This window comes from Acidocella aminolytica 101 = DSM 11237 (assembly GCF_900129125.1).
GTDB classification, from domain to species: domain Bacteria; phylum Pseudomonadota; class Alphaproteobacteria; order Acetobacterales; family Acetobacteraceae; genus Acidocella; species Acidocella aminolytica.
On sequence record NZ_FQVJ01000012.1, the window covers coordinates 1 to 97,974 of the forward strand.

The following is a 97,974-nucleotide window of genomic DNA, read 5'->3' on the forward strand; positions in this document are numbered from 1 at the left end:
GCGGAATCCCGCACAAGCCAAACCCGCCAGACATAATCGTCATACCATCAAATAGCTTGCCACTCAGGGCCTCAACGGCATTGGAAGAAACTTTACTTACGGCCATGATTCCTCGCTTTTTCTGCTGGGCCTACCCGCAACCAAGCCTGACTTGCCGCCACAAACCGCCCCGGCCGCCAAACAGCCGGGCAGGACGACAAAATACATTTCTGCAGGTTCATCCTGAGAGTTTCAGGTTCTTTCGATCTTTCACTCGGACTGCACCATAGACTGGAACCACCCAAGAAAAAACCCCAGGCCGCAAGCCTGGGGTTTTTGTTAAACCGCGCCTTAGCGCTCCAGGCACATCGCAACGCCCATGCCACCACCGATGCACAGCGTGGCCAGCCCCTTCTTGGCATCGCGCCGCTTCATCTCATGCAGCAGCGTGGTGAGAATACGCGCACCGGACGCACCGATGGGATGCCCAATGGCGATCGCGCCGCCATTCACGTTCACCTTCGCCGGGTCCAGCCCCAACTCCTTGTTTACCGCCGCCGCCTGCGCCGCAAACGCCTCATTGGCTTCGATCAGGTCAAGGTCCCCAACCTTCCAGCCCGCGCGCTCCAGCGCCTTACGGGAGGACGGGATCGGCCCCGAGCCCATCAGCGCCGGGTCCACGCCAGCGGTGGCGAAGCTGGCAATGCGCGCCAGCGGGGTCAGCCCGCGCGCGGCGGCTTCCTTAGCGCTCATCACCACCAAGGCGGCGGCACCGTCATTGATGCCGGAGGCATTCCCGGCAGTCACCGTGCCGTCCTTGGTGAAGGCGGGGCGCAGCTTGGCCATGGTTTCGGGGGAGGCATCGTGACGGATATATTCGTCATTCTCCACCACCACTTCACCCTTGCGGGTGGTCAGCGTCACAGGTGCAATCTCGTCCTTGAACTTGCCCGCCTTCTGCGCGGCGGACGCCTTCTGCTGGGAGCCTAGCGCCAGCGCGTCCTGCTCCTCACGGGTGATCTGCCAGTGCTTGGCCACGTTCTCGGCGGTGACACCCATGTGATAGCCGTTAAAGGCATCCCACAGCCCGTCTTTAATCATCGTGTCGATGAAGCTCATATCGCCCATCTTCTGCCCGGCGCGCAGATATGCCGCATGGGCAGAAAGGCTCATGCTCTCCTGCCCACCCGCAACCACAATCTTGCTTTCACCGGACATCACCTGCTGCGCCGCCAGCGCCACTGTGCGCAAGCCTGAGCCGCAGACCTGGTTGATGCCAAAGGCGGTCTTGCTGTCCGGCACCCCGGCGGCATGGGCGGCCTGACGGGCCGGGTTCTGCCCCTGACCGGCCGTAAGCACCTGGCCCAGAATTACTTCGTCGATATCTTCAGGGGAGAGCCCGGCGCGCTCAATCGCGGCCTTCAACGCCACCGTGCCAAGCACATGCGCGGGGGTGGTGCCAAACGCACCATTAAAGCTGCCGACAGGGGTGCGGGCCGCGGAGACGATGACGATATCTTCCATGTCCTGGTTCCTTTTTGCCAGTCTCGTAGTCATTACGCTCAAGATAGACCGAGCACCCAATCCTTGAAAGGCCGCCAGAGCGACGTTTCCGCACGAGTGCCCGCTACCATGCCAATATGCCCGGCTTTGGGCTCAATAACCGTGACATTCCTCAACCTCGCAGCCAACCCCCGCGCCGAGGCCGCAGGCACCAGCCGGTCCTTCGCGGGGATGGCGCAGAAGCACGGCATCGCCAGCGCCTCGGGCTGCACCGGCAACCCCGCCACGCGCCACTGCCCTTGCACGGGCGTGTTCGCGCCATACCAACCGGAGAGCGCCTCCCGCGCCACTGGGGCTGCCAGCGGCACGCCATCGGCAAGCCAATCCTCCATCGCCACAAACCGGCGCGCTCGCGGGCTAAGCTTATCCTGCCCGGCAAAGTCCCGATATTTCTCGCCCACGCCGTAAGGGTCCACCATCGCGAACATCGTGTTCAGCGCATCAATCGGCAGCGTGCCGGAAAATTGCATCGCCCCTTCCATAAAGGGCACACTCTCCGCCACGCGCTTGGCGGCATCCGGGTCCTCGGCATGAAAATCCCAGGGCGTGGCGAATAATCCCAGCGCGCTCACCCGCTTTGCCCCAAAGGTCTCGGCTCGCAAGGCAGCGGCCAGCGCCAGCATACCGCCCATGCAATAGCCCACCAGCACCACCGGCCCTGGCATGGCGGCCAGGGCGCGCTCCAGCCGCCCGGCAATATAATCCGTTAGGGAAAACCGCCGCTCCACCTCACCCGGCCAGCCCCAATCCAGCAGATAAGGATGCACCCCCTGCCCGCTTAACCAGCGCAGCATCGAGGCATTTTCCATCAGATCTAGGATATAGGCCCGGTTGATCAGACTCGGCACAAACAGCACCGCCGGGCCCTCCCCGCCATAATCGAGCACCCGGCTTTCACCTTCCTCCCAGATCGCGGGCGGATCTCGCATCTCGCGCACGTAAACATCGCACCGGTACGCTGCGATGCCCGCAATCAGCGCCTTGTCCCGGCACTGGATCTCCTCAAACAGCCTCCCCCTCGCCTGCTGGTCCGGCGCTGTCTCCATCCCGCCGGTCAAGGAACTGAGCCAAACGCTGCTCAAGTTCAGCGACGCGGCGACTGAGCTGCTCGACCTCATCCATGCTAGTCCGAGATGCAGCAGCAGCGGCCGCGGTCCACGGCGGCTCAGCGGGGCGGGTGCTTCCGGGCGTTTGCTCATGCGGCAACATCGCGGCGGCGGCATTGGCCGCTTGCGCCCAAAGGCCCAACGTGGCGGCCCATGTCTCGCGCAACTCGCGGTCCGCCGCCATGGCTGTCAACTCGCTCTGCCACACGGCCACAAAGTCTTTGGCCAAATTTTCGTCCATTCGCCATCACGCCCCTGCTGGCCCTTGCGCCATACCTAACGCGCCCCTGGTCAAACTGCCATAAGCCATATGCATAGACACAGGCTGTGCATCGCACAAAATTCATGGTTCTATACATAGGCAGCACAATGTCTGTGCATCTGTCACCGAACCGGGATGGAAGACAAAACCATGAATGAAACGGCCCAGTCCACGCCACAGCCCGTTGTCGTCAAAAAATACGCCAACCGCCGCCTTTATAACACGGAAAGCTCCAGTTACATCACGCTGGATAATCTGGCCGAAATGGTTCGGAATAATCGCGATTTCGTGGTTTATGACGCCAAAAGCGGCGACGACATCACCCGCTCTGTGCTCACCCAGATCATCGTGGAAGAGGAAGGCAAGGGCAACGCCTTGCTACCAGTGAATTTTTTACGCCAGCTTATCGGCGTTTACCATACTGACATGCCGAACCTCATGCCCAAATATCTTGAGCAGGCGATGGCGCATTTCATGCGGCAGCAGGAAAATATGCGCGAAACAGTCAGCAAGACCTTCGGCACCTTCATGCCGCCGGGCATGGAAGACGTCAGCCGCAAGAATATGGAAATGATGGAACGCGCGATGACCTTGTTCTCGCCCTTCTATGGCGGCACGGAAGCCAAGTCCGAGGCCGCCCCCGCACAAGCCTATCAAGACGAAATCACCACCTTGCGGGCCGAGGTCACGCGCCTTCAGACCGAGCTGACGGCGTTAAAGACCAAGGAAAAGTAATCCCGCATAGACGGCCCTGCACGCTTGCGGTAGAGAGCAAGCCATGAAATTTGCTTTCCCCTTGGCTTTGGGCTTGGCGCTGGGTGCCGCTGTGGCGCCAGCCTCCGCACAGCTTGCTCCCGGCGGCATGGGCTCCGGCATGAGTATGGGTGGTGCGGGCGGCGCACCAGCCCCAAAAGCCAAGCCCCGCACGCCTGACCTTGCCCCCTCCGGCCTGCCCGGCGTGGGGGGTAGCGCGCCCTTGAGCACCGGCCCGCAACTGCAAAAGAACACTAGTGGCGACCCGACCCAGGAGCTTTTCAAAGCAATTAACGATAACGACTACGGCGCTGCACAGGATGCGGTAAGCCGTGGCGCGAATTTGCAGGCCAAGGACCAGTTCGGCGAAACCCCGCTGGACCTTGCCATCGCTCTCAACCGCAACAACATCACCTTCATGCTGCTGGGCTCCCGGAATGAGATGAGCGCCCAAGGTGGCGGTGGCACCATGGGCGCTCCCTGGACCCTGAACAATGTCAGCAGCCAAGCTGGCAAGAGCAGCAGCCCCCACAAAGCCACTCCCGCCAAAACCGTGCCACATGTCACCATCCCCACCGGGGAAACCGGCACACCGGACCCACAAGCCGGGTTCCTGGGGTTTGGCGTCAAGAATTGACAATCAGCCAGGGGTTCACCGCCCCTGATAGCGCTCGATATTCTGAAGCTGCTGCTTGAACCCGCGTGAGAATACGCTCTTGTGGGTTCCATCGTTGGTCGCCACAAAATACAGCGCATCGCTCTTGGCCGGGTGCAGCACCGCTTTCAACGCCGCCGCGCCGGGCGCACAGATGGGCCCTGGCGGCAAACCATAATGCACATACGTGTTGTACGGCGAGGCCAGCTGTAAATCCGCCTTGGTGATCACCACTCCACCGGACTGTTTGCCATCCGTCGCGGCAAAAATTACCGTCGGGTCCGCTTGCAGCTTCATCTTCGCTTTCAGCCGGTTCTCATAAACGGCCGCAATCGCGGGCATATCCGCCGTCAAGGGCGTTTCCTGCTGCACGATAGAAGCCAGAATCAACGCCTGCCGAGGACTGTACAACGGCACATCCGGATCACGTCCGGCCCATAGCTTTGTCAGTTCCGCCTTCATCGCCGCCTGTGCCCGCGCCAGAATTGCGGTGCGCGGTGTACCCCAGACATAGTCGTAGGTCTGCGGCAACACACTGCCATCCGCGGGCGGCGTTACCTTGCCGGTGGCAACCGGCAGGCTGTTCAGAATAGCCGCGATCTGCTTGCCCGTCAGCCCTTCGGCGATCGTCGCCTCATGCTGCACTTCCGCGCCATGACGCAAAATATTCAGGATCTGATGCACACTGGCATGGGCTGGGAACAGATACTCCCCCGCGCGCAACGGCCCTTGCCCCCGCGTGAACCATGCAGCAGCCCGAAAAATCAGCGGATATTCGATAACCCCGGCCTTTGCCAAGGTCTGCGCCAATTGGCTGACACTACCAGGCGGCACAACCAAGGTGGTATTGCTCTGGCCCGCCCCAGGGCCATCATAGCTTTGGTAAACCGCCACCTTGCCTGCCCGCGCCACCATCAGCAGCACGAGCAGGATCAGAAAAATACGGCTACGCCATCGCAATTTAGATCAGGCAACCCGCTTGAAAATGATGGACGCGTTGGTGCCACCAAACCCGAAGGAATTGGACAGCGCCACGTCGATCTTGCGCTCCTGCGCCGTCAACGGCACCCGATTTACCACCGACTCGCGGCTCGGCGCGTGCAGGTTTAGCGTCGGTGGCGCCACATTATCGCGGATCGCGAGGATGGAGAAAATCGTCTCCACCGCACCGGCAGCCCCCAGCAAATGGCCGACGGCGGATTTGGTGGAAGACATGGCGACCTTCTTCGCATGGTCCCCGAACATATTTTCAACCGCTTCCAGCTCCAGGTCATCGCCCAGCGGCGTGGAGGTGCCATGCGCGTTGATGTAATCCACGGCCTCAGGCGAAAGCCCGCCATTCTTGAACGCGGCCTTCATGGCGCGAAAAGCCCCATCATGATGCTCAGCGGGCGCGGTAATGTGGTGAGCGTCGCCGGACATGCCGTAACCGCCAATCTCTGCGTAAATTTTGGCGCCACGGGCCTTGGCGTGCTCGTACTCTTCCAGCACCACCACACCAGACCCCTCGCCCATCACAAACCCGTCGCGATCCTTGTCCCATGGGCGGGAGCCCTCGGCAGGGCGGTCGTTAAACCCTGTGGACAGCGCGCGCGAGGCACAGAACCCAGCAATGCCAAGCGGGTTCACCGCCGCCTCAGCCCCACCCGCCACCATCACATCCGCATCGCCATAGGCAATCAGGCGCGAGGCATCGCCAATCGCGTGCACGCCAGTGGCGCACGCCGTCACGGCGGAGTGATTGGGACCCTTCAGGCCGTATCTGATGGAAACCTGGCCGGAGATCAGATTGATCAGCGCCGCCGGGATGAAGAAAGGCGAAACGCGCTTGGCGCGCCCCTCATGTACCATCACCGCGGTTTCATAGATGGTTTGCAGGCCACCGATGCCGGAGCCGATCATTACACCGGCGCGGCATTTTTCGTCTTCCGTCTCGGGCACATAGCCGGAATCGGCCATCGCCTGCGCTGCAGCCACCATACCGTGATGGATGAAGCGGTCCATCTTCTTGATTTCCTTAACCGGAATCCATTCCGGCAGGTCGAGCCCGCCCTCGGCCGCCGACCCCACCGGAACTTGTCCGGCGATTTTAGCCGCAAGCTCCGTGGTGTCGAAGGATTGGATGGCTGTAATCCCGGATTCTCCGTTAATCAGCCTCTTCCAGACATGTTCGACCCCCACCCCAAGCGGGCAGACGATCCCCATACCTGTAACGACAACACGGCGCATGCGAACTCCTCGGACGGATCTCAGATATAAGCGAAACGGCCCTTATTCGGCCTTTTGCTTCTCGATATAGTCGATCGCGTCTTTGACGGTGGTGATCTTCTCGGCGGCATCCTCGGGGATCTCCACGCCGAAGGCTTCCTCGAAAGCCATCACCAGCTCAACGGTGTCCAGCGAGTCCGCGCCCAGGTCGTCGATGAAGGAAGCTTCCGGGGTCACCTTGGCTTCGTCCACGCCGAGATGCTCGACAACAATCTTCTTAACCTTGTCGGCGATTTCACTCATCGAAATTTCACTTTCCTGCTGGGTTGGCTAAACCCGGAACGGCTTTGCGGGCCGCAACCGGTTCAGAATTGTTAAAAACGTCACACGTCGCGGCGCTTAGCATGATTTTTCGCGCGGCGCCAAGCCAAGAGATCAGGCCATAGCCATGCCACCATTCACATGCAGCGTGGCACCGGTCACCCATCCCGCCTCCTCAGACGCAAGATACACCACAGCGGCGGCAATATCCTTAGGCACGCCCAGGCGTCCCAGCGGGATTTTACCCGAAAGATCCGCCCGCTGCGCCTCGTTCAGTACATCGGTCATCGGCGTCTCGATAAAGCCGGGCGCCACCAGATTCACGGTAATCCCGCGCGAGGCGACTTCCTGCGCCAGCGACTTGGTCAACCCAATCAACCCTGCCTTGGCCGAGCAATAATTCGCCTGCCCAGGGTTGCCGGTGGTGCCAACGATGGAACCGATATTGATCACCCGCCCAGCCTTTCGGCGGAGCATGAATTTCAGCGCCGCGCGGGAGAGCCGGAACGGAGCGGCGAGATCAACATTGATCACCTTCTCCCAATCCGCGTCGCTCATGCGCAACACCAACCCGTCCTTAGTCAGCCCTGCATTGTTCACCAGAACATCAACCTTGCCCATCGCGGCTTCCGCATCGGCAATCAGTTTCGCCGGTTCATCAGCCTGGGACAGATCGGCAGGCAGTACATGCACACGCTCACCTAGCTCGGCGGCTAAGGCATCCAACGCTTCACGGCGGGTGCCAGAGAGCGCCACAACCGCCCCTTGCGCGTGCAGCGCCCGGGCAATCTCCGCCCCAATCCCGCCGGACGCACCGGTCACAAGCGCGGCTTTACCAGTCAGATCAAACATTTACAGAACCTTCAACACGGCTTCGATATCGGCGGGACTACCCACCGGCGTCGCGGTGGCATCAGGCGTAATCCGCTTCACAAGGCCAGACAGCACCTTGCCGGACCCAATCTCGTAGAAATTGGTCACGCCCAGCTTCACCATCTCCTCCACGCTCTCGCGCCAGCGTACGGTGGCAGTCACCTGTTGCACCAACAGATCGCGGATTTCAGACGGGTCACTCGCCTTGGCGGCGGTCACATTAGCGATAATTGGCAAAACCGGCGCATGGGGTGGCGCATTAGCGAAGGCTTCGGCCATCGCATCCGCCGCCGGGGCCATCAGCGCGCAATGAAACGGTGCTGAGACCGGTAATAACATGGCGCGCTTCACGCCCTTGCCCTTGGCAATCTCAATCGCGCGCTCCACCGCCGCCCTATGGCCGGAAATCACCACCTGCCCGCCACCATTATCATTCGCGGCGGAGACGGTTTCGCGCCCATCCGGGCCAGTTTCGGCCTCGGCGCAAATTTCCCGGGCCAGATCCATATCCACACCCAGCAGCGCCGCCATGGCGCCCACTCCCGGGGCCACAGCCATCTGCATGGTCTGGCCACGCAGCTTCAACAATCGGGCCGCCTCGGCAATAGAGAACGCATCCACCGCCGCTAGCGCACTATACTCGCCCAGGCTATGCCCCGCCGCGAGCACAATCTTATCCTTCAGCACCACGCCGCCTTCCTGCTGCAACACGCGCAGCACGGCGAGAGAAACAGCCATCAGCGCAGGCTGGGCATTCTCGGTCAGGGTCAGCTCGTCAGACGGCCCTTCGAACATCAATTTGGAGAGTTTCTGCTTCAGAACCTCGTCCACTTCCTCGAACACTTGCCGGGCCGGGGCGAAGGCCGCAGCCAAATCCTGGCCCATGCCGACAGCCTGGCTGCCCTGGCCGGGGAAGATAAAGGCGTTCACCGCCATGAATCGTGTCTCCTTGTGTTGACGGCGCACCTAGCATGTGTGGAACAGGACGCAAAATTTTGACGCGCCCTTAAGACATGCGCCCCCCCCCCCCGCAACGCCAACAAAAGCCCAGCCCTTAACGGGCTGAAATCCTAGGCCAGAATCTCCCGCACCGCCTGCCCGGCTGACAGCACCGCCCCTTCCATCCACCCCGCCCACTCAGCGGCCACGTCGCCGCCAATCACGCGCACCCGCCCGAACACTTCCGCAAAGCAGGCCGGTGGATACGCCCCCAGAGCCGCCGCCATCCAACTGCCGCGGGCATAAGGGTCAGCCAGCCAATTCTGGGCGGAGGCGGACAGAATTTTTACCCCTGGCAACGCGGCAGCAAACAAGGCTGCCGGGTCCTGGCCCTCAACATCCCGGACCAACGCCTGGGCGCAAACCAGCAACTCGCCATCCCGCTCCCAGCTATAAACAAACCGCAGCGGCGGCGCGGTTTGCAAGCTTGTAACCGGCGCCGCGCCCTGTGCCCGCGCCCACAGCTTCACAACCTGCCCGGCATTCATCCGCGCCGACGCCTCCCGCCCGATTCCAGCAATCACCGGAGACATCTCGATCTGATGCAAAACCGCCACCGGCACGGCCAGCAGCACCCGCCCCGCCATAACCGAAACCCCGTCCCCCGTTATAGTGACCGTTTCACCCGCCTGCCGAATAGCCCGCACCGGCGTATTCAAGCGCAGGATACCCGCGGGCAACTCCTGCGCGATCTTCTCCGCCAAGCCGCCAAATCCGCCAAACAGCCGTCGGGCCTCCGGTGAAAAGGTCAGATCAACGTTGCCCCCATGAAAACGGATCTCCTCTCGCAGCGCCTTCGCGGCCACCTCCGCCATATCCGCACCTAGAAGCGGAAACAAAGCGAGTTCTACCAAGGCGCGGCTCACGGAATCCTGAATCAGCGCCTCAAGCAGGGCCTGCACGGAAAGCCGAGTTTCATCTCCACTGGCCGGGCGTTCGAACCATGCCTGCAAGGCGGTCAGGCCATAATCGAATCCGGCATGAGACCGACGCAGCTCATCATAGCTGGCCACAACCGAGAATCCGGGCGCACGCCACTCGACACTGGCACGCTCGGACTCCAGCTCCAGGCCATAACGCTCAATCAGCCCCATCATGTTCGCATGGAAGTCCGGCAGCACCCATTCCGCCCCCCAATCCACGGCACGCGCGCTTCCAGCCATGGCAGAGGCATAAGTCCGGCCGCCAACCCGCTCGCGCGCCTCCAAAACCAGCACACACTTGCCGGCCTGCGACAATTTTTGTGCGGCAATCAGGCCCGCCAAACCGGCGCCTATGATCGCCACATCAACAGTCACATCGGCCATACAGCAAATCTCCGACATAAATACATGAATTCATTTATTTATGCGGACCAGCACCAAGGCTGTTCAAACGAATTTAACGCCCGGATCAAATGACTTGAAGTTATACAATCAACCGGATACGTCTCACAGCAGCGCCAAAGCCGCCAACTCCCGCCGCATCGCCTCCGGCATCTCCGCCGCACCGCCTGTTTGTTGCCCCAGATCCGGCGGCGCGTCTTTCGGGTCCAGATAGCGCCAGCCCTGAAAAGCACGCATCGCCCTCCCTTCCACCCGCACCAGCTTTGGGTCCAGAACCAGGGCTGTACAGGGTGTGCCATCCGGCTCCTGGTCCTGCCACACATCCAGAATGCGCTGGCGCACCAGAACCACCCCGCCAACCACCCAATAGAGCGAGCCACCATCGGTCAGCTCCGCCGCGCGCTTGGGGAAATTACGGGTAAAATGACGCAAGGGCGGCATCTCGGCCGCCCTTTGTTTCTGCCAAGCCGTAAGGTGCGAAACATCTTTCGCCCCCACGGCCAGCTTGATCAGATGAACCGTAATTAGTTCTTCGCCTTGTCGACCAGCGCGCCCTTGGAGATCCAGGGCATCATGCCGCGCAGCTTCGCGCCCACTTCCTCAATCGGGTGAGCGGCATTACGCGCGCGGATAGCCTTGAAGCTCGCCTGATGCACCTTGTTCTCCAGCATCCAGTCGCGGGTGAAGCGGCCAGTCTGAATGTCCTCCAACACCTTCTTCATCTCAGCCTTGGTCTCGGCGGTTACAATGCGCGGGCCGGTGACATATTCACCATACTCGGCGGTGTTGGAGATGGAGTAGTTCATGTTGGCGATGCCTCCCTCATAGATGAGGTCAACAATCAGCTTCACCTCGTGCAAGCACTCGAAATACGCCATCTCAGGGGCATAACCGCCCTCAACCAACGTCTCGAACCCGGCGCGGATCAGTTCGACCAGACCGCCGCACAGCACAGCCTGCTCACCGAACAGGTCGGTCTCGCACTCTTCCTTGAAGGTAGTCTCGATGATGCCGCCCTTACCGCCGCCATTCGCGGACGCGTAAGACAGCGCGATCTCGAACGCGTTACCGGTGACGTTCTGTGCCACGGCCACCAAGGTCGGCACGCCGCCACCCTTCAGGTACTCACCGCGCACGGTGTGGCCAGGGCCCTTCGGGGCCACCATGAACACGTCAATATCCTTGCGCGGCTCGATCAGGTTGAAATGCACGTTCAGACCATGGGCGAAGGCCAGGGCAGCGCCTTCACGCAGGTTGGCGGCCAGATCCTTATAATACAGGTCAGCCTGGCCCTCATCCGGGGTCAGCACCATCACCACGTCCGCCCACTTGGCGGCATCCGCCGGGGCCATGACCTTCAGGCCAGCACCTTCGGCCTTCGCAATGGCGGCGGAACCGGGACGCAGGCCAATCGCCAGTTCCTTCACGCCGGAATCCTTCAGGTTCAGCGCGTGAGCGTGACCCTGGCTGCCATAACCGATAATGGCAACCTTCTTGCTCTTGATCAGATTAACGTCGGCATCCCGGTCGTAATAAACGCGCATTGGCTGTGATCCCTGATTGGTCTCTGAGAAAAATACTGGCGGCTCCCCTACTGCGTTTTTCAGCCGCTGTCACCCGCCCGGCGGCTGGATTCTGGCATGACTGCCTCCCGCTTCGCGCAATGTTATTTCTACAGAAGGCCATTTGACGTAATTTTTTCACAGCCCTCAAACCGCCATCTTTCGCAATTATTTTTGCAATCCAATTGATTCAGCAAAAATTATTAAATACGCTGCCCCTGCGGCAAGGCAACGGCCCGGATCGGCCGCGAACACCAACAACAGACCCATTCCGGGGCGGAGGAAAACACTAAATATGAGCATCAGAATCGCAGTTCTTGGCGCTGGCATCATGGGCACCGACCATGCCCGGATCATCGCCCGGGATTTACCCGGCGCGGTCTTGCAGCTTGTTTGCGATGCCTCGCCCGACCGCGCTCGCGGCGTAGCCAACGCCTTTGGCGCCGTGGATGCCATCACCGACCCTCTGGCCGCCATCGCCCGGCCGGATGTTGATGCCGTACTGATCGCCAGTCCTGACGAGACCCACGCCCCTCTGGCCCTGGCGGCCATCGCGGCTGGCAAACCGGCACTGTGCGAAAAACCACTCGCCCCCAGCACTGCAGACTGCCTCAAAGTCATCGAATCGGAAACCAAAAACGGACGGCGGTTCCTGCAGCTGGGCTTCATGCGGCGGTTCGACCCGTCTTATGGCGAGATGAAATCCGCCCTCACCGGCAGGCTGATCGGTAAAGCCGTGATGATGCACAACATCCACCGCAACGTCGAAGCCCCCGCCAATTTTACCGGCCAGATGGCCATCACCAACTCAGCCCCGCATGAGTTCGACGCCGCCCGCTTCGTGCTGGACACGGACTACACGGCCATCTCAGTTTTCCAGCCGGAAAACATCGAAACCACCCGCATCGGCGCCCCGGTTTTCATGGTTCTGGAAACCGCCTCCGGCCCGCTGGTGAATATCGAGATCAATAATAACGCCACCTACGGTTATGACGTGCGCAGTGAGCTGGTGGGCGAAACCGGGGCGGTGCAGCTTGCCGCCCCTACCCCCGCCCGATTCGACCTCGCGCTGCAATCCTTCCAACGCTACCCGGCGGATTGGCGCCCTCGCTTTGCCGAGGCGTACCGTTTGCAAAACCGCGCCTGGCTCGACGCCATCCGCACCGCCATGCCCTCGCCCATCGCCGCGACGGCCTGGGACGGCTATTGCGCCGCACGCATCGCCGAGGCGGGCGTTTTGTCCCTGGCAGAAAAACGCCGCGTCACCCTCCCCCGCCTTGAAACCCCCTCCTTCTACCGCTGACAGGAACCGCGTCATGAAACTTGGATTCGTATCCGACAGCCTCGGCACCATGAGCTTTGAGCAAATGTTGGACAATGCTGCGCGGCTTGGCGTCTCGGGTGTTGAGGTCAATACCGGCGGCTGGTCCACCGCCCCGCATTTCGACCTTACCGCCATGCGCCAAAGTGCCGATGCCCGCCGCACCTTCCAACTGGCGTTCGAAACACGCGGGCTGGAGATCATTAGCCTCAACGCTAACGGCAACCCGCTTCACCCCACCGACCCCTCGCAGGCCACCTGCCTTGAGGACACTATCCGCATCGCGGGCGACATGGGCATCCGCACCATCTGCGCCATGTCCGGCCTGCCCGCAGGCACCTCCGGGGACAGCATGCCTAACTGGGTCATCTCCTCCTGGCCGCCGGAGACGCGGAGCATCCTGCGTTATCAGTGGGAGGAAAAACTTTTCCCCTTCTGGCACAAAATCGTCGCCCTCGCGCTGGAGTACGGGATAGAGCGGATCGCGCTCGAACTTCACGGCAATCAATGTGTTTACAACGTCCCCAGCCTGCTGCGCCTGCGCGCCGAAATCGGGGATGTCATCGGCGCCAATCTCGACCCCTCCCATCTGTTCTGGATGGGCGCCGACCCGCTCGCCGCAGCGGATATGCTGGGGACCGCCCTCTATCACGTCCACGCCAAGGACACGATGCTCAATGCCCCCGTGCAGGCCACCACATCCTTGTTAGAAAATGGTGGGCTGATGGATATTCCCGCCCGCAGTTGGTCTTATGTCACGCTCGGATTTGGCCATGGCGCGGAATGGTGGAGCCGCTTCTGCTACCGCCTGCGGATGGCGGGCTATGATGGCTGGCTGTCGATCGAGCATGAGGACGTGATGCTCAACAGCCTCGAAGGGCTTGAAAAATCCGTCGCCCTTCTGCAACGTGTCATGCCCTCTGCCGTCAGCAACTACAAACCCCAGGAAATCTGATCCCCCATGGCGGCATTGCCGCCATTATTCCTCAACGCCCCGTCTTCCTCTAAAACGCTGGCACGGCCCCGCTTTGGGTCAAGGAGGAGCAAGATCAATGACCCCCGAAGCAGATAAAAAGCCCTTCACGCTCAAATACCGAGCCAGTTTCACCATAACCATGCTCATTACCGGCGTATTGATGACACTCACGGGCGTTTTCATCGTCGTAGGCTCACTCGTCCTGTTCCGCCCTTTTGCGATCTTCGCTGGAATCTTCATCGCAATTGGCGGCATCCGGCTGCTCCGCCGTTACGGGGCCGCCTTTGCACGCCGTCATGCAGCCTATGAGGCGGACAGCAACGGCCTGCACTTTCTGTCCTCAAACAGTTACTGCATCCCCTGGCGTGACATATTGGGCCTGCATGTCCGCCACCTGCGCGGAAAACCAACGGACCTTTACATCTACCTCAAACATAACCCGGGGAGTTCTCTCTTCTACCCTGAGACCGACCCGCGCGCCGCCATATTCAGCAGTCACCGGCCAGAATCCCCCAACCAACTACATCTGCGCCTGTCGCATTTCACCACGACCCACGCGGACGGCATCGAGGCTGGCCTCCGCGCCTGGGCCCCGCGCAATGGTGAGTTTCCCGAGAAGGCCCGAGTTCTGGACGGCCACCTTTCCCGCCTCAACTGGATGGCCTTCACCTTCGTTTTAACGGGGGCCTTCATCATTATTGCGGTCTCCATCATGTACGGAATCATATCGCCGCGCACCATCGCCATTGTCTGCACATGTATGGCTCTTCCGGCTGCCCTGTTCTGGGCCATCGGTAAAATCCAGCCTTATTTTCAAAGCTGGTCCACTCCCCGGCTAATCACCTACGACGGCAAGCTCTACGCCCCCGGCTCAACAATCGGCGCGGTGGAACTCACGGACATTCTGAACATCCGCTACCGCGTGGGCATGCTCACTGTCCTCTTCACCCAGCCCAAAGACATCGTTAAGGATTATCAGTTCAACCGCTATGGCGTCTTTGCCCAAGCCAGATTGCGCACCAAGGGTAGCACCCGTAAAACGCTGGCCGCCTTTTTCAAACCGCTGCGTCTTTGGGAAAACGGCAAACGGCTGGACTACAAAAAAATTCAGGCAGATCAAAAACTTCTTCGGCAACAGAGGAAAGAGCGGCTTAGCAAACAAGTTGGCAAACACTAAACCCTGCCCCTGACACACAGGCGTCAGGGGTAGGTTTTATAACGCTAACCGCTATTGCGCAGCGCCGCCGCCGCACCGTTGATGGAAATATGCACGCCCCGGCGAATCCGCTCAGAGGCTTCACCCTCTCCGCTCTGCGTGCGGTAACGGCGCAGCATCTCCACCTGCACATGGTTCAGCGGGTCAAGATACGGGAACCGGTTCACCACGGAGCGGCGCATTACCGGGTTATGGTCAAGCAGCGACGCCTGTTCGGTAATCGCCAGCAGATAACGCTTGGAGCGTTCATATTCCCCCACAATCCGGGGAAATATCCGCGCCCGCAACGCCTCATCGTGCACCAGCGCCGCATAGCGAGCGGCAATGCCCATATCCGCCTTCGCCAGCACCATGTCCATATTCGACAAAAGCGTTGAGAAAACCGGCCAGTTCTTGGACATGCCCTGCAGCAGCCGCATTCCTTCCGCCTCGCCGCGCGCGGCTAGCAACCGCTCCACCGCGCTGCCAAACCCATACCAGCCCGGCAGCATGATGCGGCATTGCGCCCAGGAGAACACCCAGGGAATCGCTCGCAAATCCTCAATCGAGCGGCTCTTGCTGCGGCTGGCGGGGCGGCTACCTAGATTCAGCGCGGAAATTTCGGAAATCACCGTGGATTGCCAGAAATAATCCTCAAACCCCTCGGTCTCATACACAAGGTTCCGGTACGCCGCGAAAGCGTAATCCGAAAGTTCGCCGAGTGTGGCAAGGAATTCCGCATCAGGCGGCTCGGCGGCGGCGGGGTCGGCGGTGGCCACCAGCGTCGCCGCGACAATCACCTCAAGGTTACGCCTGCCGACTTCTGCATTACCATATTTCGCGGCAATCACCTCGCCTTGTTCCGTCAGCCGGATCTGCCCCTGCACGGCCCCGCGCGGCTGCGCCAGAATCGCTTGGTAAGACGGTCCGCCGCCGCGCCCCACGGACCCGCCGCGGCCATGGAACAGCCTGATGCGCACACCATGCTTGGTGAACACCTCCACCAGCCCAACTTCCGCGCGGTACAGCTCCCAGCCGGAGGTAATAAACCCGCCATCCTTGTTGCTGTCCGAATAGCCGAGCATCACCTCCTGCACATTGCCACGCCGCGCCAGCAGCGCGCGATAAACCGGGGCGGCGAACAGCATCTCCATAATCGCCGGTGCTGCCCGCAAATCCTCAATGGTTTCAAACAGCGGTACGACATTTACATCCAGCTCGCCCTCGGCCGGGCGCAGCAACCCGGCTTCCTTCAGCAGCACCGCCAACTCCAGCATGTCCGAAAGACCATCGGTCTTGGAGATGATCATGGTGCGAATGCAGCGCTTGCCATACCGCAGATGCGCGGCCCGCGCCTCATCAAAAATCGCCAACTCCTTGGCGGTCTCCGCGCTATAGGCTACATGGCGCGAGACCAGCGGCCGCGCCGTCTCCAACTCTTTCAGCAACAGCGCGATCCGGGCCTGCTCATCCAGCGCCAGATAATCCGTGCCCGGCTGCGCCACCGCCAGCAACTCCGCCACCACACGTTCATGCACTGCCGCATTCTGCCGCAGATCCAGCGGCGCCAGCGTCCAGCCAAATGCCCGCGCGGCGCGCTGCAACGCGCCCAGTCGCCCTTGCGTAGCCAGCACCCCGGCGCCATGCCCTTCCAGGGAGTGCGCGATCACCGCGAGATCCGCGGAGAATTCCTCCACCGCCCCATAAGGTGCGGCGTCCGCCCCGCGCACGGAGGCTGAGAGCTCGCTCGTCGGTGCGCGGCCCAGAAGCGCCTCATGCGTCGCGGCCAGACGCCCCTGGATTTTCGCCAGGGCCAAACGGTACGGCTCATCCATCCGGTGCGCGGATGTATCCGGCGAGCCATCCGCCAGCGCGCGCAATTCCGGCGTCACATCCACCAGCAGCATCGCGAAGGAGAATTCCTTCCGCAACGCCCGCACCTCGGTGATGTAATGGTTCAATGCCTTTTCCGCCTGCGTAGCCAAAGCCGACCGCAAGACCTGCGCATCCACAAACGGGTTCCCATCGCGGTCCCCGCCAATCCAGGTGCCGACTTCTAGAAACGCGGGCAACTCCGCGAGCCCGGCACCGGCGGCCTGCTCCACGGCGGCATAAAGCTTCGGCACCTCGGCAAAAAAGGTCGCGTCAAAAAAGGTCAGTGCATTGCTTACCTCGTCCAGCACGGAAAGCTTGGACATACGCAGCACCCGCGTCTGCCACAGCGTCAGCACCTTGGCCCGCAATTCCGTCTCAATCTCGTTGCGCTCATCCTGCGTATCCGCCAGCCGGTCGCGGCGGGTCAGCAAAGCGGCAATCGCATCCAGGCAATCGAGAATGGAGCGGCGCTGCACCTCCGTCGGGTGCGCGGTCAGCACCGGGGAGATATAGGCATCGCCAAAAAACGCCTTCAGCCGGGCTTCATCAAACCCATGCGCCTTGGCACGGTTCAACGCGCCGGCCAGCGAACCCTCGCGCGGCGTCGCCCCCGCCACCATGCGGGCCCGCCAGCGCCTTGTATGGTGATGATCCTCGGCCAGATTGGCCAGGACCGAAAAATACCCAAAGGCACGGGTGATACGGTTGATATCAGGGTCGGACAGGCCAGCCAAAATCCGTTCTAACTCGACCTGGGCGGCTTTGTCCTCATTGCGGTGATACCGCACCGCAAGCTGGCGGATGGTCTCAATCAGTTCATACGTCGCGGGGCCATCTATGGCGCGGATCGTATCGCCGAGAATCCGTCCCAGCAGACGGATATCTTCACGCAAGGCTTCATCAAGGGACTCGGGACGGTGCTTTTGCACTTCGAACGTAACCATGCCCGTATGAAACGCATATCCGATATTCGCGCAAGCGCTTTTTGCAGCGCAGCAAAGGGCTGCCGAACAATGTTCTCCGGCAGCCCTTTGCTTTTTAAGCTTTTACAATCATCCAGCGCGATTTTCGACCAGATCGGTCACCACGCCCGGATCCGCCAGGGTCGAGGTATCGCCCAGGCTCTCGGTCTCGTTGGCGGCAATCTTGCGTAGAATGCGGCGCATGATCTTGCCGGAGCGGGTCTTGGGCAGGCCCGGCGCCCACTGGATCACATCCGGCGCCGCAATCGGGCCAATCTCCTTACGCACCCAGGTAATCAGCTCCTTGCGTAGCGCATCGGTGGGCTCCACATCCGCCACCAGGGTCACATAGGCGTAAATGCCCTGGCCCTTAATGTCATGCGGGAACCCAACCACCGCCGCCTCGGCTACCGCTTGATGCGCCACCAGAGCGGACTCTACCTCTGCCGTGCCCATGCGGTGCCCGGAGACGTTAATCACGTCATCCACGCGGCCGGTAATCCAGTAATAACCATCCTCATCCCGCCGCGCGCCGTCACCGGTGAAATACAACCCCTTGAAGGTAGAGAAGTAGGTTTGCACAAACCGCGCATGGTCACCATAAACGGTGCGCATCTGCCCCGGCCAGCTATCGGCGATGCAAAGATTGCCCTCGGTCGCCCCCCGCAGCTCATGACCTTCGCCATCCACCAGCATCGGCTTCACGCCCGGCAGCGGCAGCGTCGCGGAGCCCGGCTTCAGCGCCGTCGCGCCGGGCAGCGGGGTAATCAGAGCGCCGCCAGTCTCGGTCTGCCACCAAGTATCCACAATCGGGCAACGATGCTCGCCCACCACGCGGTCATACCAGTGCCAAGCTTCCGGGTTGATCGGCTCACCCACGGACCCCAAAATCCGGAGCGACTTGCGGGAGGTTTTCTTCACCGGCTCCTCGCCGTCGCGCATCAAGGCGCGGATTGCCGTCGGCGCGGTGTAGAAAATATTGACCTTGTGCTTGTCGATTACCTCCCAGAACCGCGAGGTGGAAGGATAATTCGGCACGCCCTCGAACATCAGGGTCGTCGCGCCATTCGCCAGCGGCCCATACACTATGTAGGTATGGCCGGTCACCCAGCCCACATCTGCCGTGCACCAGTAAACTTCACCGGGATGGTAATCGAACACATATTGATGGGTGAAACTCGCCCACACCATGTAACCGCCGGTGGTGTGCAGCACACCCTTCGGCTTGCCGGTGGACCCGGAGGTGTACAGAATGAAGAGCGGGTCTTCCGCGTTCATTTCCACCGGCTCGTGGGTGGCGGGCACCTTCGCAGCTTCCTCATGCAGCCACACGTCGCGGCCGGGCTGCATCGCCACGTCACCGCCAGTGATTTTCACCACCACCACGCTCTTCACGCTCGGGCAGGTCTTCAGCGCCTCATCGGCATTCACCTTCAGCGCCACCTTGCGCCCGCCGCGACGGCCTTCATCGGCCGTAATCAGCGCCACAGAGCCGCAATCCTGCACGCGGCTGGCCAGAGAATCCGGTGAGAACCCGCCAAACACCACGGAATGCACCGCGCCAATCCGAGCGCAAGCCAGCAGCGCCACGGCGGCTTCCACCACCATCGGCAGATACACAGTGACCACATCGCCCTTCTTCACACCCTGCGCCGTCAGCACATTGGCGAGGCGGCAGACCTGCTCATGCAGTTCGCGGTAGGTCACTTTTTTAGAATCGTTCGGGTCATCCCCCTCCCAGATGATCGCCACCTGGTCGCCGCGCTCCGCCAGATGCCGATCCAGGCAGTTGGCGGCGGCATTCAGTGTGCCGTCTTCAAACCATTTGATCGACACATCGCCAAAAAAGGTTGTGTTCTTAATCTTGGTCGGCTGCTTCATCCAGGTCAGACGTTTGCATTCCTCACCCCAGAATGCCTCAGGTTCGGAGCTGGCACGTAGGTACATCTCCTCATACCGCGCGCGGTTCGCCAACGCGTGAGCGGCAATTTCAGGTTTGACCGGGACAATATCGGCATCGGACATTACGGGGCCCTCCAGTTTTGTTTTGTAGCTTGTACTTATCACAAAATTCCCGGCGGCGCGCCAAGACTGATCCGTTCTGACGCATTCCGTTATAACCCGGCTTTTCCGCCCCACCGACGCAGGATCGTTGACAAAACTTCACGTTTCGTGCCTGCTGCGAACCGCAATCGACGATGGACTTGACTTGAGTTCCCGCGCTCCAGCCGCTGGATGCAGACAAGGCGGCCATAACCCGGTTGTCCCGGTATCCAAGGCCGGGCGGATTATCTGCTTAAGGAGCGACGAAGACTATGCCGATTGGTACCGTGAAATGGTTTAATACAACAAAGGGTTTCGGATTCATTGTGCCGCAGGATGGCGGCAAGGATGTGTTCGTGCACATTACCGCGGTCCAGTCCGCCGGCATGCGCGGCCTGAATGAAGGCCAGAAGGTGAGCTTTGAGGTCACCAAGGAACGCGGCAAGGACGCCGCGGTGAATCTCAAGGCCATCTAAGCCGAAGGCAAGCGCGCCGCCCCTCATCAGACGGGCGGCGTTTTCATGTTCAGCCCCCTGTGTTCGGCCGGTAGGCGGTGGCAAACTGCTCAATCGCGCCATGAATCTCCTGGTCCGAGAGCAGTACAGGCCCGCCCGCCTGCAGACTGAGCAGATATTGCTGCGCCAGCACCTCCAGCTCCGTCGCGGCCCCCAGCGCGGCAAACACATCGTGCCCCACCGCCAACCCACCATGATTCGCAATCAGGCAGGCCGTGCGCCCCACCAGCGCCCGCAGCACCGCATGTGAAAGATCCACCGTACCAAACAGCGCATAATCCGCGCAGCGCACCGTGCCCCCGCCAAAGCGCGTGATCATGTAATGGCAGGGCGGAATCTCCCGCCGTGCCATCGCCAGCGCCGTGCAATGCGGCGCATGATGATGCACCACCCCGCCCACCTCCGGCCGGGAGAGATAAATATCCAGATGAAACCGCCATTCCGAGGACGGCCTGAACCGCCCCTCATGGCTTCCATCCGCCCGCAACAGCGGAATCATCTCCGGCGTCAGCGCCTCATAATCCACCGCCGAGGGGGTGATGAGGACCCCCTCCTCCACCCGCAGCGACACATTGCCAGACGTACCCGCCGCCAGCCCCCGTGCCGCCATGGTCCGCGCCGCACGAATCAAGTCCAGCCGCGACTGCCTGTTGGCCTCCGTCACGGCGCGGACGCAAAATTAAGAGCGGGGGACATTTTCATTGAATCATCATGCCAACGCAGCGTCAGCGTGGCTTTTTTCACCGGCGCATGCGCGAAATCATGCGCTGCGCAGGCGCTTTTGGCGGCCCCGGCGCTGACATAGGAAATCTCCGCCACCGCCCCGCCCGGCGCAGGACGCAAGCTGTCGATCGAAAGCAGCACCGCCTGCCCCGCATTCAACGTCTGGCAATTCGCATTGGGGTTCAAAGTGTCCCGCAAATCCCGCGCGCTCAAAATCGAAGGCGCCTCGCCCGCGGGAGGTGGCAGACTCTCAACCGAAAGCTGGCTATCCTCCTCCCCTTGCCCTTCCCAGCCAGAGAGACAAACAAACTGCGCCCTCCCGTCCGGGTTCAGCGACACGCAATGCGCCGCCTGCCCGCCCGGATACCAGCCTTTCAGCTTCCAATGGCCCGGCCCGCCGGCAAACAAAATCCCGCCGCCAAAATTATTGGCGTGCGCTTCAAAGCTGCCCGCATAGGTCACATAAGCTTCATCCGCGTCCGCGCTGGTGAGATGCCCCATCACCACGCTCTTCAGCGTAATGCCCAGCCCCAGCCCCGCGCCGCCATAATCCTGCGACGGATAGCCGGGCAACGAGGTGCATTGATGCGCATAGCCGCCTCCCGGCCCGGAGGCGCCGCTGCAAACCAGCGGCAGAAAAGCCGTCTGCTCGGCATCCGTTAAAGCCCGCGGGTCATGGTTCGCCGCCTGGGTCTGCGGCGCCGGCACGGGTTTCGTCCCGGCGACATCCTGCTGCGCTCTCGGCCAGAACAGGAACACCCCCGCGCCAATAATGACAAGCACGGAAAACAGAGCTGCAAGGCGCCTCATCCAAAACCCCCAAATCAGTCCAGATCGCGCTTTGCCCCTTTTCTTGGCTCGGGTAAACAGCTTGCACGGTAAGGTTTTGGAAAGCGTCCCCATGGTCTCAGGGCGAATCCTCCTAGGGGCTCTGCCCCTGCTGCTCTCCGGCTAAGCCTTCTAGCAGGCGCAAGGCTAAGGCTTACCACGCCTGCCCCCGGCGCCAACCGACCTTTATCCACTCGACCCTGGAGACGTGCCGACCATCCGCGTCTACGACCAAGGCCAGATGTCTTGCACCTATTATGTGGATGATTGCACCTATATCGGCATACTGTTGCTCGGCCTTGTGAAAGAACGCGAATGCACTCTTCGGCGCCGTTACCCAGGCTTTGCAGGCCAAACAACTGATCCTGCCCCCTCCCATGGCGGTTGAGGTCTCCACCTACTACCCCTTCTATATTCGGGCGAGGTCAACAGTTCCGGCCAATACCCATACCCTCTCGGCATAACAGTTCTGACGGCGATTTCCATAGCGGGCGGGTTCACTTACCGGGTTGAGGCGGCCTATGTGAAAGTCACACGCAATATGGGCAGCAAAGCTGTCTAGTATGGCCCAACAACTTCCGCATTGGTGCAGCCGGGTGATGTCATCACAGTCCTTGAACGCCGTTTCTGAAGCCGGCCCCACCGCCATCCCCCGCACGACCGCCTTGGCCTTGGTGGTTGCCGGGTTCGTAACTTTCGTGAATATGTGGTGCACCCAGGCCATTCTGCCGGTGCTGGCGAAAAGCCTACAGGTTTCGCCAGCTTTAACCGGCTACACCGTCACCGCCCCGCTGGTGGCCACCGCCGTCATGGCCCCGCTCATCGGCATGATTTCAGACCGGTTTGGGCGGCGCATCTTCATTCGCGGCGCGGCTTTGCTGCTGGTCATCCCCACCGTGCTGGCGGCCTTTTCCTCGAGCCTTACCATGCTCATCGCCTGCCGGTTCGCGCAAGGGCTGTTGCTGCCCTTCATTTTCACCATCACCATCGCTTATATCAGCGACGAAATGACGCCCATCAACGCGATGAAGATGGTGGGCATCTACACCTCCGGCACCATCAGCGGCGGCTTTTCTGGGCGGCTGATCGTGGGCTTCGTCACCGCCTTGGCAAATTGGCGCATAGGGTTTCTGGTCATTGGTGCAATCACCCTGGCCGCCGCCCTTACCATCACCTTCCTACTGCCCAAGGAGCGTCGCTTCCAGCCCACCCTGGGCATTAGCGGCGCGCTCAGCTCCTTTCCCAACCATCTTTCCAACAGGCGCCTGCTCGGCACCTATGCGGTGGGGTTTGGTGTGCTGTTCTCGCTGGTCAGCGTTTTCACCTTCATCAATTTTCGGCTGGCCGAGGCGCCTTATAATCTCGGCCCCGCCGCGCTGGGGGCCATTTTTGTCGTTTATCTGGGTGGCGTCGCGGCCAGCCCCGTGGCGGGGCGGCTGGGCGCGCGCATGAACCGGCGAATGTTGATGGCGGTCTGCGTCGGACTCATCCTCACCGGGCTGGCGCTCACCCTTGCCTCGCCGCTCTGGCTCATCTGCCTGGGGCTGCTGTTCGTGTGCTTCGGCGTATTTCCACAGCAAACGCTGGCCACCGGCTTTATCGGCGTAGCCGCGCGTGGCGCCAAATCCACCGCTGTCGGGCTTTATGTCACGACCTATTATGTCGGCGGCAGCTTTGGCGGCATCCTCCCCGCCGCCGCTTGGCACGATACCGGCTGGCCGGGCTGCGCCGCCATCACCGCAATTGTGCAACTCGCCATGCTAGGGTTCGCGCTGAAAAGCTGGCGCGATACTTAAAGGACTAGTTATTTGTTTCCGTCATAACCAAATAATCGCTTATTACTTTTCCGGCGCGGAATGGGTGGGGTCCACCCAGTACACTTCCTCCGGCGGCTCAACGGGGTCGATCGTATCAATATTCACCACCACCGCTTCGTTATCTGAGCGCACCAGCACGCATTGCAACACCTGAGCAGGGTCGGCGTTGATCTCCTGATGCGGCACGTAAGGCGGTACATAGATAAAATCGCCCGGCCCGGCCTCGGCCACGAATTCCAGCCGCTCCCCCCAGCGCAGCCGCGCCTTGCCGCTGACCACATAAATAACGCTTTCGAGCGCGCCATGATGGTGCACGCCGGTCTTGGCATTGGGGTCAATTGCCACCGTTCCCGCCCAGATACGCTGTGCGCCCACCCGCGCCTGATTAATTGCCGCCTGCCGGAACATGCCTGGCGTCTGCGCGGTGTTCGGGTCTAACTGGTCGCCTTTAATCACGCGCACGCCATCATGCTTCCAGTGCGGCTCGTGATGATGGTCATGCAGCATTATGTTTCCCTCTTGCTTCCGCGTGAAGGATGCCGTTTCCCCCCACAAAAGAAAAGGCCGGGGACGGCCCGGCCTTTCATGGTTCAGGAGCGAAAGCGCACCGAGCGGCCCACCGGCTCACCTGTGACCTGCCCCTCATACATCACCACATTGCCGCGAATGATGGTGCCCACCGGCCAGCCCGTGCAGGCCACCCCGTCAAAGGGCGTCCAACCGCATTGGCTTGCGATCCAGTTATTTTCGATGGTCCGCTTGGCCTGCAAATCCACCACCGAGAAATCCGCGTCATTCCCGGCCACCAGCCGCCCTTTGCCGACCGCGCCATAAACCCGCGCCGGACCTTCGGACATCAGTTGCACCAGCCGCAGGAGCGAGAGCCGGCCTTCATTCACTTTGGTGAGCATCAACGGCAGCATGGTCTGCACGCCCGTTAAGCCAGCCGCCACGGCGGGCCAGGGTTTTTCCTTATTAGCGCGCGGGTGGGGCGCATGGTCGGAGCCGATATTATCCACCGTGCCATCCGCCACGGCGGCCCAGGCCGCATCCATGTGGCGCTTGTCGCGCAGCGGCGGGTTCATCACGCCATAGCCGCCCAGGCGCTCATATACATCCGGCGCGCATTGCAGCAGATGATTCACCAGCACCTCGCACCCCACGAGGTCTTTATGCGCCTTCAGGAACTCAAATTCCTCGGCGGTGGAAACGTGCAGAATATGCGCCGGACGCCCAGTGCGCTCAGCAATGGCGGTGATCCGCCGTGTACCCTTGAAGGCACATTCCACATCGCGCCAGACATAATGGTCGCTATATGGCCCGCCTTTCTCGAACGCGGCCTTGCGCTCCTGCAGGCGCTCCTCGTCCTCGGAATGAAACGCCACGCGGCGGCGGCCTGAGCGCATCAGCCGCTCGATGCTCTCATCATCCGACACCAGGAGATTCCCCGTGGAAGACCCTGCAAACACCTTCATAGCGCAGACGCCCGGCAGACTTTCCAGCATCCCGGTTTCGTCCAGATTATCCATGGTGGCCCCGGCGAACATGCCGATATCGCACCAGCTATGCCCGGCCACATAATCATGCTTGGCCTGCAAGGTGGCCACATCCACCCCAGCCGGGTTGGTGTTGGGCATGTCAAATGCCGCCGTCACCCCGCCCAGCACCGCGCCCAGCGAACCGGAGCGCATATCCTCCACGCCCTCAATCCCGCCTTTGCCGCCATCGCGGAAATGCACATGCGGGTCGATCACGCCCGGCAACACATGCAGTCCCTTGGCATTGAAGCTTTCCGCCGCGGGGCCCAAATTCTTGCCAATCGCGGCAATCTTGCCGTTCTTCACGGCCACATCGGCCTCCGCCTCGCCCCAGGGCAGAACCAGCGTGCCGTTTTGCAGGATCAGATCATAGCTCATGGCGTTTCCTATAAGCGCAGAAGTTCAAAAGCGGCAGAGGTCACGGTCTCAACACTGAGTCCCGTCATCGGCGCCTCGCCCTCCGGGCCTGGAGCCACGGCAATGGCGGTGCGCGGCCCGGCGGGGGCATATTCGCTGGCGCGGGATCGGCCGAACAGCCCCAAAGTCGGCGTCCCGGCCGCCGCGGAAAGATGCATCAGCCCGGAATCATTCCCCACGAACAAAACCGTCCGGCGCAAACACGCCGCCACCTCCGGCAAGGTCAGATTGCCCACTAAGTTTATCGCCCCGGGCAATGCCGCCAGCACGGGGGACGCCAACGCGGCTTCCATCGCCCCTGGCCCGCCAAACACCGCCGCGCGGGCACCGGGCAGTTTCGCCTGGAGAGCATAAAATAATTTTATAAACCGGTCGGCGGGCCAGATCTTGCCCTCCCAGTTCGCGGTGGGCGCCAGGGCGATAACCGGGCCCTCGGTTATTAAGGTGGCGGCCTTGGCGTCATCCTCCGGCGCGGTCCAGGCAACGGGCAAAGGCGGCGGGGCCAAGCCCAAGGCCGCGCCAAGCTGCGCGTAACGCCGCCCCGGCCTGCGCCCGCCTTTCAGGATATGCCGTTTGCGCGCCGCCAAGGCCAAGGTGATGATGGAACCCCGCACATCCACCGCGATATCCCAGACCTGCGGCACCAGCTTTGACCATAGCCGCAGCCAATGTCGGTCGAACCGCTCCTTCTCAAAAACGATCAACCGCTCCAGCGCCGGGAAGCGCGTGAACACCCCTTCCGCCACTGTGCCGCAGGCAATGGTGAAACGCGCCTGCGGATATTGAAGCCGCAATGCCTCCAGGATTCCGCAAGAGATCACGGCATCGCCGATGCGCGAGGAAGTGATGAACAAAATATTCATATCTGCCGCCTCTAACCCGCCGGGGCGCCATCGGCAAATAAGGTGGACTTGCAGCTTCCGCCACGCCCCGCCATCTTGCGGTCATGAGTAAGATTACGCCTCTGCCGCACCGTGGTGTTCTGGAATTGAGCGGGCCTGACCGCGTGTCGTTTCTGAACGGGCTGGTGAGCAATGATGTCACGAAAGCCGGGCCAGGCCGAGCTGTGTGGGCGGCTCTGCTCACCCCCCAGGGTAAATATCTGATTGACTTTTTCATTCTCTCGGACGGTGAGCGGCTGCTGCTGGATGTGCCGCGTGAGGCGATCCCGGCTTTGATGCAGAAGCTGCGTCGCTATAAGTTGCGAGCGGCCGTTGAGATGAAGGATCTCTCGGACGAACTCATGGTCTATGCCACCTGGAATGGCGTGCCACCACAAATTCCGCTCACTGCCGCCGACCCGCGCTTGCATGAGGCCGGCTACCGCTGCCTCAGCGGCGATAAAGTGACCGCCAACGCCACGCCGGAGGACTATGCGGCGCACCGCATCGCCCTTGGCCTGCCGGACGGCCCGCCGGACCTGGAACCAGATAAGACCCTGCTGTTGGAAGCCGGGTTTGATGAGCTGGGCGGCGTGGACTGGGATAAGGGCTGCTATATGGGCCAGGAATTGACCGCGCGGACGAAATATCGCGGCCTGATTAAACGCCGCCTGTTGCCCGTGGCGTTGGAACATCCCGGCGTCACGGCGGGCACGCCCATCTTCGCGGACGGGCTGGAGGTGGGGACGATCCGCTCCGCCGCGGGCAGGATTGCGCTTGCCACCTTGCGTCTGGATGCCTTGAACAAACCACTCTCAGCCGCGGATACAGAGCTTGCGCCACACCCGCCGAGCTGGTTGAAACAGCCAGAAGGCTAACGCTCTCAGACTGTGGCGACAGAGCGGCTGGCAGGGACCTCGGCGTCACTGTCATGGTCGTTATCCTTCAGGATGGACCAGCCTTTATGCGGCAGGCGACCCTCCATAAACCCCGCCTGCTCAAAATGAGAGGACGCGGAGGCCACAGCACCTGAGCGGAGCGCCTCCGCAACGTCCGGATATTCGGCCAGATACCAAGCTTCATCAACCTTGGCAGGCCGAGGCAAACGATTTTCAAAATAACCAGCTTTTATGTAATGGTCCTTAGCAGATTTGAGCCCGCCCGCGCGAATGGCCATCGCGACATCTGGATTGGTTTTCAAATACCATGTCTCATCAATATCAGCCCCGGCCAACAGGGTTCTGATTAGGTCGAGCAGCTTACTTTCCTGAAGCTCGACATAATGACCGGGGACCGAGCCGGAATCGCTCATCAGATAACGATATGAGCGCATCTTGCCTCTCTCCACCAATTATAACCACCGGGAAAAACCTAACCAAAACCCATCCCGCAGCGCAACAAAGACACCCCTATGCAACATTACTTTAGTATTAAAATTTTACGCCAAGCCAGCGCGGAAGATACTGTCGTCTTATAATTTTTTGCAGATGGAAAGCTTGAGCCGCATGTCCTGATGCGTAACAAGACATTATTACCAGTTCGCCTCCGCGGCAGGCGCGGGCGCGGCATGACCATACGGAGTCTTGATGGCGGTCCAGGGACACGTGGATACGATGAAAGGCAGCTACATCACAGGATGGGCTGTCTCCATACCCGACAATGGCAATTGCGCCATCACCATCACGGACATGGGCGGCAAGCAGCTCGCCAAGGGCCGGGCATCACGCCACCGGGAGGACCTCGTCGCGCTTGGGCTGGGGCGGACCACGCTAGCGTACCAGATCGCCGTGCCGCTTGGGACCGAGGCGCAGCTTTTACGCGTATTCGGCAATGGCGAAGAGTTGACGGGCTCGCCCTTCAAAACCGGTCCGGGTCTATTTGACGGCCTCTTTTCCGTTGAGGCGGACCGTGTCACCGGCTGGGTGACTGAACGCGTAAAAGGCAGCCAAGCACCCTACATCACGGTTCGCACCCAAGCCGGCCTTGAAGTGGCCCGGGGCGCCAGCGCGTTCGATGACAAACCCGCTGATCCGCTTTTCAACCCAGCGCGGTTCAGCCTGGAACTCGATGCGGATTGCTTCGGCGCCGGTGAGCTTCTGCTCAGCATCCATGCCGATGGCATGTTTGTGGGCCATGCCGCCTGTAATCTGGAATTGCACGGCAATCTTGACCGCATCTCCCCGGACCAGGCCACGGGCTGGCTCTATGCACCGGAAGCATCGAAGCGTATCTTTGAACTTTCCGTCTATCGGAATGGAAAGCTAGCCGAGACCGCCCCTTGCGAGCTGGAACGCACAGATGTTGAGGCGCATTACCCAGATTGCGGCAAGCCGGGCTTTGACATCCGGGTTCCTTATGAGCGCGTAGCGGCGGATGAAACCGTGTCACTCAGCATCCGCTTCGCAGACGGTCAACGAGAATTGTTCGACGGCCCTTACCGTTTTGCTAGCCGCTCTGCGGCGGTAGCGGCCATTCACAAAGTGGCGCATCTCGCTCATGCTGACCTGCCAGGGCTGGAGGCCGGGGAACGCGCGCTGCTGACCGAGGCGCTGAAAGATTATCTCGCCAAAGTACGTGGCCAGGATGGGGTTGTGCTGCGCAAACAGCCTTCCAGCGGGCCTCAAAGCAAGCTGCGCATGGCCATCATCGTACCCATTTACCGGGGCGTGGCGGTGACGCAAGCTTGTATCGAGTCCGTGCTGACCCACCGTAACCCGGACACCGATCAACTGGTGCTGATCAATGATTGTTCACCCGATGCCGACATGGGGCCGATGCTCGCCGCCTACCGGCAGATGCGGAATGTGATCGTGCTGGATAACGGGCAGAATCTTGGCTTTGTCAGCACCGTGAATCGCGGCATGGCACTGACCAGAGGCACGGACGTGCTGCTGTTGAATTCTGACACCGTACTTCATGCTGGCGGGTTGGATGAGCTGGTACGTGTGGCCTATGCGCACCAGGATGTCGGCACCGTGACCGCCATGTCCAACAATGCCACCATCTTCTCTTACCCCTGCGCGGAACTGCGCGAAGCGTCGCTGCCGGATGTCAACTGGCCGGAACTGGCGGCGCTGGCCCTGCGGGAAAATCAGGGACTGTGCGTGGATGTACCGACAGGCCATGGCTTCTGCATGTTGATTAAGCGGGAGGTAATAAGCCGAATCGGCTTCTTGGATGAAGCGTTCGGGCGCGGCTATGGCGAGGAAAATGATTTCTGCGCCCGCACGGCTGGCATCGGCTACCGCAATGTCGCGGCGGGCGGCGTAATTGTGGAGCATAAGGAAAGCATTTCCTTCGGCAATGAACGCGCCAGCCTGCTGGCACAGAACCAGCCGCGGCTGAACGCGCTCTACCCCGAACTGACGCCGCTGATCATGCAATATGAGGCCGAGGACGGGCTGCGCGGAATGCGCTGGCCACTTGACTGCGCGCGGCTTGCCCAGGCCCGCGCGAACGGAACCAAGTTCGCGCTGGTCATGTCAAACGCGCTGGAAGGTGGCACGCCCAAAGCCATCCGGGATATTGAACGGGAAGTCGGCTATGGCGAGGCCACCCGGCTGTCACTCAGCGTGACCAAGAGCGGGCTGATCGAGCTGAGCTGTGAGGCGCCGCTGCTGTGTGCGCATTTCAACGAGCACGAGGCGGAGGAGCTGTTCACGGTGCTGGACAGCGCCGCGCCGGAGCTGGTGCTGGCGCATCAACTGCTCGGCTTCCCCGCCACGGTGCTCGCCGGGCTCCGGCATTGGCTGGGCGGACGCCGCAGCCTGTATTGGGCGCATGATTTCTATTCCTTCTGCCCGCGCGTGACGATGATCGACGCGATTGGACGGTTCTGCGGCGGGGCAGATGCAGCAACATGCGGACGCTGCGTGAAGATGGGCGGGGCGCACGAAACCTCGGTGCTGAACGAGTTGACGGCGGAAGAGCACCGCGCGCTATTTGGCGGGCTGCTGGAGGCTTTCACCCATGTGATTGCGCCTTCCGCCAATGCGGCGGGCTATCTCGGTAAAATCTTCCCCCGGATCAAGATTGAGGCCGTGCCGCACCCTGAAGCCCCAAATGGAGTGGTCGCCACGTCGCGCACGGGCAGCGATGATGAGATTGTGATGCTGGGCGCCATCGGCCCGCATAAAGGCTCGAAAAAACTGTTGGAAATAGCCCAGCGCGCCCGCCTCACCCACCCGCATCTGCATTTCCGTGTGATCGGCTACACGAATATCGACAAGGCGCTCAGAGCTGTTGGCAATGTCACCATCACCGGCAAATACGAGCCCGAAGAGCTGCCTGCTCTGCTAGCGGAAGCCAAGGGGCGGCTGGCATTGTTTCTACCCGCTTGGCCGGAGACATATTCCTACACCCTCTCTGAACTGGTGAAGCATGGCTTCATTCCGCTGGCGCCTGATATTGGCGCCCCGGCGGATCGCATCCGCAGTGTGAAATTTGGCGTGGTCTTCCCCTTCCCGGCAGATGCGGAAAGGCTGCTGGCGCTGATCGACGATATCGCCACAGGCCGAGTGGAGCCCGTGGCCAAAGGGGCTGCGCCGGCGAACTTTTTCTCCCGGCCAGAAGATCTGGACAAGCTCTCGCGGATTATTCTGGGGACCGGTTCCGCCGCCAGCGCGGGGAGCAAGAAAAAAGCCAAACGGGCTGTGCCCGCCACGGCCTGAGCCGCCTTCAGGCCACGCGTTGAAATGCTCCGGCTATCCGCAATAGCGCTCCATCACTGGCGCGGCGCACGCTGATCTCGCCTGTTGTTCTGGCGGGTAGCGCCACAGCAAAACCGTGGCAGCCTTTGCCGATTCCGGCCGCGCGCAGATCCTCCCGATAGAGATTGGCAACCACGCGGGCGAGAATCTCGCCCCCTGCCATGACAAACAAAGTCACGGGCTGGTCCGGGGCCTGCTGGCATTGCGCCCACCCGCGGCAAAGCTCAGGCCCGGCTTCATCCACGCAGCCCAACAGATCCCCCTTCGCTTCCGCCGCGCGGGGGAGGCCGGCTCGCTCATCCACCCAGGCGCGCAACGCTTCCAACGCCAGCCCATCTTCCACACGCGGAAGGCAAGGGGTGCCCGGATCGTCATCACCCGGATACAAGGCCGCATATTCAGCGGCGTTCTGGAACCAACTGCGGGGCGTGACGTTGAGATAGCTCTCACTCAAAGCGCCATCGGCGGTCAGTAGGTCGTGACTATCCAGTTCCAGATGCAGATACTCAACCCGCCCGCTGCACGGGGCTTGCAGCACGTTCACCTGATTTACCAGCCTCCAGGCGGGCACCAGCACGCCATGCAAAAAGACGCCATGGCCCGGGGAAACCCGCATCGGCCGGTTCGGCACGCCCTCGCCCAGTGCACCGGGCAAGAAGGTGACGGGAAGCATCAGCGGGTTATCCCGCAAAAACTTCCCTTCATAAGCGCTGCGGCCGATCCATTTGATGCGCCGTACGCCGTTGGGGGTGGTGACTTGGTCACCAATAGCCAACCGCTCCACCGGCACCTCGCCTTGCGGGGACAGGATCAGGCTTCCGGGGCAAAAACAGGCGACATCGAACCCCAGCACGCTCATCAAGGTGGTATCTACCGGCGAGATGGTGGTAGCGTAGCCTGGATATTCATAGGCGGCAAAAGCGTCCGTACGGTATTGGGTGGTATCCGCCCAGTCGCTAATATCGCTAGTCGTGTCGAAACTGGCGAGAGTAGTGGCACCGGCATCGAGAGAGAAATAGGACGCCGCATAGGGCGTGGATTGCAGCGTGCCGGGTGACGCATAGGCGTAGAGATCCATGAGGGTCAAATCCGACCCGTTATTGAAATCCGCCCGTCCAAGCGCGTGAGACAGTTCATGCTCAGCAGTGCCTACAAAATCCAACTCCCCGGAAACCGCCCCGGTTGACGTGCTGAAATTCAGCACTCCGCCCCCCGTGCCGAATGTCACCGTGCCATCAACCCCACCGGACGCAGCGATGAGGCCGGTTGTGGGCAGGCCCAGCGCTTCCGCCTGGGCGACGGTGAGGTAAAGCCCCTTCCCGCCTGTCGGATCCGTGCTGGGCAAGGCGGCGACGGCGGCTTTTTGCGCGGTGGTCTGAGCGTTGGCGTGCAGGGCGGAGACAACAGTGGCATAGCCGTAAAGTCCGGCGGAGCTGAGATAAGGCGACGCCTCCCCCAGCACAGTGCCGGTGCTATCCCAGCTCACGTCAATGCTGACGGTGATATTGTTGGTAATCAGGCTATCGAGTTGCTGGGCGGCGTAGTCCAGCGCGGTGGTAAAGCTGCTTGGCGCCGCCGAGGTGGACGTGTCGAAAACAAGCTGAATATGCATATCTCAAGCCCCCCCGCGCCGCTGGCGCCAGAGTGGCCCCGCAACAATGCATAAACCGTTAATCTATGCTCGATGCAAAGCGGTTTTCAGTATTTCCGTTTCCTCTGGGGTGAACAAACCCTGGCGTAGCAACAGATCCAGCAGCACCAGCACCACGTTGAACTTGAACATGTCGGTGGTAAGCAAAGCCTCTTTCACCTGCGGCAGTGGCCAGAGCGCGAAGCTTTCCACCTCGCCATCCATAGGGCGCGGCACGAAATCTTTCGGCAGCTCCAGGTCATAAGCGTGGATTACATCGCGACGCAGCCCTTCCGGGCGTTCCATATTGTACCGGAACCGCGCCACAAGCTTTGCTTTGACGGCAGTGGATTCATCTAACCCAGCTTCCTCCTCGGCCTCTTTCAGCAAAGCCGCGAAAGGCGTGTAACCCGCCGGAACCCCGCCCGCCACCAGATGATCCAGCTTGCCGGGGTCAAGTTTTTTATTAGCGGCGCGCTTGGCCACCCAGAGATGCAGCCCACCCGGCTTACGGACCAACCCGTTGAGATGCACCCCCACCCCGATCACGCCAAAGCTGGGCAGAGCGCCACGGTCCAGCACGCCCAGCACAGGGCCGTCCGGCTCTGCCCGCACGTCAAAATCCTCCGCGCGGGTGGAGATGCCGATAGCGGCGGCCAACTCGTTCAACTGGGGCAGCAAGGCCACGGGCAAATCAACCCGGCCGGATGAAATTTTGATGGCGGCGTCTAGCCCGCGCAGCCGCTCCGCCAGCGCCGGCTTCATATAACCGAAATGTTGCGGCCCGGCGGCCAGCGCCAGCCTGTCACCCGGCAGCATGGCAGAGTGGCAGAAATCAATCGCCGCGAGAAGCTTTGCAATTTGCGAGTCAGATGCCATGTGCAGGGTCATGACCCGATCCGCCGCCCGTGCCAACCCCCATCTAGCGCCTAACGACGCAGCCAAGAAAGCCCGGGGGTCGCTAAAGACTGTTGTGTCTCTCCTGCCCTATCTCTGGCCCAAGGGCGAAACCGGCCTGCGCGTGAAGCTGGTGCTGGCCTGCATTGCCATGCTGCTGGCAAAGTTGGGCACTGTTTATGTACCCGTGGTGTATGGCCATCTGGTTGACAAGCTCACCCACACGGCCGGGCCGCTGGCGCTGCCTTTGGCTCTGATTGGCGGCTATGTGGCGGTGCGTATTGCCTCCGCCGCCTTTGGGGAACTGCGCGATGCGCTGTTCGCGGGCGTGCAGATGCGCGCCTCCCGCGTGGTGGCGCGCAAGACGTTCGAGCATCTGCACGCGCTCTCCATGCGCTTCCATCTGGACCGGCAGACGGGCGGGCTTTCCAACATCATTCTCCGCGGTACGCTGGGGATTCAGTCCGTGCTGCGCCTAGCCACGTTCAATCTGGTCCCGACGATCATCGAACTGCTGCTGACCACGGCTATGCTCTGGTATCTGTTCAATATCTGGTACGGGCTGATCGCCTTTGTGGCCATCGGGTTTTACATCGGCTTCACCCTCATCTTCACCACTTGGCGGACGAAGTTCCGCCGCACGATGAACGAGACCGATAACGAGGCCCAAACCAAGGCGATCGACTCGCTGCTGAATTTCGAGACAGTAAAATATTTCGGCAACGAGACCCACGAATCCAGCCGCTTCGATGAAAGTCTGGCGCGGTATGAGACGGCCTCAGTGAAGTCTCAGGTCACGCTGAACATGCTGAATATCGGCCAAGCGGTGATTATCTCGCTAGCGCTGGGCGTGATGATGGTAATGGCCGCGCATAGCGTGTTGCAGCATAAAATGACGGTCGGCAGCTTTGTGCTGGTGAACACCTATCTGCTGCAGCTTTATGTGCCGCTGAATTTTCTGGGCTTCGCATATCTCAGCCTTAATCAAGGCTTGGTGGATATGGAGCAAATGTTCACCCTGATGCGCGTGAATCAGGAGGTGCAGGACAAGCCCGGCGCGCTGCCCATCGCCTCGCATGGAGTCCCAGCGGAAATCCGGTTTGAGGATGTGCGCTTTGCCTACAACCCCGACCGGCAGATTCTTAAAGGCGTGAGCTTCACCGCCACGCCGGGCAAAAAGATCGCCATTGTCGGCCCTACCGGCTCGGGCAAATCCACCATCTCACGCCTTGTTTTCCGGTTTTACGATGTCACTGGAGGGCGCGTGCTGGTGGACGGGCATGATGTGCGCGACATTAAACAGCACGCTTTGCGCGCCGCCATCGGCGTGGTGCCGCAGGATACTGTGCTATTCAATGACAGCATTTTCTACAACATCGCCTACGGCCGCCCCGGCGCCACGCGGGCTGAGGTGGAGCACGCCGCACGACTGGCACAGATTCACGGCTTTATTGAGTCTCTGCCGCAAGGGTACGAGACCAAGGTGGGCGAGCGCGGCTTGAAGCTCTCCGGCGGTGAGAAGCAACGCGTGGCCATTGCCCGCACCATCCTGAAAGACCCGCGCATCCTGATTCTGGACGAAGCCACCAGCGCGCTGGACACGGCGACCGAGCAAGGTATCTCCGCCGCTCTGCGCTCCGTAGCGCAGCACCGCACCACGCTGGTGATCGCCCATCGGCTTTCCACCGTCACCGACTCCGACGAGATTTTGGTGCTGCGAGAAGGCGCGGTGGTGGAACGCGGCACCCATACCGCCCTGCTGGCCGAGGACGGGATTTACGCCTCCATGTGGGCCGCCCAGGCGGTGATGGAGCATGAAGAAGCCGCGGCGGATGGTGCAAATGCCACGCCGCCTGAAAAAACCCCGGAAAACGCGGCTGAGTGACCCCGGGTTGGTGGCGCCCCCCGGACCCACCAGATAAGACAAAACGACATTTTGGATTAATAGTGAGATGACAGACAGACAATCCCCCCCCGAACGCGAGCTGAGCCATGCGGGCTCGGTGGTGGATAAGGCCATTGAATTCATGATCGGCCAGGATCTTTCAGAACTGGCCATCGCCTCGGCCCTGCTGGGCGGCGCCATGGGGCTGCTGACCCGCTCTTTGCCGGATACGGTGGTCGTGCAGATACTACAAAATGCCATCCAGAGCATCGAAAATGGCGAGATGAACGCCGCCTCCGGGGAGGACCGCGCCGGTAATGCCTAAGAGGCAGGCTGAATCTTAAGCCCAGCCCCGCGCTGAATGGCTTGACGAGGCCCTCCCCTTCGGCCATAAGCCGCCCCGATATTCCGGGCTGGCCCCTGCCAGCCCGCTTTTGCGTTTCTTTGAGGAAGAGTAACCATGGCCCGCCGTTGCGACCTGACCGGAAAGACCGTGCAAGCTGGCAATAACGTCAGCCACGCGAACAATAAGAGCCGCCGCCGGTTCCTGCCCAACCTGCAGGTCACCACGCTGCTGTCTGAAACGCTGGGTGCCGTGCGCCTGCGTCTCTCTACCCGCGCGATCCGCACGATCGAGCATAATGGTGGGCTGGACGCGTATCTGCTGTCTCACACCGACGCCAAGTTGACCACCGAAGGTCTGGCACTGAAGCGCCGCCTGCAGCGCGCTCAGGCCAAGAAAGAAGCGGCGGCCGCCTGAATTCCAGTTCCGGGGCCTGACATTTAGAGGCTCCCATGCTGATTAGAATTTCAAGGAACCTCCAGATCAGTGACGCTGATCTGGAGGAATTTTTTACGCCCGCATCCGGCCCGGGCGGGCAGAATGTGAACAAAGTTTCAACCGCCGTGCAGCTGCGGTTCAATCTGGCGGACAATACCACCCTGCCTGATACCGTGAAGGCCCGCCTCGCCCGGCTGGCGGGCAAAAGGCTGACCCAGGCCGGTATTTTGCTTATCGAGTCGGAGGAGCACCGTTCCCAACTCCGCAACCGGGAGGATGCGCGAGAAAAGCTGTTTGCGCTGATCCGGGAAGCGGCAGTGGTGCCCAAGGCCCGCCGCGCGACCAAGCCCACCAGAGCCAGCCAAAAGCGCCGCCTGGACGAGAAATCCCACCGAGGGGACATTAAACGCCAACGCCGCGACCGGGATTTCTGACCCCGCCCCTTGCCTGCCGGTAACATGCCGGTTACGCAGCAGCGCAGATGCAGGTGATCCGGCCAGCCGGATTGAAACGGGAACGCGGTGCGATGCCGCGGCTGCCCTCGCAACTGTAAGCGGCCGGACCGCCCCTTTGAGGCCATTGCCATACGGCGAGAAGGCGGGGCGGCAACAAACACCGCGAGCCAGGAGACCGGCCGGCATCGAGACATTCGCGCATATCCGGGCGAGGTGAACCGGGCATGAAGGGGTTGCAAGTCCCCAAGCTTCTGTCGCTGCTATGGTTTTTCGCGATGGGGGGCTCGCCCTTGTTTAAATCTCTTCTTCTGGGCGCCGTGGGCAGTACCGCCCTGGCTGGCGCTGCCTTTGCCAGCACCCAGACTGCAAACCAGGTGCCCATTACCGTTTCCGCAACACGCATCGCCACGCCGGAAAACCAGGTCGCGGCCAGCGTCACGGTGCTTACCGCCCAGGACTTCAAGGAGCGCGGGGACATCACGCTGGTGGATGCGCTGCAAGGCGTGCCGGGGCTGAATGTGGTGCAGTCCGGCGGGCCGGGGAATGTCGCCAGCGTGTTCATTCAGGGCAGCAACTCAGAGGATGTGCTGGTGCTGCTGGATGGCGTGCCGGTCAATGATCCCTCCACACCCAACGGCGCCTTTAATTTCGGCATCTATTCCTTGCAGGATATCGCGCGGATCGAGGTGGTACGCGGCCCGATGTCGGGCCTGTACGGGTCCGGCGCCATTGGCGGGGTGATCGACATCATTACCAAGCGCGGCACGCCGCAGACTCATGCCAGCCTCACCGCCGCTGGCGGCTGGCCCGCCCAGGGGCAAGGCAGCGCCAGCATCTCCGGCATGATCGGACATCTGGATTACGCGCTGACAGCCGCCATTAATGAACAAGCCGGGTGGGATGCGGTGCCGCCCCGCATGGGCAGCATCCGGCGGAACATTCAGGACCCGTACCGCTCGCGGCTCGGCTCGCTCCAGCTGGGTTATACCTTCGGGGACGGCACACGCATCTACGCTATTCTACGCGGGCAATCGACGGATTCAGCCTTCCCGGATCTCGGCTACCCCGTTTTCGATGACCCGAATGATTACAGCTACAACGATAATTTCTTCTCCAAATTTGGCCTCTCCACCACCAAGCTGAACGGCCATCTTCATAGCGATCTATTCGTGTCCTGGCAGCAAAATCGGCTGTTCAACAGCAACCTGCTGGACGCGAACGACCCCAACCAGGCCAGCGCGCACGACACCTATCACGGCACCCGGACCGATACGCAGTGGAACAACAATCTCCGCCTGCCGGACCACGGCGCGTTTACGCATTCTAACATCCTGTTCGGCGCCGAATACACCAACGACACGGCGGATGAGACCGTGAACGAGACCAGCTATAGCTACCCGTTCATCGAGACCGTACACGGCTCGCAACATAACTGGTCAGGCCATCTCGGCGTGCAGACGACCATCGATAACCGGCTGACGCTGACCGGCGCGTTGCGGGATGATGTGGTCTCCAGCTTCGGCCACGCCATCACTTGGCGCGCGGGCGCGGTGCTGGCCCTACCAGAGATTGACGCGGACCTAAAAGCCTCGGTCGGCACGGGGTTCCACGCCCCTTCGTTGTTCGACCTGTATTACGTTGACAGCTATGGCGACCGAGGCAACCCCAACCTGAAACCGGAATATTCAACCGGCTGGGAGATTGGCCCGGAATTCATAATTCCCGCATTCGGCCAGTCTGATTTCGCGGATGTTTCGGCTAATTATTTCTGGTCCTCAGTGCGCGGACTCATCCAGTCGGTCGAACTGCCGGACTACACCTATACGGAAGAAAATGTCAGCTGCGCTTATCTCAACGGCATCGAGACAGATTTCAAATTTCATCCCGCTTTTTGGCTGAGCGCCGAATTCACCTACACCTATACCCGCGCAGTGCAGGGAGATAACGGTCCCGCCTTGCTGCGCCGGCCGCAAAATACCGGCAGTGCCTCGGCCACCATCCGGCCCGTGCCACGCCTGACCATCACGCCGATGGTGCAATATACCGGGCGGTTTTACGATTACATCTACAATAACAGCGGCTATTCCACGGGCACCGGCAGTTCGGCCCCCGGCACAGTGGTGAATTTAAATGTCAGCTACCGGATGAACCGGCATTTCACCGTTTTCGTCACCGGGCGGAATATTCTGGACTCGCATTTTGAAGCCTCGAATGGGCTGCAAATTCCCGGTGCCTCGGTACTGATGGGGGTACGGGCGCAGATGTGACGCAAAGCTTGCTGGGACGTTTTGCACGCCCCGCAAGCTTGTTTAGTCTTTCAAGGGCGGCATGGGGGCGAGGTGCAGCGCGTCCTCTATCCCCAGCTCACCCGGCAGCGCGCCTTTCGGGAACAGCCGGTTGAAATGTCCCATCTTGCGGCCAGGGCGAGCTTCCGCCTTGCCGTAATGATGCGGGATCAGCCCCGGTGTCGCCAGAATTTGCGGCCACAGCTCTATGTCATCCGGGCCGATCAGATTTTTCATCACAGCGTCTGAATGGCGGACCGCGGGCGGCAAGGGTAGCCCCGCGACGGCGCGGATATGCATTTCAAACTGGCTGCAAGGACACGCATCCATGGTCCAATGCCCGGAATTATGCGGGCGAGGCGCGATTTCGTTCACCACCACCTTACCCTTGGCGGTGACAAACATCTCCACCCCCAACAGCCCGACCAGCTTCAGCTTCTCCGCCACCACACGGGCGATGGTCTGCGCTTCCTCCAGAATATCCGGCCCCAGCGGCGCGGGCGCCAGAGTAAGGTCGAGGATATGGTGCTTATGGCGGTTTTCCACCGTGTCGAAACAACGGACCGTGCCGTCCACCCCGCGCGCAACCATCACCGAGATTTCTGCGCCGAATTCCACGAACCCTTCCAGCACTAGTGGCTTCGGACTGAGCCGTTCGAAGGCCGGAGCCAGATCTTTCGGTGTGCGCAGCATCGCCTGGCCTTTACCGTCATAGCCAAGGCGGGTGGTTTTCAGCACGGCGGGCAGGCCCAGCTTCGCCACCGCCGCTTCCAGCTCCCCGAGACTTTCCACCTTCGCCCAGGGAGCGGTGGCGATGCCGGCATCGTTGAGGAATTGCTTCTCCAGAATCCGGTCCTGGCTGATCGCCAAAATCTTCGCCCCGGGTCGCACCGGCTTCAGGCTTTCCAGCAATTCAAGAGAGGAGGCAGGCAGATTCTCAAACTCGAAGGTGATTACATCCACCGCCTCCGCGAAGGTGCGCAGCGCGGCGAGATCATCATACGCCGCCACGGTATTGCGCGCGGCCACCTGGGCGGCGGGGCCGTCCTGCTCAGGCGAAAACACATGCACCAGAAACCCCAGCCGCGCCGCCGCCTGGGCGGACATGCGCCCCAGTTGCCCGCCGCCGATAATGCCGATCACCGCGCCAGGGTTCATACCGGGGACTCCGGCACGCTCGCCGTCTGCTCAGCCCGCAGCGCCGCCACGCGGTCCCGCAAGGCAGGGTCCGAAAGCGCCAGGATGGAGGCGGCGAAGATGCCTGCGTTGATGGCGCCCGGCTTGCCGATGGCCAGCGTGCCCACGGGAATGCCGCCCGGCATTTGCACGATGGACAGCAGCGAATCCTGCCCGTTCAACGCAGTGACCGCCACTGGCACGCCCAGCACGGGTAGATTGGTCATGGACGCCGCCATGCCCGGCAGATGCGCCGCCCCACCTGCCCCGGCGATGATGAGTTTAAGGCCCCGCGCCTCAGCGCCGGAAGCGTATTCATAAAGCCGTTGCGGCGTGCGATGCGCGGAAACCACTTTTGCTTCATACGGCACGCCCAGCCTGTCCAACATCTGCGCGGCATGCTCCATCACGGGCCAGTCCGAGCGGCTGCCCATTATAATCCCGACCAGTGGCGCGGTCATGCCGTGCGGTCCGGAATCAACCGGCTTTCCAGCCGGGAAATCTCATCTTTCAACCCTAATTTCCGCTTCTTCAATCTCTGTAAATGCAGCTGATCCACCGGACCATTCTCGGAGATCCGTGTAATGACGGTATCAAGGTCCCGGTGCTCGCTGCGCAAGGCATGCAGCCGGCGCAGCAGATTGTCTTTGTCGGTCAGCATGGGCGAGCAATAGAGAAAATCGCGCCGCACTGAAACCGGAATTTTCACCTTGGCCGCGTTTTCCCGCCGCGCACGGCCCGGAACGGCTTTCCCGTCAATTCAAGACGTTCGAGAGAATGTGCTGACGGCAATTTTCCAGCGGGGCGGACATGCGCAGCACCTTGGCAATCAAAATAGCACCTTGCAGGGCGGAATAGATAAAGCCCGCTGTGGCTTCGCAATCTAAATCGGCCTGCAGCTCACCAGATTGCACGCCCTCACGCAGCAAAACCGTCAGCGCGTCGCGCATGTCGCGGAAGATTTTGCCCAAGCGCAAGCGCAGCACCTCGGACTGGTCCGCGACCTCAGCGCAGAAATTCCCCACCATGCAGCCGCCGCGCATATCGTGGCTGCACAGCCTCTGGATCACATGGTCGAAATAAGCGTTGATCCGCTCATGCACAGTGCGGGTAGAATCCGCCAGAATATCCGTCATCACCTCCCGGTTCATCTCGTAATAACGTTCGAGAATCTCCAGCCCGAACGCCTCTTTCGAGGGAAAATGGTTAGTGAAGGACCCCAGCGGCACCTGGGCGGCCTGGGCGATATCGCGCACCGAGGCTCCGGCAAACCCCCGCTCATGAACGACACGGAGGCCTTCTATGAGAATTTTCTCGCGGTTGGACGGTCTGGCCATGATGACGAATAAAATTCCAAATGATGAAGGTGAGTTTGAAGTACGATCGTACGCTTTAGATTACAAGACAAAGTCATGATTTTTAACCTTGGCAACAGCCTGACAAAATTCGCATAGATCAGCCAAAAGCCATGCGTAAAGCGCAGCCCTGAGTAAAAGGACGAACGTACACAATCCCGTTGAATGAGGACGTACGTCCGTATAGATAACCCTCATCAGCAGAGCGCTAATGCCCTGCCGCAAAATCACGGAGTTATCATGTCACGTTTTGGAAAATTCCTGTCCGCCGCTGTTCTGGCCGCATCCCTGGCACCATTTGCCGCCCATGCCCGCCCGGCTGATGTCAACACCGCGGCTCCGGCACAGCATCTGGTCCGCGTTAGCAACACCCAATCCCAGCACGGCCGCCTCGCGGAAAATAGCAAAGTGCCCGCAACCTTCGTCATCGCCCCGACCGCCAGCGCGTTTGCCAACAGCACGCCGCATAATTGTGTGTCCGGCTAGAAAGCCGCCCCCGACCGGCCGCGCGAGGCCGTAAAAACCGCCATTCTTAGACCTCCCACCGCCCGTTGAAGGACGGCGCGGAGGCCGCGATCTTCCAAGGAACAAGTCGATGTCGAGCGAACGTTTCGCGGCCCTGTTATCCTGGACCGGCGTGGCTTTTGTGCTGCTACTTTGCCTGGGCCTTTCCATTCTCCCCGCCCGCGCGGCCACCATCACCCCGGTGGGCAACTGGGTCACTGCCAGCCAGGATGCGGTCATTCAAATTCGCCCCTGCGGTGACCACCTCTGCGGCGCCATTCAGGGCATGGTTCTCAGCCCCACCGATAAAACGCCCACGGATTGGGTCGGGCAAAGCCAATGCGGGCTGGTGATTTTAAAAACCAGCGCCACCGCCCAGCCGGAAGCTGACGGCACCCGGGCCTGGTATGGGCACATCACCAATCCTCGTAACGGTTCACGCTACCATATCCGCCTGACGCTGGACGCGCAGGGGCATTTGCTGCTGCGCGGCTATGTCGGGCTTCCGCTTTTTGGCCGCACCCAAAGCTGGCACAGCTATCAGGGCAAATTGGGCACGCAGGATTGCCGACTGAACAATATTCCTGCCACGGTCCAAGCGGGCTAACCGCCGTCTTTAACGGGTTTTGCATCGCGGGGCGTTCATGCACGGTGAACGCCCTTTTTTGTGGCTATTCCTGTTCCGGCGCGGGGGCGGCGTGAAGCTGAATATAGCGTTCAATCCCGATCACCTTGATCAGGTCGAACTGGCGTTCCAGGAAATCCACATGCTCCTCCTCATTATCGAGGATCCGACGCAGCAGGTCGCGTGACACATAGTCGCGCACGCTCTCGCAATAGGCGATGCCTTCGCGCAAATCGACCATCGCCTTTTCTTCTAGCGCCAGATCGGATTGCAGGATCTCCTCCACGCTCTCCCCCACCTGGATCTGATTGAGGCGCTGCACGTTGGGCAGCCCATCCAGGAACAAAATTCGCTCGATCAGCCAGTCGGCGTGGTGCATTTCCTCAATGGATTCATCATATTCATGCTTGCCGAGCTTGGTGACCCCCCAATGACGCAGCGTGCGGGCATGCAGGAAATATTGATTGATGGCTGTCAGCTCGTTGGTGAGCTGCGTGTTCAGATAGTCAATAACCTTCGGATCGCGCAACATAAGCTGGTTCCTCCTCTTGGTCCGAACCAGTATGCCGGGGAAGCTCCCTGCCGTCGAGCCGGAAGACTCAGCCCGGCTGGGGCGTGCCGCCGGGAGTCAGCTCCTGCATCATGGTCTTGATCAGTTTCACGCATTCACCGCATTTGGCCCGGCATCCGCAAGCCTCGTAAACCTCCGCCGCGTTGGCATTGTTGCCCTGAGTAATGACTTCTTTCAGCTTGCGGTCGGTTAAGGCGTTACAAATACACAGATACACGGCGTCTCCTGGGGATAATTCGCACTCCCTTAGCATGGATGAGAATAAATCTCAATTAAGTTGAGAATAATTTTCAAACGGCCAGCATCTGCTGCTGGCCAAGCCAGTTTTTATACCACCCCGGCCATTCCGCCGTGGGCGCATCCTGCCGCCCCATGCCAAAGCCATGCCCGCCGCTGGGCAGCTGATGAAACGCTACCGGCACCCCCGCCCGCAAACAGGCGCGGTCCATCATCACTGTGTTAACAGGGTTAGAGACTGGATCGTCTTTCGCCTGCACCAGAAATATGGGCGGTGCGTCCGAGCGCAGATGCGTCTGGACAGACCATTCCGCGCTGGCCTGCGGTGTCGGGTGCTCCCCGATCAGCGCCTTGCGGGTGCTGGTGTGCTGGTAAGGTGGCTCTAGCGTGATCACGGGGTAGATCAGCGCCGCGTTATTGGGCCGGGCAGATAGAAAATCCGCTGAATCCACGGGGGCGTAGGAACGGAAATCCCACCAATCCGCTGCGAGCCCCATCAAATGCCCGCCGGCTGAAAACCCCAGCACGCCAAGCCGCTCAGGGTTCAACCCATACCGCCCAGCCCTGGCGCGAATGAGGCGGATGGCCCGTTGCGCGTCCTGCAAGGGCACCGCCGGCCCATCCGCCCAGCCTTCGCCCGGCAGGCGATACGCCAGGGTAAAAGCTGTAATGCCTTGCGCCACCAGCCAGGATGCGGCGGGGGTTGCCTCCATCCCCATCTCCACCCGCCTGTACCCACCGCCGCCCGCCACCAGCACCGCCGCGCCATTGGGGGTTCGCGGTCGGTATGCCAGGAGATAAGGCCGGGCGATGTTTCGCAACGCGCCGCTGGCGCTCACATGCACCGCCCCTTGTGGCCCGGCGCCGCCGGGTGAGGCGCCCGGCCAGAGCGGTATCCCCTCGGGCATTGGGCCCGCCAATGCCGCCGGAGCAATTAAAGAGGAGGCGGCGGCAATCAGCAGCGTGCGGCGGTCGGTCATGCAAAATCTCCACAGAGACGCGGATCCCCGCCATGGATTATGCCAACCTCCTGTGTCTGCCTGCACCAGTTTGCAACGGAAGGTCACAGGCTGGCGCGCAACGACCTTCAGCTATAGCTGCGGAACCATGCCACCGCGTTGGCAAACCCCGCCAGAGATGAGCCCGTGCCGTAAAGGCTGGCCAGGAAGGTGCCACGATGGCTACCCCCGGCCACTTTAACGCCCTGCGTCATCATCCCACCCGCCGCCAGGGCGCGATAGACCATCGCCGGATGCACGGCTTCATCGGCCAGCCCGTAATGAAAGCGGATGGGGGAATCGTACTTCCAGAAACACGCGTCATTGGCGGCGAACTGGCGCAGGAAGGCGCTGTTGACCGGGCTTGTCGCATGTTCGTAAAATCCGGGCACCAGCAGGGTTTTGCTGGTGGGCAGCTGGCTGAGCTGATTTGTCTCCAGCTTGTAATCCTTCCAGTATTTCACGGCGAACTCACGAAATTCCGGCCGCACCGCGTTCTCCAGCAGGCCCTTCATGCCATATTGGCGCTCATAGCTTCCCAGCGCCAGAATCATGCAAAGGGGAATCCAGCTTGCCAGCTGGGGGTAAGAGGACACGCCCTGCGGCAAAGGAAATGTGAGTGCCCCGCCCCAGTAGCTCCATGCCTCACTGAGATCACTGAACGCGCTGGCCACCGCCGTTGCCGTGATGGGGCGGGATTGTTTGCGCAAAGCCTGATGCAGCCACAACGTATTTAACGCGCCTTGCGACCAGCCATTCAAAAATAATTTCGAGGGCTTCACCCCCAGCGAACCCATGGCTGCCTGCCCCGCCGCCAGAATATCGAGGCAGGTCTGCACCGTGGTGCCTTTCACGACATACGCCTCGCCGTGCTCCTCACGGAACGGCCCTTTACCGACATAATCAGCCGCCACCACCGCGAACCCGCGCCCGGCGAAACGCTGCACGTTGAAGAGCGTTTCCAGTGAATCCGCCTCATCGGTGAGTTCATAATCAGGATCGGAGAGTTTGGTGAGGTTGGAGGGTACCTGATCGAACGACAAAATCGTGCCGTGCTGCCAGGAGACGAGCGGCAGTTCACCCTTTGCCCCGGCGGGCAAGGCCAGCAGGCCGCTGACTTTCAGACGCTCGCCGGTTTCAGGCGACACGGTATGGGTAACAATGCGGTGCAGCTCAACATCGTTGAGCGCGCCGTGCGTTTTAGCATTGAAGGCAGGCAAAATAACCGGCCTGTTGAAGGCGGAAAATGCCTTGGCCACCTGGGCATCGAGCTGAGCAGCACTCACTTTGCAGGACAGGTCAATATAAGACGCTCCAGAGGGGTGAGAGGCTGCGCTTTGTGCCCTGGCCACGCCGCCGGAAAGCTCCGCCCCCGCAGCCCCCGCCGCGAAAATCAGCGCCCGGCGCAGTTGATTGACCTCATCCTTCACGGCGTCATGCTTCGTCATCCAGAGCCTCCTGCTAAATCCTGCTTTGCCTTATGATTCAACTCGTGGCTGTATGAGACGATTTGCGGCACTGCGCCAGGGAGGAGGGAGCCATGAGTTCTTCCCGGCGCGAGGTTATTGATCCAACCCCGTGCTTGCGCCTAGTTTGCGCCGCCGGATGCCCGGCCTTATTTCCACTGCCGGGATCGCCATGAAAATCCTCTTCGCCTTTGAGAACACCCTGCCCAACGCCGAGGCGGACGCGGAAGTGTTTGTGACCACCGCGCGCTATCTGGGCGCGCATCTGGACGAAAGCTGGCTGCATGTGCCCGTGGCGCGGCAAAATCGACATATTGCTTCTGGCCTGGCGAATATGCCGATTATCCGCGCTTTTGCCCCACTGAAACCCGCCGCTCTGCGGCATTTCATGTGCGGGCTGACAATCGGGCTGCGGCGGGAATTCCATAAGGCGGATCTGGTTTACACGCGTAATCTCTGGGTGGCGTGGATGTCGATCCTCTGCGGGCAGCGTGTGGTGTTTGACCATTATCGCCCCTGGCCGGACCAGATTCCGCCGCTGCAACGCTGGCTGTATAAACTGTTCACCCATCCGCGGTTTTTGGGCAGCATCTGCCATTCAGACTATACGCGCCGGAAATATATCGAGCTGGGGGTGCCGGCGGAGAAGCTGCGCTGCATCCATAACGGGTTTGAGCCAAGGCGGTTTCAGGCACCTATGGCGCTGGAGGCCGCGAAGAAACTGATTGGCGTGGCACCGGACGCCAAGACCGTGATTTATACCGGGCGGGTGAACCACAAAAAGGGGCTGGAGCTGGTGATTGAGGCGGCGAAGCAGCTGCCGCAGCTCACTTTTATGTTTGTCGGCTCTTATGGCGAGGGGCCGGTGGAGACGCTGGCACGCAAGGTGCCGAATATCATGATTGTGCCCTGGCAGACGGAGGCGACGCTGGGTCAATATATCTATGCCGCCGATGTGCTGCTGATTCCGCCCTCCTTACAGCCACTAGCGAAGTTTGGGTCCACCGTGCTGCCGTTGAAGCTGTTTTTCTATCTCGGCTCCGGGCGGCCAATTTTGGCGGGTAACACCCCGGATGTGGCGGAAGTGCTGAAACATGATGAAACCGCCTTGCTGGTGCAGCCGGATTCACTGGAGGCGCTGGTGAACGGACTGACGGCGCTGACCGAGGATGGGGCACTGGCGGCGCGGCTTTCAGCCGGGGCGGCGGCGGATAGCCAGAATTATACCTGGAACGCGCGGGCCGGGAAGATTTTTGCCACCGTGCAGGGCTGGCTGGAGGATGCCGCCACGGCTAAGCCCGGCCATTGGGGCGCGGCGCAGGAAGGCGTGTGGAAGCGCGAGTCCCGCCGCTGGTTCGCGCATTTTGCCCGCACACGTTCGGTGATTCTGCCCCCCGGCCCATGAGCGAAGACGACCATAAGCGCCACTTGGGGCGCGGGTTTAACTGGCTGGGCGGGGCTGCGATTATCGCCAAGGTGACGGATTTCGTCACAATTATCGCGGTGCTGTTGTATCTGAGCAAGGTGCAGGTGGGCATTGGCTCGCTGGTGCTGTCCATCGGCATGGTGGTGGAGGCGTTTGATGGGCTGGGCACCAGTGAAGCGCTAGTGCAGGCCAAGGACACCAGCGAGCGGCAATTACAATCGCTGTTCTGGTTTATCATGGCCGCCGCATTGCTGGTGGGCGGGGTGGCGGTGGCGCTCTCGCCGGCCGTGGGCTGGATTTACGGCATGGCGGGTATACCGCTTTATTTTCTGGCGCTGGCGGCGAAGCAGCCTTTGGTGGGCGCGGCGGTGATTCCGCTGGCGTTGCTGAACCGCGAACTTAAATACGAGAAAATCGCTACCGTGAATGTGGGCGCCACCTTTGGCGCGGCGATGGTGCGGCTGGCGATTGCGGTTTTGGGCGGCGGCACCTGGGCGCTGGTGGGCGGGTATTTTGCTTCCGGCGTGTTTATTCTGGCCGGGGCGTTGTGGGCGCGGCCGTTTAAGCCGGGGTGGCATTTTTCGTTTCCTGAGATAAAACCTTTGGTTTCGTTCGGCCTGCGCTCGGCCAGCGCGAATATTTTTGAGCAGATTTTCAAAAACATCGATTATCTGCTGGTGGGATGGTTTTACGGGGCAGCGTCGCTGGCGGTGTACCGAGTAGCGTTCGACATGGCGATGGAACCGGCAATGGCGGTGGGCACGATTATCAACCGCACCGCTCTACCGGTGTTCGCGAAAGTGGCGGCGGCACCTGGGCAATTGCGGGATGCGTTGTTCTGGGCGCTGCAAAGGCTGGCAACGCTGGTGGCGCCGCTGATGGCGGGGCTGGGGTTGATGGCGGTGCCACTGATGGGGCTGCTGCATGACAGCCAAGGGCATAGTTATGCAGCGGCAGCGCTGCCGTTGCAGATTTTGGCGGCGGCGGCGGTGTTGCGGATTGCTTCTCAGCTGATTACGCCGCTGCTGATGGGCACGGGGCAGCCGGGCAAGGCGGCGGGCCTTTCTTTCGCGACGCTGACGCTGCTGGGCGGGTTTATTCTGCTGGCGGGGCTTACCGTGCGCGGGCCTGTGGGGTTGATTGCGGTTGCCGCCGCGTGGCTGGGGATTTATCCGCTTTTGCTGGGCTGGAGTGTGAATTATCTGCGGCGGGTCTGGCAGATTTCACCGCTGGCATTGTTGAAGCCGTTTGTGACGCCGGGGCTGGCGGTGGCGTTTATGGTGGCGTTCACGCTGGGGGCGCGGACCTTGCCGTTTGGCAACGATGCGGTGACGCGGATTGCGGTGGCGGCGGTGGCGACGGGGTTGGCTTATGGCGGGCTGGTTTTGTGGGGACGCAGGGTGGCGCAAAAAGGTTCCACGTAGAACATTAGCGAAGATTTTCTGCAATAACGACACGTTAGTTTTGACGATGCCGACCTTTTGATTTCGGAAGAAAACAGTCGATAGAGATTTGGTTTTAGCGTGGATTGATAATGGTAAATACTTTTCGTCTCGTTTACTTGCACCCGCTTAGACGGAAATTTTCTCATGGCACAAAAAACTCGATACGAACACCGCACATACAAAATAACCAGCCATTACCTCAAATACACTACTGACCTTGCAAAAATTATTCGGCGGGACAAAATCGTCGTATCCAAATGCAGTTATCGTCACCGAACCAAAATAGAGAGCGGCAAACCCGTCGTGCGTGATGCTCTTGCTAATCATGACGCGTAGACCAAAGCGCATTATACAATGTTTCGAAACGACAAACTATATAGAGTTGATAAAAAGCAAGCTGCAAAAATCGGCTTCGATAAAGCTTTCAATAAAATTGCACGAAACACCCGAGACTACATAAGCAAAGGTGGTTATATAAAAAGCAAGCTCTCATGTCGTTGTAACTTGAAACGGCATGAGAGATCTCAGAGCAGCCACTTAAGCTAAAACCAAAAAGAGATTAATGCCTTTTTGAAATAGAAGAAATTTTTCATCACTTTTTCCGTACACTTTGGGCAAAATGCTTGTCGCTTTGCACGCCCCCCTTAAACCTCCACTCTCGCCGCCCCATCCCCGCGCCACCAGCGTAGCTTTGTTACATCCACCAGCGTCTCACCGTCCAAATTGTGCCAGTCGTCACGTGTGCCTGGGGGCTGGGCGTAGAGCGTTTCAATAGCAGGCCAGCGGTGAAAGAGGGACCAGGTCCAGACGCGGTGGCGCAGATAGATGGCCCGTAGGCGCCGGGCGAGTCGAATGTCGGGGATGGCGGGGCGTTTTTCGGCCCAGAGCACGGTCGGGCTGAGGGCGCGGACGAGTGGCAAGGTGAGCGGGGCCATGTAGTTTGAAAACCAGATGGTGAAACCCAACTCTTTTTGAAGATCCGTGACGGCGCGGTGGAGTTGGATATGTTCCGGATGGCCATACTCGCCCCAGGGATTGTGGGTGTAAACATCCGTGACGCCGGTCAGGATAGGCCGGAGTTTTGCGAGAAGGGTAGCGAAATTGGCGTCGTAACGGGACCTAGCCGCGGGATCTGTAATGGCGATGCCGGTTGGGGTGAGGGTTGGGGTTTGCCAATCCACAAATAAACGCGTGCCGCTCTCCGGGATGGCAAGGTTGATGAGACGCGGCAGCTTCAACGCTGCCACGGCGCGGGCGCGGGCTTCGGCTTTTTCCGGCCTGGCGTAGGGGGCACCGTAGCAGAGCACCACCGGATCCGCCGCCTCCATGGCGGAACTCAGCCAGAGAATCTCATCGTCGGGGTGGGCGGCGACGATGACAGCGCGGGTCATCTCGCGGCCTGCCGTGCGGCCGCGCCAGATGCTTCGCGCGAGATGAGCAGTTCGTCGTAAATATCCTCCAGCGCCGCGGTCTGGCGGCGAATGTCGAACAGATGTTCCACCCGGTTGCGGGCCGCCATGCCCATGCGGTGACGTAAGGGCGGGTTGGCCAGCAAAGTGCCCATGGCAATAGCCAGAGAGTCCGCGTCGCGCTCAGGCACCAGGAAGCCGGTTTCGCCCTCGGCAATGCCTTCCGGGATGCCACCCACACGCGCGCCGATGCCGGGCACGCCAGTTGCGGCGGCTTCCAGCATCACCATGCCCAGACCTTCTTCCCGCCCGGAATGGGTTTTGATGCTGGGCAGGACGAGCATGGCGGCGCGGCGCATCCAACCCAGAACCTCGACGTGCGGGCGGGCGCCGAGAAAGTCGATCCGGTCGGCAAAGCCGGTTTCAGCCGCCAGCCTGTGCAGTTTTTTACGCAGCTTGCCGTCACCGATGATGACTAGCCGGGCGAAGGGGTGCTGCGGAGCGATCTGGGCAAAGGCGCGGATGAGGCCGTCCGTGCCTTTCACCTCCTCCAGCCGAGCGACGTGGAGGATCAGTGGCTCCTCCTGTGCGGGGGTTCGCGGGGCGATGGCGCTGGTGTCTACACCAATATAATGCACGCGCACACGCTCGGGCGGGAAGTTGAGGGCAAGCAGCTTCTCACGCAGGAAACTGGAGGCGGCGAGGAACAGCCCACCTTGCTGCGCCAGACGCCCGCGCCCCATCGCGTACCGGATCCAGGCCGGGTTGGCGAGGAGGCCGAGAGGGGAGAGCGTGGCATCAAACCCATGAAAGGTGGTAACGAGCGGCACGCCAAGCTGGGCGGCCAGAGGCAGGGCGTATACGCCCTCCACCCCGAAATGAGCGTGGAGGAGGTCCGGGCGGCGACCTTCCAGCCGGTAGAGGTACGGATGGGGACTGGCGGAGAGCATGTGCCAGACGGCGGGAAGCAGGCGCATTTGCGGCGCGAGATCCTCCAGCGCCAGAGACTCAGCCTCGTTGGGCGCGGCGCCGTAGCGCAAACGGCCAAGGTAAAGCGGGCGGTAGCGCTGGAGCCGCTCCGCCTGCTGGGCAATGAAGGGCTCCGAGAGCTTGAACAAATTATGCCGGAAAATGCCGATCTGGCGCATCCGTACTTCGCGCGGGCCGGGGATTATTTGGCCGCCGCGAGGGCCGGTGTCTCCGGCAGCAGCCCCAGCCCCTTACCGACGTCCGCGAAGAGGTTGATCGCATGGTCGATCTGGGCCGGGCTGTGTGCCGCGCTAACGCTGGAGCGCAGCAAGGCAAGCCCTTTGGGCGTAGCCGGGGGCAGACTGACATTGGTGTAAAGTCCGGCCTTGAGCAAAGCCGCCCAGAAGCCGAACGCAGCCTCTGGCGAGGGCATTATGGCCGAGACGACGGGGCTGGGCTCGGGACCGAGCGTGAAGCCCAGCTGCGCCAGCCCCCGATAAAGACGCGCCGCGTTAGCGTTGAGGTCGGCGCGCAGCTCAGGCCGGGCGCGCAACTGCTGCAGGGCGGCCAAGGTGGCCGCGATGTTGGCGGGCGGCAGGGAGGCAGTGAACATATACGGGCGGGAGACGACGCGCAGGATATCTGCGCCCTCCATATCCGTGACCGCGAAGCCGCCGACGCCTGCGAGGCTCTTGGAGAAGGTGCCGACGATGAAATCCGCGTCCGCCTCAATGCCCGCCTGCTCGGCCAAGCCACGGCCGGTGGCGCCCAGCACGCCTAGGGAGTGAGCTTCGTCCACCACCAAATACGCGCCATATTCGCGTTTCACGGCGGCAAACTCGCGTAAGGGGGCAGTGTCGCCCAGCATGGAGTAAATGCCCTCGACGATGATGACTTTGTCGCCCGGCTCGTCCGCTAGGCGGCGGAGGCGGTTGGCGAGGTCGTCCGGGCTGTTATGGCGGAAACGCGTGACCTGGGCATAGCCAAGGCGCGCGCCGTCATAGATGCTGGCGTGGGAGTCCGCGTCCAGCAGCAGATGGTCGCCCTTGCCCGCGAGGGCGGAGATAATGCCGAGATTGGCCTGGTAGCCGGTGGAGAACACCATGCCGTGCTTGCGGCCATAGAAATCCGCCAGCGCCTCCTCCAGCCGCTTGTGGCTGCCATAACTGCCATTGGCGATGCGCGAGCCGGTGGTGCCGGTGCCCGCCGCGGTGGAGGCGGCGTTGGCGGCCTCAATCACCAGCGGGTCATACGTCAGGCCGAGATAGTTGTTGGTGCCGAGCAGCAGGGTTTGCCGCCCGGCAATAATGGCCTCGGTGGGGGAGAGTACATCGTCGAACGGCACGTTGAAGGGGTTTGCGCCAGCCTCCTCCAACTGGCGGTATTGGGCCGCCAGCGGGGCGTACTTATCGAGCAGCGCCATGGTCTTAGGCGGCTTGTTTCAAACGCTGGACGGTGGCGATGAGGTCGCCCAGCGTCTCCACCTCGGCGATTTTGTCCAGGGGCACGGAGATATCGAGCTTGTCCTCGATCTCCATGACGAAATCCATCACGGCGACGGAGTCGAGGCCCAGATCCTCGATGATGTGGGTACTGTCGGAGAGCGGACGAGATTGCGGCAGGGCGGCACGCAGCGTCTCAAAGATGATCTCACGGATTTCGTTGGCCTGATCAGACATATGGCTGCGCGCAGCTCCTCTGCTGTTTCATGCACGCCAGCCACGCGGGGGGTGGCTCCTGACAATCGTGCAGGAAAAACTATACAATTCACCGGCACTTCTATTACTGAGCGTACACCGCATTGTCACGGGGCTTATGACCAGCTCATGGCGCCCTTGCATCCGCGTGTATGGTCTGGCTGGGTAGTTCGGACCACTTAAGCCGGAGAGATTTGGTTTGGCGCCTTGAAGACAGACAGATACTTGCTTGCTGAAATCGCGCGGCCCTTTGCGGCGGTGCTAGGGATTCTGGCCTTGCTGTTCGCGGGATACAGCCTGACGCGTATACTCTCGGACGCGGTGAGCGGGCTGTTGCCGGTGGGGGCCATTGCCGCGCTGACCTCGTTGAAGGTGCTGATCGCGCTGGATGTGCTAATCCCGATTTCGCTGTTTATCGCGGTGGTGGCGGGGTTTGGGCGGTTGCAGGCCGATAGCGAGGTAACAGCCATGCAGGCGCTGGGCATGGGGCCGCGCCAGCTTTTGCGCCCGGTGCTGCGGCTGGCGCTGGGGCTGGCCGTGCTGGTGGCGTGCTTGTCGATTTTTGTGCGGCCCTGGGCATACGCCACCTCTCACAATATTACCCGCCACGCCGCCGTGGCGCTGAATGTCAACGCGATGGAGCCGGGGACCTTCTATGCCAGCCAGGATGGGCGGGAGGTGATTTTTCTGGGCCGCCGGGCCGGGCCGCACGCCCCCGCGCAGAATGTGTTTGTGGCCAAGCGGCGTGGCAGCCATGTCGAGGTGATTTCCGCCGCCACCGCTACCCCGGCTGTTAAGGGCGCGGACGGGCAGCGCAATGTACACCTCTCCGGCGCGCATGTGTATGAGTTCGACCGGAGCAATCCGGCCAGCGATGAGTCCCTGCAGGCGGCGGGGATGAATGTGAACCCGGACACCGCCAAGCTGGCCCCCGTGCGATACAGCCCGGTGGCGGCTAGCACGGGGCATTTGCTGGCCTCGCGCGACCCGGCGGATATTGCTGAGCGGCAATGGCGGTTTTCGACCGGGCTTTCCACCCTGCTCTTGGCTCTGCTGGGCGCGATTTTAAGCCGCGGCCGCCCGCGCCAGAACCGCTATGCGCGGTTTGGACCGGCGATTCTGGCATATTCGGCCTATTATCTGCTCTGCACCACGGCCCGTACCTGGGTGGAACATGGCCAAGTGGGGCGGTTGCCGGGGTTGTGGTGGGCGCCGGCTTTGCTGGTGCTGGCCATGCTGCTGGTCTGGTATGGCCCCGCCTTGCGGCGCCGGTTCCGCGCTCCTCCCAATGCACCGCCGCCCATGCCGAACCCGCGCCAGGCAGCCCAGCCCGTAAGCTGGCGCCCCGCCAGCAGCCAAGATGCTGCTTGACCGTTATATCGGCTGGACGGTCTGCCGCGCCTTCCTGCTGATTACCGTCGGCCTCACGGCCTTGTTCAGCCTGCTCAGCTTTGTTGAGCAACTCGGGCTGATCGGCCAGGGCAATTACAAGCTACGGGATGCGCTGCTTTATACGCTGCTCACGGCGCCGGACCGGGTGCTGCAACTCGCCCCGGTATGCATGTTACTGGCCTCGTTGATGGGGCTAGGGGCGTTGGCCAAACATTCGGAACTCACGGCCTTCCGCAGTTTTGGCGCGTCGCAGGCGCGGATTATCGGCGCGGTGGTGAAGCTGTGCGTGCCGATTATTTTCGGGCTGTTCTTTCTGGCACAATTCGTGATTCCGCCCGCCCAGCAGGCCGCCCAGCGCGAGCAGGCCGCCGCTTTGGGGGATACGCTGCCGGGCCTCTCCAATGGCGGGTTCTGGGCGCAGAAAAACGGGGTGTTTTTGAATGTGCAGAGCTTCGCGGGCGGGGCGGTGCTGCATGGGGTCTCGATCTTCACCTTCAAGCCGAAAGGGGAGCTGCACAGCTTTATTGAAGCCGATACGGCCGAGCCGCAGCCGGATGGCACCTGGAAGCTGAGCGGTGTGACCCGCGATGTGATCGCCAACGGTCAGACCCAGGAAGATACGCCCACCAGCCTGAGCTGGACGCCGTTTCTGACCACCAAGCAATTGAAATTACTGGCTCTGCCACCGGAGACCATGCCGCCTTTGGCGCTTTACAGCTATGTGCGGCTGCTCAAGCACCAGCATCAGGAAGCGCTGCGTTATGAGCAGAGTTTCTGGAACATGGTGGCAATTCCGCTCTCTTTGATTGGCATGGCGATCATCGCGGCACCGTTTGTGTTTGGGCCGCAGCGCTCCGGCGGAGCGGGGCGGCAGATTGTGATTGGCGCGCTGCTGGGCATGGTGTTTCTGCTGGTGCAGCAGATCACCGGTTATCTGGGGCTGCTGCTGGCGGTGAACCCGGCTTTTACAGCCCTGGCGCCTTCTATTTCACTGCTGTTGCTGGGGGGCTGGATGCTGGAGCGCAACCATATCAAGCTGCGCCCCCGGATCAGCCGCGCATGACCTGCTTCAAGAAGCTGTTGTAATGCACTTTCTGCGCTTCCAGAAGAATGAGCAGGATGGCGCTGAACCCAATGATCTCGAACAGGAAATAGAGCAGCGGCAGCTTTACCAGGGCCGCGAGAAACAGGCCCAGCGTGCGGTAATTGGCGCAGAGCACGCCCCAACGGCGGATGACCGGCGCGAAATATTCCCGATAGGCGGCGCGCAACGTAGCTTCTTGCCGGGGGCTGGCGATAAGCTGTGCGGCGAACGCCTGGTGAAAATCGGCCGCCCCTGCAGAAGCCCAGAGCTGCACGCGTGCATAAAGCTGGTGCAGATACCCGGCAATGCCCCTGGGTTTTGCGTCCAGCTTGGGCAAGGCGGCGGATTGGCGGCCCCAGCCCAGAAAATTATAATCCTGGCGCTGCATCTCATAAGCGGCGGATTGCACCGCGTGGGCGATGCCTGACAGCGCTACCAGCGCCCACACCCAGCCGCCCATCGAAGCGCTCATGGACAGGGCCAGTCCCACATAAACGGCGGTGAAGGTGACGTAGTCGCAGATGCCGTCCAGCACCTTGCCGAGCTCGGAATAGGTTTTGGTGAGGCGGGCAAGTTGGCCGTCTGCCCCGTCCATCACATGCCAGGCGAGCATTAGCGCGAAGCCGAGGCCCGCACAGCCACCAATACCATAGAAATGATATGCCACCCCGGCGAGGATGCCGCAGCCCATGCCGATGAGCGAGACCATGTTGGGCGTGATGGCCAGCTGAGCGAAAAGCGGTACCAGCCGGGCGGAGATGGGGTGGATGAAATAAAGGTTCGTGGGGTCTTCTATCTCATAGGTCCGTCGGACCGGATCCGCGTCGACGCGCCCCGCGGTGTCGCTCATGATTAGAGACGTCCTTCATCCAGCAGCGCTTCGGCCTTCCCGAAGGCGATCGGGTCATCGACATCCACCCAGAGGCGGTCACCGATATCCAGCACACGCGCGCGCCCCCATTCGGCCAGCACATTCATGGCGCCGGAGATGCTGTCGTCACCGCGGGCCTGGGATTCTTCCAGCGCGTCGAACATAGCCGAGGTGCAGTGAAACACGCCGGTGTCGAAGCAGTTATAATCCCGGATGACCTTGCCGATATGTTTGAGCTCCGTGCCCTCGCATTTCACGCGGGTCACGTCGTCCGGGTCGTTCAGCGGGTTGTCGATATTGAAATCCACGCCTAGCGTGACCGTGCCCGGCTCAGGCGGGGTTGCGATCATGCGGCGCAGGATTTCCGGGTCCACCAGATGATCGCACATGGTGAGCAGAAAGGGCTCATCCAGATATTGCTTGGCGGTCAGCACGGAGACGCCGTTGGCCTTGGCCCAGGCGCGGTTATAGATGCGGGTGATATGAATGCCGGAACGGCGGGAAAACGCGCCCAGCCTCTCTTGCAATTCCTCGGCATGGTAGCCGGTGACGACGAGAAACTCGTCGATCCCGGCTTCCTTGCCATTGGCGATCACGCGTTCGATTAGCGGCACGCCACGAATAGGGATCAGCGGCTTCAGCGCCCCCTTTTCACGCAGGCGTGTACCCTGCCCGGCCGCGACGATCAGCCCTTTCATTCGGCGGCGGTCACCGCCAGGGCCGGACGGCAGGTGCGGATAAACTCTTCCGTCATCTCGCAAGCAATATCGTCCGTGTATTGGGCGGGAGGGTGCTTACAGAAATAAGCGGAGGGGCCGGCGAGCACGCCGCCGACACCGGCTTCCAACGCCAACTTGCAGCAACGGATCATGTCGATGACCACACCGGCGGAGTTTGGGCTGTCCTGTACGGAGAGGCGCAGCTCGATATCCATCGGCACGTCACCGAATTGCAGACCTTCCATGCGGATGAAGGCGATCTTGTTGTCGTTCTGCCAGGGCACGTAATCGGACGGGCCGATATGGATGTTCTCTTTCTCCATCCGCTTTTTGGTGACGGCCTGGACCGCCTCTGTCTTGGAGGTTTTCTTGGAGGCCAGACGGTCCTGGTTCTTCATGTTCAGGAAGTCTGTATTACCGCCGGTATTGAGCTGGTAGGTGTGCAGCAGCTTGACGCCACGCTTAGCGAACAGGTCCGTCAGCACGCGGTGGGTGATGGTGGCGCCGACCTGGGATTTGATGTCATCACCGATGATCGGCAGATTGGCGGCGGCGAACCGATCCGCGTAGACTTTATCGCTGGCGATAAAAACCGGCATATTGTTGACGAAACCGCAGCCAGCTTCCAGCGCGCAATCCGCATAGAAGCGCGCGGCCTGCTCGGACCCAACAGGCATGTAGTTCAGCAGCACGTCGGCCTTGGTGGCCTTGAGTTCGGCGACGATCTCAGCCTTGGTCAGCTCCTGGGCCGAGGACCGCACGAAGGTCCGGTCCTCGTCGTAATTGGCCATATGCTCGGAAATACCGTCCAGCACCTGACCCATTTTCACGGTCACGCCCATCTCCGGGACGTTTGGCTCGAACACCTTGGTGCAGTTGGGCTTGGCGAAGATGGCGCGGCTGACATCCTGGCCGACCTTGCGGGCATCCACGTCGAACGCGGCAACCACGCTGATATCGTTCGGCTGGTAGCCGCCGATCTCGGTATGCATCAGGCCCACCACACCCTCGGCGCAACGCTCCGGCGTGTAATAATAAATTCCCTGGATCAGGGAGCTGGCACAATTGCCAATGCCAGCAATCGCGATGCGGATGCCGCCATTCTTTGCCATAATCAACCTCGTCTCTCGCTAAAATCTGCCAGGGAGCAGGACGCCATCATACGCGCCAGGACCAGACACATAGGCGCAACCCAGCTACGACAGGGGGGCTGCCAAATGAGCGGACCAATCCGGGATTTATCTCCGTACCTCAACCCTGAAACCAAAAGCCTCCTGCCGCTTGCAACCCTGCCGGAAAACGGCACCAGAGCCCCCGCTTTCACGGAAAAGCGTCCAGACGGACTGCGGGCAATCAGGATGAATCCGAACTCTGCGCGGTAAGTAATCCAGGGTCCTACCGCTTTCCAACTTGTGTCGCAAGTATGACATAGATGTAAGCGACGGAAGTTTCTTCAACCCATCTCAGGCAAAAGCGCGCACACTAGGGCGCTGTAGAGTTGAGTCTGGCGGTGGGCGCGGACGTAATCAGGGCTGATCCGGGCCACATAGGGCTTGGTGCGGACCGAGCCGTACCAATGCGCCACTCTTGTTTGCGGGCTGAGCACCCGGCCCACCGCGGCCGGGGCGTTACGGCACGGGCGGAACCAATGTTCTGAGATTTCAGGTGGTAACGGGTAGAAACAGGCGGGCTGGTGGATCACCAGGCCCGGCATGGGCGCGGCATCCAGAAGCGTTTGGTAGAGGTCTGGCCCCAGCGCGTAGGGACTGGGGGTCTCATGGTCCGGCAGGGCCGCCATGGCGCGCAGCACGGCGACGAAAAGCGGCGCGCCGGGGACAGCACCCATCACGGCATTATTGACGGCGGACACATACCACCCCTCCACTGCACGGAAGGCCCGCCAGCCGCCAGGGGTGCGGCGCAGAGTCTTGCGCAACACATCCAACCCCAGATGCTTGCTCCAGACCAGCGGCGAACGGGACTGATACACCCAATGCGGCCAGACGATCCGCTCCGCGCCGATGAACTGAGAGGCGTTCAGCAGCGGGGCAAGCGGGGCGGTGGTGAGGGTGTCAACATCCATATAAACGCCGCCCTCGGCATAAAGGATGGCTGCGCGCAGCAAATCCGCGCGCTGCACCGGGCTTTGCAGCCGGACATAAAGGCGGGTCAGCGCGTCATCCAGCTTCAGCGCTGCCTGTACGGGGGCCAGCAACGCTGGGGGCGAGAGACGCCTGAAGCGCACCCCTACCCTGGCCAAGGCGCGCGGCACCGGACCGTCGGCCAAGTCGTCCGTATGATGCAAAACCACCTCGCGCAGCCCGCTCTGAGCGGCGGCGGAGAGCAGCGCAAAGCCATGCGCCCACGCAAGCTCTGGGCCAATCCAGCAAAAATGCAGTATTCCGGGAACGGGCATGACAGAAAAGCAATCCAGCAATCGGCAAGAGACGGGCTTGAATCAGCCTGCTAGGCGGCACGGCGCCGCACTGTCAACCGCGCCATACGGCAAAGCCATTGCCATTCCCATGCGACTCTGTTAGCGCCAACCAATGACCGTCAATGGTAAATTCCAGGCAATATGACTGAGCCTACCCCGACTCACCATAATGGGCTGGTTAAGCGACTCGCTGATTTCACGACCATCGCCGAGGCCCTGGATTATGCCGCGCAAGGCCGAACCGGGCTGAATTTCTATTCTGGCAAGGGGGTTCTCACCGAAACCTTGCCTTATGCCACCCTGCGCGCGCAGGCGCTTCTGCTGGCCCGGCAGCTGCTGGGCACCGGGCTGCAGCCGGGAGACCGGGTGGGGCTGCTGGCAGAAAGCGATGGGGATTTCGCCCGCGCCTTTTTTGCCTGCCAATATGCCGGGCTGGTGCCCGCTCCCCTGCCCTTGCCCGCCGCTTTTGGCGGGAAAGAGGGATATATCTCCTTTCTGCGCCGGATGATCCAGGGCGCTGACGCCCATGCCGTGTTTGGCCCCGCCGTGCTGGCCGACTGGCTGGCCGAGGCGGTTGAAGGGCTGGAGCTGAAATGCGCCGGTGTGGTTTCCGCGCTGGACGGCGCGCCGATGGTGCCCGAGGCCGCCCTGCCCGCGCCGGAATCGCTGGCGTATCTGCAATTCTCCTCCGGCAGCACGCGCTTCCCGCTGGGGGTGGCGGTGACGCAGACGGCCTTTATGGCCAATGCCCATTACATGGCCAAATACGGCCTGCGGGTGAATGAGACCGACCGCTGCACAAGCTGGTTACCTTATTATCATGACATGGGGCTGGTCGGGTTTTTGCTGATGCCAATGGCCTGCCAGCTTTCAGTCGATATTCTGCCCACGCGGGAATTCGCGCGCCGGCCGCTGCTGTGGCTGCAGTTGATCACCCGTAATAAGGGCAGCATCTCGTTCAGCCCGTCTTTTGGCTACGAACTTTGTGCCCGGCGGGCGCGGACAGCCTCAACGGAGGGGATCGACCTGTCCTCCTGGCGGCGGGCCGGGATTGGTGGGGATATGATCCGCCCGGCGGTGCTGACGCGCTTTGCCGAGCGTTTTGCGGCCAATCTATTCCAGGAAACCGCGTTTATCCCCTGCTATGGCATGGCCGAGGCCACGCTGGCGCTGAGCTTTAGCCCGGATGGGCAAGGAGCGAGGGAAGACGCGGTGGATGGGCTCGTGCTGGAACGCGAGCATCGCGCCGTGCCCGCCAATGAGACCAGCAAGCGTACCCGGCATTTCGTGATTTGCGGCCAGATGCTCCCCGAACATGACGTGGAGGTGCGCGGCGCGGATGGCGCGCTGCTGGCCGAGCGCGAGGTAGGGCATATTTTCGTGCGCGGGCCGAGCCTGATGCTGGGCTATTTCGGCGCGCCGGAGGAAACCGCGCGCGTGCTCTCCGCCGAAGGCTGGCTGGATACGGGGGATCTTGGGTATCTGATCGACGGCCAACTGGTGATTACCGGGCGGGCGAAGGATCTGGTGATCGTGAATGGCCGCAATGTATGGCCACAGGATCTGGAATGGGCCGCCGAGGCGGAAGTGCCCAGCCTGCGCAGTGGGGATGTGGCGGTGTTCTCGGTGGATAATGGCGAGGATGAGGAGGTTGTTGTTCTCGTCCAGTGCCGTGTGACCGACCCCGCCGCGCGTGAGGCGCTGGCATTGGAGCTGACGCGGTTTTTCCGCGGGCGGCAAGGGCTGGAAACGCGCGTGGTGCTGGTGCCGCCGCATAGCCTGCCACAGACATCGTCCGGTAAGCTCAGCCGCTCCCGCGCCCGAATGATGTATCTGGACGGCGCGTTTCTACCCCGCGCCACCGCCACCGCCGCGGAATGAGCCCCTCCCCGCTGGCCGCCATAACCGGCGGAACGGGGTTTTTGGGGCTGCATCTGGTACCCGCCCTGGCACAAGCCGGGTTCCGGTTGCGACTGCTTGCCCGGCGTGACTTGGCACATCCGGCATTTAAGGACATTGCGTTTGAGAGCGTACGCGGCGCGCTGGAGGATGAAGCCGCCCTGGATGCGCTGGTGCGGGGCGCTGATGTGGTGATCCATGCCGCCGGGCTGACCAAGGCACGCGGGCGGGCGGCATTTTTGCGCGCCAACCGGGATGGCACAGAAGCTGTGGCCCATGCCGCGCGGCGCGGGGCGCCTGGGGCGCGGTTTCTGTTGGTTTCATCCCTGGCCGCGCGGGCACCGCGTCTTTCGAATTACGCGTTCAGCAAGGCTGAAGCGGAGGCTCGGACCCTGCGCATATTTGGCAATGCGGCGGCGCAGTGCGCAATTATTCGGCCGCCTGCGATCTATGGGCCGTGGGACCGGGATATCTTGCCGCTGATCCGGGCCAGCGCACGCGCGCTGACGCCGGTTCTGGGCAACGGCAGGGCGGCGGTGATTCATGCGCGCGATGCCGCTGGGGCAATTGCAGCGCTGGCGGGAGACAAATTCCGGCCGGGCTGCTTCACTTTGGCGGATGATACACCCGAGGGGTATGAGATGCGCGCCTTGATGGCGGCGGCGGCACAAGCCACGGGCGGACCGGGGCAGTTTATCCATTTACCTAAGGCGCTGGTGCTCTCCGCCGGGTTTCTGGCCGGGGTGGTGGGCAGGCCACCAATCTTCACGCTAGGCAAGGCGCGGGAGCTGCTATACCCGGATTGGTCCGTCTCGCCCGAGGAGTTGCTACCCCGGGAGATTTATACGCCACGTATCTCCCTGGCGGCCGGGTTCGCAGAGACGGTGGCCTGGTACCGGCAGGCGGGCTGGATGAAATAGTCGCTCAGACCTCGAAACTTTCGGGCGGCACGGGAGACTTCACACTCATTGCGCTGCCGGCGGAAGCGGCCATGATGCAGAGCATGGCACCCCATTGCAGCAGGGTCAGACTCTCCCCCAGCACCACGAACCCCGCGAGCGCGGCGATGGCGGGGGCAGCACTGAGTAGAATGGAAAAGGCTCGAGAAGAGAGACGCTTCATCGCCTCCATCTCCAGCGAGTAAGGCACGGCGCTGGAGAGCAGCGCCACCGCCAAAGCGAGCCCCAGCTCCCACGGACGCAGGGCGGAAAAATGCAGAACCGAGATGCCGAGCGGCGCCACGATAAGGGCGGCCACAGCCATGCCCCAACTCACGGCATCCGCGCCCAGCTTACCGGCAACACGTTTGCCGGAGACGATGTAAAGTGCCCAGCACAAAGCTGCCCCCAGCGCGAAGGCGATGCCCACTGGGTTCAGCTTGCTATGCACATGCAAGGGTAGCAGCAGCGCCAAGCCGGCAGCCACCAGGGCCAGCCACCAAAAGTCCCGCGGGCGGCGGGAGTTGAGCAGCACGATGACCAGCGGCCCGGTGACTTCAATACCCACCGCAATGCCTATGGGGATCCGCAGAAACGCCTGGTAGATAAACAAATTCATACCCGCCAGCATGGTGCCGTACAGAATCAAGGCTGGGCGTGTGGCACCGGGAGGCACACGGCGCCAGGGGCGGCGCAGCATGGCCAGCAGGCAGGCTGCGAACACTACGCGCAGGGCCGTTACCCCCAGCGGATTGATCTCCGCGAACAAGAGCTTCGCGCAGGCTGCGCCGAGATTGACTGAAATCTGCGAGGCCAGCACCGCGCCCAGCCCCGCCAGTGTGGCACTGGGGCGCTTCATGCGCTGGCTTACAACCCAGCTTCAAACACGCGGTAGGTTTTATACGGCTTGGCGTCCAGGCTCTCGATCATGCGACGCATGGGCATGTTGTCTTCAAGAATCCAGGACAGCTCGATATGGGTGTAGCCCATTTTCAGCCCTTCGCGGCGGACCATGTCGATCATCAGATAGGGCAGCAGACTGCCGATCATGTCCTTGGCAGCGGCGCGGCGGACCCCCATCAGCGGCACGCGGGCGGTTTTGACACCCGCCACCTTCAGCCGCCAGAGCAGCTTGACCCAGCCGAAGGGAAGAATCTTGCCGTCCAGCCCATTGATGGCCTCATTCAAGTTGGGGAGGGCGATCATGAAGGCTACCGGCTCACCATTGCGCTCTACCAAGCTAGTCATACGCGGGTTGAGCAGCGGTTTCAGCGATTTGGCGAGATAATCCGTCTCGGTCTCGGTCAGCGGCACAAAGCCCCAATTATTCGCCCAGGCATCGTTGAAGATGGAGGTGACGTTCTTGATCTCCTCCTTGATGCGCTTCATGTCCAGGGGCCGCACGGTGATGCCCGATGGCAACTGGCGGGAGAGCAGGCGCTGCACGCTTTTCGGCAGATCGACGCGCATATCGTAGAGGTAAGCGATGACGTCCTTGGCCTTGACCATTCCTAGGGTCTCGATCTGCTGGGCGACGTAAGGCAGGTCGTGCGGCATCAGCAGCATGGGCGGCGTGTCGAACCCGTCGATCAACGCACCGGTTTCCTCGTTGATATTGAGGTTGAAGGGGCCCTGAATGGTCTTCATGCCGCGTTCGCGCAGCCAACTGGCGGCGGTTTCCAGCAAGACCCGGAACAGTTCGGGGTCGTTCTCGGCGGCGAGCATGCCGAACAGGCCCGGCGCCTCGGGGTTTAAAGAGAGGGCCAGCTTGTCGATCTGCGCGGATACGCGGCCGACATCACGGCCGTCGCGCACCGCCAGCCAGAATTGAACCTCGGCATGGCCGAAGAACGGATTTTTGGGGCTGAGCGCTTCCTCACGCTCCATATGCAATGGCGCGATGTAAGACGGGTCGTCCTTATGCAGCCGCTCCGGCAGGAGGATAAAGCGTTTGAGGAGTTTCTTGTCCGTGACGGGAACGATCTGGATATTGCTCATCAGTGGGCTCGCCTGACCTGGTCTTCCATCGCAGTGGGCGGCTTGTCGCGAGGGGGGGTGCCAGTCAGCTCCATCACCCAGGGATAGCGCTTGGCTTCCTCAAGATCGTAACCGAGATTGAATACGGTCGGGCTTTTTGGGCAGTCCTTGGAATTAGGGATGTAGGATTGAAACAGCACATCCGGCAGGAAGGAAACGATGCCGTAATTCACTTGCTCATTCTGGAAATGATGCAGCAGGTGGTCGCGCTTGAGCTTCTGCACGAAGCGGTTTTTCGGCTTATAGTTCAAGTGCTGGATGCAGTGGAAAAATTCATACACGCAGGTGGTGACAAGCGCCGTGCAAAAGCCCGTGGCCGCCCCTGCCCAGCCGCCCAGCGCATAGCCGATGGGGCCGGTGATGAGCGCCATGGTGGGGATGGTGTTCAGCGGCGAGCCGAACAGTACTTCCAGCTTATGCGGGTCTTGGTGATGGTCGAAATGGATGCGCTTCCAGAGCGCGCTACTCCAGCGCATACGGTACAGCCAGCGCCCATGCAGCACGAAACGGTGCAGCGCGTACCAGACCAGCGGGTACACAACCAACACCGCCAGAATGGGCAACACCGCCTGAGGCCAGTGCCGCACGGCCAGCCCCGCATACACACCCGAGACCAGCGCCAGAGCGGCATATAGATTGATGGCCGGATAGGTGAGATACGCCGCCCACAGATCGGACAGCGTCATTTTACCCAGATCATAGGAGCGGCCATGCCATGCCCGGCCCCAAACAAGTTTTTTTGCCATACCTTGTTCCGCTCATGCTCAAGGAAATGATTGAAAACCGAGGAAAACAGAGAGTTTCCGCAAGCGTTCAGTGCATAGCATGGGGGCTTTGGCGCTGGCAAACAAGGCTCAACCTCGCCCCCGCAGCCGGGCAAAGGCCGCATGGTGCCAGCGTACGGCGGCGGCGTGGGGCACGGGGGTGCCGCGCATGCGCTCCCGCCTCAAAGTGAGCAGGCCGGAACCAACGATCAGCGATGCCCCCACCAGCGTGACACCATCCACTCCGTTATCAAAGATGAGATAACCAAGCAGAATGGCCCAGAGCATCTGGCTGTACTGGATGGGGCCGACATACGCCGCCGGGGCACGGGTGGTGGCGGACATCAGCAGCAGATTGGCCAGCGCCGCCAGCAGTCCATAGCTGGCCAGCAGACCCCATTGAGCTTCATCCGGCCAGCGAAAATTAGGCAGCATCAGCAGACCGGGAATCACGATAACGCCCAACGTGCCCGCACCGAACAAAGAGATCCGCTTGTCGTGCCCGCCCGCCGCGCGGAAGGAGATCACTGAGACTGCACCACCAACCCCCGCGAACAACGCCCCCACCTGACCGATGGAAAACGGGGTATAGCCCGGCCGTAGCACCACCAACACGCCCGCGAAACCGATAATGACCGCCGCCCAACGCCAGGGGCCGATCCGTTCTTTCAGGAACAACAACGACATCAGCGTGACGAAAGAGGGCTGCAGGAAGATGAGCGCGAAGGCATCGGCCATCGGCAGATGGGTGAAGGCGGTGACGCTACCGATGACTCCGAAGGCCAAAGCGAAAAACCGCAACAGCCAAAGCTTGCGGCTTTTCGTGGTAAACACATCCAGCAGCTTGTCGTCCGGCCCAAGCAGCGCGGGAAACACGATAAGCGCGAACACGCCGCCGAAAAACGCGGATTCATAAGGCGGCAACGCGCCTTTAATGAGCTTCACGCTGGCGTCGCTGAAAGAGAATGCCGCGAAGGACAGAATGGCGAATAAAACGCCCTTGAGCGTCTGGTCTTTCAGAGGAGCTGGCAGGGCTGTCATTCTAAGGCCGGCTTGTGAGGGGTTACAGGCAACACCACAAGTCCGTGCCGCGCATGGCAGCAGCTTCGTTTATGGCTTGGGCACCCAGATACTGACCGTAGCTGTTTGCAGGGCGGGGCGATAGTCCTGCCGCAAAGCGGCAAGAAAAGCGGGTGGGAATTGCGCCCGGTTCACAGGCTCGGGCTTGTTGGTGATGCCGATTTCCACCGCGCGCAGGCGGCGCTGGATGAGCAAAGGCAGAATGGCGCGCTCCGACAGGCGGCCAATACTTATCTGGCTTTGCACGAAATAGGTCTCAAAGGCCGAACGATGACCGGCCCGCGCGCAGAGCAGCAGATTTTCACAAACCACCGGCCCAGGCAGGGGCTTCAGAAAGGCTACACCCGCCGCGAAATCCACCTGTGCCGGGGGCAGGGCAAAATCCTCGCGCAAGGCGGCGATGAAGTGCTGCGGCGCCCAGACCAGAGGAAAGAGAAGCAGCAGGCCGAGCCAAGCGCCACGGCGCTCCAGGCAAAAGGCCATGGCCAGTACGGCGCTGAGCAGCACAGCCTCAAAAAACACGTTCCGGCCGACGCCGTCGCCGCCGGAAAAGATGAGACCCAGCGCATTGGCGGCTAGCCAGGCGAGGCTGAACGGCCAAGCGTCCGGCTGCTGACGATGCCGCCAGCACCAGCCGCCCGCCAGACACAGCACCGGCAGAAACACCAGCAGATAATCCCCACTCTGGGAAAGCGCGTCCCGCCAGAGGTACGCACGCGGCGCCAGCATGTTGGCGAAGAAATACGGACCGTCCACCCGGTAGGAGAGCAACAGCAGCAGCCCGCCGCTCACCGCTCCCGCCGCCAGCCAGTGCAACAAATCCCGCCAGCGCTTCTGGCAGAGAAGGGCCAGCCCGGCGCCGCAGGGCAAGGCCACCAAATTCTGTTTGGTAAACAGCGCCAGCACGAACAGCACAGCCGAAAGCCACAGCCCGTCCCTGCCCTGGTGCCGGACAAACAGCCAGAAGCCCGCCGCCTCGAACACCATGGCGAGTAATTGCGGGTCGTCCACGGCGATGCGGCTGGGCATCCAGACAGCCAGCCAGAGCGCGAACAGTCCCCCCGCGAACAGCCTGGCGGACCAGTCCGGCGTGAAGCCGCGCAGCAATCCGGCCACGATTCCGCCCAGAACCAGCACGGAGAGCAAAGCCAGGATCCGCCCGGCGAAAAGCGGGTCGGCGCCCCAGCCCATCAGCCAAGCGATGAGATGGAACGACAAAAACGGATAATTGGTGAAGGAAAGCCCCGGCGGGTGGCCGTAAAGCGGGACGCCACGGGCGGCCATCACGGCGCGCGCCACGTTCCAGCCTTCATTAGCGTTCAACTGCACCAGGGCCAGGCTGCGCCAGAACAGCGGGAGATAGAAAAGAAGCGTCAAAAGCCCCAGCAACAGGGCGGAACGTATCCAGCGGAGCGAAGGCGCGGCGTGCATGGGGTGTGCCTTTTGCAGCTTTTTAACCCGGACCGCACCAAAAACTTCTGTTCTTAGAGCCTTAAACGCAAAGAAACGGCGGCCCGGACAAGGTCAGGCCGCCGCCAAGTTTAGAAAGTCGCGTTTCTGACGCCGCTTTTAGGCCGCGAACTGGTTCATGGTGTTGTGCGTGCCGCCAGCCTTCAGCGCCGCCTCACCCGCGAAATACTCCTTGTGGTCGTCGCCCATGTCGGATCCGGCCATGTTCTGGTGCTTCACGCAGGCGATCCCCTGCCGAATTTCCTTACGCTGCACGCCGGCGACGTAGCCCAGCATACCCTGATCACCGAAATATTCCTTGGCCAGATTGTCCGTGGAAAGGGCCGCCGTGTGGTAGGTCGGTAGGGTGATGAGGTGGTGGAAGATGCCCGCGCGCTTCGCGGCATCACGCTGGAAGGTGCGGATCCTCTCATCAGCCTCGGTGGCTAGATCGGTTCCGTCATAATCGGCGCTCATCAGGCGTGCGCGATCATAAGCGGACACGTCCTTACCCTGCGCCTTCATCGCGTCATAGACCTGCTGGCGGAAATTCAGCGTCCAATTGAAGGACGGGGAGTTGTTGTAGGCCAGCTTGGCGTTCGGGATGACTTCGCGGATGCGGTCAACCATTGAAGCGATCTGCTCGATATGGGGCTTCTCGGTCTCGATCCAGAGCAGGTCGGCGCCGTTATTCAGCGCGTTGATGCAGTCCAGCACGCAGCGGTCCGCCCCGGTACCGGGACGGAACTGGTACAGGTTGGAGGGCAGACGCTTCGGACGCAGCAGCTTGCCATTGCGGGTAATCAGCACGTCGCCATTACCAACCTCGGAGGCATCGACCTCGTCGCAATCCAGAAATGAATTATACTGGTCGCCAATGTCGCCAGGCTCCTTGGAGAACGCGATCTGCTTGGTCAGGCCAGCGCCGAGGCTGTCCGTACGGGCAACGATCACGCCGTCCTCAACGCCCATTTCCATGAAGGCATAACGCAGCGCGCGGATCTTCTGGACGAAATCCTCGTGCGGAACGGTGACCTTGCCATCCTGGTGGCCGCACTGCTTCTCGTCGGAAACTTGGTTTTCGATCTGCAGGGCGCAGGCCCCGGCCTCGATCATCTTCTTGGCCAGCAGATAGGTCGCTTCCGCGTTGCCGAAGCCCGCGTCGATGTCCGCGATGATGGGAACGACATGGGTTTCGAAGTTGTCGATCTTGCTCTGGACCTCTTTCTGCTTGGCCAGATCGCCAGCGGCGCGGGCCGCGTCCAACTCACGGAACAGGCCGCCCAGCTCACGCGCATCGGCCTGACGCAGGAAGGTGTAGATCTCCTCGATCAGCTCCGGCACGGTGGTTTTCTCGTGCATGGACTGGTCGGGCAGCGGGCCGAACTCGGAGCGCAGGGCGGCAACCATCCAGCCGGAGAGGTAGATGTAGCGGCGCTTGGTGGTGCCGAAATGCTTCTTGATGGAGATCAGCTTCTGCTGTGCGATGAAGCCGTGCCAGCAGCCCAGGGACTGGGTGTAGTTCTCGGGATCGGCGTCATAGGCCGCCATGTCCTCACGCATGATCTTGGCGGTGTAGCGTGCAATGTCCAGTCCAGTGCGGAACCGGTTTTGCAACCGCATGCGGGCCACGGCTTCCGGGGAGATTCCATCCCAGGTGCCGCCCTTGGAGGCGATGAGTTCGCTCGTGCTACGAATGGTGTCTTGGTACGACATAGGGTATCTCCGCTAAACGTCCGGAAGGGTTGTTGCGGAAGTTTGACTACACCCCGTTTTGCAGCGCGTCAGAATGTTTTGTGAAAAAACACGGTAAATATGTAAAAATATGCACTCGCTTCGCAAATGCGGTGTAAAGCATTTACAAGCCCCATAAAATTAACCGAAGGGCAAGAGATCAGCTGGGCTATTGAGGTTCGTGAAGGGGTCGCGCGAGCTTGTAAAATGCACGGGTCGGGCCAAGCAGAGGGTGAGAGCATCGCGGACCTTGTACTTTGCATCGCGGTGCAGGAAATCTTCCAGCGCCGGCAGAAAACTTACCGGCCAAAGCGCCACCAGATGATGCTGGCGCCCCGCATATACCGCAACGGACGGGCCGGGTGACAGGTCAGCAACCAACGTGGCCGGGAAGAAAGGCGTATCCACCGGCATAGTGAGCAGAAACGTGGCGTTTACCCTCTTGGCCCAGGCGAGACCGGCCGCCACGCCCGCCAGCGGACCGCAGGCGGAAAAATCCGGCGCGTCAGGTAGCACAGGCAACCCAAATTTTATGAAGCGGGCCGGGTCGCCATTGGCGCTGATGGCAATGGGCGCGACTTGCGGGCGCAAAAGGTCCAGCACATGGGCGATGAGCGGGCGGCCGTGAAGCGGAACAAAGGCTTTATCCGCCCCGCCAAACCGCGTGGCCTTGCCGCCTGCAAGAATGAGCGCCGCGATGGTCATTTAAGGAAAAACCTGGGGCGAACGACGGGGATCGAACCCGCGACAACCGGTACCACAAACCGGCGCTCTACCAACTGAGCTACGTCCGCCATCCAGGGTGGGGCCAACTAGCGCGGTCAAGCCAGCGCCGTCAATGGTCTTGTGGCGGTCCAGCGTTCAAGACGCCGCAAAGCTTCCTCCAGAACCGGTATCTGCTTGCAGAACGCGAAGCGCACATAATGGCGCGGGGCCTCGTTAGCGTAAAAGGCCGAGACAGGAATCGCCGCCACACCTGCTTGCTCGGTAACCGCCCGGCAGAAGGCGACGTCATCACCCTCAAACCCCAAGGGCGAGAAATCCGCGGTGATAAAATAGCTGCCCGCAGCGGGGAGCGTGCTGAAACCCAGACGCCTCAGCCCGGCATCCAGCAGGTCGCGCTGGGACTGCAGCCCGCTCGCCAGAGCAGCGAAATAGGAATCCGGTTTGGCCAGACCAAACGCCACGGCGCGTTGCAGGTTGGGCGGGGTGGTGAAGGTAAGATTCTGGTGCGCCTTGGCCACCAGCCCCATCAGCACCGCGGGACCGGAAACATATCCCACTTTCCAGCCGGTGAGGGAAAAGGTTTTGCCGGCACTGCCAATCCGGAGGCTCCGCTCGTCCATGCCGGGCAGCGTGGCCAACGGCACATGTCGTGCGCCGGAGAAAACCAGATGCTCGTAAACCTCATCACAGACCGCATAAGCGTCATGCTGACGCAGCAGGTCCGCGATGAAGGCTAACTCTTCCTGCGTGAACACCTTGCCGGTGGGGTTCATGGGGGAATTCAACAGCAGCAGCTTGGTATTGGGACCAAAGGAGGCGGCCAGTTCGGCACGAGGCAGCTCCCAAAAAGGCGGTTGTAGCCGCACCAGCTTCGGCACCGCGCCCAGCAGCTTAACCACCGGCAGATATGTGTCATAAAGCGGTTCGATCAGAACCACCTCGTCGCCCGGATTGAGCAGCGCCATCAGGCTCGCGGTGATCGCCTCCGTGGCTCCGGACGTCACCACCACGCCGGATGCGGGGTCGATCTCAAGCCCGTAAAAGCGCCGATTCGCCGCCGACACGGCGTCACGCAACTCCGACAGACCGGTGAGCGGCGGGTATTGGTTACGGCCATCCAGCAACGCATCCGCCGCGGCGCGAACGATATCAGCCGGGCCTTCCGAATCCGGGAAGCCCTGGCCGAGATTGATGGCCCCGTGCTGGACCGCCAAAGCCGACATAACCGTGAAGATTGTGGTGCCGGTGGCAGAGAGCAAAGAATTGGCTGGTTTCAAGCGCGCAAAATCCTTAATCAGCCGCTGGTTTTTAGCCGCCCAAGACAAAGGCGGCAAGATTGCCTAATTTTTAGGCCGAAACAGCTACCCCTTGAGCAAAGTCGCGTTTTAGCCTTTGATCATTTTATCGCAACCATGGATCCGCGCGGAAAATCGTTCTGGCACGGCGCATGCAAGACGTGATTTGTCAGCCCATTGGCTGACGCGCGCTTGCCCACCGGCTGCCCGGGGCGGGGTTACGGGCGTGCTGTCCGACGAACACAAGGAGGACGCGTGGGCCCCGGGCCCTGCGTGAACCAGATGAAAAAGATCGAAGCGATCATCAAGCCGTTCAAGCTCGATGAAGTGAAGGAGGCGCTGCATGAGGTTGGTTTGCAGGGCATCACGGTCGTCGAGGCCAAGGGGTTTGGCCGTCAGAAAGGCCATACGGAGCTGTATCGTGGCGCCGAATATGTGGTCGATTTTCTGCCCAAGGTGAAAATCGAACTGGTCTGCGAGGATGGCGTGGTGGACCGCGCCGTCGAGGCGATCACCAATGCGGCGCGCACGGGCCGGATCGGCGATGGCAAGATCTTCATCTCCTCCATCGAAGAAGCCATCCGCATCCGTACCGGCGAAAAGGGCGAAGCGGCGGTTTAAGCAAGCATTGCCAAGATGCCCGGCATGTTTAACATGCCGGGCGCTACGCGTTTTTAAAGCGGGCGCATGGTGCGTGCCGCGGGCCTGAACGGGTATCATTATTCAATTACGGGGAAAGACCATGGCTAAGAAGGCCGAGGGCGGCGATGCCGTCGCCAAAGTTCTCAATCTGATCAAGGAAAACGGGGTCGAGTATGTCGATCTGCGTTTCACCGATCCCAAGGGCAAATGGCAGCATACCGCGCAGTATATCTCCACAGTCGATGAAGATTCGCTGAAGAACGGCTTCATGTTCGACGGCTCCTCCATCGCGGGCTGGAAGGCGATCAATGAGTCCGACATGATCCTGCAGCCGGATCTGGACAGCGCCGTGCTGGACCCGTTCTCAGCCAAGCCGAGCCTGATTCTGTTCTGCGACATTCTTGAGCCCGCCACCGGCCAGGGTTATGCTCGCGACCCGCGCTCCACCGCCAAGAAGGCCGAGGCTTATCTGAAATCCACCGGCATCGGGGATACCGCCTTCATCGGCGCTGAAGCTGAGTTCTTTGTATTCGACAGTGTGAAGTTCGGCACCGGCGGCAATTACGGCATCTACCAGCTCGACTCTATCGAAGGCCCCGGCTCCAACCTGAAGGACTACCCGGAAGGCAATATGGGTCATCGTCCGACGGTGAAAGGCGGTTATTTCCCCGTGCCGCCCGTGGATAGTGAATCCGACCTGCGCGCCGAGATGCTCTCCGCTATGGGCGAGATGGGCCTGCCGATCGAGAAGCATCACCATGAGGTGGCGCAGTCTCAGCACGAGCTCGGCACCAAGTTCAGCACGCTGACCACCATGGCCGACCAGATGCAGATTTATAAGTACTGCGTCCATAACGTCGCCCATTCCTACGGCAAAACCGCGACCTTCATGCCGAAGCCGATCTATGGCGATAATGGCTCAGGCATGCACACCCATCTGTCTATCTGGAAGTCCGGCAAGCCGCTGTTCGCGGGTAATGGCTATGCGGACCTGTCCGAGACCTGCCTGTACGCCATTGGCGGCATCATCAAGCATGCCAAGGCGATCAACGCATTCTCAAATCCGTCAACCAACTCCTATAAGCGCCTGATCCCTGGCTTCGAAGCCCCGGTGCTGCTGGCTTACTCTGCCCGCAACCGCTCGGCCTCCTGCCGTATTCCCTACACCACCAGCCCGAAGGCGAAGCGCGTTGAAGTCCGGTTTCCCGACCCGACCTGCAATCCGTACCTCTCCTTCTCCGCATTGCTGATGGCGGCGCTGGACGGCATCAAGAACAAGATCCACCCGGGCGACCCGATGGACAAGGATCTGTACGACCTGCCGCCGGAAGAGTTGAAGGACATCCCGACCGTTTGCGGCTCGCTGCGCGAAGCCCTGACCGCTCTGGAAGCCGACCACGAGTTCCTGCTGCAGGGCGATGTGTTCTCCAAGGAGCAGATCGAGTCCTATATCGAGCTGAAGTGGAAGGAAGTTTACAAGTTCGAGCACACCCCGCACCCGGTGGAGTTCGAAATGTACTACTCCGTCTAATCAGCGGATGGCTTACGGAAACGGCGCCTTCGGGCGCCGTTTTTGTTTCGAGACCGCCCATACCGACCCGATACGCTAAAACCGCGTCACGGGCTCTCTCCTTTGCATCGGGCACAGCCATACCGTCGCGCTGCACCAGGCTTGGCCTCATTAAACCGGCGGGGCGGAGAAGTTGTTTCTGTTTCTGAACGACCCACGCTACAAACCCGTTTTTTATGAAGAGCGGTTGCATCCGGCGATTCTAGGGCATCTCGGCAAGGCCGGGCCGCATGTCTCAATGCTGGGCGGCAATGACCATTCAATGATCGGGATGCTCAACCACGCCCGCCGGTTCGACTTCGTTTTGCCAGAAGCCCCGGCTCGACATGAATTTCATGACTTCCGATGGAAGAAATCAGCTCCGATCTGATCCAGTTTCTGGACATGCTGCGCCGGTGCAATCAAAACTATCAGATGATCCTCACGACCGCCCCGATACCTCTCGTGGCGACGGCGCGGACAGATGCGCATGTATTAGCAGCCACCTTCCACGCTAAATCCGTGCTGCGGGCGGCGGCTGAAGCTATGACCAGGGCGCGCCCTGGTGTGGCCTGTTTCCCGTCTGGCTAGATTATTATGAGCTGCGCTTTTGAAGACGGTAGCTACTTGGACCGGATAAGCAGGAAATAACGCCGGCGGGTATAGCACATGTGATGCGCGCCCTCGCTGAAACCTATGCCGGACGCCCGGACGTACCGCCCCAGTTCAGCCCTTGCCACTGGCTAAGCCCATACTGCGGAGACGGAAGCGCTGATGCGCGTACATTGTGACGAGTTGGCGCTGGACCAAGGCTAAACGCGGGCCAGCCTTTGCGATGACGCCATTGCCAGGAAGGGGCGCGGCCTATAAGTCGCCCACGCAGCCATGACCTACAGCATTAAGGAAATTTTCTACACCCTTCAGGGCGAGGGCCGGAATGCCGGTCGCGCGGCGGTGTTCTGCCGCTTTGCCGGGTGCAACCTCTGGACCGGGCGCGAAACGGATCGCCACACCGCAACGTGCCGCTTCTGCGATACGGATTTTGTGGGCACGGATGGTACGGGCGGCGGGCGCTTTGCTGATGCCGCCGACCTTGCCGCCGCTGTTGAGGCCGTATGGCCCGCTCGCGCGCAAGAGGCGCGGCTAGTGGTGCTGACCGGCGGCGAGCCGCTTTTGCAGGTGGATGCAGCGCTGATCGCCGCCCTGCACGCAGCGGGATTTGAAATCGCGGTGGAGACCAACGGTACCATTGCCCCGCCAGACGGGATCGACTGGCTCTGCGTCAGCCCTAAGGCTGGGGCAGCGCTGGCGGTGGAGAAAGGGGAAGAACTAAAGCTAGTCTTTCCGCAGGCGGGCGCGGAACCGGCTCAATTTGAGCATCTCGCCTTCCAGCATTTTTTACTGCAGCCAATGGACGGACCAGACCAAGCCGCCAATACTGAAAAGGCCGTGGCCTTCTGCATGGCCAACCCACTCTGGCGGCTTTCTTTGCAAACGCATAAATTCCTGGGAATCCGCTGATGTATGAACTCAGCAAGCAATTTATTTTCGATGCTGCGCACACGCTGGACCGGAAAATCGAAACCGAATCAAGCCGCCGCATCCATGGCCATACTTATCTGGCGGAAGTGACAATCCGCGGCACAGCCGACCCGGCCACCGGCATGGTGATGGATGTGGGGCTGCTGGGACGGCTGCTGGAATCCACACGCGACGCGCTGGACCACCATTTTCTGGACGATGTGCCAGACCTTGGCCATGCAACAATGGAAAATCTCTGCGCCTGGATCTGGCGGCGCCTTATCCCCGCTTGCCCAGCACTTTACCGCGTGACCATCTCGCGGGCCTCCAACCAGGACCGGTGCGCGTATTTTGGGCCGGAGGGAGATTGAGCATGGACCAGAACGCTGCCCTAGTGCTGTTTTCAGGCGGGCAGGATTCCGCCACGTGCCTCGCCTGGGCGCTCGCGCGTTTTGAACGTGTGGAGACGCTGGGCTTCGATTACGGGCAGCGCCACCGCGTGGAGTTGGATGTCCGTGCTCCGCTGCGCACGGACATTGCTAGCCTTACCCCCGATTGGACCGACAAGTTGGGGGAGGATCATATAATCGACCTCACCGTTCTGGGGCAGATCAGCGAAACCGCGCTGACCCAGAATGCCGCCATCGCCATGCAGGCGAATGGGTTGCCCAATACCTTCGTGCCGGGGCGGAATTTACTGTTCTTCACCTTCGCCGCCGCCATCGCGTACCGGCGCGGGATCAAACATATCATCACCGGCGTGTGCGAGACGGATTACTCCGGCTATCCGGACTGCCGGGACGATACGGTGAAGGCGCTGCAAGTGGCGCTGAATCTAGGCATGGAAAGCCGCTTTGTGCTGCATACGCCCCTCATGTGGATCGACAAGGCACAGACCTGGGCGCTGGCGCGGGACCTGGGCGGTGCAGCGCTGGTGGAGGCAATTCGCACAGGTTCGCACAGCTGCTACCAGGGGACTCGGGAGACGCTGCATCCCTGGGGTTATGGCTGTGGCACCTGCCCGGCCTGCGAGTTACGCGCCCAGGGGTGGGGTAGATTCCAGGCCAGCCCGGTTTAAGCCGCGGCGGCAAATCTCCCCTTGCCCTTTTTGACCTCCGGGCGTACATAGTCGCCAACAAATACCCGCTGTTTCACAGGGTGGCCTTAACGGGCCGCCTTTTTTATTGGATTTTACTTTTGTCTGAGAACCGCCCAACCCATACCGGCCTTGAAGGCCGCATCGCGGACATCATCATGGACCCGCTCGAAGCGCAGGGTTACGAGCTGGTGCGCGTGCAGGTGATGGGCACCGAAACACCGACAGTGCAGATTATGGCCGACCGGGCCGATGGCGCTGGCTTCACGCTGGATGATTGCGAGAAGGTCTCCCGCCTGCTCTCCGCCGTGCTGGACGTGGAAGACCCAATTGAAAGCGCCTGGACACTGGAGGTTTCCTCCGCTGGGATCGACCGGCCGCTAACCCGCACCAAGGATTTCAACAATTACGCCGGGTTCGACGCGCGGATTGAACTGAACTTTCCTGGTCCTGGCAACCGCAAACGCTTCACCGGCAAACTGGCTGGCGCCGATGCCGAAACCGCCCGGCTGGTGCTTGAAAATGGCGAGACCGTGGAACTGCCCCGCTCTGATATAAGAAAGGCCAAGCTCGTGCTGACTGACGCGCTGATCGCTTTCACCACCCAACCCAAAGTGACAAACTAGAGGATCGCATGGACACCTCCGTCAACCGCCCGGAATTGCTGCTCGTCGCCGACGCTGTGGCTCGGGAAAAGCAGATCGACCGCGAGGAAGTGCTGGAAGCGATGGAGCAGGCCATCCAAAAGGCAGGCCGCGCGAAATACGGGCATGAAAAAGACATCCGCGCCGTGATCGACCGCAAAAGCGGCGATGTGCGCCTCTCGCGCTGGACCGAGATTGTGGACACGGTGGAGACCGAGGACACGCAGATTGCCGTGGCCATCGCCAAGAAGTTCGCACCCGAGAAAGAGGTTGGCGATTTCATCGTGGACCCGCTGCCGCCGATCGATTTTGGCCGCATCGCCGCGCAGACCGCCAAGCAGGTGATCGTGCAGCGCGTGCGCGAATATGAGCGCGCCAAGCAGTTCAATGAGTTCAAAGACCGCGTGGGCGAGATCATCAACGGAGTTGTTAAGCGCACCGAGTACGGCAATCTGATGGTCGATCTCGGCCGGGCCGAGGCGCTGCTGCGCCGGGATGAATGCATCCCCCGTGAGAACCTGAAGAACGGCGACCGCGTGCGTGCTTACATCTTCGACGTGCGGGAAGAACCTCGTGGCCCGCAGATCTTCCTTTCGCGCACACACCCCGGCTTTTTGGCCAAACTGTTCGCGCAGGAAGTGCCTGAAATTTACGATGGCATCATCGAAATCAAGGCCGTGGCACGAGACCCCGGCTCCCGCGCCAAGATGGCCGTGATCTCTCGCGATGCCTCAATCGACCCCGTTGGCGCCTGCGTTGGTATGCGCGGCTCGCGCGTGCAGGCAGTGGTGGCCGAGCTGCAGGGCGAAAAGATTGACATCATCCCCTGGTCCCCGAACGTGGCAACCTTTGTGGTGAACGCTCTGGCCCCCGCTGAAGTCTCCAAGGTGGTGATGGATGAGGAAGCCGGACGGGTTGAAGTTGTGGTGCCGGATAGCCAACTCTCGCTGGCCATTGGCCGCCGTGGCCAGAATGTGCGACTCGCCTCTCAGCTCACCCGCTGGGATATCGACATTCTGACCGAGGCCGAGGAATCCGAGCGTCGCCAGGAAGAGTTCCGCCGCAAGACCGGCCTCTTTGTCGAGGCGTTGGATGTGGACGACATGATCGCCGGCCTGCTGGTGCAGGAAGGCTTCGAGACCGTCGATGATCTGGTGACAACTCCGCTCGAGGAAGTGGCCACCATCGAAGGCTTCGACGAGAACGTCGCCACCGAGCTTTCCCGCCGCGCCGCCACCTATCTGGAGCGTCAGGCGGCTGAACAGGAAGAAAAACGCGTGGCGTTGGGTGTGACCGATGACATTGCCGCCATTGAAGCTTTCTCCGCCAAGGACCTGATCACGCTGGGCGAGAAAGGCGTGAAGACTCTGGACGACCTGGCGGACCTCGCCGGAGATGAGCTAGTGGAGATTCTCGGCGATGACGTCATAAACGAGGAGCAGGCCAACGAGATCATCATGGCGGCCCGCGCGCACTGGTTTGAAGGAGAGGATGGCAACGCAGCCTGACCCAGAAACATTACCAGACGAACCGGAGCGCGGGCCGCTCCGGCGCTGCCTGATCAACAGGACACAAGGGCGCCGGGAGGAAATGCTGCGCTTTGTCGCCGCACCCAATGGTGCGCTGGTTTTCGACCCCGCTGCAACCCTGCCCGGACGCGGGATGTGGTTGAGTGCGGACGGTAATGTGATAGACTTGGCAATCCGGCGCGGCGTGTTTCCACGCGCCGCCCGGGCGCCGTTGAATGTGCCGCAGGACCTGCGGGACAAGGTGGAAGCCGCGCTGACCCAGCGGATAACAGAGCTGCTGGGGCTTGCACGGCGCAGCGGCGCGGCTATCTCCGGCTTCGAGAAGGCGCGGGAGTGGCTGCAGTCAGGCCGGGGCGGCGTAATCGTCCAGGCCGCCGACGGCAGCGCCGATGAGTGTGAGCGCTTTGCTGGCGGGCGGTCGATTCCCCGTGTGGCGGCGCTCTCCGCCGTCGCGCTGGGACGGATTTTCGGGCGGGAGCACACGGTACACGTGGTTGTGGCACCTGGGCGGCTGGCCGGAATGATCGAAATAGAAGCGCGGCGCCTGCGGGGTGTTGCGAAGGAAAGAGTAAGCGGGCAGTAAGCCCAGCAAACAAGGCCGGGGTCATATCCGGTCGCGATGAGAAGATTGGACCGAATTAGGCATGAGTGACGGCAACGACCAGAATGAAACCAAAGGCAGGCTCTCCCTGCGCCCCGCCGCGCGCGGGGAAGCCGGGCATACGGTCGATGCCGGGTCCGTGCGGCAGAGCTTCTCGCATGGCCGCTCAAAGGTCGTGCAGGTGGAAGTCCGCAAGAAGCGCGGTGGCCATGGCGGGGGCGCTGCACCCGCCGCCGCCGCCCCCTCTGCGCCCTCACCTAGCGCCGCCCTGTCGCTGCGCCCGCAAGGCGAGCAGCGCCCTGCGTCCTCCGGGCAGCGTTCGCGCGGTGGCGGCAACAATAGCCCCCAGCGCGCCCTGACCGCCGCCGAGCAGGCCACCCGCCAGCGCGTGCTGGCCGCAGCCGCCAAGGCCGAGGCCGAGCGCCGCGAGCAGGAGAAGATCTCCATCCTCTCCGCTGCCGAGGAAGCTCGCCGTCAGGCCGAGGAAGATGCCAAGCGCCAGGCTGAGGAAGAAGCCGCGCGCGCCAAGGCCGCCGAGGAAGAAGCCGCCGCCAAGGCCAAGGCTGACGCCGAAGCCGCCGCTAAGGCCAAGGCTGAGCCCCCTGCCGTCTCCGCCAAACCGGCGGCACCGGCCAAGGCGCCGCAACCCTCCCGCCCAGCCGCGCCCGCAGGCGCACGCCCGGCTGGTACACAGCCTGCCCGCCCCGCCGCGGGTGCCGCGCCACGCGCCACGCTGCAGCTTAAGCCTGGCGGCCGTACTGGCGAGGAAGAGGAAGAAGCAGCGCGCGGCCCACGCCGCCCGGCCAGCCCGGCCCCGCGCCGTGGCGCGCCCTCCGCGCCGCCCAAGAAGATTGGCGACGGCAACCGCCGTAGCGGGCGGATCGACGTGCAAGCCGCGATCGAGGGTGAGGACGAGAAAACCCGCTCCTTGGCCTCCGTGCGTCGCCAGCGTGAACGTGAGCGTCGACAGGCCGAGTTGGAACGTTTGCGCTCCGACGGCGTGAAGGTGGTACGCGACGTGATCCTGCCCGAGGTGATCACCGTGCAGGAACTCGCCAACCGTATGGCCGCCCCTGGCCGCGATGTTGTGCGTGCGCTGATGAAGATGGGGGTGATGGCCACCATCACCCAGGCCATCGACGCCGATACTGCCGAGCTGATCATCAACGAATTCGGCCACCGTGTCCGCCGTGTGTCCGATTCCGACGTGGAGCTGGGTCTGGAAGGTGCGGAGGACACGGAAGCGGACCTGCTGCCGCGCCCGCCGGTTGTTACCATCATGGGCCATGTCGACCACGGCAAGACCAGCCTGCTCGACGCGCTGCGCCATACGGACGTGGCGGCTGGCGAGGCGGGTGGCATTACCCAGCATATCGGCGCGTATCAGATCGCCCTGCCCTCCGGTCAGGCGATCACCTTCCTGGACACCCCAGGCCATGAAGCCTTTACCGCGATGCGCGCGCGCGGCGCGGCATCCACGGATATCGTGGTGCTGGTCGTTGCCGCAGATGACGGCGTGATGCCGCAGACCATTGAGGCAATTAAGCACGCCAAGGCTGCAAACGTGCCCATCATCGTGGCGATCAACAAGATCGACCGCCCCGGTGCGGACGCCAACCGCGTGCGCAACGAGCTGTTGCAGCATGAGATCGTGGTCGAGAGCATGAGCGGTGACACCATGGATGTCGAGGTTTCGGCGTTGAAGAAGCTGAACCTGGACAAGCTGGAAGAAGCCATCCTGCTGCAGGCCGAGATACTGGAGCTGAAGGCCAACCCGAACCGTTCCGCGGAAGGCGCGATCATCGAGTCCCGCCTGGATAAGGGCCGTGGCCCAGTGGCAACCGTGCTGGTGCAGAAAGGCACCCTGCATCAGGGCGATACCGTAGTGGCTGGCGCCCAGTGGGGCCGCGTGCGCGCCATGATCAACGACAAGGGCCAGCAGCTGAAGGAGGCTCTGCCCTCCCTGCCAGTGGAAATTCTGGGTCTTTCCGGTGCGCCGACGGCGGGCGAACCCTTCGTGGTCGTCGAAAACGAGCAGCGCGCCCGCGAGATCACCGAGTACCGCCAAGCCAAGCTGCGTGAGCGCCAGGCCGCCGCCCAGACCGCCCTGCGCGGCACGATGGAAGAGATGCTCGCCCGTATTCAGGCCGGTGCACAGAAGGAAGTCGCAGTCGTCATCAAAGCGGACGTGCAGGGCTCGGCCGAGGCGATCGGCGTGGTGCTCGGCAAGCTCGGGAACGAGGAAGTGCGGGTGCGCATCATCTATTCCGGTGTCGGCCAGATCACCGAGAGCGATGTACAGCTCGCCAAGGCGTCCGATGGTCTCATCATCGCCTTCAATGTCCGTGCCAATGTTCAGGCCCGCGAGCTGGCGCAGCGTGAAGACGTGGATATCCGCTACTACTCGATCATCTATGAGGTCGGTGACGACATCGAGAAGCTGGTCAAGGGCAAACTGGCACCAGTGCATCGTGAGAAGTTCCTGGGCTATGCAGAAATCCGCCAGGTGTTCAACATCACGAAGACCGGCAAGGTCGCGGGTTGTTATGTCACCGAGGGCGTGGTCAAGCGTGGCTGCGGCGTCCGCCTTCTGCGCGACAACGTTGTCATTCACCAGGGCGAGCTATCGCAGCTCAAGCGTTTCAAGGACGATGTGAAGGAAGTGGCACGCGGTTATGAGTGTGGCCTGTCCTTTGCTGGCTTCCAGGATCTGCGCGAAGGCGATGTGGTGGAGTGCTATGAAACAGAAATCGTCGCGCCCTGATCACGCGCATGGCGCTGGCCCCAGCCAGCGTCAACTCCGCGTTGGCGAGGAAATCCGGCATATCCTCTCGGATGTGCTGCTGCGCACAGAGTTTCATGACCCGGCGCTGGCGCGTGAGCATATCACCGTCTCCGAAGTCCGGATGTCCCCTGACCTCAAGCACGCGCTGGTTTTTACCACCGTGCTCGGCCAAAAGGATATCCGGCCGCTTCTGCCTGCATTGAAGCGCGTTTCACCGTTCCTGCGCGCGCAGATTGCCCCGCGCCTGGGGCTCCGCGTGACGCCGGAACTCAAATTCGTGGCCGATGAAGCGCTCGACGAGGCAACCAAGATCAACCAACTCCTGCACAGCCCGGAAGTGGCCCGGGATCTTGGATCAGACGAAGACTGACACGCCCCCGGCAACCAAGCTGATCACCAGCCCAGAGAGCGCGGCCAAACTGCTGCGCGCCGGGAAGCTGGTCGCGTTTGGGACTGAGACTGTTTACGGGCTGGGCGCGGATGCTACCAACGCGCAAGCCGTGGCGAGTATTTACGAGGCCAAGGGGCGCCCCAGCTTTAACCCTCTGATCTGCCACTTTGCCTCCGCCGCGGCCGCCTTCACGCATGTGCAACCAAACGCCCAGGCAGAAAAGCTGGCACAAAAATTCTGGCCTGGCCCGCTGACCCTAGTGCTAGCACGCAAGGCGGACTGCCCGGTGTCCCAACTGGCGGGGGCGGGCTTGCCGACTCTGGCCGTGCGTGTGCCCGCCCATCCACTCGCGCATGAACTGCTGAAGCTGACGGACCACCCCATCGCCGCCCCTTCCGCCAACCGATCAGGCCGCCTCTCCCCCACCAGCGCCGCGCATGTAATGGCGGATCTGAACGGACGCATTGCAGCTGTTCTGGACTCAGGCGCGTGTGAGGTGGGGCTGGAATCGACGGTTCTGGATCTGTCCGGCCCGATCCCTTGCCTGCTCCGCCCCGGCGGCATCACGGGTGAAATGCTGGAGGCGGAGATCGGCCCGCTAGCCAGCGCCACCACGCCAGGCACCGCCCCCGTGGCTCCAGGAATGCTGGCTTCGCATTACGCGCCTTCTCTGCCGGTGCGGCTGAATGTCACCGCCCCCGGGCCGGATGAAGCTTATCTCGCCTTTGGCCCCGCGCCCGAATCGCCTTTAGCGTTCCAGCTCTCCACTTCGCAAAACCTGACTGAAGCCGCAGCGCGTTTGTTTGAGGGGATGCATTGGCTGGACGAAAAGGCCAAGGCCCAAGGACTTTCAACCATCGCAGCCGCACCGATTCCCAGCACCGGGCTGGGGCTGGCAATCAATGATCGCCTGTCCCGCGCAGCCGCACCGAGGGGTAGCCCCCCTTGGCAAAATCATTCCCGCGCAATATCGAATAATTGTACTTTAAGGTACTTTTGATGTGGCAGAACAGGATAGGCGCTGACTTGGCTCCCGATTTCAACAAAACCCCCTCGTCAGCCATGTGGCAAGATTGTCACAAACGACCTGTTACATCACTCTAATTTATGTCGTAATTGCAGCCTAAACCTTTGGTCCGCCGCCCCATCCGGGGCCAGGCCCTTATCTGAGCCCATGAAACAGGAGGATTTCCTTTGGTAAAACCCTTGCGCAAGGCCGTGCTTCCGGTTGCCGGTCTAGGTACGCGCTTTCTTCCTGCCACCAAGGCTATGCCGAAGGAGATGCTTCCCGTCGTTGACAAGCCGCTGATCCAATACGCAGTGGATGAAGCCCGTGCTGCGGGCATCGACCAGTTCTGCATGGTCACGGGACGCGGCAAGACCGCGCTGATCGACCATTTCGACATTGCCTTTGAGCTGGAAGCCACACTGACCGAGCGCAACAAGCGCGAGGCGCTGGCCCTGCTGCGTGAAGAAGCGATGCCCCCCGGCGCCATCACCACCGTGCGTCAGCAAGTGCCGCTGGGACTGGGCCACGCCATCTGGTGCGCCCGCACCTTTATTGGCGACGACCCGTTCGCCATTCTGCTGCCGGATGATCTGGTGCTGAGCCAGACACCCTGCACCGAGCAGCTTGTTAAGGTCTATAACGAGACCGGCGGCAATGTGGTTGCCATCTCCGAGGTGCCGAAGGAACACACCAACCGCTACGGCATCCTGAAAACCGGCGCGATTAATGGTGACCGCGTTGAAGTCACCGGCCTAGTAGAGAAGCCCAAACCCGAGGAAGCGCCCTCCAACCTTTCCATCATTGGCCGCTATGTGCTGCTGCCGGAAGTCATTGCTTACCTCTCCCGCATGGAAGCAGGGGCCGGCAATGAAGTGCAACTGACAGACGCCATGGCCAAGATGATCGGCCACACCCCCTTCCACGGTCTGAAATTTGAAGGCCGCCGCTTCGATTGTGGCGACAAGGCAGGCTTTCTTGAGGCGCAGATCGCCTTTTCTCTCGCCCGGCCGGATCTTGGCCCCGCCGTGCGGGACTTCCTCAAGAAATATGTGAACGACTAACCCCTGATTTCCGAGAGGAATCGATGAGCTTTTCCCATGACTTCCCCGCCAGCAGCCTGCGGGAATATGATATTCGCGGCATCGTCGGCAAAACGCTGGGCGAGGCTGATGCCTTCGCCATTGGCCGCGTGTTCGGCACACTGGTGGCCGAGGCGGGCGGCAAAACCGTGGCGGTGGGGCGCGATGGCCGCCTCTCCTCTCCCGCCCTGTCCGAAGCTTTGATCAAGGGGCTGACGGCCTCCGGCATGGATGTGCTGGATGTTGGCCAGGGGCCAACGCCGATGCTCTATTTCGCCTCCTTCACAGAGCCCACGGATGGCGCGGTGATGGTGACAGGCAGCCACAACCCGTCGAACTATAACGGCTTTAAGATGATGCTGAAAAACAAGCCGTTCTTTGGCACCCAGATTCAAGATCTCGGCGCCCGCGCCGCCGCTGGCAAAGTGGTGCCGGAGAGCACGGGCAGCGTGGTGCAAAAAGACATCTCCGACGCTTATGTCGCGCGCCTGCTCAAAGACTGGGACGGCATCCGCACGCTGAAAGTTGTATGGGATAACGGCAATGGCGCGGCAGGCGACGTGTTGACCAAGCTGGTCGCCAAGCTGCCCGGCAAGCATGTGGTGCTGAACGGCAAGGTGGACGGCAACTTCCCCGCCCATCACCCGGACCCGACCGTACCAAAAAACCTGGAACAGCTCATTAAGGCCGTGAAGGCGGAAGGGGCAGATGTCGGCGTGGCCTTTGATGGCGATGCCGACCGTATCGGCCTCGTGGATAATGAGGGTCATATCCTGTTCGGTGACCAGTTCCTAATCCTGATGGCGCAGGACGTGCTGAAGGCGCATCCTGGTGCGACCATCATCGCGGATGTGAAGGCCAGCCAGGTACTGTTCGACGAAATCGCCAAGGCTGGCGGCACGCCGCTGATGTGGAAAACCGGCCACTCGCTCATCAAATCCAAGATGGCGGAGACCAAGGCCCCGCTGGCGGGCGAAATGTCCGGCCATATTTTCTATAACGACAAATGGTACGGGTTCGACGATGCGCTCTATGCCGCCGTGCGCGTGCTGGGCGTGATTGCCCGCCAGAAGGGCACGCTGGACGAATTCCGCGCCGCGCTGCCGCAGGTGCTCAACACCCCGGAACTGCGGTTCGACTGCCCGGAAGAACGCAAATTTACCGTGGTGTCGGAAGTTGCCGAACGGTTGCGGGAAAATGGCGCCAAAGTGTCCGACACTGACGGTGTGCGCGTGAATACCGAAGATGGCTGGTGGCTGCTGCGTGCCTCCAACACCCAGGCCGTGCTGGTGGCGCGGGCCGAGGGCAGCACACCGGCGGGGCTGGTGCGGCTGAAAGCGGCGCTCGCGGCTCAACTCGCCGCTTCCGGTCTGGCACCGGATTTCTCCGCCTCCTCAGCGGGGCATTAAAGCAAGATCTTTTGTTGGGTCATAAAAAGCCGCGTCTCCCATGGAGGCGCGGCTTTTTGAATCAGGCATGTTGCGGGAAGGGCAAACGCGGCAACCGGGCCTTCAGCTTGCCAATGCGCCCCACCCCGGCCAGGCGGCGGTCCAGGAAGGCCAGGGTTTTTTCCGAGTCCATTGAGCTATCGCTCAGCCAATAGAACAGGGTGGCGGACAGCACCGCGCCCAAAATCGCGCGCTTGCTGTACCAGGACATATCGGCGCTCTTATCCCCCGCCGCGAACCATACCGCATCCGCCATGCGGGCGATGATCTTCGCCAGACGCGGCGCATTGCCCGGCAGCACCAGCCACGCCATCGCGCGGCGCACTGCTTCTTTCTCGCCATCCATCAAAGCCAGCCGCTCGGCCACCGCCGCGCGCACCCGCGCGGTCAGGCCCGATTCGGCCATCTGCCCACGCCGGGCCGCGATCATGCGTTCATCGCCCAGCGTGAAGTAAGCCGCGATCATCTCAGCGCGCCCACCGGGAAACTCCAACTCCGCCTCAGACGGGTCCTGCCCCAGAGCGGAAAACGCCATCCGCAGCGATTTCACGGTCCAGCCATCGAACCCGGCATTTTGTGCCAGCGCGTCGATCAGCGCGGCCTTGGTCTCATCGATCATCACAAGAGCTCCTGACCATAACGATCCAACTCCTCATTATACCCGAACAGGCGGAAATCCTCCATGCGCATCGGGTACAGCACGCCCTCTAGATGATCGGTCTCATGCTGAACCACTCGCGCCGCGAAGCCGGTGAAGATTTCCTCGAACGCTTCGCCCTCCTGGCTTACACCGGCGAGGCGAATCGCCTTCCAGCGCGGCACTGCGGCGCGCAGGCCGGGAATCGAAAGGCAGCCCTCCCAGCCCAACTCCTTGCCCTCGCCCTCCAGCGGTGTGACCATGGGATTGATAACCGCGCGCAACGGCAGCGCTATTCCGCCTTCGGCCCGGCTGGCGGGCACATGAAACAAAAACAGCCGCAACGGCACATGCACCTGGGGTGCTGCCAGCCCCACCCCACCGGCATCCGCCAGCGTTTCCGCCATGGCGCCGATCAGCGCCTGGACCTCCGGCGCGTCAACATCCTCGACCACCGCCGCGGGGGCCAGTAAAACCGGGTGGCCCATGCGGGCAATTTTCAGAATCGACATATTTGCATGTTTGCCCCCTCAGATTTGGTTTGGCGAGCGGGGATTTTGTGCTATAGGCGCTCAGGTTTCGCGGGGACGGTCCTTTGGGCCGTGGTCCGCGTTTGTTTTTGGCAATCTATTTTGGAGTTGGCGACCAGGTGCAAGTTCTCGTCCGTGATAATAACGTCGATCAGGCGCTGAAGGCGCTCAAGAAGAAGCTGCAGCGCGAAGGCGTGTTCCGCGAGATGAAGCTCCGCCGCCATTATGAAAAGCCCTCCGAACGCCGTGCGCGTGAGGCGGCCGAGGCCGTGCGCCGCGCCCGCAAGATGGAGCGCAAGCGGGTCGAGCGCGAGGGTTTCTAAAGCCCTCGTCCCGCCGTCGGGCGGTTATCGCATCCAAATTGCCAGATAAAGCCGCGCGTGGTCTCCACGCCGCGGCTTTTGCTGATTAGCATTTCTGAATCACCAGCACATAGCTGCCATCCGGCTGCTCCAATAAATCCAGTGGCTCATGCCCCTGGTCCGCCGCCGCGCGGGGCACGTTGCGCACAGGGTCCTCCCCTTTCAGCTTCACCAGCAGAATTTGCCCTTCCTCCATTGCATCCAGCGCGAGACGGGTCCGCACGTAGGTCATTGGGCAAGTTTCCGCCGTAATATCTATAGCTTTGTCATGTTTCGGCAGCATGGTTAGCGTCATATCTGTACCTTTAAGGCTGGACCGGGCCAGCAGTTTAGGCCACAAGGCTCAACGATGGATATAAGCATCGAACGCCTGTGCATAGAGAACGGGCTGAAGATGACAGGTCCGCGCCGGGTGATTGCGCGGGTGTTGTCTGAGGCAACCGACCACCCGGATGTAGAGGAGCTGCACCGGCGGGCCAACCGTATCGACAACCGTATCTCTCTGGCTACGGTTTACCGCACAGTCCGCTTGCTGGAAGCCAAGGGCATTCTCTCCCGGCGTGATCTGGGCAGCCGCCGCGCGCGTTATGAGCCTAGCGGCGATGGCAACCATTTCCACCTAGTGGATAAGGAGACCGGAAATGTCATCGAATTCGAGACACCAGAGGTGGAAGACGCGCTGCGTATCATTGCCAGAACCCATGGGCTTGAGGTTGACGTGATCAAGATCGAGCTTTTTGGACGGCGGTCCGCTAAATGAACCAGAATATCGCCCAGAAATTACCGCATCTTACGCTGGGCAACGCCGCGCCGGGCTTTCTTGAACTGCGCACGGGGAATCTGGGCGTCCGCCTCGCTACCACCCAGGCCGAGTTGGAAGCCGCCCAGGCCCTGCGCTACCGCGTGTTCTATGAGGAACGCGGCGCCAAGCCGGACGAAGCCACTCTGGCCTCAAAGCGAGACCATGACACGTTCGACTCCATCGCGGATCATTTGCTGGTCGTGGATCACGACCTTGGTGAAGGGCCGGAAAGCGTGGTGGGCACCTACCGGCTCATCCGTCAGGAAGCCGCGGCGCAGATTGGGCATTTCTATTCCGAAGATGAGTACGACATCTCGGCCCTGAAAGGCTTTTCCGGCCGCAAGCTGGAGTTAGGGCGCAGCTGCACCGCCAGCGCATACCGCAACCGCAGCGTGATGCAGCTGCTCTGGCGCGGCATTGCCGCATATGTCTTTCACCATCAGATCGACATCATGTTCGGCTGCGCCTCGCTCTCCGGCACCAACCCGGATGAGCTGGCGGAGGAACTGACCTACCTCACCCTGCATCACCGCGCGCCCGCATCCATCCGCCCGCGCGCCCTACCGGAACGCTATGTGGAAATGTCCCGCCTGTCGCCGGAGGCGATCAACCCGAAACAGGCATTGATGCGCCTGCCGCCGCTGATAAAAGGCTATCTGAGGCTCGGCGGTGTTGTTGGAGATGGGGCGGTGATCGATAACCAGTTCAACACCACGGATATTGCCATCATCGTGCAAACGGACCTAGTGACCGAAAAATATTACCGCCATTACGAACGGGAATCCCGCTAAAAACGGGGACGGGAACCGGAGCCCCGGATAAACCGGGACTTGAAGGGATTAGACTATGGCCGAAGATGATCTGAACACGCCCGAATCGCTGTTGCCTTACGATGAATGGACGCAGGAAGCCCTGCGCCAAGTTGTGGTGAGCGCGCTCCGCCATGTGGCCAATGAAGGGCTGCCGGGCGGGCACCATTTCTACATCACCTTCAAAACCGAGTATCCGGGCGTGAACATCCCCGACCGGCTGAAGGCCCAGTACCCGGATGAGATGACCATTGTGCTGCAGCACCAGTTCCACTCTTTGATGGTGGATGAGGCCGGCACCTCCATGTCCGTGGGCCTCAGCTTCTCGGGCGTGCCGTCCACTCTGGTTATTCCCATCGCCGCCATCACCGGCTTTGCCGACCCGGAAGTGCGCTTCGGCCTACAATTCCATGTGGACGTGCCGGAGCCGGTGAAGGTGACTGATATTCCCGAGCCGCAGGGCGATGATGTGCCCGCGCGCCCCAATGACGGGCCCGCCGATGTGGTGAGCCTGGACGCTTTCCGCCGCCGTCAGAAAGACTGAAGAAACATGAACGCACCCCTGAAACGCAGCCCCGGTTTCAACTTCTCCCCCATGTTCCCGCTAGGCGAGGATGACACGAAGTACCGCAAGCTCGATATCGAAGGCGTGTCCACCATTGAGGTCGAGGGCAAGACCGTCCTGAAGATTACCGAAGGCGCGCTCTCCGAGCTGGCTTTCCAGGCTTATCACGACGTCTCCCACCTGCTGCGCCCGGCGCATCTGCAGCAGCTTGCCAATATCCTGAAAGACCCGGAGGCCAGCGAGAATGACCGCTATGTGGCCATGGAGTTTCTGAAGAACGCCACCATCGCCTCCAAGGGTATCCTACCGATGTGCCAGGATACCGGCACCGCCTTGATTTTCGGTAAGAAGGGCCAACGCGTGTGGGTTGAGGGCAATGAGGAGGAAGCGTTCTCCTGGGGGGTATCGCGCACCTATACTGAGACCAATCTGCGCTATTCGCAGATGGCGCCGCTTTCAATGTTCGAGGAAAAGAACACCGGCAATAACCTGCCCGTGCAGTTCGATATCATGGCTTCCCCCGGCGACTACCACGCGGATGAGTTCAATCTGCAATTCATCGCCAAGGGCGGCGGATCGGCCAATAAAACCTATCTGTTTCAGGAAACCCGGGCTGTGCTGACGCCGGAGAAGATCTATGCCTTCATCGAGGCGAAGATCAAAACCCTCGGCACCTCCGCCTGCCCGCCTTACCATCTGGCGATTGTTATCGGCGGCACCTCGGCGGAGCTGAACCTGAAGACGGTTAAGCTGGCCTCCACCAAATATTACGACAACCTGCCCACCAGCGGCGACGCCACCGGCCATGCCTTCCGTGACCTCGAGATGGAGCAGAAGGTGCTGGAGATCAGCCGCAAGATCGGCATCGGCGCGCAGTTTGGCGGCAAATATTTCTGTCACGACGTGCGCGTCATCCGCCTGCCCCGCCATGGCGCGTCCCTCCCCATCGGCATCGGCGTGTCCTGCTCGGCGGACCGGCAGATCAAGGCCAAGATCACGCCGGAAGGTGTGTTCCTGGAACAGTTGGAAACCAACCCGGCCAAATATCTGCCCGAGATCACGGACGAGCATCTGGGCGGCGATGTGGTCGCCATCGACCTCAACCGGCCGATGAAGGAGATTCTGGCGGAGCTCTCCAAACATCCGGTAAAAACCCGCGTGGCGCTCACCGGCACCATCGTGGTGGCGCGCGACATTGCCCACGCCAAGCTGCAGGAACGGCTGGACCGTGGCGAGGGCATGCCGGATTACATGAAGAATCACCCAGTTTATTACGCCGGCCCGGCCAAAACGCCGGATGGCATGCCAACCGGCAGCTTCGGCCCCACCACTGCCGGGCGTATGGACAGCTATGTGAACGCCTTCCAGGAAGCTGGCGGGTCCATGGTGATGCTGGCCAAGGGCAACCGCTCCAAGGCCGTGACAGAAGCCTGCCACAAGCATGGCGGCTTTTATCTCGGCTCCATCGGCGGCCCGGCTGCGGTGCTGGCGCAAAACAACATCAAGAAGGTCGAAGTTCTGGAATATCCCGAACTCGGCATGGAAGCCGTGTGGAAGATCGAGGTGAAGGACTTCCCGGCCTTCATCGTGGTTGACGACAAGGGTAACGACTTCTTCGCCGATCTCGCCTGAGACTATGAAATTCACTGTCGATCGTATCGATCATGTGGTGATGGTCTGCCGTGACCTGAACGTCACGGCAGGCTGGTATCAGCGCGTGCTAGGCATGGAGCGCGAGGAATATGGCGGCACGAACCGCACAGCCCTGCGTTTTGGCGCCCAGAAGATCAATCTGCACGAAGCCGGGCACGAGGTTGTGCCTCACGCCCAGGCCGCGCAACCCGGCACGCTGGATCTCTGCCTCGTGGTGGCGGTAGGGCCCGCTGATGTGGTGGCACAGCTCCATGCCTGCGGCGTGGCCATTGAGCGTGGGCCGGTTTCACGGATCGGGGCGTTGGGGGATATCACCTCCGTCTATTGCCGCGACCCCGACGGCAATCTGATCGAGCTGGCCTCTTATATGGACGACTGATGCAGCTTTCAGAATTTGGCTATGACTTGCCGCCGGAGCGGATTGCCACCGCCCCGGCGCGCCCGCGTGACGCCGCCCGGCTGCTGCATGTGGAAGCGGATGGGTTGCACGACCAGATCGTCCGCGACCTCCCTGCCCTTTTGCGCCCTGACGATTTGCTGGTGGTAAATGACACCAAGGTGATCCCCGCCCAGCTCACCGCCAGACGCGGCGACGCCAAAATCGGCATCACACTGGACCGGCGGCTGGATGACGGTAGCTGGCATGTGCTGCTGCGTAATTCCAAACGCGTGAAGCAGGGGGATGTGCTGGTGATCGACCCCGCTTTCTCCGCCGAGGTGGTAGAGCTGGAAGCTGGCGGCGCGGCGATCTTGCGCTTCACGGCGGATGATTTCCACGCGGCCCTGGAACGCTCCGGCGCGCTGGCGCTGCCGCCTTACATCGCCCGGCCCGAGGGCATTACCGCGCAGGACAAGACCGACTACCAGACCCTTTTCGCCGCGCATGAGGGCGCTGTCGCCGCGCCCACGGCGGGGCTGCATTTCACGCCGACGCTTCTGGCCGCCTTGCAGGCGCGTGGGGTCGAGATGGCGAAGGTCACGCTGCATGTGGGCGCTGGGACCTTCCTGCCGGTGCGGGTGGAACGGATTGAGGACCACAAGATGCATGCAGAGCGCGGCTACATTACTGAAGCCACCGCCGCGCGCATCAATGCCGCCAAGGCGGCGGGGCGACGGATCATCCCCATCGGCACCACCGCCCTGCGCCTGCTGGAATCCGCCGCGACGGACGCAGGCACACTAAAGCCATTTGATTCCGAAACGGATATTTTCATCTATCCCGGCTACCGCTTCAAAATCGCAGATGCGCTGTTCACCAACTTTCATCTGCCGCACTCCACGCTGCTGATGCTGGTGAGCGCCTTTGCCGGCACAAAGAGAATTAAGGCAGCCTACGCCCATGCCATCGCCAATGGCTACCGCTTCTATTCCTATGGCGATGCCTGCCTCTTGGAGCGCGCGGCCGGGTAATTCCGGCCCGCCCCTTGGGGTAAATAGTGTCAGCTGCCATATCTCCCAGGTGTTTGACCAAGGAGCGCGCTGATGACCCCTGCCCCGACCCTCCCTTTGCTGAACGGCGTGCAGATGCCCCAGCTTGGCCTGGGCACTTGGCCCATGAACGACGCCGAAGCCTCCACAGCCGTGCGCCAGGCGCTCTTGCTTGGCTACCGGTTGATCGACACGGCAGAAAATTACGGCAACGAGGCTGGGGTGGGGGAAGGCTTCCGCCAAAGCGGCATTCCCCGGCAGGAGATCTTCCTCACCACCAAGTTCAACCGCCAATGGCACAGCGAAACCGGGCCTCGCCACGCCGCTGAAGCCAGCCTGAAACGGCTCCAGATGGAGTATATCGACCTGCTGCTGATCCATTGGCCCAACCCAGATCAGGACCGTTATGTGGATGCCTTTGCCGCCATGGTGAAATTGCTGAAGGCCGGGCTGGTGCGTGCTATCGGCGTTTCCAACTTCAAGCCCGCCCATCTGGACAAACTGTTTGCCGCCGGGCTGGTACCACACGTGAATCAGATTCAGCTCAGCCCTTATCTGCGCCGGGATGGTGTGGTGGCGGTGCATCGCGCCAAAGGCATCGTAACGGAAAGCTGGAGCCCCCTCGGCCGTGGCGGAGATATTTTACTGGACCCCATCATCCAAAACATTGCCGTTGCGCATGGGAAAAAGCCAAGCCAGATCATCCTGCGCTGGCATGTACAATCCGGCTATGTCCCCACACCAAAATCAGCCAACCCCGACCTGCAGAAAGAGAATCTGGACGTGTTCGGGTTCAGCTTAACGGCGGACGAAATACAAGCGCTGAATGGGCTGAACAAGCCGGACATGACGATGCGGGATTCGGATGTGTTCGGGCACTGAGCCCAAGATGCTTAAAAAATGGTGTTAGAATCACACACCACTCCAAGCCGCATTTAACGTTTAGGCTGGACGGCCTAGCGTTTTCTCTGCCCACCGGCCGGCTTCAGCCACCACTAAATCATCGTCTCCCGCCAGCTTTGCCGCCACCGGCAATAGCGCTACATCCCCGCTATTTCCGATCGAAATCGCAACATTGCGCACAAACCTCTTCCGCCCAATTCTTTTGACCGGCGAGCCGGAAAATCTCTTTCGGAATGCCGCGTCATCCATCTGCGCCAATTCAGCCAATAGCGGTGCCGTCAAATCCTCCCGGGCAGCCAGCTTCACTTCACGTCCGGCTTCTGCAAATTTGTTCCAGGGGCACACCGCCAGACAATCATCGCAACCATAAATCCGGTTCCCGATGGCGGCACGGAATTCTTCCGGAATCGGACCGTTATGTTCGATGGTCAGGTAAGAAATACAGCGCCGCGCATCAAGCTGATACGGCGCGGGAAACGCCTGGGTGGGGCAAACGGTCTGGCAGGCGGTGCACCCGCCGCAATGGTCATGGGCTGGCGCATCGGGGTCCAGCATCAGCGTCGTATAGATTTCCCCTAGAAACAACCAGGAGCCATGACGGCGGGAGACGAGGTTGGTGTGCTTGCCTTGCCAGCCCAGTCCTGCTTGTTCGGCCAGAGGTTTTTCCATCACCGGGGCAGTGTCCACAAACACCTTTACTCCCGCACCGCACGTGGCGATGAATTGCGCCAGATGCTTCAGCTTGCCCTTAATGATGTCATGATAATCCCGGTTGCGGGCATAAACTGAAATATTCCCAACGTCCGGCCGGGCGAGATTATCCAGCGCACCGCCTTCCGGCGCGTAGGAAAACCCGAGAGAGATCACGCTCAACGCCTCTGGCCACAAAGCCTGCGGATGGGCGCGTTGCGCCACGCGCTCGGCCATCCAGCCCATCGTCCCGTGCCGCCCGTGGCTGAGAAAATCCTGCAGCTGGGCCAGCCTTTCCGGCGGCAGGCTAGCACATGTGAAGCCGGTGGCGGCAAAGCCCAACTCCGCCGCCTTCGCCGCGATCTGGGTTTTTAAATCAGCCCCGGCCACGGTACGGAGGCACCCCCTGATCGGGTATCCAGGCATCTTCCGGCGGCTTGCCAGTCTGCCAGAACACGTCGATGGGAATCCCGCCGCGCGGATACCAATACGCCCCCAGCCGCAGCCATTTCGGCGACAGTAAGTCCACCAGCCGCTCCGCGATCATTAAGGAACAAGCTTCATGAAACCCACCATGGTTACGGAAGGACTGCAAAAACAGTTTCAGCGATTTGCTTTCCACCAGCCACTCATCGGGGATGTAATCAATGACGATATGCCCGAAATCCGGCTGGCCGGTCATCGGGCAGAGGGAGGTGAATTCCGGACAGACAAAACGCACCATCGCGTTCTTGCCGCCAGTTTTGGCGGGCACGCGCTCCAGAACCGCTTCTTCCGGGCTGGCGGGCATTTCGGTCTTGGTGCCAAGCTGTTTCAGCTCGGCGTAACGGTCGTCTGTCATGCGTCTGGTCCTCTCTGCCAGTTCCCCCGCACATCGGCGCAATAGGCGTCATACTCCTTGTTCAAAATCGCCGCCCGCGCTCCCTGCATCACATTCTGATAATAAGTGAGGTTGTGGATGGTGAGCAGCATCGGCCCCAGCATCTCCTCGCAGCGGAAGAGATGATGCAGATAAGCCCGCGTATGGCGGGTGCAGCAGAGACAGGTGCAGTTTTCATCCAGCGGCCGCGAATCGTCCTGAAAACGGGCATTGCGCATGTTGAAGATGCCGTTGGAGGTAAAGGCCCGCGCAGTGCGCCCGGCACGGGTGGGCATCACGCAGTCAAACATATCCACCCCGCGCGCCACCGCGCCCAGCAAATCATCCGGCGTACCGACGCCCATCAGGTAACGAGGTTTTTGGGCGGGCAGGAAGTCCGTGCAGTAATCCAGCACCTCGAACATCACCGCCTGGCCTTCCCCCACGGCCAGCCCACCAATGGCGTAGCCTTCGAAATCGAGATCCACCAGGGCCGCGGCCGAGTGGCGACGCAGATCCTCATACACATTGCCCTGCATGATGCCGAACTGCCCATAGCCGGGGCGCTTCACAAACGCATCGCGCGAGCGCTTGGCCCAGCGGATGGAAAGCTCCATCGAGTCCATCGCCTCCTTATGGGTGGCGGGAAATTTGGTGCATTCATCCAACTGCATGGTAATGGTGGAATCAAGGAGGTGCTGAATCTCCGTGGAGCGCTCGGGCGTCAGCTCATAGGGCGTGCCGTCGATATGAGAACGGAACGTAACACCTTTCTCCTCCAGCTTGCGCAGCTTGGCGAGGGACATGATCTGGAACCCGCCGGAATCCGTGAGAATCGGGCCGGGCCAGTCCATCATCTTATGCAACCCACCCAGGCGCGCCACCCGTTCAGCGGTCGGCCGCAGCATGAGGTGGTAGGTGTTGCCAAGCACGATCTTCGCCCCCGTGGCGCGCACGGCATCCGCAGTCATGGCCTTCACCGTACCGGCGGTACCCACGGCCATGAAGGTAGGGGTCGGCACCTTGCCATGGGCCGTGGCGATCAACCCGGCGCGTGCCTGGCCATCCTGGCCCGCCAAGGTAAAGGAGAAATCTGGGGTGGTCATGAGCAGGAATTAGCCGGGTTGGCGCGGAAGTGCCAGAGAGCCCGCGCAAACTCAGTTATTGAAGGTCCGCGCGGGCAGACAGATCACGGCCCGCAGGCCCGGCTCGTTATCCTGCAAACTCAGCGTCCCGTTATGAAGCTGTGTTACCGCCGCCACCAGCGCCAGCCCCAGCCCCGAGCCCGCCGTATTCCGTGCCGCCTCCGCCCGGAAGAATCGCTCCGTCGCGCGCGAGCGATCTTTTTCGGCAATGCCGGGCCCCCGATCCGCCACAGTAATCTGCACCACATCATCCGCGAGTCTGGCAGTCAGGCTCACCTGCGTCTCCGGCCCCGAGAATTTCAATGCATTGTCCAGAAGATTCACCACCGCCTGCTGAATCAGCTCACGGTCTCCCACCACCGGCAAAGGTTGCTGAATGGCCGTATGCAGGGACAGCCCCTTTTCCTCCGCCACGGCGCTGTAAAGCTCGTCAATATCCGCTAGCACAGGCGCCAGATCAAACGGCGCGAACGCCGCCCGGCGGGACCCGGCCTCTATCTCCGAAATACGCAGCAGCGCCTGGAACACCGCCACGATACCGTCCAGATCCTGAATTGCGCGATCGATCGCGGCCTCCATTTCCTCTTTAGTGCTGGCATGCAGGGCCGCATCCTCCAGCCGGGCGCGGGCGCGTGTAACCGGTGTGCGCAAATCATGCGCGATGGCGTTGGACACTTGCCGTACACCGTCCATCAGTCGGGAAATCCGCTCCAGCATTTCATTGATGGTCAGCGCCAGCTCGTCAAACTCATCGCCCAGCCCGGTCACGGCCACGCGGCGTGAAATATCCCCGCGCGCAATGGCCATCGTGGTGATCGAGATATTTCTAATGGTCCGCTGAAACAAAGATCGGATCAGCACCGCCCCCAAAATGCCGAGCGCGATCATCAGACTCACCGCCCAGATCAGCCCGGCGCGCAGCACGTTGCGCAACTGCAAGCGGGCGCGGACATCCCGCCCCACCAGCAACTTCATCCCATCCGGCAGCGGCGTGACCTTCAGCAGCGCGATGGAGCTTACCCCCTGGCGGCGCACGGGCAGCTCGTACCAGACGTTCTCCTCGCTCAGCCCGACGGGCCATTGGTCCAGATTACCGATCAATATATTGCCATTCGAATCGACCAGAAGATAAATCCCATCCGGGTCGGAGGAGCTGGTCAGCCGGTCATGAATGGCCGATTCGAGCGATGTCAGGCCGCCAATCTCATAATGCTCCTCGAGCGTCTGGGCATCAGTATGGATGGCGTTCTGCACTTGGCGCTGCAACAGCCCCAGCGTTGAATACCAAAGTGCCACCGCCAGCAGAAACGCCGAAAGGCCGAACACCGTGCAGGGGTTACGCATGAAAGAAGCCGGTGAGCACTTGCTCCATGTAACGGTTATCCCAGGCGGCCATTTTGCGGCGCCCCTTGAGACTGGCCTTTGATGCCTGATGGCGGCGAACGAGGTTGATTGCGATCTTGCGAAGCAGGGAGAAGTTCTGGACGGCGTTGCGATCCCGGATCCGGCAGTGATCTTCGTTGAAGGTGACGTCGAGCACCCAGTGTAGGCTGTTCTCGATCTGCCAATGTTGACGGATCGCTTTCGCCAGGATTTCGGGTTGATCGTCGCTGCTGGACAGGAAGTAGCGGATTTCGGCTTCGATCTTGCCGGAT

General features: G+C 61.3%; 101 protein-coding genes, 1 tRNA gene, 1 pseudogene and 1 riboswitch. Of the genes and pseudogenes, 47 read left to right on the forward strand and 56 right to left on the reverse strand.

Going from position 1 to position 97,974, the window contains the following annotated elements:
- The 4 genes from BUB54_RS20210 to BUB54_RS20730 form a co-directional block, all read right to left on the reverse strand.
- Positions 1–106 (reverse strand): CoA-transferase (locus tag BUB54_RS20210; RefSeq protein ID WP_280521938.1); only part of this gene is annotated, 106 nt, incomplete at its 3' end.
- 224 nt (positions 107–330) lie between these two features.
- On the reverse strand, positions 331–1,503 hold the full coding sequence (locus BUB54_RS08180; protein WP_048878900.1) for an acetyl-CoA C-acetyltransferase: 1,173 nt from the start codon (positions 1,501–1,503) through the stop codon (positions 331–333).
- A 38-nt stretch (positions 1,504–1,541) separates the two neighbouring features.
- Positions 1,542–2,588 (reverse strand): alpha/beta fold hydrolase, encoded by a 1,047-nt coding sequence (locus BUB54_RS08185; protein ID WP_241869376.1) that lies wholly within the window; start codon positions 2,586–2,588, stop codon positions 1,542–1,544.
- Positions 2,545–2,889 carry a hypothetical protein gene (locus tag BUB54_RS20730; protein ID WP_175556485.1) on the reverse strand — a complete coding sequence of 115 codons (345 nt, stop codon included), beginning with the start codon at positions 2,887–2,889 and terminating at the stop codon, positions 2,545–2,547. Before BUB54_RS20730 ends, BUB54_RS08185 begins: the two co-directional genes overlap by 44 nt.
- Positions 2,890–3,060: 171 nt before the next feature.
- On the opposite strand from BUB54_RS20730, the gene phaR reads away from it, so the two are divergent.
- The gene (gene phaR / locus BUB54_RS08190; protein ID WP_048878912.1) at positions 3,061–3,645 is read left to right on the forward strand and encodes a polyhydroxyalkanoate synthesis repressor PhaR; all 585 of its coding nucleotides are present in this window, start codon (positions 3,061–3,063) and stop codon (positions 3,643–3,645) included.
- A 43-nt stretch (positions 3,646–3,688) separates the two neighbouring features.
- The gene (locus BUB54_RS08195) at positions 3,689–4,300 is read left to right on the forward strand and encodes an ankyrin repeat domain-containing protein (RefSeq protein WP_052948361.1); all 612 of its coding nucleotides are present in this window, start codon (positions 3,689–3,691) and stop codon (positions 4,298–4,300) included.
- A gap of 15 nt (positions 4,301–4,315) precedes the next feature.
- Here the strand turns inward: BUB54_RS08195 and mltG are convergent, their stop codons facing one another.
- From mltG to ilvC, 8 genes are all read right to left on the reverse strand, one after another.
- Positions 4,316–5,278 (reverse strand): endolytic transglycosylase MltG, encoded by a 963-nt coding sequence (gene mltG / locus BUB54_RS08200; protein ID WP_048878898.1) that lies wholly within the window; start codon positions 5,276–5,278, stop codon positions 4,316–4,318.
- Between the two features lie 6 nt (positions 5,279–5,284).
- Positions 5,285–6,547 (reverse strand): beta-ketoacyl-ACP synthase II, encoded by a 1,263-nt coding sequence (fabF, locus tag BUB54_RS08205; RefSeq protein WP_048878897.1) that lies wholly within the window; start codon positions 6,545–6,547, stop codon positions 5,285–5,287.
- A gap of 42 nt (positions 6,548–6,589) precedes the next feature.
- Positions 6,590–6,829 (reverse strand): acyl carrier protein, encoded by a 240-nt coding sequence (locus BUB54_RS08210; protein ID WP_008494968.1) that lies wholly within the window; start codon positions 6,827–6,829, stop codon positions 6,590–6,592.
- A gap of 132 nt (positions 6,830–6,961) precedes the next feature.
- Positions 6,962–7,699: a 3-oxoacyl-[acyl-carrier-protein] reductase gene (gene fabG, locus BUB54_RS08215; protein WP_048878896.1), complete on the reverse strand. Its 738-nt coding sequence runs from the start codon at positions 7,697–7,699 to the stop codon at positions 6,962–6,964.
- On the reverse strand, positions 7,700–8,656 hold the full coding sequence (gene fabD / locus BUB54_RS08220; RefSeq protein WP_048878895.1) for an ACP S-malonyltransferase: 957 nt from the start codon (positions 8,654–8,656) through the stop codon (positions 7,700–7,702).
- Between the two features lie 134 nt (positions 8,657–8,790).
- Positions 8,791–10,026 (reverse strand): flavin monoamine oxidase family protein, encoded by a 1,236-nt coding sequence (locus BUB54_RS08225; protein WP_048878894.1) that lies wholly within the window; start codon positions 10,024–10,026, stop codon positions 8,791–8,793.
- 123 nt (positions 10,027–10,149) lie between these two features.
- The gene (locus tag BUB54_RS08230; protein WP_342351561.1) at positions 10,150–10,611 is read right to left on the reverse strand and encodes a DUF1489 family protein; all 462 of its coding nucleotides are present in this window, start codon (positions 10,609–10,611) and stop codon (positions 10,150–10,152) included.
- The gene (gene ilvC / locus BUB54_RS08235) at positions 10,569–11,588 is read right to left on the reverse strand and encodes a ketol-acid reductoisomerase (protein ID WP_048878892.1); all 1,020 of its coding nucleotides are present in this window, start codon (positions 11,586–11,588) and stop codon (positions 10,569–10,571) included. The genes BUB54_RS08230 and ilvC overlap by 43 nt, the downstream gene beginning before the upstream one ends.
- A gap of 313 nt (positions 11,589–11,901) precedes the next feature.
- Here ilvC and BUB54_RS08240 point away from each other — a divergent pair, with 313 nt between their 5' ends.
- The 3 genes from BUB54_RS08240 (at position 11,902) to BUB54_RS08250 (ending at position 15,080) form a co-directional block, all read left to right on the forward strand.
- Positions 11,902–12,909 (forward strand): Gfo/Idh/MocA family oxidoreductase, encoded by a 1,008-nt coding sequence (locus tag BUB54_RS08240; RefSeq protein WP_048878891.1) that lies wholly within the window; start codon positions 11,902–11,904, stop codon positions 12,907–12,909.
- A 13-nt stretch (positions 12,910–12,922) separates the two neighbouring features.
- A complete protein-coding gene (locus tag BUB54_RS08245; protein ID WP_048878890.1) occupies positions 12,923–13,882 on the forward strand; it encodes a sugar phosphate isomerase/epimerase family protein in 960 nt (319 codons plus the stop codon).
- Positions 13,883–13,979: 97 nt separating this feature from the next.
- A complete protein-coding gene (locus tag BUB54_RS08250) occupies positions 13,980–15,080 on the forward strand; it encodes a hypothetical protein (protein ID WP_048878889.1) in 1,101 nt (366 codons plus the stop codon).
- 44 nt (positions 15,081–15,124) lie between these two features.
- Here BUB54_RS08250 and ppc read toward each other — a convergent pair whose 3' ends face one another.
- Together ppc and acs are read right to left on the reverse strand one after the other, a co-directional pair.
- A complete protein-coding gene (gene ppc, locus BUB54_RS08255; protein WP_048878888.1) occupies positions 15,125–17,917 on the reverse strand; it encodes a phosphoenolpyruvate carboxylase in 2,793 nt (930 codons plus the stop codon).
- A 108-nt stretch (positions 17,918–18,025) separates the two neighbouring features.
- Positions 18,026–19,960: an acetate--CoA ligase gene (gene acs, locus BUB54_RS08260; protein WP_048878887.1), complete on the reverse strand. Its 1,935-nt coding sequence runs from the start codon at positions 19,958–19,960 to the stop codon at positions 18,026–18,028.
- Positions 19,961–20,250: 290 nt separating this feature from the next.
- Here acs and BUB54_RS08265 point away from each other — a divergent pair, with 290 nt between their 5' ends.
- Positions 20,251–20,454: a cold-shock protein gene (locus BUB54_RS08265; RefSeq protein WP_048878886.1), complete on the forward strand. Its 204-nt coding sequence runs from the start codon at positions 20,251–20,253 to the stop codon at positions 20,452–20,454.
- Positions 20,455–20,503: 49 nt separating this feature from the next.
- On the opposite strand, the gene BUB54_RS08270 is transcribed toward BUB54_RS08265, so the two are convergent.
- Complete coding sequence (locus tag BUB54_RS08270; protein WP_073211462.1) at positions 20,504–21,157, reverse strand: class II aldolase/adducin family protein; 654 nt, start codon at positions 21,155–21,157, stop codon at positions 20,504–20,506.
- Positions 21,154–22,026, reverse strand: coding sequence for a hypothetical protein (locus BUB54_RS08275; protein WP_139284840.1), 873 nt, complete (start codon positions 22,024–22,026; stop codon positions 21,154–21,156). Before BUB54_RS08275 ends, BUB54_RS08270 begins: the two co-directional genes overlap by 4 nt.
- Before the next feature lie 226 nt (positions 22,027–22,252).
- On the opposite strand from BUB54_RS08275, the gene BUB54_RS20215 reads away from it, so the two are divergent.
- The 3 genes and pseudogenes from BUB54_RS20215 to BUB54_RS08290 all read left to right on the forward strand — a co-directional run bounded on the left by BUB54_RS20215 (position 22,253) and on the right by BUB54_RS08290 (position 23,840).
- Positions 22,253–22,432, forward strand: coding sequence for a hypothetical protein (locus BUB54_RS20215; protein ID WP_139284841.1), 180 nt, complete (start codon positions 22,253–22,255; stop codon positions 22,430–22,432).
- A gap of 39 nt (positions 22,433–22,471) precedes the next feature.
- Positions 22,472–22,606 (forward strand): annotated as a pseudogene (locus BUB54_RS22035) (polysaccharide biosynthesis/export family protein); the annotation flags it as partial.
- Between the two features lie 37 nt (positions 22,607–22,643).
- Positions 22,644–23,840: an MFS transporter gene (locus BUB54_RS08290; protein ID WP_048878883.1), complete on the forward strand. Its 1,197-nt coding sequence runs from the start codon at positions 22,644–22,646 to the stop codon at positions 23,838–23,840.
- Between the two features lie 42 nt (positions 23,841–23,882).
- On the opposite strand, the gene BUB54_RS08295 is transcribed toward BUB54_RS08290, so the two are convergent.
- The 3 genes from BUB54_RS08295 to BUB54_RS08305 form a co-directional block, all read right to left on the reverse strand.
- Positions 23,883–24,368, reverse strand: a complete 486-nt coding sequence (locus tag BUB54_RS08295; protein WP_048878882.1) for a cupin domain-containing protein — start codon at positions 24,366–24,368, stop codon at positions 23,883–23,885.
- A gap of 83 nt (positions 24,369–24,451) precedes the next feature.
- Entirely contained in the window at positions 24,452–25,777 is a 1,326-nt protein-coding gene (locus BUB54_RS08300) for a dihydroorotase (protein ID WP_048878881.1), read from the reverse strand.
- A gap of 8 nt (positions 25,778–25,785) precedes the next feature.
- Complete coding sequence (locus tag BUB54_RS08305) at positions 25,786–26,679, reverse strand: glycosyltransferase family 9 protein (RefSeq protein ID WP_048878880.1); 894 nt, start codon at positions 26,677–26,679, stop codon at positions 25,786–25,788.
- An 83-nt stretch (positions 26,680–26,762) separates the two neighbouring features.
- Between BUB54_RS08305 and ygfZ the strand changes: the two genes are divergently transcribed.
- Positions 26,763–27,575 (forward strand): CAF17-like 4Fe-4S cluster assembly/insertion protein YgfZ, encoded by an 813-nt coding sequence (gene ygfZ / locus BUB54_RS08310; protein ID WP_048878879.1) that lies wholly within the window; start codon positions 26,763–26,765, stop codon positions 27,573–27,575.
- 5 nt (positions 27,576–27,580) lie between these two features.
- Here the strand turns inward: ygfZ and BUB54_RS08315 are convergent, their stop codons facing one another.
- On the reverse strand, positions 27,581–28,030 hold the full coding sequence (locus BUB54_RS08315) for a hypothetical protein (RefSeq protein WP_048878878.1): 450 nt from the start codon (positions 28,028–28,030) through the stop codon (positions 27,581–27,583).
- 253 nt (positions 28,031–28,283) lie between these two features.
- On the opposite strand from BUB54_RS08315, the gene BUB54_RS08320 reads away from it, so the two are divergent.
- The gene (locus BUB54_RS08320) at positions 28,284–31,367 is read left to right on the forward strand and encodes a glycosyltransferase (RefSeq protein ID WP_073211465.1); all 3,084 of its coding nucleotides are present in this window, start codon (positions 28,284–28,286) and stop codon (positions 31,365–31,367) included.
- A gap of 7 nt (positions 31,368–31,374) precedes the next feature.
- On the opposite strand, the gene BUB54_RS08325 is transcribed toward BUB54_RS08320, so the two are convergent.
- Together BUB54_RS08325 and BUB54_RS08330 are read right to left on the reverse strand one after the other, a co-directional pair.
- Entirely contained in the window at positions 31,375–33,018 is a 1,644-nt protein-coding gene (locus BUB54_RS08325) for an NF038122 family metalloprotease (RefSeq protein ID WP_048878876.1), read from the reverse strand.
- 63 nt (positions 33,019–33,081) lie between these two features.
- Positions 33,082–33,915, reverse strand: a complete 834-nt coding sequence (locus BUB54_RS08330) for an NUDIX hydrolase (protein ID WP_048878909.1) — start codon at positions 33,913–33,915, stop codon at positions 33,082–33,084.
- Between the two features lie 10 nt (positions 33,916–33,925).
- On the opposite strand from BUB54_RS08330, the gene BUB54_RS08335 reads away from it, so the two are divergent.
- From BUB54_RS08335 to BUB54_RS08355, 5 genes are all read left to right on the forward strand, one after another.
- Positions 33,926–35,818 carry an ABCB family ABC transporter ATP-binding protein/permease gene (locus BUB54_RS08335; protein ID WP_073211467.1) on the forward strand — a complete coding sequence of 631 codons (1,893 nt, stop codon included), beginning with the start codon at positions 33,926–33,928 and terminating at the stop codon, positions 35,816–35,818.
- A gap of 67 nt (positions 35,819–35,885) precedes the next feature.
- Positions 35,886–36,143 (forward strand): hypothetical protein, encoded by a 258-nt coding sequence (locus BUB54_RS08340; protein ID WP_048878875.1) that lies wholly within the window; start codon positions 35,886–35,888, stop codon positions 36,141–36,143.
- A gap of 135 nt (positions 36,144–36,278) precedes the next feature.
- On the forward strand, positions 36,279–36,578 hold the full coding sequence (gene rpmB, locus BUB54_RS08345; protein ID WP_048878874.1) for a 50S ribosomal protein L28: 300 nt from the start codon (positions 36,279–36,281) through the stop codon (positions 36,576–36,578).
- 35 nt (positions 36,579–36,613) lie between these two features.
- On the forward strand, positions 36,614–37,033 hold the full coding sequence (gene arfB, locus BUB54_RS08350; protein WP_048878873.1) for an alternative ribosome rescue aminoacyl-tRNA hydrolase ArfB: 420 nt from the start codon (positions 36,614–36,616) through the stop codon (positions 37,031–37,033).
- 34 nt (positions 37,034–37,067) lie between these two features.
- Positions 37,068–37,252, forward strand: a riboswitch (cobalamin riboswitch).
- 26 nt (positions 37,253–37,278) lie between these two features.
- Complete coding sequence (locus tag BUB54_RS08355) at positions 37,279–39,321, forward strand: TonB-dependent receptor plug domain-containing protein (protein WP_139284842.1); 2,043 nt, start codon at positions 37,279–37,281, stop codon at positions 39,319–39,321.
- 42 nt (positions 39,322–39,363) lie between these two features.
- Here BUB54_RS08355 and BUB54_RS08360 read toward each other — a convergent pair whose 3' ends face one another.
- The 4 genes from BUB54_RS08360 to BUB54_RS08375 form a co-directional block, all read right to left on the reverse strand.
- A complete protein-coding gene (locus BUB54_RS08360) occupies positions 39,364–40,497 on the reverse strand; it encodes a 5-(carboxyamino)imidazole ribonucleotide synthase (protein WP_048878872.1) in 1,134 nt (377 codons plus the stop codon).
- Positions 40,494–40,976 carry a 5-(carboxyamino)imidazole ribonucleotide mutase gene (purE, locus tag BUB54_RS08365; RefSeq protein WP_048878871.1) on the reverse strand — a complete coding sequence of 161 codons (483 nt, stop codon included), beginning with the start codon at positions 40,974–40,976 and terminating at the stop codon, positions 40,494–40,496. The genes BUB54_RS08360 and purE overlap by 4 nt, the downstream gene beginning before the upstream one ends.
- Entirely contained in the window at positions 40,973–41,176 is a 204-nt protein-coding gene (locus BUB54_RS08370) for a YdcH family protein (RefSeq protein WP_048878906.1), read from the reverse strand. Before BUB54_RS08370 ends, purE begins: the two co-directional genes overlap by 4 nt.
- Before the next feature lie 94 nt (positions 41,177–41,270).
- On the reverse strand, positions 41,271–41,852 hold the full coding sequence (locus BUB54_RS08375) for a TetR/AcrR family transcriptional regulator (protein WP_048878870.1): 582 nt from the start codon (positions 41,850–41,852) through the stop codon (positions 41,271–41,273).
- 258 nt (positions 41,853–42,110) lie between these two features.
- Here BUB54_RS08375 and BUB54_RS08380 point away from each other — a divergent pair, with 258 nt between their 5' ends.
- Both BUB54_RS08380 and BUB54_RS08385 read left to right on the forward strand, forming a co-directional pair.
- Positions 42,111–42,356, forward strand: a complete 246-nt coding sequence (locus BUB54_RS08380) for a hypothetical protein (protein WP_048878869.1) — start codon at positions 42,111–42,113, stop codon at positions 42,354–42,356.
- Positions 42,357–42,465: 109 nt separating this feature from the next.
- The gene (locus tag BUB54_RS08385; RefSeq protein ID WP_048878868.1) at positions 42,466–42,981 is read left to right on the forward strand and encodes a DUF2147 domain-containing protein; all 516 of its coding nucleotides are present in this window, start codon (positions 42,466–42,468) and stop codon (positions 42,979–42,981) included.
- 64 nt (positions 42,982–43,045) lie between these two features.
- On the opposite strand, the gene bfr is transcribed toward BUB54_RS08385, so the two are convergent.
- The 4 genes from bfr to BUB54_RS08405 all read right to left on the reverse strand — a co-directional run bounded on the left by bfr (position 43,046) and on the right by BUB54_RS08405 (position 46,253).
- Positions 43,046–43,531, reverse strand: a complete 486-nt coding sequence (bfr, locus tag BUB54_RS08390) for a bacterioferritin (protein ID WP_048878867.1) — start codon at positions 43,529–43,531, stop codon at positions 43,046–43,048.
- 67 nt (positions 43,532–43,598) lie between these two features.
- The gene (locus BUB54_RS08395; protein WP_048878866.1) at positions 43,599–43,787 is read right to left on the reverse strand and encodes a (2Fe-2S)-binding protein; all 189 of its coding nucleotides are present in this window, start codon (positions 43,785–43,787) and stop codon (positions 43,599–43,601) included.
- Between the two features lie 73 nt (positions 43,788–43,860).
- Positions 43,861–44,787 carry an alpha/beta hydrolase gene (locus BUB54_RS08400; RefSeq protein WP_048878865.1) on the reverse strand — a complete coding sequence of 309 codons (927 nt, stop codon included), beginning with the start codon at positions 44,785–44,787 and terminating at the stop codon, positions 43,861–43,863.
- A 107-nt stretch (positions 44,788–44,894) separates the two neighbouring features.
- A complete protein-coding gene (locus tag BUB54_RS08405; protein WP_048878864.1) occupies positions 44,895–46,253 on the reverse strand; it encodes an alpha/beta hydrolase family protein in 1,359 nt (452 codons plus the stop codon).
- Positions 46,254–46,383: 130 nt separating this feature from the next.
- Here BUB54_RS08405 and BUB54_RS08410 point away from each other — a divergent pair, with 130 nt between their 5' ends.
- Both BUB54_RS08410 and BUB54_RS08415 read left to right on the forward strand, forming a co-directional pair.
- Positions 46,384–47,676, forward strand: coding sequence for a glycosyltransferase (locus tag BUB54_RS08410; protein ID WP_241869374.1), 1,293 nt, complete (start codon positions 46,384–46,386; stop codon positions 47,674–47,676).
- Entirely contained in the window at positions 47,673–49,121 is a 1,449-nt protein-coding gene (locus BUB54_RS08415; RefSeq protein WP_048878863.1) for an oligosaccharide flippase family protein, read from the forward strand. Before BUB54_RS08410 ends, BUB54_RS08415 begins: the two co-directional genes overlap by 4 nt.
- Before the next feature lie 147 nt (positions 49,122–49,268).
- Here the strand turns inward: BUB54_RS08415 and BUB54_RS22040 are convergent, their stop codons facing one another.
- From BUB54_RS22040 to BUB54_RS08440, 5 genes are all read right to left on the reverse strand, one after another.
- Positions 49,269–49,490, reverse strand: coding sequence for an ion channel (locus BUB54_RS22040; RefSeq protein WP_082075654.1), 222 nt, complete (start codon positions 49,488–49,490; stop codon positions 49,269–49,271).
- A gap of 296 nt (positions 49,491–49,786) precedes the next feature.
- The gene (locus BUB54_RS08425; RefSeq protein WP_048878862.1) at positions 49,787–50,533 is read right to left on the reverse strand and encodes a PIG-L family deacetylase; all 747 of its coding nucleotides are present in this window, start codon (positions 50,531–50,533) and stop codon (positions 49,787–49,789) included.
- Positions 50,530–51,699: a glycosyltransferase gene (locus BUB54_RS08430; RefSeq protein ID WP_048878861.1), complete on the reverse strand. Its 1,170-nt coding sequence runs from the start codon at positions 51,697–51,699 to the stop codon at positions 50,530–50,532. Before BUB54_RS08430 ends, BUB54_RS08425 begins: the two co-directional genes overlap by 4 nt.
- Before the next feature lie 23 nt (positions 51,700–51,722).
- Positions 51,723–52,943, reverse strand: a complete 1,221-nt coding sequence (gene spt / locus BUB54_RS08435; protein WP_048878860.1) for a serine palmitoyltransferase — start codon at positions 52,941–52,943, stop codon at positions 51,723–51,725.
- Between the two features lie 4 nt (positions 52,944–52,947).
- Positions 52,948–53,199: an acyl carrier protein gene (locus tag BUB54_RS08440; protein WP_048878859.1), complete on the reverse strand. Its 252-nt coding sequence runs from the start codon at positions 53,197–53,199 to the stop codon at positions 52,948–52,950.
- 243 nt (positions 53,200–53,442) lie between these two features.
- Between BUB54_RS08440 and lptF the strand changes: the two genes are divergently transcribed.
- Both lptF and lptG read left to right on the forward strand, forming a co-directional pair.
- A complete protein-coding gene (gene lptF, locus BUB54_RS08445) occupies positions 53,443–54,588 on the forward strand; it encodes an LPS export ABC transporter permease LptF (protein ID WP_052948359.1) in 1,146 nt (381 codons plus the stop codon).
- Positions 54,578–55,672, forward strand: coding sequence for an LPS export ABC transporter permease LptG (gene lptG, locus BUB54_RS08450; RefSeq protein ID WP_048878858.1), 1,095 nt, complete (start codon positions 54,578–54,580; stop codon positions 55,670–55,672). Before lptF ends, lptG begins: the two co-directional genes overlap by 11 nt.
- On the opposite strand, the gene BUB54_RS08455 is transcribed toward lptG, so the two are convergent.
- From BUB54_RS08455 to BUB54_RS08470, 4 genes are all read right to left on the reverse strand, one after another.
- Positions 55,659–56,543: a CDP-alcohol phosphatidyltransferase family protein gene (locus BUB54_RS08455; protein ID WP_048878857.1), complete on the reverse strand. Its 885-nt coding sequence runs from the start codon at positions 56,541–56,543 to the stop codon at positions 55,659–55,661. The genes lptG and BUB54_RS08455 overlap by 14 nt on opposite strands.
- Positions 56,544–56,545: 2 nt before the next feature.
- Positions 56,546–57,262 carry a phosphocholine cytidylyltransferase family protein gene (locus BUB54_RS08460; protein WP_048878856.1) on the reverse strand — a complete coding sequence of 239 codons (717 nt, stop codon included), beginning with the start codon at positions 57,260–57,262 and terminating at the stop codon, positions 56,546–56,548.
- On the reverse strand, positions 57,259–58,395 hold the full coding sequence (locus BUB54_RS08465; RefSeq protein WP_048878855.1) for an inositol-3-phosphate synthase: 1,137 nt from the start codon (positions 58,393–58,395) through the stop codon (positions 57,259–57,261). Before BUB54_RS08465 ends, BUB54_RS08460 begins: the two co-directional genes overlap by 4 nt.
- A gap of 341 nt (positions 58,396–58,736) precedes the next feature.
- Positions 58,737–59,699, reverse strand: coding sequence for a glycosyltransferase (locus BUB54_RS08470; protein WP_048878854.1), 963 nt, complete (start codon positions 59,697–59,699; stop codon positions 58,737–58,739).
- 162 nt (positions 59,700–59,861) lie between these two features.
- Here BUB54_RS08470 and BUB54_RS08475 point away from each other — a divergent pair, with 162 nt between their 5' ends.
- The gene (locus BUB54_RS08475; RefSeq protein ID WP_048878853.1) at positions 59,862–61,601 is read left to right on the forward strand and encodes a fatty acyl-AMP ligase; all 1,740 of its coding nucleotides are present in this window, start codon (positions 59,862–59,864) and stop codon (positions 61,599–61,601) included.
- Complete coding sequence (locus BUB54_RS08480; RefSeq protein ID WP_048878852.1) at positions 61,598–62,539, forward strand: NAD-dependent epimerase/dehydratase family protein; 942 nt, start codon at positions 61,598–61,600, stop codon at positions 62,537–62,539. The genes BUB54_RS08475 and BUB54_RS08480 overlap by 4 nt, the downstream gene beginning before the upstream one ends.
- 4 nt (positions 62,540–62,543) lie before the next feature.
- On the opposite strand, the gene BUB54_RS08485 is transcribed toward BUB54_RS08480, so the two are convergent.
- From BUB54_RS08485 to BUB54_RS08525, 9 genes are all read right to left on the reverse strand, one after another.
- Positions 62,544–63,416 carry an EamA family transporter gene (locus BUB54_RS08485; protein ID WP_048878851.1) on the reverse strand — a complete coding sequence of 291 codons (873 nt, stop codon included), beginning with the start codon at positions 63,414–63,416 and terminating at the stop codon, positions 62,544–62,546.
- An 8-nt stretch (positions 63,417–63,424) separates the two neighbouring features.
- Complete coding sequence (locus tag BUB54_RS08490; protein ID WP_048878850.1) at positions 63,425–64,555, reverse strand: hypothetical protein; 1,131 nt, start codon at positions 64,553–64,555, stop codon at positions 63,425–63,427.
- Positions 64,555–65,340 carry a sterol desaturase family protein gene (locus tag BUB54_RS08495; RefSeq protein ID WP_048878849.1) on the reverse strand — a complete coding sequence of 262 codons (786 nt, stop codon included), beginning with the start codon at positions 65,338–65,340 and terminating at the stop codon, positions 64,555–64,557. Before BUB54_RS08495 ends, BUB54_RS08490 begins: the two co-directional genes overlap by 1 nt.
- 108 nt (positions 65,341–65,448) lie before the next feature.
- Positions 65,449–66,399, reverse strand: coding sequence for a DMT family transporter (locus BUB54_RS08500; protein WP_199444693.1), 951 nt, complete (start codon positions 66,397–66,399; stop codon positions 65,449–65,451).
- A gap of 69 nt (positions 66,400–66,468) precedes the next feature.
- Positions 66,469–67,869 (reverse strand): ArnT family glycosyltransferase, encoded by a 1,401-nt coding sequence (locus tag BUB54_RS08505; protein WP_048878848.1) that lies wholly within the window; start codon positions 67,867–67,869, stop codon positions 66,469–66,471.
- A 138-nt stretch (positions 67,870–68,007) separates the two neighbouring features.
- The gene (locus BUB54_RS08510; RefSeq protein WP_048878847.1) at positions 68,008–69,603 is read right to left on the reverse strand and encodes an isocitrate lyase; all 1,596 of its coding nucleotides are present in this window, start codon (positions 69,601–69,603) and stop codon (positions 68,008–68,010) included.
- A gap of 159 nt (positions 69,604–69,762) precedes the next feature.
- Entirely contained in the window at positions 69,763–70,326 is a 564-nt protein-coding gene (gene mobA / locus BUB54_RS08515) for a molybdenum cofactor guanylyltransferase MobA (protein ID WP_048878846.1), read from the reverse strand.
- A gap of 13 nt (positions 70,327–70,339) precedes the next feature.
- Positions 70,340–70,415 (reverse strand) — tRNA-His (locus tag BUB54_RS08520).
- 27 nt (positions 70,416–70,442) lie between these two features.
- Entirely contained in the window at positions 70,443–71,570 is a 1,128-nt protein-coding gene (locus tag BUB54_RS08525) for an aminotransferase (protein WP_244890759.1), read from the reverse strand.
- 354 nt (positions 71,571–71,924) lie between these two features.
- Here BUB54_RS08525 and BUB54_RS08530 point away from each other — a divergent pair, with 354 nt between their 5' ends.
- The 15 genes from BUB54_RS08530 (at position 71,925) to pgmG (ending at position 85,897) form a co-directional block, all read left to right on the forward strand.
- Positions 71,925–72,263, forward strand: a complete 339-nt coding sequence (locus tag BUB54_RS08530) for a P-II family nitrogen regulator (RefSeq protein WP_048878845.1) — start codon at positions 71,925–71,927, stop codon at positions 72,261–72,263.
- Between the two features lie 121 nt (positions 72,264–72,384).
- Positions 72,385–73,815: a type I glutamate--ammonia ligase gene (gene glnA, locus BUB54_RS08535; protein WP_048878844.1), complete on the forward strand. Its 1,431-nt coding sequence runs from the start codon at positions 72,385–72,387 to the stop codon at positions 73,813–73,815.
- 172 nt (positions 73,816–73,987) lie between these two features.
- The gene (locus BUB54_RS08540) at positions 73,988–74,224 is read left to right on the forward strand and encodes a hypothetical protein (RefSeq protein WP_048878843.1); all 237 of its coding nucleotides are present in this window, start codon (positions 73,988–73,990) and stop codon (positions 74,222–74,224) included.
- Positions 74,200–74,424: a GSCFA domain-containing protein gene (locus BUB54_RS08545; protein WP_048878842.1), complete on the forward strand. Its 225-nt coding sequence runs from the start codon at positions 74,200–74,202 to the stop codon at positions 74,422–74,424. The genes BUB54_RS08540 and BUB54_RS08545 overlap by 25 nt, the downstream gene beginning before the upstream one ends.
- A 294-nt stretch (positions 74,425–74,718) precedes the next feature.
- Positions 74,719–75,354, forward strand: a complete 636-nt coding sequence (gene queE, locus BUB54_RS08550) for a 7-carboxy-7-deazaguanine synthase (RefSeq protein ID WP_048878841.1) — start codon at positions 74,719–74,721, stop codon at positions 75,352–75,354.
- Positions 75,354–75,725 (forward strand): 6-pyruvoyl trahydropterin synthase family protein, encoded by a 372-nt coding sequence (locus BUB54_RS08555; protein WP_048878840.1) that lies wholly within the window; start codon positions 75,354–75,356, stop codon positions 75,723–75,725. Before queE ends, BUB54_RS08555 begins: the two co-directional genes overlap by 1 nt.
- 2 nt (positions 75,726–75,727) lie before the next feature.
- Complete coding sequence (gene queC / locus BUB54_RS08560) at positions 75,728–76,432, forward strand: 7-cyano-7-deazaguanine synthase QueC (RefSeq protein ID WP_175556486.1); 705 nt, start codon at positions 75,728–75,730, stop codon at positions 76,430–76,432.
- Positions 76,433–76,551: 119 nt separating this feature from the next.
- Positions 76,552–77,076, forward strand: a complete 525-nt coding sequence (rimP, locus tag BUB54_RS08565) for a ribosome maturation factor RimP (RefSeq protein WP_048878901.1) — start codon at positions 76,552–76,554, stop codon at positions 77,074–77,076.
- 8 nt (positions 77,077–77,084) lie between these two features.
- On the forward strand, positions 77,085–78,602 hold the full coding sequence (nusA, locus tag BUB54_RS08570; protein ID WP_048878838.1) for a transcription termination factor NusA: 1,518 nt from the start codon (positions 77,085–77,087) through the stop codon (positions 78,600–78,602).
- The gene (locus BUB54_RS08575) at positions 78,586–79,206 is read left to right on the forward strand and encodes an RNA-binding protein (RefSeq protein ID WP_048878837.1); all 621 of its coding nucleotides are present in this window, start codon (positions 78,586–78,588) and stop codon (positions 79,204–79,206) included. The genes nusA and BUB54_RS08575 overlap by 17 nt, the downstream gene beginning before the upstream one ends.
- 61 nt (positions 79,207–79,267) lie before the next feature.
- On the forward strand, positions 79,268–81,988 hold the full coding sequence (gene infB, locus BUB54_RS08580; protein ID WP_073211473.1) for a translation initiation factor IF-2: 2,721 nt from the start codon (positions 79,268–79,270) through the stop codon (positions 81,986–81,988).
- Complete coding sequence (gene rbfA, locus BUB54_RS08585) at positions 81,963–82,379, forward strand: 30S ribosome-binding factor RbfA (RefSeq protein WP_048880416.1); 417 nt, start codon at positions 81,963–81,965, stop codon at positions 82,377–82,379. The genes infB and rbfA overlap by 26 nt, the downstream gene beginning before the upstream one ends.
- Positions 82,360–83,400: an L-threonylcarbamoyladenylate synthase gene (locus BUB54_RS08590; protein WP_048880415.1), complete on the forward strand. Its 1,041-nt coding sequence runs from the start codon at positions 82,360–82,362 to the stop codon at positions 83,398–83,400. The genes rbfA and BUB54_RS08590 overlap by 20 nt, the downstream gene beginning before the upstream one ends.
- A 194-nt stretch (positions 83,401–83,594) precedes the next feature.
- Positions 83,595–84,470 (forward strand): UTP--glucose-1-phosphate uridylyltransferase GalU, encoded by an 876-nt coding sequence (gene galU, locus BUB54_RS08595; protein WP_048880414.1) that lies wholly within the window; start codon positions 83,595–83,597, stop codon positions 84,468–84,470.
- Between the two features lie 23 nt (positions 84,471–84,493).
- The gene (gene pgmG, locus BUB54_RS08600) at positions 84,494–85,897 is read left to right on the forward strand and encodes a phosphoglucomutase/phosphomannomutase PgmG (protein ID WP_048880413.1); all 1,404 of its coding nucleotides are present in this window, start codon (positions 84,494–84,496) and stop codon (positions 85,895–85,897) included.
- A gap of 61 nt (positions 85,898–85,958) precedes the next feature.
- Here the strand turns inward: pgmG and BUB54_RS08605 are convergent, their stop codons facing one another.
- Positions 85,959–86,555 (reverse strand): COQ9 family protein, encoded by a 597-nt coding sequence (locus BUB54_RS08605; protein ID WP_048880412.1) that lies wholly within the window; start codon positions 86,553–86,555, stop codon positions 85,959–85,961.
- On the reverse strand, positions 86,555–87,085 hold the full coding sequence (gene def, locus BUB54_RS08610) for a peptide deformylase (protein WP_048880411.1): 531 nt from the start codon (positions 87,083–87,085) through the stop codon (positions 86,555–86,557). The genes BUB54_RS08605 and def overlap by 1 nt, the downstream gene beginning before the upstream one ends.
- Positions 87,086–87,222: 137 nt before the next feature.
- On the opposite strand from def, the gene rpsU reads away from it, so the two are divergent.
- Positions 87,223–87,426, forward strand: a complete 204-nt coding sequence (gene rpsU, locus BUB54_RS08615) for a 30S ribosomal protein S21 (protein WP_048880420.1) — start codon at positions 87,223–87,225, stop codon at positions 87,424–87,426.
- A gap of 85 nt (positions 87,427–87,511) precedes the next feature.
- Here rpsU and BUB54_RS08620 read toward each other — a convergent pair whose 3' ends face one another.
- Complete coding sequence (locus BUB54_RS08620) at positions 87,512–87,760, reverse strand: sulfurtransferase TusA family protein (protein ID WP_048880419.1); 249 nt, start codon at positions 87,758–87,760, stop codon at positions 87,512–87,514.
- A gap of 54 nt (positions 87,761–87,814) precedes the next feature.
- On the opposite strand from BUB54_RS08620, the gene BUB54_RS08625 reads away from it, so the two are divergent.
- The 7 genes from BUB54_RS08625 to BUB54_RS08655 all read left to right on the forward strand — a co-directional run bounded on the left by BUB54_RS08625 (position 87,815) and on the right by BUB54_RS08655 (position 93,604).
- Positions 87,815–88,225, forward strand: coding sequence for a Fur family transcriptional regulator (locus tag BUB54_RS08625; protein WP_048880410.1), 411 nt, complete (start codon positions 87,815–87,817; stop codon positions 88,223–88,225).
- Complete coding sequence (locus BUB54_RS08630; RefSeq protein ID WP_048880409.1) at positions 88,222–89,058, forward strand: GNAT family N-acetyltransferase; 837 nt, start codon at positions 88,222–88,224, stop codon at positions 89,056–89,058. The genes BUB54_RS08625 and BUB54_RS08630 overlap by 4 nt, the downstream gene beginning before the upstream one ends.
- 55 nt (positions 89,059–89,113) lie before the next feature.
- The gene (locus BUB54_RS08635; RefSeq protein ID WP_048880408.1) at positions 89,114–89,620 is read left to right on the forward strand and encodes an SspB family protein; all 507 of its coding nucleotides are present in this window, start codon (positions 89,114–89,116) and stop codon (positions 89,618–89,620) included.
- Positions 89,621–89,626: 6 nt separating this feature from the next.
- Positions 89,627–91,273, forward strand: a complete 1,647-nt coding sequence (locus tag BUB54_RS08640; protein WP_048880407.1) for a fumarate hydratase — start codon at positions 89,627–89,629, stop codon at positions 91,271–91,273.
- Between the two features lie 4 nt (positions 91,274–91,277).
- The gene (locus tag BUB54_RS08645) at positions 91,278–91,673 is read left to right on the forward strand and encodes a VOC family protein (protein WP_048880406.1); all 396 of its coding nucleotides are present in this window, start codon (positions 91,278–91,280) and stop codon (positions 91,671–91,673) included.
- Positions 91,673–92,704 (forward strand): tRNA preQ1(34) S-adenosylmethionine ribosyltransferase-isomerase QueA, encoded by a 1,032-nt coding sequence (gene queA, locus BUB54_RS08650; RefSeq protein WP_048880405.1) that lies wholly within the window; start codon positions 91,673–91,675, stop codon positions 92,702–92,704. Before BUB54_RS08645 ends, queA begins: the two co-directional genes overlap by 1 nt.
- Positions 92,705–92,776: 72 nt before the next feature.
- Positions 92,777–93,604: an aldo/keto reductase gene (locus BUB54_RS08655; RefSeq protein WP_048880404.1), complete on the forward strand. Its 828-nt coding sequence runs from the start codon at positions 92,777–92,779 to the stop codon at positions 93,602–93,604.
- Positions 93,605–93,664: 60 nt separating this feature from the next.
- On the opposite strand, the gene queG is transcribed toward BUB54_RS08655, so the two are convergent.
- The 5 genes from queG to BUB54_RS08680 all read right to left on the reverse strand — a co-directional run.
- Entirely contained in the window at positions 93,665–94,705 is a 1,041-nt protein-coding gene (gene queG / locus BUB54_RS08660) for a tRNA epoxyqueuosine(34) reductase QueG (RefSeq protein WP_048880403.1), read from the reverse strand.
- Entirely contained in the window at positions 94,692–95,156 is a 465-nt protein-coding gene (gene queF, locus BUB54_RS08665) for a preQ(1) synthase (protein WP_048880402.1), read from the reverse strand. Before queF ends, queG begins: the two co-directional genes overlap by 14 nt.
- Positions 95,153–96,280, reverse strand: a complete 1,128-nt coding sequence (tgt, locus tag BUB54_RS08670; protein WP_048880401.1) for a tRNA guanosine(34) transglycosylase Tgt — start codon at positions 96,278–96,280, stop codon at positions 95,153–95,155. Before tgt ends, queF begins: the two co-directional genes overlap by 4 nt.
- Positions 96,281–96,331: 51 nt before the next feature.
- A complete protein-coding gene (locus BUB54_RS08675) occupies positions 96,332–97,663 on the reverse strand; it encodes a sensor histidine kinase (RefSeq protein WP_052948453.1) in 1,332 nt (443 codons plus the stop codon).
- On the reverse strand, positions 97,656–97,974 hold a 319-nt coding region (locus tag BUB54_RS08680), incomplete at its 5' end, for an ISAs1 family transposase (protein ID WP_139284843.1). The genes BUB54_RS08675 and BUB54_RS08680, both read right to left, overlap by 8 nt.

Excerpts from the sequence above, each read along its gene's own strand:
- BUB54_RS08500 (WP_199444693.1), bottom strand. The coding sequence starts at position 66,399 with ATGACAGCCCTGCCAGCTCCTCTGAAAGACCAGACGCTCAAGGGCGTT.
- BUB54_RS08530 (WP_048878845.1), top strand. The coding sequence starts at position 71,925 with ATGAAAAAGATCGAAGCGATCATCAAGCCGTTCAAGCTCGATGAAGTG.
- glnA (WP_048878844.1), top strand. The coding sequence starts at position 72,385 with ATGGCTAAGAAGGCCGAGGGCGGCGATGCCGTCGCCAAAGTTCTCAAT.
- BUB54_RS08210 (WP_008494968.1), bottom strand. The coding sequence starts at position 6,829 with ATGAGTGAAATCGCCGACAAGGTTAAGAAGATTGTTGTCGAGCATCTC.
- phaR (WP_048878912.1), top strand. The coding sequence starts at position 3,061 with ATGAATGAAACGGCCCAGTCCACGCCACAGCCCGTTGTCGTCAAAAAA.
- BUB54_RS08375 (WP_048878870.1), bottom strand. The coding sequence starts at position 41,852 with ATGGCCAGACCGTCCAACCGCGAGAAAATTCTCATAGAAGGCCTCCGT.
- BUB54_RS08505 (WP_048878848.1), bottom strand. The coding sequence starts at position 67,869 with ATGCACGCCGCGCCTTCGCTCCGCTGGATACGTTCCGCCCTGTTGCTG.
- BUB54_RS08380 (WP_048878869.1), top strand. The coding sequence starts at position 42,111 with ATGTCACGTTTTGGAAAATTCCTGTCCGCCGCTGTTCTGGCCGCATCC.
- infB (WP_073211473.1), top strand. The coding sequence starts at position 79,268 with ATGAGTGACGGCAACGACCAGAATGAAACCAAAGGCAGGCTCTCCCTG.
- queA (WP_048880405.1), top strand. The coding sequence starts at position 91,673 with ATGCAGCTTTCAGAATTTGGCTATGACTTGCCGCCGGAGCGGATTGCC.
- BUB54_RS08265 (WP_048878886.1), top strand. The coding sequence starts at position 20,251 with ATGCCGATTGGTACCGTGAAATGGTTTAATACAACAAAGGGTTTCGGA.
- def (WP_048880411.1), bottom strand. The coding sequence starts at position 87,085 with ATGTCGATTCTGAAAATTGCCCGCATGGGCCACCCGGTTTTACTGGCC.
- BUB54_RS08355 (WP_139284842.1), top strand. The coding sequence starts at position 37,279 with ATGAAGGGGTTGCAAGTCCCCAAGCTTCTGTCGCTGCTATGGTTTTTC.
- BUB54_RS08330 (WP_048878909.1), bottom strand. The coding sequence starts at position 33,915 with ATGGCATCTGACTCGCAAATTGCAAAGCTTCTCGCGGCGATTGATTTC.
- BUB54_RS08490 (WP_048878850.1), bottom strand. The coding sequence starts at position 64,555 with ATGAGCAATATCCAGATCGTTCCCGTCACGGACAAGAAACTCCTCAAA.
- BUB54_RS22040 (WP_082075654.1), bottom strand. The coding sequence starts at position 49,490 with ATGCGCTTTGGTCTACGCGTCATGATTAGCAAGAGCATCACGCACGAC.
- BUB54_RS08340 (WP_048878875.1), top strand. The coding sequence starts at position 35,886 with ATGACAGACAGACAATCCCCCCCCGAACGCGAGCTGAGCCATGCGGGC.
- BUB54_RS08640 (WP_048880407.1), top strand. The coding sequence starts at position 89,627 with ATGAACGCACCCCTGAAACGCAGCCCCGGTTTCAACTTCTCCCCCATG.
- ppc (WP_048878888.1), bottom strand. The coding sequence starts at position 17,917 with ATGGTTACGTTCGAAGTGCAAAAGCACCGTCCCGAGTCCCTTGATGAA.
- BUB54_RS08655 (WP_048880404.1), top strand. The coding sequence starts at position 92,777 with ATGACCCCTGCCCCGACCCTCCCTTTGCTGAACGGCGTGCAGATGCCC.
- queF (WP_048880402.1), bottom strand. The coding sequence starts at position 95,156 with ATGACAGACGACCGTTACGCCGAGCTGAAACAGCTTGGCACCAAGACC.
- BUB54_RS08675 (WP_052948453.1), bottom strand. The coding sequence starts at position 97,663 with ATGCGTAACCCCTGCACGGTGTTCGGCCTTTCGGCGTTTCTGCTGGCG.
- BUB54_RS08335 (WP_073211467.1), top strand. The coding sequence starts at position 33,926 with ATGACCCGATCCGCCGCCCGTGCCAACCCCCATCTAGCGCCTAACGAC.
- BUB54_RS08195 (WP_052948361.1), top strand. The coding sequence starts at position 3,689 with ATGAAATTTGCTTTCCCCTTGGCTTTGGGCTTGGCGCTGGGTGCCGCT.
- BUB54_RS08510 (WP_048878847.1), bottom strand. The coding sequence starts at position 69,603 with ATGTCGTACCAAGACACCATTCGTAGCACGAGCGAACTCATCGCCTCC.
- BUB54_RS08325 (WP_048878876.1), bottom strand. The coding sequence starts at position 33,018 with ATGCATATTCAGCTTGTTTTCGACACGTCCACCTCGGCGGCGCCAAGC.
- BUB54_RS08635 (WP_048880408.1), top strand. The coding sequence starts at position 89,114 with ATGGCCGAAGATGATCTGAACACGCCCGAATCGCTGTTGCCTTACGAT.
- BUB54_RS08400 (WP_048878865.1), bottom strand. The coding sequence starts at position 44,787 with ATGACCGACCGCCGCACGCTGCTGATTGCCGCCGCCTCCTCTTTAATT.
- BUB54_RS08480 (WP_048878852.1), top strand. The coding sequence starts at position 61,598 with ATGAGCCCCTCCCCGCTGGCCGCCATAACCGGCGGAACGGGGTTTTTG.
- BUB54_RS20730 (WP_175556485.1), bottom strand. The coding sequence starts at position 2,889 with ATGGACGAAAATTTGGCCAAAGACTTTGTGGCCGTGTGGCAGAGCGAG.
- fabD (WP_048878895.1), bottom strand. The coding sequence starts at position 8,656 with ATGGCGGTGAACGCCTTTATCTTCCCCGGCCAGGGCAGCCAGGCTGTC.
- BUB54_RS08495 (WP_048878849.1), bottom strand. The coding sequence starts at position 65,340 with ATGGCAAAAAAACTTGTTTGGGGCCGGGCATGGCATGGCCGCTCCTAT.
- BUB54_RS08630 (WP_048880409.1), top strand. The coding sequence starts at position 88,222 with ATGAACCAGAATATCGCCCAGAAATTACCGCATCTTACGCTGGGCAAC.
- BUB54_RS08470 (WP_048878854.1), bottom strand. The coding sequence starts at position 59,699 with ATGCCCGTTCCCGGAATACTGCATTTTTGCTGGATTGGCCCAGAGCTT.
- BUB54_RS08645 (WP_048880406.1), top strand. The coding sequence starts at position 91,278 with ATGAAATTCACTGTCGATCGTATCGATCATGTGGTGATGGTCTGCCGT.
- BUB54_RS08440 (WP_048878859.1), bottom strand. The coding sequence starts at position 53,199 with ATGTCTGATCAGGCCAACGAAATCCGTGAGATCATCTTTGAGACGCTG.
- BUB54_RS08315 (WP_048878878.1), bottom strand. The coding sequence starts at position 28,030 with ATGCGCTCATATCGTTATCTGATGAGCGATTCCGGCTCGGTCCCCGGT.
- BUB54_RS08275 (WP_139284840.1), bottom strand. The coding sequence starts at position 22,026 with ATGAGGCGCCTTGCAGCTCTGTTTTCCGTGCTTGTCATTATTGGCGCG.
- ilvC (WP_048878892.1), bottom strand. The coding sequence starts at position 11,588 with ATGCGCGTTTATTACGACCGGGATGCCGACGTTAATCTGATCAAGAGC.
- rbfA (WP_048880416.1), top strand. The coding sequence starts at position 81,963 with ATGAAACAGAAATCGTCGCGCCCTGATCACGCGCATGGCGCTGGCCCC.
- BUB54_RS08245 (WP_048878890.1), top strand. The coding sequence starts at position 12,923 with ATGAAACTTGGATTCGTATCCGACAGCCTCGGCACCATGAGCTTTGAG.
- BUB54_RS08525 (WP_244890759.1), bottom strand. The coding sequence starts at position 71,570 with ATGTCGGCTTTGGCGGTCCAGCACGGGGCCATCAATCTCGGCCAGGGC.
- BUB54_RS08240 (WP_048878891.1), top strand. The coding sequence starts at position 11,902 with ATGAGCATCAGAATCGCAGTTCTTGGCGCTGGCATCATGGGCACCGAC.
- BUB54_RS08415 (WP_048878863.1), top strand. The coding sequence starts at position 47,673 with ATGAGCGAAGACGACCATAAGCGCCACTTGGGGCGCGGGTTTAACTGG.
- BUB54_RS08250 (WP_048878889.1), top strand. The coding sequence starts at position 13,980 with ATGACCCCCGAAGCAGATAAAAAGCCCTTCACGCTCAAATACCGAGCC.
- nusA (WP_048878838.1), top strand. The coding sequence starts at position 77,085 with ATGGACACCTCCGTCAACCGCCCGGAATTGCTGCTCGTCGCCGACGCT.
- BUB54_RS08225 (WP_048878894.1), bottom strand. The coding sequence starts at position 10,026 with ATGGCCGATGTGACTGTTGATGTGGCGATCATAGGCGCCGGTTTGGCG.
- BUB54_RS08485 (WP_048878851.1), bottom strand. The coding sequence starts at position 63,416 with ATGAAGCGCCCCAGTGCCACACTGGCGGGGCTGGGCGCGGTGCTGGCC.
- BUB54_RS08180 (WP_048878900.1), bottom strand. The coding sequence starts at position 1,503 with ATGGAAGATATCGTCATCGTCTCCGCGGCCCGCACCCCTGTCGGCAGC.
- BUB54_RS08545 (WP_048878842.1), top strand. The coding sequence starts at position 74,200 with ATGGAAGAAATCAGCTCCGATCTGATCCAGTTTCTGGACATGCTGCGC.
- BUB54_RS08405 (WP_048878864.1), bottom strand. The coding sequence starts at position 46,253 with ATGACGAAGCATGACGCCGTGAAGGATGAGGTCAATCAACTGCGCCGG.
- BUB54_RS08290 (WP_048878883.1), top strand. The coding sequence starts at position 22,644 with ATGTCATCACAGTCCTTGAACGCCGTTTCTGAAGCCGGCCCCACCGCC.
- BUB54_RS08295 (WP_048878882.1), bottom strand. The coding sequence starts at position 24,368 with ATGCTGCATGACCATCATCACGAGCCGCACTGGAAGCATGATGGCGTG.
- fabF (WP_048878897.1), bottom strand. The coding sequence starts at position 6,547 with ATGCGCCGTGTTGTCGTTACAGGTATGGGGATCGTCTGCCCGCTTGGG.
- ygfZ (WP_048878879.1), top strand. The coding sequence starts at position 26,763 with ATGAGTAAGATTACGCCTCTGCCGCACCGTGGTGTTCTGGAATTGAGC.
- bfr (WP_048878867.1), bottom strand. The coding sequence starts at position 43,531 with ATGTTGCGCGATCCGAAGGTTATTGACTATCTGAACACGCAGCTCACC.
- purE (WP_048878871.1), bottom strand. The coding sequence starts at position 40,976 with ATGACCGCGCCACTGGTCGGGATTATAATGGGCAGCCGCTCGGACTGG.
- rpmB (WP_048878874.1), top strand. The coding sequence starts at position 36,279 with ATGGCCCGCCGTTGCGACCTGACCGGAAAGACCGTGCAAGCTGGCAAT.
- arfB (WP_048878873.1), top strand. The coding sequence starts at position 36,614 with ATGCTGATTAGAATTTCAAGGAACCTCCAGATCAGTGACGCTGATCTG.
- BUB54_RS08460 (WP_048878856.1), bottom strand. The coding sequence starts at position 57,262 with ATGAAAGGGCTGATCGTCGCGGCCGGGCAGGGTACACGCCTGCGTGAA.
- pgmG (WP_048880413.1), top strand. The coding sequence starts at position 84,494 with ATGAGCTTTTCCCATGACTTCCCCGCCAGCAGCCTGCGGGAATATGAT.
- BUB54_RS08425 (WP_048878862.1), bottom strand. The coding sequence starts at position 50,533 with ATGACCCGCGCTGTCATCGTCGCCGCCCACCCCGACGATGAGATTCTC.
- BUB54_RS08575 (WP_048878837.1), top strand. The coding sequence starts at position 78,586 with ATGGCAACGCAGCCTGACCCAGAAACATTACCAGACGAACCGGAGCGC.
- BUB54_RS08305 (WP_048878880.1), bottom strand. The coding sequence starts at position 26,679 with ATGAATATTTTGTTCATCACTTCCTCGCGCATCGGCGATGCCGTGATC.
- BUB54_RS08605 (WP_048880412.1), bottom strand. The coding sequence starts at position 86,555 with ATGATCGATGAGACCAAGGCCGCGCTGATCGACGCGCTGGCACAAAAT.
- mobA (WP_048878846.1), bottom strand. The coding sequence starts at position 70,326 with ATGACCATCGCGGCGCTCATTCTTGCAGGCGGCAAGGCCACGCGGTTT.
- queE (WP_048878841.1), top strand. The coding sequence starts at position 74,719 with ATGACCTACAGCATTAAGGAAATTTTCTACACCCTTCAGGGCGAGGGC.
- BUB54_RS08625 (WP_048880410.1), top strand. The coding sequence starts at position 87,815 with ATGGATATAAGCATCGAACGCCTGTGCATAGAGAACGGGCTGAAGATG.
- spt (WP_048878860.1), bottom strand. The coding sequence starts at position 52,943 with ATGGCGCTGCTCGATAAGTACGCCCCGCTGGCGGCCCAATACCGCCAG.
- BUB54_RS08430 (WP_048878861.1), bottom strand. The coding sequence starts at position 51,699 with ATGCGCCAGATCGGCATTTTCCGGCATAATTTGTTCAAGCTCTCGGAG.
- queC (WP_175556486.1), top strand. The coding sequence starts at position 75,728 with ATGGACCAGAACGCTGCCCTAGTGCTGTTTTCAGGCGGGCAGGATTCC.
- BUB54_RS08185 (WP_241869376.1), bottom strand. The coding sequence starts at position 2,588 with ATGGAGACAGCGCCGGACCAGCAGGCGAGGGGGAGGCTGTTTGAGGAG.
- acs (WP_048878887.1), bottom strand. The coding sequence starts at position 19,960 with ATGTCCGATGCCGATATTGTCCCGGTCAAACCTGAAATTGCCGCTCAC.
- BUB54_RS08620 (WP_048880419.1), bottom strand. The coding sequence starts at position 87,760 with ATGACGCTAACCATGCTGCCGAAACATGACAAAGCTATAGATATTACG.
- tgt (WP_048880401.1), bottom strand. The coding sequence starts at position 96,280 with ATGACCACCCCAGATTTCTCCTTTACCTTGGCGGGCCAGGATGGCCAG.
- BUB54_RS08300 (WP_048878881.1), bottom strand. The coding sequence starts at position 25,777 with ATGAGCTATGATCTGATCCTGCAAAACGGCACGCTGGTTCTGCCCTGG.
- BUB54_RS08320 (WP_073211465.1), top strand. The coding sequence starts at position 28,284 with ATGGCGGTCCAGGGACACGTGGATACGATGAAAGGCAGCTACATCACA.
- BUB54_RS08385 (WP_048878868.1), top strand. The coding sequence starts at position 42,466 with ATGTCGAGCGAACGTTTCGCGGCCCTGTTATCCTGGACCGGCGTGGCT.
- BUB54_RS08465 (WP_048878855.1), bottom strand. The coding sequence starts at position 58,395 with ATGGCAAAGAATGGCGGCATCCGCATCGCGATTGCTGGCATTGGCAAT.
- fabG (WP_048878896.1), bottom strand. The coding sequence starts at position 7,699 with ATGTTTGATCTGACTGGTAAAGCCGCGCTTGTGACCGGTGCGTCCGGC.
- BUB54_RS08475 (WP_048878853.1), top strand. The coding sequence starts at position 59,862 with ATGACTGAGCCTACCCCGACTCACCATAATGGGCTGGTTAAGCGACTC.
- lptG (WP_048878858.1), top strand. The coding sequence starts at position 54,578 with ATGCTGCTTGACCGTTATATCGGCTGGACGGTCTGCCGCGCCTTCCTG.
- BUB54_RS08360 (WP_048878872.1), bottom strand. The coding sequence starts at position 40,497 with ATGAACCCTGGCGCGGTGATCGGCATTATCGGCGGCGGGCAACTGGGG.
- BUB54_RS08370 (WP_048878906.1), bottom strand. The coding sequence starts at position 41,176 with ATGCTGACCGACAAAGACAATCTGCTGCGCCGGCTGCATGCCTTGCGC.
- BUB54_RS08555 (WP_048878840.1), top strand. The coding sequence starts at position 75,354 with ATGTATGAACTCAGCAAGCAATTTATTTTCGATGCTGCGCACACGCTG.
- BUB54_RS08455 (WP_048878857.1), bottom strand. The coding sequence starts at position 56,543 with ATGAGCGACACCGCGGGGCGCGTCGACGCGGATCCGGTCCGACGGACC.